109 protein-coding genes and 1 riboswitch (2 of these 110 only partly in view) are annotated in these 112,249 nt (G+C 70.3%); of the genes, 59 read left to right on the top strand and 50 right to left on the bottom strand.

What is annotated here, in order from left to right:
* From QRO03_RS00810 to QRO03_RS00785, 6 genes are all read left to right on the top strand, one after another.
* Positions 1-616 carry the 3' portion of a riboflavin synthase gene (locus tag QRO03_RS00810; protein ID WP_285135628.1) on the top strand. It extends 65 nt beyond the left edge of the window, so only the last 616 of its 681 coding nucleotides appear in the window; the start codon falls outside the window, past its left edge; the stop codon is at positions 614-616.
* Complete coding sequence (ribA, locus tag QRO03_RS00805; protein ID WP_285135627.1) at positions 613-1,881, top strand: GTP cyclohydrolase II; 1,269 nt, start codon at positions 613-615, stop codon at positions 1,879-1,881. Before QRO03_RS00810 ends, ribA begins: the two co-directional genes overlap by 4 nt.
* The gene (gene ribH / locus QRO03_RS00800) at positions 1,881-2,354 is read left to right on the top strand and encodes a 6,7-dimethyl-8-ribityllumazine synthase (protein ID WP_285135626.1); all 474 of its coding nucleotides are present in this window, start codon (positions 1,881-1,883) and stop codon (positions 2,352-2,354) included. The genes ribA and ribH overlap by 1 nt, the downstream gene beginning before the upstream one ends.
* A gap of 159 nt (positions 2,355-2,513) precedes the next feature.
* Positions 2,514-2,867: a Fe-S protein gene (locus tag QRO03_RS00795; protein ID WP_285135625.1), complete on the top strand. Its 354-nt coding sequence runs from the start codon at positions 2,514-2,516 to the stop codon at positions 2,865-2,867.
* Between the two features lie 207 nt (positions 2,868-3,074).
* Positions 3,075-4,526, top strand: a complete 1,452-nt coding sequence (locus QRO03_RS00790) for an MFS transporter (RefSeq protein WP_285135624.1) — start codon at positions 3,075-3,077, stop codon at positions 4,524-4,526.
* 241 nt (positions 4,527-4,767) lie between these two features.
* Entirely contained in the window at positions 4,768-6,633 is a 1,866-nt protein-coding gene (locus tag QRO03_RS00785) for an ABC transporter ATP-binding protein (RefSeq protein ID WP_285135623.1), read from the top strand.
* Between the two features lie 273 nt (positions 6,634-6,906).
* Here the strand turns inward: QRO03_RS00785 and QRO03_RS00780 are convergent, their stop codons facing one another.
* Positions 6,907-8,796, bottom strand: a complete 1,890-nt coding sequence (locus tag QRO03_RS00780; RefSeq protein ID WP_285135622.1) for a phosphoenolpyruvate carboxykinase (GTP) — start codon at positions 8,794-8,796, stop codon at positions 6,907-6,909.
* A 118-nt stretch (positions 8,797-8,914) separates the two neighbouring features.
* Here QRO03_RS00780 and QRO03_RS00775 point away from each other — a divergent pair, with 118 nt between their 5' ends.
* From QRO03_RS00775 to QRO03_RS00740, 8 genes are all read left to right on the top strand, one after another.
* Positions 8,915-10,354, top strand: a complete 1,440-nt coding sequence (locus QRO03_RS00775; protein WP_285135621.1) for an XRE family transcriptional regulator — start codon at positions 8,915-8,917, stop codon at positions 10,352-10,354.
* Positions 10,355-10,532: 178 nt separating this feature from the next.
* Entirely contained in the window at positions 10,533-11,672 is a 1,140-nt protein-coding gene (locus QRO03_RS00770) for an ABC transporter substrate-binding protein (RefSeq protein WP_285135620.1), read from the top strand.
* 34 nt (positions 11,673-11,706) lie between these two features.
* Positions 11,707-12,504, top strand: a complete 798-nt coding sequence (locus QRO03_RS00765) for an ABC transporter permease (RefSeq protein WP_285135619.1) — start codon at positions 11,707-11,709, stop codon at positions 12,502-12,504.
* Complete coding sequence (locus QRO03_RS00760) at positions 12,474-13,328, top strand: ABC transporter permease (protein ID WP_285135618.1); 855 nt, start codon at positions 12,474-12,476, stop codon at positions 13,326-13,328. Before QRO03_RS00765 ends, QRO03_RS00760 begins: the two co-directional genes overlap by 31 nt.
* Entirely contained in the window at positions 13,325-14,086 is a 762-nt protein-coding gene (locus QRO03_RS00755) for an ABC transporter ATP-binding protein (protein ID WP_285135617.1), read from the top strand. The genes QRO03_RS00760 and QRO03_RS00755 overlap by 4 nt, the downstream gene beginning before the upstream one ends.
* A 19-nt stretch (positions 14,087-14,105) precedes the next feature.
* Positions 14,106-14,708, top strand: a complete 603-nt coding sequence (gene folE / locus QRO03_RS00750; RefSeq protein ID WP_285135616.1) for a GTP cyclohydrolase I — start codon at positions 14,106-14,108, stop codon at positions 14,706-14,708.
* Position 14,709: 1 nt separating this feature from the next.
* Complete coding sequence (locus QRO03_RS00745; protein ID WP_285135615.1) at positions 14,710-15,504, top strand: creatininase family protein; 795 nt, start codon at positions 14,710-14,712, stop codon at positions 15,502-15,504.
* Positions 15,501-16,505 (top strand): LacI family DNA-binding transcriptional regulator, encoded by a 1,005-nt coding sequence (locus QRO03_RS00740; protein ID WP_285135614.1) that lies wholly within the window; start codon positions 15,501-15,503, stop codon positions 16,503-16,505. Before QRO03_RS00745 ends, QRO03_RS00740 begins: the two co-directional genes overlap by 4 nt.
* Positions 16,506-16,579: 74 nt before the next feature.
* Here QRO03_RS00740 and QRO03_RS00735 read toward each other — a convergent pair whose 3' ends face one another.
* Together QRO03_RS00735 and QRO03_RS00730 are read right to left on the bottom strand one after the other, a co-directional pair.
* Positions 16,580-18,052, bottom strand: coding sequence for an NAD-dependent succinate-semialdehyde dehydrogenase (locus tag QRO03_RS00735; protein ID WP_285135613.1), 1,473 nt, complete (start codon positions 18,050-18,052; stop codon positions 16,580-16,582).
* Between the two features lie 301 nt (positions 18,053-18,353).
* Positions 18,354-20,444 (bottom strand): FAD-dependent monooxygenase, encoded by a 2,091-nt coding sequence (locus QRO03_RS00730; RefSeq protein WP_285135612.1) that lies wholly within the window; start codon positions 20,442-20,444, stop codon positions 18,354-18,356.
* A 97-nt stretch (positions 20,445-20,541) separates the two neighbouring features.
* On the opposite strand from QRO03_RS00730, the gene QRO03_RS00725 reads away from it, so the two are divergent.
* The 8 genes from QRO03_RS00725 to QRO03_RS00690 all read left to right on the top strand — a co-directional run bounded on the left by QRO03_RS00725 (position 20,542) and on the right by QRO03_RS00690 (position 27,351).
* A complete protein-coding gene (locus QRO03_RS00725) occupies positions 20,542-21,246 on the top strand; it encodes an IclR family transcriptional regulator (RefSeq protein ID WP_285135611.1) in 705 nt (234 codons plus the stop codon).
* 108 nt (positions 21,247-21,354) lie between these two features.
* On the top strand, positions 21,355-21,861 hold the full coding sequence (locus QRO03_RS00720; RefSeq protein WP_285135610.1) for an Ig-like domain-containing protein: 507 nt from the start codon (positions 21,355-21,357) through the stop codon (positions 21,859-21,861).
* A 179-nt stretch (positions 21,862-22,040) separates the two neighbouring features.
* Positions 22,041-23,693: a thiamine pyrophosphate-binding protein gene (locus tag QRO03_RS00715; RefSeq protein ID WP_285135609.1), complete on the top strand. Its 1,653-nt coding sequence runs from the start codon at positions 22,041-22,043 to the stop codon at positions 23,691-23,693.
* On the top strand, positions 23,690-25,261 hold the full coding sequence (locus QRO03_RS00710; RefSeq protein WP_285135608.1) for an FAD-binding oxidoreductase: 1,572 nt from the start codon (positions 23,690-23,692) through the stop codon (positions 25,259-25,261). The genes QRO03_RS00715 and QRO03_RS00710 overlap by 4 nt, the downstream gene beginning before the upstream one ends.
* 77 nt (positions 25,262-25,338) lie before the next feature.
* On the top strand, positions 25,339-25,572 hold the full coding sequence (locus QRO03_RS00705; RefSeq protein ID WP_285135607.1) for a DUF202 domain-containing protein: 234 nt from the start codon (positions 25,339-25,341) through the stop codon (positions 25,570-25,572).
* A 96-nt stretch (positions 25,573-25,668) separates the two neighbouring features.
* A complete protein-coding gene (locus tag QRO03_RS00700; RefSeq protein WP_285135606.1) occupies positions 25,669-26,016 on the top strand; it encodes an ArsR/SmtB family transcription factor in 348 nt (115 codons plus the stop codon).
* Positions 26,013-26,702: a cation efflux transmembrane domain-containing protein gene (locus QRO03_RS00695; RefSeq protein ID WP_285135605.1), complete on the top strand. Its 690-nt coding sequence runs from the start codon at positions 26,013-26,015 to the stop codon at positions 26,700-26,702. Before QRO03_RS00700 ends, QRO03_RS00695 begins: the two co-directional genes overlap by 4 nt.
* A 4-nt stretch (positions 26,703-26,706) precedes the next feature.
* Positions 26,707-27,351, top strand: a complete 645-nt coding sequence (locus QRO03_RS00690) for a DsbA family protein (protein ID WP_285135604.1) — start codon at positions 26,707-26,709, stop codon at positions 27,349-27,351.
* A 109-nt stretch (positions 27,352-27,460) separates the two neighbouring features.
* On the opposite strand, the gene QRO03_RS00685 is transcribed toward QRO03_RS00690, so the two are convergent.
* Positions 27,461-28,843, bottom strand: a complete 1,383-nt coding sequence (locus QRO03_RS00685) for an MFS transporter (protein ID WP_285135603.1) — start codon at positions 28,841-28,843, stop codon at positions 27,461-27,463.
* Between the two features lie 119 nt (positions 28,844-28,962).
* Here QRO03_RS00685 and QRO03_RS00680 point away from each other — a divergent pair, with 119 nt between their 5' ends.
* The 6 genes from QRO03_RS00680 (at position 28,963) to QRO03_RS00655 (ending at position 35,873) form a co-directional block, all read left to right on the top strand.
* Positions 28,963-30,426, top strand: a complete 1,464-nt coding sequence (locus QRO03_RS00680) for a fumarylacetoacetate hydrolase family protein (RefSeq protein WP_285135602.1) — start codon at positions 28,963-28,965, stop codon at positions 30,424-30,426.
* The gene (locus QRO03_RS00675; RefSeq protein ID WP_285135601.1) at positions 30,426-31,118 is read left to right on the top strand and encodes a GntR family transcriptional regulator; all 693 of its coding nucleotides are present in this window, start codon (positions 30,426-30,428) and stop codon (positions 31,116-31,118) included. Before QRO03_RS00680 ends, QRO03_RS00675 begins: the two co-directional genes overlap by 1 nt.
* Before the next feature lie 90 nt (positions 31,119-31,208).
* A complete protein-coding gene (hpaE, locus tag QRO03_RS00670) occupies positions 31,209-32,729 on the top strand; it encodes a 5-carboxymethyl-2-hydroxymuconate semialdehyde dehydrogenase (RefSeq protein WP_285135600.1) in 1,521 nt (506 codons plus the stop codon).
* A 173-nt stretch (positions 32,730-32,902) separates the two neighbouring features.
* The gene (hpaD, locus tag QRO03_RS00665) at positions 32,903-34,078 is read left to right on the top strand and encodes a 3,4-dihydroxyphenylacetate 2,3-dioxygenase (protein ID WP_285135599.1); all 1,176 of its coding nucleotides are present in this window, start codon (positions 32,903-32,905) and stop codon (positions 34,076-34,078) included.
* 224 nt (positions 34,079-34,302) lie between these two features.
* Positions 34,303-35,088: a fumarylacetoacetate hydrolase family protein gene (locus tag QRO03_RS00660; RefSeq protein WP_074694057.1), complete on the top strand. Its 786-nt coding sequence runs from the start codon at positions 34,303-34,305 to the stop codon at positions 35,086-35,088.
* Positions 35,073-35,873 (top strand): HpcH/HpaI aldolase family protein, encoded by an 801-nt coding sequence (locus tag QRO03_RS00655; protein WP_285135598.1) that lies wholly within the window; start codon positions 35,073-35,075, stop codon positions 35,871-35,873. The genes QRO03_RS00660 and QRO03_RS00655 overlap by 16 nt, the downstream gene beginning before the upstream one ends.
* Here the strand turns inward: QRO03_RS00655 and QRO03_RS00650 are convergent.
* On the bottom strand, positions 35,867-36,706 hold the full coding sequence (locus QRO03_RS00650) for a helix-turn-helix transcriptional regulator (protein WP_285135597.1): 840 nt from the start codon (positions 36,704-36,706) through the stop codon (positions 35,867-35,869). The two genes, QRO03_RS00655 and QRO03_RS00650, sit on opposite strands and share 7 nt — an antisense overlap.
* A 102-nt stretch (positions 36,707-36,808) precedes the next feature.
* Between QRO03_RS00650 and hxlB the strand changes: the two genes are divergently transcribed.
* Together hxlB and hxlA are read left to right on the top strand one after the other, a co-directional pair.
* A complete protein-coding gene (gene hxlB, locus QRO03_RS00645; protein ID WP_285135596.1) occupies positions 36,809-37,384 on the top strand; it encodes a 6-phospho-3-hexuloisomerase in 576 nt (191 codons plus the stop codon).
* Positions 37,385-37,413: 29 nt separating this feature from the next.
* Complete coding sequence (gene hxlA, locus QRO03_RS00640; protein ID WP_285135595.1) at positions 37,414-38,037, top strand: 3-hexulose-6-phosphate synthase; 624 nt, start codon at positions 37,414-37,416, stop codon at positions 38,035-38,037.
* 67 nt (positions 38,038-38,104) lie between these two features.
* Here the strand turns inward: hxlA and QRO03_RS00635 are convergent, their stop codons facing one another.
* The 3 genes from QRO03_RS00635 to glyA form a co-directional block, all read right to left on the bottom strand.
* Positions 38,105-38,590 carry a cytochrome C5 gene (locus QRO03_RS00635; RefSeq protein WP_285135594.1) on the bottom strand — a complete coding sequence of 162 codons (486 nt, stop codon included), beginning with the start codon at positions 38,588-38,590 and terminating at the stop codon, positions 38,105-38,107.
* 126 nt (positions 38,591-38,716) lie between these two features.
* A complete protein-coding gene (locus QRO03_RS00630) occupies positions 38,717-39,598 on the bottom strand; it encodes a bifunctional methylenetetrahydrofolate dehydrogenase/methenyltetrahydrofolate cyclohydrolase (RefSeq protein WP_285135593.1) in 882 nt (293 codons plus the stop codon).
* 473 nt (positions 39,599-40,071) lie between these two features.
* A complete protein-coding gene (glyA, locus tag QRO03_RS00625; protein WP_285135592.1) occupies positions 40,072-41,346 on the bottom strand; it encodes a serine hydroxymethyltransferase in 1,275 nt (424 codons plus the stop codon).
* Between the two features lie 57 nt (positions 41,347-41,403).
* Positions 41,404-41,489: riboswitch (ZMP/ZTP riboswitch) on the bottom strand.
* Positions 41,490-41,682: 193 nt separating this feature from the next.
* Here glyA and QRO03_RS00620 point away from each other — a divergent pair.
* The 3 genes from QRO03_RS00620 (at position 41,683) to QRO03_RS00610 (ending at position 44,931) form a co-directional block, all read left to right on the top strand.
* Positions 41,683-42,069: a YrdB family protein gene (locus QRO03_RS00620; RefSeq protein ID WP_285135591.1), complete on the top strand. Its 387-nt coding sequence runs from the start codon at positions 41,683-41,685 to the stop codon at positions 42,067-42,069.
* On the top strand, positions 42,066-43,430 hold the full coding sequence (locus tag QRO03_RS00615) for an FAD-binding oxidoreductase (protein ID WP_285135590.1): 1,365 nt from the start codon (positions 42,066-42,068) through the stop codon (positions 43,428-43,430). Before QRO03_RS00620 ends, QRO03_RS00615 begins: the two co-directional genes overlap by 4 nt.
* A 109-nt stretch (positions 43,431-43,539) precedes the next feature.
* Positions 43,540-44,931, top strand: coding sequence for a L,D-transpeptidase family protein (locus tag QRO03_RS00610; protein WP_285135589.1), 1,392 nt, complete (start codon positions 43,540-43,542; stop codon positions 44,929-44,931).
* A gap of 76 nt (positions 44,932-45,007) precedes the next feature.
* Here the strand turns inward: QRO03_RS00610 and QRO03_RS00605 are convergent, their stop codons facing one another.
* Entirely contained in the window at positions 45,008-45,643 is a 636-nt protein-coding gene (locus QRO03_RS00605) for a GyrI-like domain-containing protein (protein ID WP_285135588.1), read from the bottom strand.
* A gap of 74 nt (positions 45,644-45,717) precedes the next feature.
* Complete coding sequence (locus QRO03_RS00600) at positions 45,718-47,937, bottom strand: NADP-dependent isocitrate dehydrogenase (protein ID WP_285135587.1); 2,220 nt, start codon at positions 47,935-47,937, stop codon at positions 45,718-45,720.
* A gap of 239 nt (positions 47,938-48,176) precedes the next feature.
* Here QRO03_RS00600 and QRO03_RS00595 point away from each other — a divergent pair, with 239 nt between their 5' ends.
* From QRO03_RS00595 to QRO03_RS00585, 3 genes are all read left to right on the top strand, one after another.
* Positions 48,177-48,629: a GNAT family N-acetyltransferase gene (locus tag QRO03_RS00595; protein ID WP_285135586.1), complete on the top strand. Its 453-nt coding sequence runs from the start codon at positions 48,177-48,179 to the stop codon at positions 48,627-48,629.
* A gap of 89 nt (positions 48,630-48,718) precedes the next feature.
* Positions 48,719-48,904 carry a hypothetical protein gene (locus QRO03_RS00590; protein WP_285135585.1) on the top strand — a complete coding sequence of 62 codons (186 nt, stop codon included), beginning with the start codon at positions 48,719-48,721 and terminating at the stop codon, positions 48,902-48,904.
* A gap of 290 nt (positions 48,905-49,194) precedes the next feature.
* Positions 49,195-50,058 carry an endonuclease domain-containing protein gene (locus tag QRO03_RS00585; RefSeq protein WP_285135584.1) on the top strand — a complete coding sequence of 288 codons (864 nt, stop codon included), beginning with the start codon at positions 49,195-49,197 and terminating at the stop codon, positions 50,056-50,058.
* A gap of 351 nt (positions 50,059-50,409) precedes the next feature.
* Here the strand turns inward: QRO03_RS00585 and QRO03_RS00580 are convergent, their stop codons facing one another.
* The 10 genes from QRO03_RS00580 to QRO03_RS00535 form a co-directional block, all read right to left on the bottom strand.
* Positions 50,410-52,227: an ABC transporter ATP-binding protein gene (locus QRO03_RS00580; protein ID WP_285135583.1), complete on the bottom strand. Its 1,818-nt coding sequence runs from the start codon at positions 52,225-52,227 to the stop codon at positions 50,410-50,412.
* Positions 52,224-54,080 (bottom strand): ABC transporter ATP-binding protein, encoded by a 1,857-nt coding sequence (locus QRO03_RS00575; RefSeq protein ID WP_285135582.1) that lies wholly within the window; start codon positions 54,078-54,080, stop codon positions 52,224-52,226. Before QRO03_RS00575 ends, QRO03_RS00580 begins: the two co-directional genes overlap by 4 nt.
* A gap of 437 nt (positions 54,081-54,517) precedes the next feature.
* A complete protein-coding gene (locus tag QRO03_RS00570) occupies positions 54,518-55,015 on the bottom strand; it encodes a methylated-DNA--[protein]-cysteine S-methyltransferase (RefSeq protein WP_285135581.1) in 498 nt (165 codons plus the stop codon).
* Positions 55,012-56,649 carry an AlkA N-terminal domain-containing protein gene (locus QRO03_RS00565; protein ID WP_285135580.1) on the bottom strand — a complete coding sequence of 546 codons (1,638 nt, stop codon included), beginning with the start codon at positions 56,647-56,649 and terminating at the stop codon, positions 55,012-55,014. Before QRO03_RS00565 ends, QRO03_RS00570 begins: the two co-directional genes overlap by 4 nt.
* 146 nt (positions 56,650-56,795) lie before the next feature.
* A complete protein-coding gene (locus tag QRO03_RS00560; protein WP_285135579.1) occupies positions 56,796-58,784 on the bottom strand; it encodes a hypothetical protein in 1,989 nt (662 codons plus the stop codon).
* A 186-nt stretch (positions 58,785-58,970) separates the two neighbouring features.
* Complete coding sequence (locus QRO03_RS00555) at positions 58,971-60,038, bottom strand: glycoside hydrolase family 130 protein (protein WP_285135578.1); 1,068 nt, start codon at positions 60,036-60,038, stop codon at positions 58,971-58,973.
* 2 nt (positions 60,039-60,040) lie between these two features.
* Entirely contained in the window at positions 60,041-60,868 is an 828-nt protein-coding gene (locus QRO03_RS00550) for a carbohydrate ABC transporter permease (RefSeq protein WP_285135577.1), read from the bottom strand.
* On the bottom strand, positions 60,865-61,839 hold the full coding sequence (locus tag QRO03_RS00545; RefSeq protein ID WP_285135576.1) for a carbohydrate ABC transporter permease: 975 nt from the start codon (positions 61,837-61,839) through the stop codon (positions 60,865-60,867). The genes QRO03_RS00550 and QRO03_RS00545 overlap by 4 nt, the downstream gene beginning before the upstream one ends.
* Before the next feature lies 1 nt (position 61,840).
* Positions 61,841-63,124 (bottom strand): extracellular solute-binding protein, encoded by a 1,284-nt coding sequence (locus tag QRO03_RS00540; protein ID WP_285135575.1) that lies wholly within the window; start codon positions 63,122-63,124, stop codon positions 61,841-61,843.
* Positions 63,125-63,162: 38 nt separating this feature from the next.
* A complete protein-coding gene (locus tag QRO03_RS00535; RefSeq protein WP_285135574.1) occupies positions 63,163-64,188 on the bottom strand; it encodes a LacI family DNA-binding transcriptional regulator in 1,026 nt (341 codons plus the stop codon).
* A gap of 469 nt (positions 64,189-64,657) precedes the next feature.
* On the opposite strand from QRO03_RS00535, the gene QRO03_RS00530 reads away from it, so the two are divergent.
* Both QRO03_RS00530 and QRO03_RS00525 read left to right on the top strand, forming a co-directional pair.
* A complete protein-coding gene (locus tag QRO03_RS00530) occupies positions 64,658-66,085 on the top strand; it encodes a dihydrolipoyl dehydrogenase family protein (RefSeq protein WP_285135573.1) in 1,428 nt (475 codons plus the stop codon).
* Positions 66,086-66,146: 61 nt separating this feature from the next.
* Positions 66,147-66,665: a DUF1697 domain-containing protein gene (locus tag QRO03_RS00525; RefSeq protein ID WP_285135572.1), complete on the top strand. Its 519-nt coding sequence runs from the start codon at positions 66,147-66,149 to the stop codon at positions 66,663-66,665.
* 628 nt (positions 66,666-67,293) lie between these two features.
* On the opposite strand, the gene purH is transcribed toward QRO03_RS00525, so the two are convergent.
* The 9 genes from purH to QRO03_RS00480 form a co-directional block, all read right to left on the bottom strand.
* Complete coding sequence (purH, locus tag QRO03_RS00520; RefSeq protein WP_285135571.1) at positions 67,294-68,904, bottom strand: bifunctional phosphoribosylaminoimidazolecarboxamide formyltransferase/IMP cyclohydrolase; 1,611 nt, start codon at positions 68,902-68,904, stop codon at positions 67,294-67,296.
* Between the two features lie 65 nt (positions 68,905-68,969).
* Entirely contained in the window at positions 68,970-69,569 is a 600-nt protein-coding gene (purN, locus tag QRO03_RS00515) for a phosphoribosylglycinamide formyltransferase (RefSeq protein WP_285135570.1), read from the bottom strand.
* Between the two features lie 75 nt (positions 69,570-69,644).
* Entirely contained in the window at positions 69,645-71,351 is a 1,707-nt protein-coding gene (locus QRO03_RS00510; RefSeq protein WP_285135569.1) for a cell division protein PerM, read from the bottom strand.
* 40 nt (positions 71,352-71,391) lie between these two features.
* The gene (locus QRO03_RS00505) at positions 71,392-72,444 is read right to left on the bottom strand and encodes a sirohydrochlorin chelatase (RefSeq protein WP_285135568.1); all 1,053 of its coding nucleotides are present in this window, start codon (positions 72,442-72,444) and stop codon (positions 71,392-71,394) included.
* Positions 72,441-73,580, bottom strand: coding sequence for a uroporphyrinogen-III synthase (locus QRO03_RS00500; protein WP_285135567.1), 1,140 nt, complete (start codon positions 73,578-73,580; stop codon positions 72,441-72,443). Before QRO03_RS00500 ends, QRO03_RS00505 begins: the two co-directional genes overlap by 4 nt.
* The gene (gene cobA / locus QRO03_RS00495; RefSeq protein WP_285135566.1) at positions 73,577-74,809 is read right to left on the bottom strand and encodes a uroporphyrinogen-III C-methyltransferase; all 1,233 of its coding nucleotides are present in this window, start codon (positions 74,807-74,809) and stop codon (positions 73,577-73,579) included. Before cobA ends, QRO03_RS00500 begins: the two co-directional genes overlap by 4 nt.
* Complete coding sequence (gene nirD / locus QRO03_RS00490; RefSeq protein WP_502882990.1) at positions 74,806-75,309, bottom strand: nitrite reductase small subunit NirD; 504 nt, start codon at positions 75,307-75,309, stop codon at positions 74,806-74,808. Before nirD ends, cobA begins: the two co-directional genes overlap by 4 nt.
* Positions 75,310-75,338: 29 nt before the next feature.
* Complete coding sequence (gene nirB / locus QRO03_RS00485) at positions 75,339-77,996, bottom strand: nitrite reductase large subunit NirB (RefSeq protein WP_285135565.1); 2,658 nt, start codon at positions 77,994-77,996, stop codon at positions 75,339-75,341.
* Positions 77,997-78,440: 444 nt separating this feature from the next.
* Positions 78,441-78,878, bottom strand: a complete 438-nt coding sequence (locus tag QRO03_RS00480) for a nitroreductase family deazaflavin-dependent oxidoreductase (protein WP_285135564.1) — start codon at positions 78,876-78,878, stop codon at positions 78,441-78,443.
* A gap of 65 nt (positions 78,879-78,943) precedes the next feature.
* Between QRO03_RS00480 and QRO03_RS00475 the strand changes: the two genes are divergently transcribed.
* Entirely contained in the window at positions 78,944-80,395 is a 1,452-nt protein-coding gene (locus QRO03_RS00475; protein ID WP_285135563.1) for an NCS2 family permease, read from the top strand.
* A gap of 187 nt (positions 80,396-80,582) precedes the next feature.
* Here QRO03_RS00475 and sucD read toward each other — a convergent pair whose 3' ends face one another.
* Both sucD and sucC read right to left on the bottom strand, forming a co-directional pair.
* Positions 80,583-81,485 (bottom strand): succinate--CoA ligase subunit alpha, encoded by a 903-nt coding sequence (gene sucD / locus QRO03_RS00470; RefSeq protein ID WP_285135562.1) that lies wholly within the window; start codon positions 81,483-81,485, stop codon positions 80,583-80,585.
* A gap of 19 nt (positions 81,486-81,504) precedes the next feature.
* Positions 81,505-82,668, bottom strand: coding sequence for an ADP-forming succinate--CoA ligase subunit beta (sucC, locus tag QRO03_RS00465; RefSeq protein ID WP_285135561.1), 1,164 nt, complete (start codon positions 82,666-82,668; stop codon positions 81,505-81,507).
* Positions 82,669-82,876: 208 nt separating this feature from the next.
* Here sucC and QRO03_RS00460 point away from each other — a divergent pair, with 208 nt between their 5' ends.
* A complete protein-coding gene (locus tag QRO03_RS00460) occupies positions 82,877-83,905 on the top strand; it encodes a zinc-binding dehydrogenase (protein WP_285135560.1) in 1,029 nt (342 codons plus the stop codon).
* Here QRO03_RS00460 and QRO03_RS00455 read toward each other — a convergent pair.
* Complete coding sequence (locus tag QRO03_RS00455; protein WP_285135559.1) at positions 83,871-84,080, bottom strand: hypothetical protein; 210 nt, start codon at positions 84,078-84,080, stop codon at positions 83,871-83,873. The two genes, QRO03_RS00460 and QRO03_RS00455, sit on opposite strands and share 35 nt — an antisense overlap.
* A gap of 108 nt (positions 84,081-84,188) precedes the next feature.
* On the opposite strand from QRO03_RS00455, the gene QRO03_RS00450 reads away from it, so the two are divergent.
* A complete protein-coding gene (locus QRO03_RS00450) occupies positions 84,189-84,599 on the top strand; it encodes a RidA family protein (protein ID WP_285135558.1) in 411 nt (136 codons plus the stop codon).
* Positions 84,600-84,622: 23 nt separating this feature from the next.
* Here QRO03_RS00450 and QRO03_RS00445 read toward each other — a convergent pair whose 3' ends face one another.
* The 6 genes from QRO03_RS00445 to QRO03_RS00420 all read right to left on the bottom strand — a co-directional run bounded on the left by QRO03_RS00445 (position 84,623) and on the right by QRO03_RS00420 (position 89,539).
* Entirely contained in the window at positions 84,623-85,501 is an 879-nt protein-coding gene (locus tag QRO03_RS00445; protein WP_285135557.1) for an ABC transporter permease, read from the bottom strand.
* Positions 85,498-86,397: an ABC transporter ATP-binding protein gene (locus QRO03_RS00440; protein WP_285135556.1), complete on the bottom strand. Its 900-nt coding sequence runs from the start codon at positions 86,395-86,397 to the stop codon at positions 85,498-85,500. The genes QRO03_RS00445 and QRO03_RS00440 overlap by 4 nt, the downstream gene beginning before the upstream one ends.
* Before the next feature lie 447 nt (positions 86,398-86,844).
* Positions 86,845-87,447, bottom strand: a complete 603-nt coding sequence (locus QRO03_RS00435; protein ID WP_285135555.1) for a response regulator transcription factor — start codon at positions 87,445-87,447, stop codon at positions 86,845-86,847.
* A complete protein-coding gene (locus QRO03_RS00430) occupies positions 87,444-88,610 on the bottom strand; it encodes a sensor histidine kinase (RefSeq protein ID WP_285135554.1) in 1,167 nt (388 codons plus the stop codon). Before QRO03_RS00430 ends, QRO03_RS00435 begins: the two co-directional genes overlap by 4 nt.
* Positions 88,611-88,653: 43 nt before the next feature.
* Positions 88,654-89,214 (bottom strand): GNAT family N-acetyltransferase, encoded by a 561-nt coding sequence (locus tag QRO03_RS00425; protein WP_285135553.1) that lies wholly within the window; start codon positions 89,212-89,214, stop codon positions 88,654-88,656.
* A gap of 25 nt (positions 89,215-89,239) precedes the next feature.
* On the bottom strand, positions 89,240-89,539 hold the full coding sequence (locus tag QRO03_RS00420) for a hypothetical protein (RefSeq protein ID WP_285135552.1): 300 nt from the start codon (positions 89,537-89,539) through the stop codon (positions 89,240-89,242).
* A 528-nt stretch (positions 89,540-90,067) separates the two neighbouring features.
* On the opposite strand from QRO03_RS00420, the gene QRO03_RS00415 reads away from it, so the two are divergent.
* From QRO03_RS00415 to QRO03_RS00370, 10 genes are all read left to right on the top strand, one after another.
* A complete protein-coding gene (locus tag QRO03_RS00415) occupies positions 90,068-90,568 on the top strand; it encodes a small multidrug efflux protein (RefSeq protein ID WP_285135551.1) in 501 nt (166 codons plus the stop codon).
* Positions 90,569-90,698: 130 nt separating this feature from the next.
* Positions 90,699-91,415, top strand: a complete 717-nt coding sequence (locus QRO03_RS00410) for a histidine phosphatase family protein (protein WP_285135550.1) — start codon at positions 90,699-90,701, stop codon at positions 91,413-91,415.
* Positions 91,408-92,232, top strand: coding sequence for an ADP-dependent NAD(P)H-hydrate dehydratase (locus QRO03_RS00405; RefSeq protein WP_285135549.1), 825 nt, complete (start codon positions 91,408-91,410; stop codon positions 92,230-92,232). The genes QRO03_RS00410 and QRO03_RS00405 overlap by 8 nt, the downstream gene beginning before the upstream one ends.
* A 100-nt stretch (positions 92,233-92,332) precedes the next feature.
* The gene (locus tag QRO03_RS00400) at positions 92,333-93,385 is read left to right on the top strand and encodes a phosphodiester glycosidase family protein (RefSeq protein ID WP_285135548.1); all 1,053 of its coding nucleotides are present in this window, start codon (positions 92,333-92,335) and stop codon (positions 93,383-93,385) included.
* 3 nt (positions 93,386-93,388) lie between these two features.
* Positions 93,389-94,789, top strand: coding sequence for a glycosyltransferase (locus tag QRO03_RS00395; RefSeq protein WP_285135547.1), 1,401 nt, complete (start codon positions 93,389-93,391; stop codon positions 94,787-94,789).
* A complete protein-coding gene (locus QRO03_RS00390) occupies positions 94,786-95,445 on the top strand; it encodes a DUF4956 domain-containing protein (RefSeq protein WP_285135546.1) in 660 nt (219 codons plus the stop codon). Before QRO03_RS00395 ends, QRO03_RS00390 begins: the two co-directional genes overlap by 4 nt.
* Complete coding sequence (locus QRO03_RS00385; protein WP_285135545.1) at positions 95,442-96,263, top strand: polyphosphate polymerase domain-containing protein; 822 nt, start codon at positions 95,442-95,444, stop codon at positions 96,261-96,263. Before QRO03_RS00390 ends, QRO03_RS00385 begins: the two co-directional genes overlap by 4 nt.
* Positions 96,251-97,840 carry a carbohydrate-binding domain-containing protein gene (locus QRO03_RS00380; protein WP_285135544.1) on the top strand — a complete coding sequence of 530 codons (1,590 nt, stop codon included), beginning with the start codon at positions 96,251-96,253 and terminating at the stop codon, positions 97,838-97,840. The genes QRO03_RS00385 and QRO03_RS00380 overlap by 13 nt, the downstream gene beginning before the upstream one ends.
* 101 nt (positions 97,841-97,941) lie before the next feature.
* Positions 97,942-98,523, top strand: a complete 582-nt coding sequence (locus tag QRO03_RS00375) for a helix-turn-helix domain-containing protein (protein WP_285135543.1) — start codon at positions 97,942-97,944, stop codon at positions 98,521-98,523.
* A 30-nt stretch (positions 98,524-98,553) separates the two neighbouring features.
* Positions 98,554-99,147: a hypothetical protein gene (locus tag QRO03_RS00370; RefSeq protein ID WP_285135542.1), complete on the top strand. Its 594-nt coding sequence runs from the start codon at positions 98,554-98,556 to the stop codon at positions 99,145-99,147.
* A gap of 43 nt (positions 99,148-99,190) precedes the next feature.
* On the opposite strand, the gene QRO03_RS00365 is transcribed toward QRO03_RS00370, so the two are convergent.
* Positions 99,191-99,781 (bottom strand): hypothetical protein, encoded by a 591-nt coding sequence (locus QRO03_RS00365; protein ID WP_285135541.1) that lies wholly within the window; start codon positions 99,779-99,781, stop codon positions 99,191-99,193.
* A complete protein-coding gene (locus tag QRO03_RS00360; RefSeq protein ID WP_285135540.1) occupies positions 99,778-100,320 on the bottom strand; it encodes an RNA polymerase sigma factor in 543 nt (180 codons plus the stop codon). The genes QRO03_RS00365 and QRO03_RS00360 overlap by 4 nt, the downstream gene beginning before the upstream one ends.
* A 126-nt stretch (positions 100,321-100,446) precedes the next feature.
* On the opposite strand from QRO03_RS00360, the gene QRO03_RS00355 reads away from it, so the two are divergent.
* The gene (locus tag QRO03_RS00355; protein ID WP_285135539.1) at positions 100,447-101,049 is read left to right on the top strand and encodes a hypothetical protein; all 603 of its coding nucleotides are present in this window, start codon (positions 100,447-100,449) and stop codon (positions 101,047-101,049) included.
* Between the two features lie 15 nt (positions 101,050-101,064).
* Here QRO03_RS00355 and QRO03_RS00350 read toward each other — a convergent pair whose 3' ends face one another.
* Together QRO03_RS00350 and QRO03_RS00345 are read right to left on the bottom strand one after the other, a co-directional pair.
* A complete protein-coding gene (locus QRO03_RS00350) occupies positions 101,065-101,538 on the bottom strand; it encodes a nucleoside deaminase (protein WP_285135538.1) in 474 nt (157 codons plus the stop codon).
* A 9-nt stretch (positions 101,539-101,547) separates the two neighbouring features.
* Positions 101,548-101,874, bottom strand: a complete 327-nt coding sequence (locus QRO03_RS00345) for a hypothetical protein (RefSeq protein ID WP_285135537.1) — start codon at positions 101,872-101,874, stop codon at positions 101,548-101,550.
* A gap of 137 nt (positions 101,875-102,011) precedes the next feature.
* Between QRO03_RS00345 and QRO03_RS00340 the strand changes: the two genes are divergently transcribed.
* Positions 102,012-102,353, top strand: a complete 342-nt coding sequence (locus QRO03_RS00340) for a hypothetical protein (protein WP_285135536.1) — start codon at positions 102,012-102,014, stop codon at positions 102,351-102,353.
* The gene (locus QRO03_RS00335; protein WP_285135535.1) at positions 102,350-102,568 is read left to right on the top strand and encodes a DUF1653 domain-containing protein; all 219 of its coding nucleotides are present in this window, start codon (positions 102,350-102,352) and stop codon (positions 102,566-102,568) included. Before QRO03_RS00340 ends, QRO03_RS00335 begins: the two co-directional genes overlap by 4 nt.
* A 72-nt stretch (positions 102,569-102,640) precedes the next feature.
* Here QRO03_RS00335 and QRO03_RS00330 read toward each other — a convergent pair whose 3' ends face one another.
* From QRO03_RS00330 to QRO03_RS00320, 3 genes are read right to left on the bottom strand one after another with little or no spacing between them, the layout of a single operon-like run.
* Positions 102,641-102,889, bottom strand: a complete 249-nt coding sequence (locus QRO03_RS00330) for a helix-turn-helix domain-containing protein (protein ID WP_285135534.1) — start codon at positions 102,887-102,889, stop codon at positions 102,641-102,643.
* The gene (locus QRO03_RS00325; protein WP_285135533.1) at positions 102,889-103,374 is read right to left on the bottom strand and encodes a DUF2975 domain-containing protein; all 486 of its coding nucleotides are present in this window, start codon (positions 103,372-103,374) and stop codon (positions 102,889-102,891) included. Before QRO03_RS00325 ends, QRO03_RS00330 begins: the two co-directional genes overlap by 1 nt.
* A gap of 39 nt (positions 103,375-103,413) precedes the next feature.
* On the bottom strand, positions 103,414-103,599 hold the full coding sequence (locus QRO03_RS00320) for a hypothetical protein (RefSeq protein WP_285135532.1): 186 nt from the start codon (positions 103,597-103,599) through the stop codon (positions 103,414-103,416).
* 175 nt (positions 103,600-103,774) lie between these two features.
* Here QRO03_RS00320 and QRO03_RS00315 point away from each other — a divergent pair, with 175 nt between their 5' ends.
* Entirely contained in the window at positions 103,775-104,167 is a 393-nt protein-coding gene (locus QRO03_RS00315; protein ID WP_285135531.1) for a four-helix bundle copper-binding protein, read from the top strand.
* Positions 104,168-104,215: 48 nt separating this feature from the next.
* Here the strand turns inward: QRO03_RS00315 and QRO03_RS00310 are convergent, their stop codons facing one another.
* The 5 genes from QRO03_RS00310 to QRO03_RS00290 all read right to left on the bottom strand — a co-directional run bounded on the left by QRO03_RS00310 (position 104,216) and on the right by QRO03_RS00290 (position 108,031).
* Positions 104,216-104,473, bottom strand: a complete 258-nt coding sequence (locus QRO03_RS00310) for a nuclease (RefSeq protein ID WP_285135530.1) — start codon at positions 104,471-104,473, stop codon at positions 104,216-104,218.
* 352 nt (positions 104,474-104,825) lie between these two features.
* On the bottom strand, positions 104,826-105,356 hold the full coding sequence (locus QRO03_RS00305) for a DUF1345 domain-containing protein (RefSeq protein ID WP_285135872.1): 531 nt from the start codon (positions 105,354-105,356) through the stop codon (positions 104,826-104,828).
* Between the two features lie 80 nt (positions 105,357-105,436).
* Entirely contained in the window at positions 105,437-106,516 is a 1,080-nt protein-coding gene (locus QRO03_RS00300; RefSeq protein ID WP_285135871.1) for a helix-turn-helix transcriptional regulator, read from the bottom strand.
* A gap of 76 nt (positions 106,517-106,592) precedes the next feature.
* Positions 106,593-106,982 (bottom strand): DUF7882 family protein, encoded by a 390-nt coding sequence (locus QRO03_RS00295; RefSeq protein ID WP_502882989.1) that lies wholly within the window; start codon positions 106,980-106,982, stop codon positions 106,593-106,595.
* A gap of 113 nt (positions 106,983-107,095) precedes the next feature.
* On the bottom strand, positions 107,096-108,031 hold the full coding sequence (locus tag QRO03_RS00290; RefSeq protein WP_285135529.1) for a helix-turn-helix transcriptional regulator: 936 nt from the start codon (positions 108,029-108,031) through the stop codon (positions 107,096-107,098).
* Positions 108,032-108,264: 233 nt separating this feature from the next.
* Between QRO03_RS00290 and QRO03_RS00285 the strand changes: the two genes are divergently transcribed.
* From QRO03_RS00285 to QRO03_RS00270, 4 genes are all read left to right on the top strand, one after another.
* Positions 108,265-109,416 carry a glutathione-independent formaldehyde dehydrogenase gene (locus QRO03_RS00285; RefSeq protein ID WP_285135528.1) on the top strand — a complete coding sequence of 384 codons (1,152 nt, stop codon included), beginning with the start codon at positions 108,265-108,267 and terminating at the stop codon, positions 109,414-109,416.
* A gap of 2 nt (positions 109,417-109,418) precedes the next feature.
* A complete protein-coding gene (locus tag QRO03_RS00280) occupies positions 109,419-109,883 on the top strand; it encodes a hypothetical protein (RefSeq protein ID WP_285135527.1) in 465 nt (154 codons plus the stop codon).
* A complete protein-coding gene (locus tag QRO03_RS00275; protein WP_285135526.1) occupies positions 109,880-111,049 on the top strand; it encodes a zinc-dependent alcohol dehydrogenase in 1,170 nt (389 codons plus the stop codon). The genes QRO03_RS00280 and QRO03_RS00275 overlap by 4 nt, the downstream gene beginning before the upstream one ends.
* 289 nt (positions 111,050-111,338) lie before the next feature.
* Positions 111,339-112,249 carry the 5' portion of an MFS transporter gene (locus QRO03_RS00270; RefSeq protein WP_285135525.1) on the top strand. It continues 517 nt past the right edge of the window, so 911 of the gene's 1,428 nt are visible here — the first part of the coding sequence; it begins with the start codon at positions 111,339-111,341; the stop codon falls past the right edge of the window.

The raw sequence follows: 112,249 nt of genomic DNA, 5'->3' as shown, positions 1-112,249 counted from the left end.
GCGACTCACGCTGCGAGCCCCCCTGTCGGTGTCGGATGCCGGGCACGGCGACTCGATCTCGGTCAGCGGCGTCTGCCTCACCGTCGTCGACCAGGGCGACGACTGGTTCACCGCCGACGTCATGAAGCAGACCCTCGACATGTCGACCCTCGTCGACGTGGCACCGGGGCGCGCCGTCAACCTCGAGAGGGCGACGGCCGCGCACGGACGTCTGGGCGGGCACATCGTGCAGGGACACATCGACGGCACGGGGATCGTTCGCGAGGTGCGCCCTGGCGCTCAGTGGAGCGTCGTCCGGGTCGGCATCCCGCCTCACCTGGCGCCCCTCGTCGTCGACAAGGGCTCGATAGCGATCGATGGGGTCTCGCTCACCGTCAGCGCCGTCAGCGAGGCCCCCGACCCGCAGCCGTGGCTCGAGGTGTCGTTGATCCCCGAGACCCTGGCGGCGACCACACTCGGAGCGGCGAAGGCCGGAACCCCCGTCAACCTCGAGACCGACATCCTGGCGCGGCACGTGCAACGCATGCTCGCCTTCCGTACGACCGCCGGCGCGTCCGGCGGAGACGAAGAGAACCCCGCGGCCACGGCCGCAACGACCGAGAGGGGCTCCGCATGAGCCTGTCCACCATCCCCGAGGCCCTGGAGGCCCTGCGTCAGGGGCGGCCCATCCTGGTCGCCGACGACGAGAACCGTGAGAACGAGGGCGACGTCATCATCTCGGCGCAGCTCGCCACCCCCGAGTGGCTGGCCTGGACGGTCCGCTGGTCGAGCGGCTACGTCTGCGCGCCGATGCCCGGCGAGTGGGCCGACCGCCTCGACCTCCCCCCGATGGTCGAGGTGAACCAGGACGCCCGCGGCACCGCCTACACGGTGAGCGTCGACGCGGCATCCGGGGTCACGACGGGCATCAGCGCCGCCGACCGCTCCCGCACCCTCAACGTGCTCGCCGACCCGGAGTCGGCGCCGACGAGCCTCATCCGTCCCGGGCACGTCCTCCCCCTCCGGGCCGTCGACGGAGGCGTGCGCGAGCGGGCGGGGCACACCGAGGCCGCCGTCGACCTCATGCGGCTTGCGGGCCTCGAACCGGTCGGCGCGATCGCCGAGGTGGTGGCCGACGACGGCAGCATGATGCGGCTGCCCGGGCTCTTCGAGCTCGGCGAGCGCGACGGCATCCCGGTCATCACGATCGAGCAGCTGATCGCCTACCTCAACGACACCGACCCGCTGCCGGCGGCCACCCCCGCGCGTCGCCGCGTGAGCCTGCGCGCCGAGTCGAACGTGCCCACCTCGCACGGGACCTTCCGCTTCCTCGCCTACAAGGACCGGATCACGGGCACCGATCACCTCGCCGTCGTCTCGGGCGACCTCACGGAGTCCGCACCCCTCGTGCGGGTGCACTCGGAATGCCTGACCGGCGAGGCGTTCGGGTCGCTGAAGTGCGAGTGCGGGCCCCAACTGGAGGCCGCGCTCGACACCATCGACCGCAACGGCGGCATCGTCATCTACATGCGCGGCCACGAGGGCCGTGGCATCGGGCTGATCAACAAGCTGCGCGCGTACAACCTGCAGGAGCGCGGCATGGATACCGTGGATGCCAATCTGGCCCTGGGCCTGCCCGCCGACGCCCGCGATTACGCCGCCGCCGCCGGCATCCTCGCCGACCTCGGGGTCGACAAGGTCCGCCTGCTGACGAACAACACCGACAAGGTCGCGCAGCTGCGCGGCTTCGGCCTCGACGTCGTCGAGCAGGTGCCCCTCCTCGTCGGCGTCGGCCCCAACAACCACCAGTACCTCGAGACGAAGCGTGACCGCATGGGCCACATCATCGGCGAGGACGACCTGCGCGACGCGCTCGCGCACGCGAAGGAAGAGAGCGCCTGATGGCCGGCAGTGGAGCACCCGAGACCGGAGGCGTCGACGCCTCCGACCTGAACATCGTCGTCGTCGCCGGCACCTGGCACGAGGTGATCACCGACGGGCTCATCGCGGGCGCGAAGCGGATCCTGGATGCCACGGGTGCCACCTACCGCGTCGTGCGGGTCCCGGGCTCGTTCGAGCTGCCCGTGGCCGCGCGGGCCGCGTTCGACGGCGGGGCGGATGCCGTCGTCGCCCTCGGCGTGATCATCCGGGGCGGGACGCCGCACTTCGAGTTCGTGTCGTCGGCGGCGACCGACGGCCTGACGCGCGTCGCCCTCGACGCGGGCAAGCCCGTCGGCTTCGGCGTGCTGACCCTCGACGACGAGCAGCAGGGCCTCGACCGCGCGGGGCTCGAGGGCTCGAAGGAGGACAAGGGCGAGGAGGCCGCGGACGCTGCGATCCGCACCGCCCTCGTGCTGCGGGAGCTGCGCGGCTGACAGCGGCGGGTCGAGGGCTCACGCCGACCGGGGCACGCAATGTGCAGCGGGGCGAGCAACGAACGCCCCGGTGCACATCGGCCGCCCCGAACGCGGCGCTGCGGGGCTGAGGCCCCCCTTGCTGGCGACGGGGGCCGTGGCGTCCCTACCCTGGCGGGTATGGAGATTCTGCGTGACGTCGTCGTCCTCGTGCACCTCGTCGGCTTCGCCGTGCTCTTCGGCGCGTGGACCGTCGAGGCGGTCGCCCGACGCGTGCGCGTGACGCGGCTGATGAACTCCGCGCTGGGCATCTCGCTGCTGACCGGCCTCATCCTGTCGGCGCCGTGGGGCCTCGACCACGACCTCAACTACGTCAAGATCGGCGTCAAACTCGTCATCCTGCTCGTGATCGGCGCGCTGATCGGAATCGGCTCGGCGCGGCAGAAGCGCACGGGCTCGCTGCCCCCGGCGCTGTTCTGGCCGGTCGGCATCCTGACGCTGGTGAACGCCGGCCTCGCGGTCATCTGGCGCTGACCACCACGTACACGTGACGCCGCCCTCTCGGGCGGAATCCGGCGTACGCTCAGCGCACGCATAGACTGGAGGGTCTAGACGCCCCTCACCCGGGGACGTCGCCGGTGCTCCCGCCGTGCGCTCCCTCACTCCCACCCCTGTGATCGCTGCGCCCCACCGCTGCGCCCCATCCCGGACGCGAACGAAGAACCTTCCCGTCAGGCAGTCATGACCACGTCATCCCCCTCCACCCGCTCCACCGCCGCCCCGGCCAATCCGCGCTCGCGTGTCATCACCGCGAGCCTGGTCGGGACGACGATCGAGTTCTACGACTTCTACGCGTACGCCACCGCCGCAGTCCTCGTCTTCCCGGTGCTCTTCTTCCCCACCGGCAACGAGACCACCTCGCTGCTGCTGTCGTTCAGCGTCTTCGGCGCCGCCATGGTCGCGCGCCCGCTCGGCGCCATCGTGTTCGGCCACTTCGGCGACCGGTTCGGCCGCAAGGCGACGCTCGTGGCATCCCTTCTCACGATGGGTGTCGCGACCTTCCTCATCGGGTGCCTCCCGACCTTCAACGAGATCGGCGTCTGGGCGGCCGTGCTGCTGCTCGTCATGCGCCTCGCGCAGGGGTTCGCCCTCGGCGGCGAATGGTCGGGCGCGGCGCTCGTCGCGACCGAGAACGCCCCGAAGGGCAAGCGCGCGCTGTTCGGCACGTTCCCGCAGCTCGGCGCCCCGATCGGCTTCATCATCGCCAACACGGTGTTCCTCGTCATCAACTTCGCGCTGCCGCACCCCGACGGCACGGCTCAGCGCTCCGAGGAGTTCCTCACCTGGGGCTGGCGCGTGCCGTTCCTGTTCTCGGCGATCATGGTCATCGTCGGCCTGTACGTGCGTCTCAAGCTCGTCGAGAGCACGTCGTTCTCGAAGGCCGAGAAGAGCGGCGCGATCCGCAAGTTCCCGCTCGGCGAGGTCGTCCGCCGCAACGGCAAGCAGCTCGTGCTCGGCACGTTCATCATGCTCGCGACCTACGTGCTGTTCTACCTCATGACCAGCTTCACGCTGTCGTACGGCACCAAGCCCACCCTCGAGGGCGCTGCCGCCGCCGCCGAGACGGCCGGCACCGCGTTCGACGCCGCCGCCTACGTGCCGGGCCTCGGTTTCGGCTACACCGACTTCGTCATCATGCAGATCATCGGCGTGGTGTTCTTCGGTGTCTTCACGATGCTGTCGGGCCCCGTCGCCGACGCCATCGGGCGCAAGCGTCTGCTCATCGGCGTGACGATCGCGATCATCGTGTTCGGCCTGACCTTCTCGGTGTTCCTGCTGCCGCACGCCGACCCGAAGTTCACCGGCGCGCTCGTGCAGGCCTTCCTCGTGTTCGGGTTCCTGCTCATGGGCACGACCTTCGGACCGATGGGCGCGGTGCTGCCCGAGCTCTTCCCCACGAACACGCGGTACACCGGCTCGGCCATCTCGTACAACGTCTCGTCGATCCTCGGAGCGGCCCTCGCCCCGATCGTCGCCGTCGCGCTGTGGGCCGCCGGAGACGGCAACCCGTGGCTGGTCGGGCTGTACCTGTCGGGCATGGGCGTGCTGACCCTGATCGCCGTCGTGCTCTCGCCCGAGACGAAGGACGTCGACTACGACGACAACATCGCCGCCGGAGCGACCGCGCCGTAACGCGTTCTCTTCGCGACGACGGATGCCACGGGGCCCGAGCCTCGTGGCATCCGTCGTTCCGTCCGAGGGGACGCGGTGGCGGAACGCGGGTGAGCGTGCACGGGAAGCCGAGCCGTGCCGGAGTGCGGCGCCCGCACCGCCGATTCCCCCGGAGTTCGGTACGCCGTCGAGCGGACCCGACCGGTGATGTCGGTGCCGGGAGGTACGGTCGAAGGATCCCATTTCCTTTCCCGAGGTGAGCATGTCCGTTCCCGCTCCCGCGCGCGGTCGGCGCGGCCGCCGTGTGCCCGAGGGCCCGCGCGCGTCGTTCCGGCAGCTGCTGCCCTTCCTGCTCGAGCACAAGCGCACGCTCGTCGTCGTCGCGGTCCTGAGCATCCTGGGCGCGGGCGCGACCCTCGTGCAGCCGCTCCTCGTCGGCCAGGTGATCACGCGCGTGCAGCAGTCGGTGCCGCTCGGCGCGCTGGTGTGGTTGCTCGTCGGCTTCGTCGTGCTGTCGTCGCTGATCTCGGGCTATCAGCACTACCTGCTCCAGCGCACCGGAACCGCCGTCGTCTACTCCAGCCGGCGGCGGCTCATCGCCCGGATCCTGCGCCTGCCCATCAGCGAGTTCGACGCGCGCCGCACCGGCGACCTCGTCTCACGCGTGGGCACCGACACCACCCTGCTGTACGCCGTGCTGACGCAGGGACTCGCGGATGCCGTGGGCAACGCGCTCATCCTCATCGGCGCGGTCATCGCGATGGCGTTCATCGACCCCCTCCTGCTCGGCCTGATCGTCATCGTCATCGGAGCGTCGCTGGCGACGGTCGTCGTGCTCAGCAGGAGGATCCGCGTCGCCTCCGCCGCCCAGCAGGAGAAGGTCGGCGAACTGTCGGCCGGTGTCGAGCGCGCCGTCGGTTCCATCCGCACCATCCGCGCCGCGGGAGCCACCGCGCGCGAGACCGCGACGGTCACCGAGACCGCGACCGCGGCGTACGACGCGGGAGTGCGCATCGCGAAGGTCTCGGCGCTCATCGTGCCGGTCGCCGGCATCGCGCTGCAGGTGTCACTGCTCGTGGTGCTGGGCGTCGGCGGGTTCCGCGTGGCATCCGGCGCCATCGACGTCGCCGCCCTCGTCACCTTCGTCATCTTCCTCTTCCTCCTGGTGCAGCCGCTCGCGTCCGCGATCGGCGCGATCACCTCCGTCAATCAGGCGTTGGGCGCGCTCGGACGTATCCAGGAGGTGCTCGACCTGCCCCTCGAAGACGAGGGTGACCGGCCCGGCACGTCGACGGCGGTTCCGGATGCCGCGGCGATCGCCTTCCGCGAGGTGCGCTTCCGATACCCGGAACACGTCGTCAAGGCACGCGAGGCCGCGGCCGCGGAGGCCCGCTCGGTGCTGGCCGACGTGCATCTCGAGGCCGCCGAGCCGCCCGCCGAAACCGATCTCGAGGTGTTGCGCGGAGTGTCGTTCGCCGTGCCGCGGGGCTCACGCGTCGCGCTCGTGGGACCGTCGGGCGCGGGCAAGAGCACGATCCTCTCGCTCGTCGAGCGCTTCTACGACCCCACCGACGGGGAGATCCTCATCGACGGTGTCGACGCGCGCGAGCTGTCCCGCGACGAGCTGCGCGCCCGGTTCGGCTACGTCGAGCAGGACGCCCCCACCCTCGCCGGCACGATCGCCGACAATCTGCGCCTCGCCTCGCCCGCGGCATCCGATGCCGACTGCGAGCGGGTACTCCGCGCGGTGAACCTCGGCGACGTGCTCAAGCGCAACCCGCTCGGCGTCGACGCGCCCGTCGGCGAAGACGGGGTCATGCTCTCGGGCGGAGAGCGTCAGCGTCTCGCGATCGCGCGCGCCCTGCTGGCTGCTCCCCCGGTGCTGCTGCTCGACGAGTCGACGTCATCGCTCGACGGTGTGAACGAGCAGCGCATGCGCGAGGCCATCGACGCCGTCGCGACCGACCGCACGCTCCTCGTCATCGCCCACCGGCTGTCCACCGTCGTCGACAGCGACCTCATCGTCGTGCTGCAGGACGGCCGCGTGGTCGGCCAGGGCACGCACAGCGAGCTCGTGGCATCCACTCCCCTGTACCGCGACCTGGCGAAGCACCAACTGCTGGTGTGACGCGGGGGCTCCCCCGAGCCAGTCACGGCGCCCACTCCGGCGGTGCGCTCGCGCGACCCCGCTGCCGACGTACGTTCGCCGCGGTCGCAGCCGAATCGGCCCGCATGCACCGCGGCGGCTCGGCGACCTCGGCGGCTCGGCGACCTCGGCGGCTCGGCGACCGCGGCGGCGCATGACGACGCCCCTCCCGCGCGCCAAGAACGGGAGGGGCGTCGAGTCCGACACTCGCCCCACCGCGCGAAACGGCGGGCGGGGCGAGAGCAGGGGGCCGGCTCAGGACCGCTGGAGGCGGTACCGCAGCGCGGCGAGCTCGGCGCGCAGGGGCGCCGGCAGGTGCGAGCCGAACGTGTCGTAGAACTCCTCGGTCATGTCGGCCTCGGCCAGCCACGAGCGGGCGTCGACCGAGAACAGCTCGGCGAGGTCGGCGGCCGGGAGGTCGAGCCCGGTGAGGTCGAGGTCCTCGATCTTCGGCAGGCGGCCGATGGGGCTGTCCACGGCATCCACCTGCCCGTCGACGCGGCGGATGATCCAGTCGATGACGCGGGCGTTGTCGCCGAATCCGGGCCAGAGGAAGCGGCCGTCATCACCCTTGCGGAACCAGTTGACCTGGAAGATGCGCGGCGCACGGTCGAAGCGGAGCTTCTGGCCGACCTTCAGCCAGTGGCCGAAGTAGTCGCCCATGTTGTAGCCGCAGAAGGGCAGCATCGCGAAGGGGTCGCGGCGGAGTTCGCCGACCGTCCCCTCCTGCGCGGCCGTCTTCTCGCTCGACACCGTCGAGCCGATGAAGACGCCGTGCGACCAGTCGGTGGCCTCGACGACGAGCGGCACGTTGGTCGCGCGGCGACCGCCGAACAGGATGACGTCGAGCGGCACGCCCTGGGGGGCCTCCCAGTCCTCGGCGATCTGCGGGCACTGGGCGGCGCCGACGGTGAATCGCGAGTTGGGGTGGGCGGCGGGACGACCCGACGCGGGCGTCCAGGCGTTGCCCTCCCAGTCGGTGAGGTGCGGGGGCGCCTCGTCGGTCAGGCCCTCCCACCACACGTCGCCGTCGGGGCGGAGCGCGACGTTCGTGAAGATCGTGTTGCCCCACAGGGTCTCGATCGCCGTGACGTTGGTCGACTCGCCCGTTCCGGGTGCGACGCCGAAGAAGCCGGCCTCGGGGTTGATCGCCCAGAGGCGTCCGTCCTCGCCGGGGCGGATCCAGGTGATGTCGTCGCCGAGGGTCTCGACGCGCCAGCCGGGGATGGTGGGGCGCAGCATCGCGAGGTTGGTCTTGCCGCAGGCCGAGGGGAACGCGGCGGCCACGTGGTACGCCTTGCCCTTCGGGTCGATCACGCGGATGAGCAGCATGTGCTCGGCGAGCCAGCCCTCATCGCGGCCGATGACCGAGGCGATGCGCAGCGCGAAGCACTTCTTGGCCAGGATGGCGTTGCCGCCGTAGCCCGAACCGAACGACCACACCTCGAGGGTGTCGGGGAAGTGCACGATGTACTTCTCGTCGTTGCACGGCCACGTGACATCGGCCTCGCCCGGCGCGAGCGGGGCCCCGACCGAGTGGACCGTCTTGACCCACGGGGCGCCCTTGGCGACCTGCTCGAGCACCGCCGTGCCGACGCGCGTCATGACACCGATGGATGCCACGGCGTAGGCGCTGTCGGTGATCTGCACGCCGATGTGGCTGAGGGGGCCGCCGACGGCGCCCATCGAGAACGGGACGACGTACAGCGTGCGTCCGCGCATCGAGCCCTCGAAGACGCGGTTCAGCGTCTCGCGGATCTCGGCCGGGGCGATCCAGTTGTTCGTGGGCCCGGCGTCCTCCTCGCTCTCGGAGGCGATGTAGGTGCGCGACTCGAGGCGGGCGACGTCACCGGGGTGCGAGCGGGCCAAGTACGAACCGGGCCGCCACTCGGGGTTGAGCTTGATGAGCTTGCCCTCGTCGACCATGTCGCGCAGCAGCGCGTCGTTCTCGGCGGGCGAGCCGTCGACCCAGTGGATGCGGTCGGGCTGCGTGAGGGCTGCGACCTGGTCGACCCACGCGGTCAGCGCGGCGAGACCTGGGCCCTCGACAGCCGGACGCACGCCGTGACCGGGGCGGGCGGCGCGAGCGGCGGCAGCGGTCGCGGCATTGCGGGAGCTGGAGCTGAAGATGTCGGCGAGAGCCATGTCGTTCTCCTCGGTTGAGAGCAAACTCGGTGTCGTTCCTCCATATTGAGGCCCTCGCAACCCGACTTTCAGCCCTTTGTGGCTATAAGAATCAGCTTTCTTTCGATATGGTCAAGGAATGGCGTCGTCCTTCGAACTCACCACCCTGGGCCACCGCATCCGTCATCACCGGCTGGCCCGCGGGCTCACGCTCGATGAGCTGGGTGCTCTCGTCGGCGTGGCGGGAAGCCAGCTGAGCCTCATCGAGAACGGCAAGCGCGAGCCCAAGCTCTCGCTCCTGCAGGAGATCGCGCGCGCGACCGAGACCGAGGTCACCGAACTGCTCTCGAGCGAGCCGCCGAACCGCCGCGCCGCGCTCGAGATCGAGCTCGATAGGGCGCAGGGCAGCCCGTTCTTCCGGCAACTCGGCATCCCGCCGGTCAAAGTGAGCAAAGGCACCAGCGACGACACGATCGAGGCCGTGCTGGGCCTGCACCGAGAACTGCAGCGACGCGAGCGCGCGACCATCGCGAGCCCCGAGGAAGCGCGTCGCGCCAACACCGAGCTGCGCCTGCGCATGCGCGAGACGGCGAACCACCTGCCCGAGATCGAAAGCCTGGCCGAGAAGCAGCTCAAAGCCGCGGGGCACGCGACCGGCGCCCTGACGCACCGCACGGTCAGCATCATGGCCGAGCAGCTCGGGTTCGAACTCATCTACGTCAACGACCTGCCGCACTCGGCGCGCTCGGTCACCGACCTCGAGCACGGTCGCATCTACCTGCCCCCGGCATCCATCCCCGGCGGTCACGGCCTGCGCTCGATGGCCCTGCAGGCGATGGCGCACCGCCTGCTCGGGCACCGCCCGCCCACCGACTACGCCGATTTCCTGCAGCAGCGCCTCGAGATCAACTACTACGCCGCGTGCTGCCTCATGCCCGAGACCAGCTCCGTCGCCTTCCTGACGCAGGCGAAGAAAGACCGCAACCTCGCCGTCGAGGACTTCCGCGACGCGTTCGGTGTGACCCACGAGGCCGCGGCGATGCGCATGACCAACCTCATGACGACCCACCTCGGCGTGCACCTGCATTTCCTCCGCGTCGACGGCGACGGCGCCATCTCGCGCGTGTACGAGAACGACGGACTCCCCCTGCCGACAGATGTCACCGGGTCGGTCGAGGGACAGGTCGTGTGCAAGAAGTTCTCGGCGCGCGCCGCGTTCGCCGAGCACAACCGCACGACCGAGCATTACCAGTACACCGACACCCCCGCCGGTACCTTCTGGTGCTCCTCGCAGACGGGAACCACCAGCGACGGCGACTTCTCGATCACCGTGGGCGTCCCCTTCGACGATGCGCGGTGGTTCCGCGGCCGCGAGACCACGAAGCGCGGGATCTCCCACTGCCCCGACGAGTCGTGCTGCCGTCGCCCCGACACCGAGGCCGCCGAACGCTGGCAGGGCAAGGCGTGGCCGAGCGCCCGCGTGCACCGGTACATGTTCTCGCCCCTGCCGCGCGGGATGTTCCCGGGCGTCGACGACGCCGAAGTCTTCGCGTTCCTGGATCGTCACGCCGACGGCTGAGGAGTCGGCGGGCGGGGCGGCGGCGTGAACGCACGGCGCCGACACCCGTGCAGGGGGCACGTCCCCAGGCGGGCGGCGACTCGCCGACCCGGTAATCGAATCGACACGATGGGCGCGCTTTAACGAAACGTAAAAGATTTACATTAGCGGGACTCTCACCGATACGGAGGCTCCCGACATGTCACACCTTCGCACCGCCCTCTCACCGTCCGCCGCGAGGATCGATCCGACGCCCGCCGCCCCCACCCTCACGCGCCGCCGCCGCCGTCGCGTCGCCGCCGCGACCAGCGGCGTCCTCCTCCTCGCCCTCGCCGTGACGGGATGCGCCGCCCCCGCTGCCTCGTCGAGTAGTGCGAGCCCCGACTCGCTCGGCACCGCCAGCGTCGCCCTCAGCTGGATCAAGAACTACGAATTCGCCGGTTACTACTTCGCCGACCAGAACGGCGACTACACCGATGCCGGCTTCGACAAGGTCGATCTCATCGCCGGCGGCGGCAACACAAACTCCTGGGACCTCGTGCTCTCGGGCCAGGCGAAGATGGGTCTCGCCTCCGACCTCACCGGAATCACCGGAGCCATCAACGACGGTGCCGAACTGAAGATCATCGGCGCGCAGTTCGTCAAGAACCCCGTCGGCTTCGTCTCTCTCGCCGCGAACCCCATCCGCACCGTCGCCGACCTGACGGGCAAGCGGATCGGCGTCGACGCGGGCGGCAAGCTCGCCGTGGAGGCGGTGCTCAAGGCGAATGACCTCCCCTCCGACACCGTCGAGTTCGTGTCAGTGCCCGCCGGCGTCGACCCGCTGATGAACGGCGAGGTGGACGCGCTGATCGGCTTCCTCACCAACTATCCGATCGCCGTCAAGAACGCCGGCGGAGACGTGGTGACCATGTCGTTCGCCGACGCCAACTACGCGCAGTTCGGCGACGCGGTGGTGGTGAGCGAGAAGGACCTGACCGAGAATCGTGAGGCGCTGAAGGCGATCATGAAGGCCAGCATCGAGGGATGGAACTCCGCCCTCGACGAGGGGACGGATGCCATCGCCGACATCGCGATGACTTACGGCGGCGCCGACAACGGTCTCGACCGGCAGTTGCAGGTCGACTCCGCCGGCGTTCTCCCCTCATTCATGCTCACCCCCGACACGGTGAAGAACGGCATCTTCACCCTGACCCCCGAGCTCATCGACCAGGCCGTGTCGTCGCTCGCCGCCGCGGGGATCACCGCCGATCCCGGGATGTTCGACACCACGCTGCTCGAAGAGGTCTACGCCGAGAACCCCGACCTGATCCCGGGCTTCACCGTCCCGGCATCCTGAGCCCGCACCGCCGACGAGAGAGAGGACGCCGCGTATGAACACCACCCCCATCCGCGGCGTCCTCTGGGCGCTCTCGGGGCTGGCCGCACTCCTGCTCGCCTGGCATGTCGTCGCCGTGACCCTCTATCTTCGCGACAACGGCAGCCCGGGGCCGATCCCCCCTCCGCTCTCGGTGCTCAACCGAGCCGTGACCGGTCTCGTCGAAGGCGCCTACATCGAAGGCCTCACCGCCACCGCCGGCGCGGCCGTCGCCGGGTACGTCATCGCGGTGGCCATCGCACTGACGCTCGGCGTCCTCGTCATGGTCCTTCCCGCCCTGGGCCCCCTCGCCGCCCAACTCGGGGTGGTCACCGCGTGCGCCCCGGCGGCGGCCATCGCCCCGATCGTCGTCTTGCTGACGCCGTCGGGCAGTCGCGGGGTCAGCATCGTCCTCGCGATGCTCGCGGTCGAGTTCCCCCTCGTCGTGGGGGTGCTGCTCGGACTGCGCTCCGCCGCTCCCAGCCAGATCGACCTCGTGCACGCTTACGGTGGCTCCGCGTGGACGGCGATCCGCAAGGTGCGCCTGATCTCGGCCCTGCCCGCCATGCTGGCCTCCCTCAAGATCGCGGCACCCGCGGCGTTCCTCGGCGCGATGACGGGTGAGTTCTTCACCGTCGGTGTCGATCGGGGGGCGGGGCGCCTGCTCATCTCACAGCAATACGTCGGGGACTACAGCGGAATGTGGGCCATCGCCCTGCTCGCCACGCTCGTATCCGCCGCCGGATACGGCGCGATCGCCCTCGCCGGGCGGCTCGTGGCCCCGTGGACGTCTCACGTGGGGAGCGTCCGGTGAACGGCCGCGTGCCCCCGTGGGTGTGGACCGCGCTGTGCACCGCCGCGACGGCCGTCCTGCTGCTGGCGGGCTGGCAGATCGCCCTGAGCATGTCGGGACTTTCGTCGTACCTCGCCAAGACACCCGTCGACGTCTGGCGCTACCTCTTCGTCGACGGCGCCGGCAACCCCGCCGACGCCGCCGCCCGCCGGGCGGTCCTCGCCCCCATGGTGGGCGTGACCCTGCTGCACAGCTCCGTCGGCCTGGCGCTGGGCGTCACCGCCGGGCTCGTCGGAGCCGTCGCCCTCACCGTCTCGCGCGCCCTGCGCGCCGTCTTCCTCCCCCTGGCGCTGCTCCTTCAGACGGTGCCGCTGATCGCCATGGCCCCGGTCATCTACGCCGTCTTCGGGTCGGGGGTGCTCACCGCGGCCGTGATCGCCGCGGTCGTCACCTTCTTCCCCCTGCTGATGAACATCGGCGCAGGTCTGTCGTCGTCGAGCTCCGAGACGATCGACCTCGTGCACGCTTACGGCGGTGGTCGCTGGAAACTGCTGTGGTTCGTCCAGCTTCCCTCGGCCGTACCCGCACTGTTCGCGGGACTCAAGCTCGCAGCGCCCGCGACGATCTCCGCGGCGACGCTGTACGAGTTCCTCTTCTCGTTCGAGGGTCTGGGCGCGAACCTGCTCACGAGCAAGTCGTACTCCGACTACGGATTGCTGTGGACGCTGGTCGTGGTCACGGTGCTGCTCGCCCTCGCCGCATACGCCCTGGTCGTCGTCGCCGAGACGGTGTTCGTGCGCGGCCGCTTCCCTCCTACGACCACCGCCCCGAAAGGCCTCGCATGATCGACACCGGCGTGCACATCCGCTCGCTCACACGGCACTTCCCCGGCCGTCGAGGGGCTCCTGTCATTGCTGTCGACGGGGTCGACCTCGATACCCCGCGCGGGTCTTTCCTCGCTCTTCTCGGCCCCTCCGGATGCGGCAAGTCCACCGTCCTGCGGATGCTCGCGGGTCTGGACTCGCCCACCGCCGGAACGGCGACGGTCAACGGGCTGAGCCCGGCGGAATTACGGCGCACCAATGCCTACGGCATCGCCTTCCAAGACCACGCGCTCCTCCCCTGGCGGACGGTCGAGCGCAACATCGCCTTCCCCTTCGAGATCGCCGGACGACCGGTCGACCGTGAGTGGGTGCAGGAGCTGTTGCATCTGGTGGGGCTCGAGCAGTTCGCCAAGGCGCGGCCGTGGCAATTGTCGGGCGGCATGCGTCAGCGCGTCGCCATCGCCCGGGCACTCGCGCTACGACCCAGCGTGCTCCTCCTCGACGAACCGTTCGGTGCGCTCGACGACGTCACGCGTCAACGATTGAACATCGAGCTGCAGCGTCTGTGGACTGAGCAGCAGGCCACCGCGGTGATGGTGACGCACGGTGTGCAGGAGGCGGTGTTCCTCAGCGACCGGGTCGCGGTCATGAGCGCACGACCCGGCCGCATCAAAGAGGTCATCGAGATCGATCTGCCCCGCCCGCGCACCATCGAGATGACCAGTTCCCCCGAATTCCACGCCTACGTCGACCGCGCCACCGCGCTGCTGTTCCACTGATCCCCCGAAAGGCTCCGTCATGACCGATCTCGCTGCCGTCGCCACCACGCACACCACCCCTGACCTCGAGGCCGCCGCCGACGGCATCCGTCGATACATGCGTGCCGTGGGACTGGACACCGAACACCCCACCCTCATCGACACCCCGCGCCGCGTCGCGGAGGCTGCGCTCGACCTGTTCTCGGGGATGGAGGGCAACCCGCACCGCGCCCTCGGCGGCGGGGAACCGATCGAAGGCGTGTATCCCGGACCCGTCGCCGTTCTCGACGTGCCGTACTCGTCGATGTGCGAGCATCACCTGCTGCCGTTCCAGGGCACCGTCTCGGTCGTGTACCTCCCCGGTCGCGCTCTGGCGGGGATCGGCGACTTCGATGCCATGCTGCGGGTGCTGGCCGCCCGCCCTCAGATGCAGGAACGCCTGGCCGATCAGATCGCTCAGGTGACGCTCGAGACGCTGGACGCGCAGGGGGTCCTCGTGCGCCTGACCGCCGAGCACGCCTGCATGTGGGCCCGCGGGGAGCGCACCGTCGGCGCCACGGCGTTCTCCCTCGCGGCACGGGGGGTGTACGACACGGATCCCGCCGCCCGCGCGGAGGCGCGCGTGCTGCTCGGGATGCACTGACGTGCAGACCGCCGTCGACATCGCCGCTGTCGCTTCGCGAGACGGCGTCGCGCTCGTGCCCGTGGGGGCGACGGAGCAGCACGGCCCGCACCTTCCGGTGTCCACCGACACCGAGATCGCCGTCGCACTCGCCACTGCTGCGGTGGAAAGAGTGACGCCGGAGGTGGCGACGTGGGTCCTGCCGGCCGTCGCATTCGGCTTCTCCCCCGAGCACGCCGGCCGCCCCGGAACCATCAGCCTGTCAGCCGAAACCCTGCTGGCGTTGGTGGATGACGTGGGCCGCGGCGTTGCCGCCAGTGGCATCCGCCGACTGGTTTTCGTCAACGGCCACGGGGGAAATCCCGAGCTTCTCCACGTCGCCTGCCGCCGCTTGCGCGGTCATCTGTCGCTGGCGGCGTTCGCCGTGCACGCGCCGGGCCTGCCGCTTCCGACCGGCATGCTCGACGACGTGACGCACGGCGACCGCGACGCCCACGCGGGTCACTACGAAACGAGCGTCATGCTCACGGTGCACCCCGCCGCGGTCGATCTGGACACCGCACGCGCCGACGGAGTGACGGCGGTGGAGGAGCGGGCGAATTCTCCGCTGCGTCCCTTCGGCGCGGTGAGCGTTCCCTGGCACGTCGACGATCTCTCTTCCTCCGGCACGATCGGCGACCCCACGACCGCCGACGCGGGATGGGGCGCGCGCGCCCTGGCGGCTCAGGCGAACGCGCTGGCCGAGATCATTCGGGCCGTGGCGGCCGACCCCCTTCCGCCCGAGTGGTTACACTCTGGGCGGGGGGAGCGCGGATGACGGTCGATGCGGGGCGCACCCCGACCCTTCAAGAGGTCGCGACCGAAGCGCGCGTGAGCCTCGCCACCGCCAGCAACGCCCTCACCGGCAACCGCGGAGTGAGTCCGAAGCTACGCGATCGCGTGCTCGAGGCCGCTCAGCGCGTGGGATATCCGCGCTCGTCGGCACGGGCGCGGCGCACGGACCGCACGACCGTCGGCATCGTGCTGCCCGACGTGAGGCATCCGGCCTATGCCGAGCTCGCCCACGCCTTCGAACGCGAGGGGGCCCAACGCGAGTGGGCGCTCGTGCTGGCCGGGTCGGACTACCAGCCCGACAACGAACTCGAGGCACTCGAGAACCTGGTGCGCAGCACCGACGGCGTCCTCCTGTCGCCTTCTCGGCCGCCGCGCTCGGGGGTGCATCGTCTGCAGGCGAGTCCCGTGCCGATCGTGGCGTGCGACGAACCGGCCGACTCCGCACTCATCGGCGGGTGGGTGCGCTCCGACAACTTCGGTGGAGGCAGGATCGCGGCCCACCACCTCGTGGACGCCGGAGGAACGCGCTTCGCGATGCTCGGCGGCGAGGGATACCTCCCCTCGACGAAGGAGCGGCGCGAGGGATTCCTCGCCGGTCTCGCCGACCGTGGCCACTCCCCCGACGGGGTGCTCATCATCGGCGAGAACTACGGCATGGACGGCGGGCAGAGCGCCATGGCCGAACTGCTCGAGACCGACGCCGAGGTCGACGCCGTCTTCGCGGTCAGCGACCTGCACGCGGTGGGGGCATTCTTCCGCGCGCTGCAGGAGGGCCGCCGGGTGCCCGACGACATTTTGCTGTGCGGTTTCGACGGTGTGGGCTGGACCCGCCAGATCTCCCCCACCATCACGACCATCCGTCAGGACTGGTCGAGGATCGCGGCGCGCGCCATGGACATCCTGGACGCGCTGATGGCGGGCGGTGAGGGCGATCGCGCCGTGATCCCGGTCGAGCTGGTGCCGGGCGAGTCGACGCGGCGCTGACCCGACCGCGCACGAACGACGGATGCCACGACCCGCGACGCTCCGGAGAGCGTGGGGTCGTGGCATCCGGCGTCTCAGGCGTAGGGGTTCGCCGTCAGGGTGTACTTCGTCTGCAGGTACTCGTGGATGCCCTCGTCGCCGCCCTCGCGGCCGAGGCCCGACTGCTTCCACCCGCCGAAGGGTGCCGCGGCGTTGGAGACCACGCCGACGTTGAGGCCCATCATGCCGGTCTCGAGCTTGTCGATCATGCGCTGTCCGCGCGCGAACGACTCGGTGAAGACGTACGAGACGAGGCCGTACTCGGTGTCGTTGGCGAGGCGCACGGCGTCGTCCTCGTCGTCGAAGGGGATGATGGCGAGCACGGGTCCGAAGATCTCCTCGCGGAGGATGTCGCTGCCGGGCTTCACGTCGGACACGACCGTCGGTTCGAAGAACGTCCCCGGCCCCTCGACCGGCGACCCGCCGGTGGTGACACTGGCGCCGCGCTCGACGGCATCCCCCACCAGGGTCTTGGCCTTGTCGACCGCGCGGTCGTCGATGAGAGGTCCGATCTGCACGCCCTCCTCGGTGCCGCGGCCGACCTTCATGGCCCGCACCCGCTCGGTGACGCGCCGCGTGAAGTCCTCGACGACGCTGCGCTGCACCAGGAAACGGTTGGCCGCGGTGCAGGCCTGGCCGATGTTGCGGAACTTCGCGAGCATCGCGCCCTCGACCGCCTTGTCGAGGTCGGCGTCGTCGAACACCACGAACGGGGCATTACCGCCGAGCTCCATCGAGGTGCGCAGCACGCCGGGCGCCGCCTGCTGCAGCAGCTTCACCCCGACCGGGGTCGAACCCGTGAACGAGAGCTTGCGCAGGCGCGGGTCGGAGATGATGCGCTCCGAGACGGGTCCGGTGTTCGTCGTGGTGACGACGTTGACGACTCCCGCCGGGACGCCCGCATCTTGCAGGATCTGCGCGAAGAACAGGGTCGTCAGGGGCGTGAGGGTCGCGGGCTTGATCACGACCGTGCAGCCGGCGGCGAGCGCGGGGGCGATCTTGCGGGTGGCCATGGCGAGGGGGAAGTTCCACGGCGTGATGAGGTAGCAGGGGCCCACCGGGTGATGCGAGACGATCATGCGGCCGGTGCCCTCGGGGTTCGCGCCGTAGCGACCCTGGGTGTGCGCGGTGACCTCGCTGAACCAGCGGAGGAACTCCCCGCCGTAACCGACCTCGCCGCGCGCCTCGGCGAGCGGCTTGCCCATTTCGAGGGTCATGAGCAGCGCGACGTCTTCCTTGCGCTCCTGCAGCAGGTCGAAGGCGCGGCGGAGGATCTCGGCACGCTCACGCGCCGGGGTCGCCGCCCACGACGGGAACGCCTCGGCGGCGGCATCCATCGCCGCGACGCCGTCGTCGACCGTGGCGTCGGCGATCTCGAGCAGCACGTCGCCGGTGGCGGGGTCGTTCACGGCGACGGTCTCGCCCCCGGTCGCCGCGCGCCACTCGCCGTTGATCAACAGCCCGGTGGGTACGGATGCCAGCAGCTCGCTCTCGCGCGAATCGGTCATGGGTCCTCCTGGATCGGGGCGGGGTTCCCGCCAATTCTCGTCAGCCAGCGCAGCCAGGCCGATATACGCGGTGTATAAAGCGGATGTCGATGTGGCCACGGTGGATGCCGAGGCGGCGGCGGGTCGGTGAGGCGCGGCGCGCGTTCGGCGCGGCGAGCGTGGGGCGTGTTCGGCGCGGCGCGCGTTCGGCGCGGCGCGCGCGGGGCGGTCGAGCGGCAGGGAGATCCGGCCGTCGCGGACGCATAACCACGATCGGTGCGCGGAAACACGCCGCCCCCGCGTTTATGCGCACGGATCGTGTTTATGCGTGGGCCGCCACCGGCGCACCCGGCCCCGCCGCACCCGGCGCAGCCCCGACCGGCGCAGCCGCAACCGGCGCAGCCGCACCCGGCGCAGCCCCGACCGGCGCAGCCGCACCCGGCGCAGCCCCACCCGGCGCAGCCGCACCCGGCGCAGCCCCGACCGGCGCAGCCGCACCCGGCCCCGCCGCACCCGGCGCAGCCCCGACCGGCGCAGCCGCAACCGGCGCAGCCGCAACCCCGACCGGCGCAGCCGCAACCGACGAAGCGCCGGTCGCCATCACCCCGGCCAGGAACCGCTCCAACTCGTCGGGGGCGGTGAGCGGCAGCACGTGCGCGACGTACTGGTCGGGGCGCACGACCACCACCGCACCCTCGGCGCCGATGCCGCGCTCCGCGAAGATGTCGGCGCTGGTCCAGGCCGAGGGGGCCGCGGCGAACACCTTCTCGAGGTCGGTCAGGCCGAGCGGACCCGAGCGCGGACGGAACAGCGTCGGCACCTCGACGACGTCCTCCCACCGGCCGGGGAACACCGCCTTCACGTCGAACACCGCGTCGAGGTCGGCATCCTCCGGCGTGAAGCGCTCCACGATCTCCCGCGCGGCCCCGGCCCAGTCGCGCAGCGCCGAGCCCTCGGCATCCGCGAACGCGTAGATCCGCCAGCGCCCGTCGGCCCTCGCGTGGTGGCCGAGGTGCACGGCGTTTCCGTCGCAGACGCGCACGACCTCCACGCTGTGGAAGCGCTTTCCGACGGGGAATCCGGATGCCAGCTCCTGCGCCGGCGCCTCGGCCACCAGGGCCGAGGGGGCGTAGTGCGTTCCGAAACCCGAGGGGAACTCGGCGGTGGCGAGGTAGTAGGTCGCCAGCTCGTCGGGGTCGGTGATCTCGCCGGGCTTGCGCGCCATGAGCGACGACCATTCGCGGTCGAAGTCGATGAGCTGCTGGGCGACGGGGCGGCGCTCCTGGTCGTACGTGCGCAGCAGCTCCGCCGGCGCGAGCCCGGTGAGCACGTGGCCCAGCTTCCAGCCGAGGTTGAAGCCGTCCTGCATCGAGACGTTCATGCCCTGGCCCGCTTTGGCGCTGTGCGTGTGGCAGGCGTCGCCGGTGAGGAAGACGCGCGGGTGGTCGAGGTCGTCGACGAACTGGTCGGTCACCCGGTGGCCCACCTCGTACACGCTCGACCACGCGACCTGTTTCACGTCGATCGAGTACGGGTGGAGGATCTCGTTCGCCCGTCGGATCACTTCTTCGATCGGGGTCTGCCGCACGCGGTGGTCATCGTCGGCGGCGACCTCGCCGAGGTCGATGTACATGCGGCTGAGGTATCCACCCTCGCGCGGGATGTGCAGGATGTTGCCCGCGGCGGCGTTGATCGCGCACTTGATGCGCCAGTCGGGGAAGTCGGTCTCGACGAGCACGTCCATGACGCCCCATGCATGGCGCGCCGCGGCCCCCACATGCGTACGCCCGATCGCTTGACGCACGCCGCTGCGCGCGCCATCGCACCCGGCGACGTAGCGGGCGCGGACGGTGCGTTCGCCCCCGGCATCCCGAACACGGACCTGGACGGCGTCGTCGCCCACCGTGAGTCCGAGGAACTCGACGCCGTAGTCGGGCACGATGCGCGCGGGGCCGTGGGCCGCGGCCTCGGCGAAGTAGTCGAGCACCCGCGCCTGGTTGACGATGAGGTGCGGGAACTCGCTGATCTTGTAGCCGTAGTCCTCGGTGCGGGTCGTGCGGACGATCCGCTCGGGGTTCTCGGGGTCGGGGGCCCAGAAGTTCATCCAGCCGATGTTGTACGCCTCCGCGGTGATGCGGTCCGCGAAACCGAACGCCTGGAAGGTCTCGACGCTGCGGGGCTGGATGCCGTCGGCCTGGCCGAGGGCGAGACGCCCCTCGCGCTTCTCGATGAGGCGCGTGGTGAGCCCGGGGAACTGCGACATCTGCGCGGCCAGCAGCATGCCGGCGGGACCCGAGCCGACGATCAGCACGTCGACCTCGTCGGGGAGTCGGTCGGGACGGTCGAGGCCGGTGCCCGCGGCGTTCTGCACGCGCGGGTCGCCCGAGACGTAGCCGTGGTGGTGGAACTGCATCGTTTCTCCTGACCTCGATGTCGGGTTGCAGCCGATCACTCGACGTTCTATATTCGAACGCAGTGTTCTGCTACCGAACGAGAGAGTAGCCCGATCCATGCCCGCACGGCAAGACGCCTCCCCCGCCTCGCAGACGCTCAGTCGCGGCATCCGCCTGCTCGAGGAACTCGCTGAGGCACGCACCCCGCTGACCATCGACGAGCTGGCCGCCCGGGTCGCGCTGCACCGCTCCGTCGCCTACCGCCTCCTCCGCACCCTCGAGGACCACGGACTCGTGACCCGGGATGCCGCGGGCGCGGTGCGTCTGGGAACGGGCCTCGCCGCCCTCGCCGCGGGAGTCGCCGCCGACCTGCAGGCCGAGGCGCTGCCCGAACTCACCGCCGCGGCGAACGACCTCGGCATGACCTGCTTCCTCGTCGTGCTCGACCACGACGAGTGCGTCACCCTCGCCAGCGTCGAGCCCCGCCACGCGGTCACCGCCGTCGCGCAGCGGCCGGGGGCACGGCATCCGGTCACCCGGGGGGCTCCGGGGCGCGTGATCCTCGCGCAGCTGCCCCTGCGGCGCTGGCCCGACGACGTCGACTCGCGTCTCGCCGCCGAGGTCGTCGCGGCCGGGGAACGCGGGTGGGCGACGAGCCACGACGAGGTCGTACCCTCTCTCCGCGCCGTCGCGGTGCCGCTCGCCGTGCAGGGCCGCGAGCTCGCCGCGGTCGCCGCCGTGCACGTCAGGGTCGATGCCGACGACGCCGCGATCGCGGCTCGGCTGGAGGCTGCAGCCGAGGCCATCCGCGTGGCGCTCTGACCCCCGCGAGTTCTTACGGAACCGTCAGAACCCCGCCTCGGTGAGGCGGGTCCTGCTGATCTTGGTGCGAGCCCGAAGACATCGGGTCACCGGAAGAAAGCAGTCGATATGTCCCTCCGTCGCCCCGCCGTCGTCGTCGCCGCCTGTACCGCCCTCGCCCTCAGCCTCGGCGGGGTCGCGAGCTCGGCCTCGGCCGTCGAGTTCCGCCCCGCGTCTTTCCCCCTCTCGTTCACGGCGGCTCCGGTTCCCCCGACCGCGGCGAACCCGTTCCCCGGCATTTCGTTCATCACGCCCGCTCCGAGCAAGGCGAAGCTCGCCTACAACACGCAGGTTCAGGTCACCTTCGCCGGCGACGTCGGCGCCGTGGGCACGTCGACGTTCTTCGTCACCGACGACCGCGGCGCGCGCATGAGCGGCACGGTCTTCCCGGCCCCCGTCTACGGCTCGGGTGGCCGCGAGAACACCTGGGTCTTCAGCGCCACGAGGAACTTCCCGAAGAACGCGCAGCTGACCGTGCACCTCCAGGGGATCACCAGCTCGACGGGATCGATCCTGCCGACGGCGACGTGGAAGTTCTCGACCGGGACGTCGTACCAGTACGGAGGTCTGTACTGACCGCGGCTCGCACCCGATCCGTCGCGCTCGATCCGTGCGCCTGACCGCGGGATCGTATATGATCACTCGCGTCAGGCGCACGGGGTCGTGCGTCGCTGCTCGAAAAAAGGGCACGTAGCGCGAGGACCGCGCGAGACACATACGGCTCATTCCCGTTCCTGTTTCGCGAAAGGCTTCGCATGCCCATCGTCTCCGCGCACGTCGCCCACACCCTCGGCCGCCACCTCGACCACGTGTTCGGGGTGATGGGCAACGGCAACGCCCATTTCCTCGACGTGCTGCACCGCGAGACCGACGTCACCTTCACCGCGATGCGTCACGAGGCCGGCGGGGTCGTCGCCGCCGACGCGCACTACCGTGCCTCGGGGCGTATCGCCGCGGCGACCGCGACGTACGGCGCCGGCTTCACCAACACCCTCACCGCCCTCGCCGAGGCGGCTCAGGCCCGCATCCCGCTGCTGCTGGTCGTGGGAGACGAGCCCACCTCGGGCCCCCGACCGTGGGGTGTCGACCAGGTCGCCCTCGCCTCGGCGGTCGGCGTGCGCACGTACACGGTCGGGGATCGGGATGCCACGGCCACCGTCCTCATCGCGCTCGAGCATGCGTTGACCTACCGCGTGCCGGTCGTGCTGGCCATCCCCTACGACGTCGTGACCCGCGAGGCGGGCCCGTTGACGGATGCCGGGACGGTGACGCTCCCGGCGCCCCTCGCCCCGCGGGGACCGGCGGCGGAGGCGACCCTCGACCGCATCGCCGACGCCCTCGCCGGTGCGGAGCGCCCGTTCCTGCTCGCCGGCCGCGGCGCGTGGCTCGCCGGGGCGGGCGCCGCGCTCGGGCGTCTCGCCGAAGTGACGGGTGCGATCACGGCATCCACCGCCCTCGGTCGCGGCATCTTCCCTGACACCGCCCACGACCTCGGCGTCACGGGAGGCTTCGGCGCCGAGGGCGCCATGGAACTCGTGCGCGAGGCCGATGTCGCGGTCGTCTTCGGCGCAGGGCTCAACCAGTTCACGATGCGTTTCGGTGAGCTCTTCGCCCCGGGCACGCAGGTCTTCCAGATCGACGTCGCCCCCACCGCCACGCACGCGCAGGTGGGCGGATTCGTGCGGGCGGATGCCGCATTGGCGGCCGAGGCGCTCGGGCGACGTCTGGTTTCGCACGGTGCCGTCTCGTCCGGCTGGCGCGACCGGGTGGAGGTGGCTCCCCTTCGCGAGCAGGAGCCCGGCGACGGTCTCGCACCCGACGGCCGCCTCGACCCCCGCTCGGCCGCGGCACGCATCGCGGAGTTGCTGCCCGAGGACCGCGTCGTCGTCTCCGACGGCGGACACTTCCTCGGCTGGTCGAACATGTACTGGCCGGTCGCCTCACCCGACCGCGTGATGATGGTCGGAACCGCCTACCAGTCGATCGGACTCGGATTCCCCTCGGTCGCGGGAGCCATCGCCGCGCGCCCCGAGGCGACCGTCGTCCTGACCACCGGCGACGGCGGCGGACTCATGGCGATCGCCGACCTCGAGAGCGCGGTGCGCTCGGCACGGGGCCGCGGCATCGCGGTCGTCTGGAACGACGCCGCCTACGGCGCCGAGATCAACCTCTACGGCCTGAAGGGCCTCGCCCGCGAGCCGATGCTGATCCCCGAGGTCGACTTCGCCGCCGTCGCCCGCGGCTTCGGTGCGGAGGGCGTCGTCGTGCGCGAGATGGCCGATCTCGACGCCCTGGCCGAGTGGACGCGGCGCGACCCGGAGGACCGCGCCTTCCTGCTGCTCGACCTGCGCATCAGCGGCGACGTCATCGCGCCGTACCAGCGCGAGATCATCAAGGTGAACTCGTGAGCACGGTCGGACTGGCCGCCCCGGGAGGTCCCGGCGACCCGGGCGACGGCCTCGACGGGCGGGGCGACGGCCGCGGCGGGCCGGGCGACGGCGCGGGCGAGCCGGGCGACGGCTTCGACGGGCCAGGCGACGGCGCGGGTTGCGGCCTCGGCGGGCCGGGCGACGGCGCGGTCGAGCGGGGCGACGACCCGGGCGCACAGCGCACCGGCGCGGGCGAACCGAGTGACGCCCTCGACGAGCTGCGCACCGCCCTCGGCGACCGCCTCCTCGACGACCCCGCGAGCCTCGCCGCCTACGCGGTCGACAGCTCCCGCGCGCAACCCGACGGCCTGCCGGTCGCGGTCGTGCGGGCCACCTCGACCGGCGACGTCTCCGCCGCGCTCGCGTGGGCGCACGCCCGTGGCATCCGGGTCTCCGTCCGGGGTGCCGGCACCGGACTCTCCGGCGGGGCCGTCGCTTACGCGGGCGGACTCGTGGTGTCGCTGGAGGCGATGAACCGCATCGTCGCGATCGATGCCGACAACCGTCTCGCCGACGTCGAGGCGGGCGTCGTCACGGCCGACCTGGATGCCGCAGCCCACGCGCACGGCCTGTTCTTCCCGCCCGACCCGGCGAGCGCGGCATGGTCGACGATCGGCGGCAACATCGCCACGAACGCCGGCGGTCTGCGCTGCGTCGCCCACGGCGTGACCACCGATGTCGTCGCCGCCCTCGAGGTGGTGCTCGCCGACGGGCGCGTCATGCGCACCGGTGGCCGTACCCGCAAGAACACCACCGGCTACGACCTCACGAGCCTGTTCTGCGGCTCCGAAGGCACCCTCGGAGTGATCACCTCGGCGACCGTGCGCCTCAAGCCCGTGCCGCCGGGGCAGCCCCGCACCTTCCGGGCGAGCTTCGACGACATCGAAGACGCCGGACGCGCCGTCACGGCGATCGTGTCGGGCCCCGCCGCCCCCGAAGTACTCGAACTCATCGATGCGCGCAGCGTCGAGATCATCGAGGCGTTCCACCCGAGCGGCCTGCCTTCCCCTGGCGCCGCGATGCTCGTCGGGCAGACCGTGGGGCTGACCGCGCCCGAGACCGCAGAACAGATCGCCGCGATCTGCCGCGCGCACGGTGCGAGCGAAACCGAGATCAGCGACTCCGACAGCCTGCTCGAGGCCCGCCGTCTCGCCAACCCCGCGTTGACCGCGCAGGGTCTGCGGGTGTCGTGCGACGTCGGCGTGCCCGTCGCGCAGCTCGCGACGGTATTCCACGGGATCGGCGAGATCGCCGAACGGCACGGTCGCCGTGTCGCGATCGTCGCTCACGCCGGAGACGGCAACCTGCATCCCACGGTCGAGGCGGGAGACAGCCCCGCAGAGTACGCCGCCGCCGAGCGGGTGATCGACGACATCACACGCCTCGCCCTCTCCCTCGGCGGCACGATCTCGGGCGAGCACGGCATCGGCTCGGTCAAACGTCACGAGCTTCCCTGGCAGCTGGATGCCACCGCCCTCGACGTGCAGCACGCGATCAAGGCCGCGCTGGATCCGCGCGGCATCCTGACACCGGGGCGGGCGATCTAGCGACCGGACGCACGGAGCCGACCGCTCGCGCCGGTCCGACCCGCCGGCGTCGCCTGCCGCCAGTACGGTGGTGACCCATGAGGACCAGAACGCGCCTGATCTTCTGGGGCACCGCGATCGCCCTGATCAGCGGCGCCGTGGTGGTGCTGTACTTCTTCCAGCCCTGGCGAAGCTGTGACTACGAGGACACCTCCGCGGGCTGCGCGATGCTCCCGCACGACGCCGCCGCTATGGGGGTCGCGGCGTTGGCCTTCGTCGTGGGCGTGGTCGTTCTCGCGGCCGGCCTGCTGACGCGGCGGTCGCCCGCATGACCGAACCCGGCGCGGTCGCGACGCGCGGGAGGTCGCTCGCGCTTCGACCGTAAGTACACGACATGCTTTATTCACGAGAACGTGTACCATCGCCCCATGTCCACCGCGACGCTCACGGCCTCACTGACGCACACCGCGGCACTCTCCCGCCTGGGGCACGCGCTCTCCGATACGACTCGCGCGGGGGTGCTGCTCGCTCTCCGACAGGCTCCGGCCTACCCCTCCGACCTGGCCGACGAGCTCGGCGTCTCGAGGCAGGTCATGTCGAACCAGCTCGCGTGTCTGCGGGGGTGCGGGCTGGTGGAGGCCGTACCCGAGGGTCGGCGCACCCGGTATCGCCTCGCCGACACGCATCTCGCGCCCGCGCTGGACGAACTGCTGCGGGTCGTCCTCTACGTCGAACCCGGCTGCTGCGCGGGGGAACGCTGCACCTGCGGCGCATGACCGCCCCCATCGCTCACCCCGTCGTCGGACGACGGTACGTCCTGCAGCGCCGCATCAGATGGATCGTCGCGGCGACGATCGCGTACAACCTCATCGAGGCGGTCGTCGCCATCTCCGCCGGTACCGTCGCCTCCTCGGCAGCGCTCATCGGATTCGGGCTGGACTCGACGATCGAGGTGCTCTCCGCCGCCGCCGTCGCGTGGCAGTTCACGCGCCGCGACCCGGAACGGTGGGAGAAGGGCACGTTGAGGGTCATCGCGGTGGCGTTCTTCGCCCTCGCCGCCTACGTCACCGCGACGTCGGTGTTCGCGCTCGCGGGGCAGGGCGAGGTACGGCACTCGACGATCGGCATCGTCCTCACAGCGCTGAGCGTGGTCGTGATGCCGTTCCTGTCGCTGGCGGAGCGCCGCGCGGGACGCGAGCTGGGATCGGCCACCGCTGTCGCGGACTCCCGGCAGACGCTGTTGTGCACATACCTGTCCGCTGCGGTGCTCATCGGACTCGTCCTCAACAGCCTGCTCGGGTGGTGGTGGGCCGACGGCCTCGCCGGACTCGTCATCGCCGTGTTCGCCGTTCGGGAGGGTGCCGAGGCGTGGCGCGGTGACGCGTGCGCGACGTCGGTGGGAATGCTTCTCGAAGACGAGCACGACGACGAGCATCATCACGCGCACGATCACGAGGACTGAAACCGTGAAGACGCAGAACAAGCCCCTTCTGATCACGCTGGCCGCCCTCGCCGTCGTCGTCGCCGTCGGCCTCGTCGCCTTCCTGGTCACCCGCGCACAGGCTCCCGACCCGGCGGCCGCCGCCGTGGTGCGAGCCGACTCCCATGTCCTCGACGACGCGGGCGCGGACGCCGTCACCGTCGTGGAGTTCCTCGACTTCGAGTGCGAGGCGTGCGGCGCCTACTACCCCGTCGTGGAAGACGTGCGGCAGAAGTACGCGGGACAGATCACCTACGTCGTCCGCTACTTCCCGCTCCCCGGCCACGCCAACTCCACGACGTCCGCCCTCGCCGCCGAAGCGGCGGCGCGGCAGGGCCGCTTCGAGGACATGTACCACCGCCTCTTCGACACCCAGTCCGAGTGGGGTGAGGCGCAGGAGTCCCGCGCCGATCTGTTCCGCGAGTACGCCGTCGACCTCGGTCTCGACATGACGGCGTACGACGCCGCTGTCGCCGACCCTGACACAGGACGACGCGTGCAGGCCGACTTCGCGGAGGGACGCGCTCTGGGTGTCCGCAGTACCCCCACGTTCTTCGTCGATGGTCGGCCACTCGTCATCGAGCGTTGGAACGACCTCGAAACAGCCATCGAAGCCGCCCTGGAGCGCTAGGTTCGGCACGGGCGCCCGGCCGTCGGGTACCGCGCCGCGCACAGAGCCGCCCCGCACACGCCGACGGCCCCGCCACGCCGAAGCGCGACGGGGCCACCGGACGCAGCCGTCAGACCCGCGACAGTCCGCGGATCGGGCTGACCTCCTGCTCGGCCTCGTGGTCGGGACCGAGGGGGATGCCGCTGCGGTCGCGAAGCAGCAGGGTCGCGACGAGCCCGAGCACCGCCATGATCGCGAGGTACACCGTCACCGACACGGTCGTGCCCGTGGCATCCACCAGCGCCGTCGCGATCGTCGGGGCGAACGCCCCACCGCAGATCGCACCGATGGCGTACGAGATCGAGACGCCGGAGAAGCGGATGGATGCCGGGAACAGCTCGGCGTACAGCGCCGCCTGCGGGCCGTAGGTCAGGCCGAGCCCGACCGTCAACAGCATCAGGCCGAGCGTGAGCAGCGCGAGGCTGCCGGAGTTGACCAGCGGGAACAGCGCCAAGATCGCCACGAGCATCGCGATCCAGCCGATGATGTACGTGTTGCGGCGCCCGATCTTGTCGCCGAGCCACCCGCCGATCCAAGTGAAGGCGAACCAGGACACCGCCGAGAGGGTCACCGCGCCGAGCACGTCGGCCGTGGCGAGACCCAGCGGGCCGTCGGGGTTGGTCGCGTAGCGCTGGATGTAGCCACCGGTGGTCATGTAGCCCACGGCGTTGTTGCCGGCGAACACGAATGCGGCGATGATCACGAGCAGCGCGTGCTTGCGGAACAGCTGCACGATCGGCATCCGGGTCTGCTCCTTGCGCTCGGCGATCTCGACGAACACCGGGCTCTCCTCGACCTTCCGGCGCACGTAGTAGCCGACGAGGATGAGCACGAACGACAGCAGGAACGGCACGCGCCAGCCCCACGCGAGGAAGGCGTCGCCGGGGGCGATGAGGGCCATGAGGGCGAGCATGCCGCTGGCGAGCAGCAGGCCGAGGGGCACGCCGAGCTGCGGCGACGCGCCGAACAGGCTGCGCTTGGCCTTGGGGGCGTGCTCGACGGCCATGAGCACCGCGCCGCCCCACTCGCCGCCGGCCGAGATGCCCTGCATGACGCGCAGCAGGATCAACAGCGCGGGGGCGGCGACGCCGATGACGTCGTACGTCGGCAGCACGCCGATGAGGGTGGTCGAGGCTCCCATGAGGATGAGCGTCAGCATCAGGACGACCCGGCGGCCGTACTTGTCGCCCAGGTGGCCGGCGAGGAAGGCACCGAGGGGGCGGAACAGGAAGCTCAGCCCCACCGTGAGGAACGACAGGATCTGCGCGATGCCGGGACCGGCGGGTGCGAAGAACAGCTGCCCGAACACCAGCCCCGCGGCCGAGGCGTAGAGGAAGAAGTCGTACCACTCGACGGTGGTGCCGACAACGGTGGCGAAGACCACGCGGCGGCGGTCCGTGGAAGTGGAGATGGTGCCGGTGGGCGTGAATCCCGGCGGTTGCGAGCGAGACATGGGGACTCCTTCGAGACGTCGTCGTCATGGGACCCCGGACGTCGTCGTCGGTGACGGGCGCATGTTGCCGGGGCGTTCGTCATCGTATACGATTTCGGATACGACGCAAGGGAGCTTCCATGATCGACCGCACCGACCCCCGGTTCACCGTCCTCGACGGGCGCCCGGGCAAGATCGTGGCCGTCCACCTCTCGTACGCCTCACGCGCCGACCAGCGGGGCCGCCGTCCCGCCGCCCCCTCCTACTTCTTCAAGCCGTCGAGCTCCCTCGCCCCCTCGGGTGCCGAGATCGTGCGCCCCGCCGGCACCGAACTCCTGGCGTTCGAGGGCGAGATCGCGCTGGTCATCGGCGAGCCCGCGCGGTGGGTGACTCCGGATGCCGCGTGGAGCCACGTGGCATCCGTCACCGCCGCGAACGACTTCGGCCTGTACGACCTGCGCGCGAACGACAAGGGTTCGAACGTCCGCTCGAAGGGCGGCGACGGCTACACCCCCCTCGGTCCGCAGCTCATCGACGCCCTCGCGGTCGACCCCACGGCGCTCCGTCTGCGCGCCTGGGTCGACGGCGACCTCGTGCAGGACGACACCACCGCGGGCCTCATCTTCCCGCTCGCCCAGATCATCGCCGACCTGTCGCAGCACTTCACCCTCGAAACCGGCGACGTCATCCTCACCGGCACCCCCGCGGGTTCGTCGGTCGTCGTACCCGGTCAGGTCGTCGAGGTGCAGGTGGATGCCGGTGAGCACTCGACCGGTCGGCTCCGCACCGCGGTGGTGCAGGGCTCGCAGTCCTTCGACGCCGCGCTCGGCTCGCTCCCCGCGGTCGACGACACCCAGCGCACCGAGGCGTGGGGCTCCCCCGAGGCCGCGGGGATCGTGCCGCCGGCCCCCCGCCTCGCCGCCGACCTCCGCGCGAAGCTCGAACGCGTCCCGGTCGCCGCCCTCAGCGGACAGCTCCGCAAGCGCGGCCTCGACGACGTCACGATCGACGGCGTGCACGCGCTCACCCCCGGCAGCCGCTTCGTCGGCACGGCGCGGACGCTGCGCTTCCTCCCCCACCGCGAAGACCTCTTCGCCGCGCGCGGCGGCGGGCAGAACGCCCAGAAACGCGCGTTCGACGCGGTCGGTGCGGGCGAGGTCATCGTCATCGAGGCGCGCGGCGAGACCGGATCGGGCACGCTCGGCGACATCCTCGCCATCCGCGCCCACGCGCAGGGAGCGGCCGCGATCGTCACCGACGGCGGCGTCCGCGATGCCGAGGCCGTGGCCGCGGTCGGCATCCCCGTCTTCACCGCCGGCCCGCACCCGGCCGTGCTCGGTCGCCGACACGTCCCCTGGGAGACCGACGTGGCCGTCGGCTGCGGCGGCACGACCGTCGAACCCGGCGACATCCTCGTCGGCGACGGCGACGGCGTCATCGTCATCCCTCCCGCGATCGTCGAACAGGTGGTCGACGCCGCCCTCGCGCAGGAGGAAGAGGACGCCTGGATCGCCGGGCAGGTGGCATCCGGTCATCCCCTCGACGGACTCTTCCCGATGAACGCCGACTGGCGCGCCCGGTACGACGGCGAAAGGAACGCCTGATGGATGCCACGACCCCTACGACCTCCCGCAGCAAGTCGCAGCAGGCCTACCACTGGGTCAAGGAACGCATCGCCTCGCAGGAGTTCACCCCCGGCTACCGCCTCGTGCTCGGCACCATCGCGGGCGAGCTCGACATGAGCGTCGTACCCGTGCGCGAGGCCATCCGGCAGCTCGAGGCCGAGGGCCTGGTGATGTTCGAGCGCAACGTCGGCGCGCGGGTCTCGATGGTCGACGACACCGCCTACCGCTTCAGCATGCAGGCGCTCAGCCTGCTCGAGGGAGCCGCGACCGCGCTGTCCGCTCGTGCCCTCACGGCGAACGACGTGCGCCGCGCGCGCGAAATCAACGAGCTGATGGTCGAGACCCTCGAGCACTTCGACCCGCGCGCCTTCACCGCGCTGAACCAGGAGTTCCACGCCATCCTGTTCGCCAAGTGCGCCAACCCGCGCATGCTCGAACTCGTGCAGGCCGAGTGGGCGCGCCTCGGGCACCTGCGCGACTCCACCTTCAGCTTCGTGCCGGGGCGAGCTGCGGAGTCGGTGCGCGAACACGAGAACATCCTCGTGCTCATCGAGAACGGCGCGCCCCTCGCCGAGATCGAGAAGGTCTCGCGGCGCCACCGCTCGGCCACCCTCGACGCCTACATGATCCATGAGCACCCCGACGAAGTGCTCGGCCTCCCCGCTTTCTGATCTCCGGATGCCGTTTCCCCGACGCCCCGACCGCACCGTCGCCACGGGCCCGTCGCGACCGGCATCCACCCCTCCACCGAAGGAGCTCGCATGACCACCCCGCTCACCACCTCCCGACGCATCCCGGCCGACCTCCCGGAGCGCATCCAGCACTACATCGGCGGCCGTTTCGTCGACTCGGTCGACGGCGGCACGTTCGACGTGCTCGACCCGGTGACCAACCAGACCTACCTGACCGCCGCCGCGGGCAAGAAGGCCGACATCGACCTCGCCGTCGCCGCCGCCCGCACGGCGTTCACCGAGGGTCCCTGGCCGCGGATGCTCCCCCGCGAGCGCTCGCGCGTGCTGCACCGCATCGCCGACATCGTCGAGTCGCGCGACGAGCGCCTCGCCGAGCTGGAGTCGTTCGACTCGGGGCTCCCGATCACGCAGGCCCTCGGTCAGGCCCGCCGCGCCGCCGAGAACTTCCGCTTCTTCGCCGACCTGATCGTCGCCCAGACCGACGACGCGTTCAAGGTGCCCGGCCGTCAGCTCAACTACGTCAACCGCAAGCCGATCGGTGTCGCCGGCCTCATCACGCCGTGGAACACGCCCTTCATGCTCGAGTCGTGGAAGCTGGGACCGGCCCTTGCGACCGGCAACACCGTGGTGCTCAAGCCCGCGGAGTTCACGCCGCTGTCGGCATCGCTGTGGGCCGGGATCTTCGAGGAGGCGGGCCTGCCGGAGGGCGTGTTCAACCTCGTCAACGGCCTCGGCGAAGACGCCGGAGACGCGCTCGTGAAGCACCCCGACGTGCCGCTCATCTCGTTCACCGGCGAAAGCAGCACCGGCAAGCTCATCTTCGGCAACGCGGCACCCTTCCTGAAGGGCCTGTCGATGGAGCTCGGCGGCAAGAGCCCCGCGATCGTGTTTGCGGATGCCGACCTGGATGCCGCGATCGACGCCACCATCTTCGGGGTGTTCTCGCTCAACGGCGAACGCTGCACCGCGGGCAGCCGCATCCTCGTTGAGCGCTCGGTGTACGACGCCTTCGTCGAGCGCTATGCCGCCCAGGCCGACTGCGTGAAGGTCGGCTATCCCGACGACCCCGAGACCGAGGTCGGGGCCCTCGTGCACCCCGAGCATTACGAGAAGGTCATGTCGTACGTCGAACTCGGCAAGACCGAGGGACGCCTCGTCGCCGGCGGCGGCCGCCCCGAGGGGTTCGACGAGGGCAACTTCGTGCGGCCCACGGTGTTCGCCGACGTGGCTCCCAACGCGCGCATCTTCCAGGAGGAGATCTTCGGACCCGTCGTCGCCATCACCCCTTTCGACACCGACGACGAGGCCCTGGCCCTCGCGAACGACACGAAGTACGGTCTCGCCGCCTACGTCTGGACCAATGACCTCAAGCGGGCACATAACTTCGCCCAGAACGTCGAGGCCGGCATGGTCTGGTTGAACTCCAACAACGTCCGGGACCTCCGCACCCCCTTCGGCGGCGTGAAGGCCTCGGGCCTCGGCCATGAGGGCGGCTACCGCTCGATCGACTTCTACACCGACCAGCAGGCCGTGCACATCACGCTCGGCCCCGCTCACAACCCGACGTTCGGCAAGGCGTCGGGGCACTGAGCCCGGGCTCCCGGACCGGCGCGGCGGCCCCATCGCCACGCCGCTGGCCCAGATCACGCGATCTGGGCGAAAACACCGCAACTGGCATGTCGTCTCGTCGAGGTCACGTGATCTCGACGCCACTCTCCACACACCGCCCCGCAGACGCCGATACACACGCAAGGACGCGACCCATGGCAAAGCACACCGAAGAACAGAAGACCTCCTCCGGGTTCTGGGTAACCGAAGAGGCACCGATCCACTCGGACGACCCGATCCCGACGCCGAAGGCCCCGGCGCCCGACATCCTGCGCTGCGCGTACATGGAGCTCGTCGTCACCGACCTCGCGGCATCCCGGGTCTTCTACGTCGACATCCTCGGGCTGCACATCACCGAGGAGGACGACGAGGCGATCTACCTCCGCTCGACCGAGGAGTTCATCCACCACAATCTCGTGCTCCGACAGGGTCCGATCGCCGCCGTCGCGGCGTTCTCGTACCGCGTGCGCTCGGCCGACGACCTCGACAAGGCGGTCGCGTTCTACGAAGAACTCGGCTGCGAGGTGCGCCGCGAGCCGAACGGGTTCACGAAGGGCATCGGCGACTCCGTGCGCGTGGTCGATCCCCTCGGCTTCCCGTACGAGTTCTTCTTCGACACCGAGCATCAGGAGCGCCTGTCGTGGCGCTACGACCTGTACTCCCCCGGCGAGCTCGTGCGCCTCGACCACTTCAACCAGATCACCCCCGACGTGCCCCGCGCGGTGAACTTCATGCAGTCGCTCGGGTTCCGCGTCACCGAGGACATCCAGGACGAAGACGGCGTCGTCTACGCCGCGTGGATGCGCCGCAAGCCCACCGTGCACGACACCGCCATGACCGGCGGCGACGGCCCCCGCATGCACCACGTGTGCTTCGCGACCCACGAGAAGCACAACATCCTCGCCATCTGCGACAAGCTCGGCGCCCTCCGTCGATCGGATGCCATCGAGCGCGGCCCCGGACGCCACGGCGTCTCGAACGCGTTCTACCTGTACCTCCGCGACCCCGACGGCCACCGCGTCGAGGTCTACACGCAGGACTACTACACCGGCGACCCCGACAACCCGGTCGTCACGTGGGACGTGCACGACAACCAGCGCCGGGACTGGTGGGGCAATCCCGTCGTTCCGTCGTGGTACACCGAGGGCTCCCTCGTGCTCGACCTCGACGGCCACCCCCAGCCCGTGCGCGCCCGCACCGACGCGAGCGAGATGGCCGTGACGATCGGCGCCGACGGCTTCAGCTACACGCGCGCTCCCGAAGAGGTCGGCGCCGGGGCCGCGGCATCCGGTGCCCCCTCCGGCGAGTTCAAGCTCGGCAACCAGCTCTGAGCGCGTCCGCTGCCGCTGACCATGTCCCACTTTTGGCTGTCTGAGCACCCCTCAACCAGCCAAAGGTGGGACACGCTCCACCACAACCGGGACACGCCCACTCGTCCCTCCCACCCCCACCCATGTCCCACTCATGGCTGCCTGAGCACCCCTCAACCAGCCAAAGGTGGGACACGCTCCACCACAAGTGGGACGAGGTTCGCCAGACCTACCAAGGAGACCCCATGCTCACCGACGCACAGATCGACGCCATCGCCGCCGAGCTCGCCGAGGCCGACCGCGCGCACGCGGTGATCCCGCGGATCACCGCACGGTATCCGGATGCCGTGGTCGAAGACTCCTACGCCATCCAGGGTCGCTGGCGCGACACGCAGATCGCCGCCGGCCGCACCCTCGTGGGGCGCAAGATCGGGCTGACCTCCAAAGCGATGCAGCAGGCGACGGGCATCACCGAGCCCGACTACGGCGTGATGTTCGACGACACCGTCTATCGCTCGGGGGACGAGATCCCAGTCGCCCTGTTCTCGAACGTGCGCATCGAGGTCGAGCTCGCCTTCGTGCTGAAAACCCCGCTGGAGGGGCCGGACTGCACCCTCGACGACGCCCTCGCCGCGATCGACTACGCCGTGCCCGCACTCGAGGTGCTGAACTCGCACATCGAGCTCGAGGGTCGCACCATCGTCGACACGATCAGCGACAACGCCGCCTACGGGGCGATGGTGCTCGGCGACGTCCGAAAGCGCCCTGACGAGATCGACCTGCGGTGGGTCCCGGGCGTCCTCAGCCGCAACGGCGAGATCGAGGAGACCGGCGTGGCCGCGGGTGTCCTCGGCCACCCCGCGACGGGCGTCGCGTGGCTGGCGAACAAGTTCCACCAGCACGGCGCGCGCCTGGAGGCGGGCGAGATCATCCTGGCAGGATCGTTCACACGCCCGATGTGGGTGTCGCAGGGCGATGACGTGCTGTGCGACTACGGACCGATGGGAACGATCTCGTGCCGCTTCGTCTGAGCCCCACCTTCCGCGCCGCCCTCGCGGCATCCGATCGCCCGCTCGCCGGCATGTGGGTGTGCTCGGGCAGTGCGCTGGTCGCCGAGATCGCCGCGGGGTCGGGTCTGGACTGGCTGCTCGTCGACATGGAGCACTCCGCCACCTCGCTCGACAGTGTGCTCGCACAGCTGCAGGTCGCCGCGGCCTATCCCGTCACCCCCGTCGTGCGCGTCGCGTGGAACGACCCGGTGACCATCAAGCGGGTGCTCGATGTGGGGGCTCAGAACCTCATCGTCCCGATGATCTCCACCGAGGACGAGGCGCGCGCGGCCGTCGCGGCGACGCGCTACCCGCCGCAGGGCATCCGCGGGGTCGGGAGCGCCCTCGCCCGCAGCGCCCGCTGGAACCGCGTCGACGACTACCTCGCCGAGGCGGCCGAGCACGTCTCGCTGACGGTGCAGATCGAGACGACCGCGGGCGTCGCGAACGCCGCCGGGATCGCTGCCGTCGAAGGGGTGGATGCCGTCTTCGTCGGCCCCTCCGACCTCTCGGCATCCATGGGGCTCCTGGGGCAGCAGTCGCACCCCGACGTCGTCGCGGCGGTGCACGCCGTGTTCACCGCATGCCGGGATGCCGGGACCCCCGTCGGCGTGAACGCGTTCGATCCCGCGGTGGCCGATGCCTATCTCGACGCGGGCGCCGACTTCGTCGCGGTCGGCGCCGACGTCGCCCTGCTCGCCCGCGCCTCGGAGGCGCTGACGGCGCGGTTCGTCACCGGGCGCGCAGCGCAGCGCGACAGCTACTGAGCGCGCGCCGTTCCGAGGGCCGCAAGCTCGGCCCGCGTGGAGACACCGGCTTTTCGCAGCAGGTTCGACACGTGGAACTTCGCGGTGTTCTCGCTGATGCCGAGGTGTTGGGCGATCGCGCGGTTGCGTGAGCCCGCCACGATCAGGCTGAGCACCTCGCTCTCGCGGGGGCTGAGATCGACCGCCTCGTCGAGGAAGTCGGGTCGCGGGGGCGGATCGAGCGGCAGCACGACCGACAGTTCCGACCCCCACCCCGGTGTCGAGGCGACGTCGAAAGCGCCGTTGAGCGCGCTGACCCGCTCGACGATGGGCCCGAGAGAGTCGTCGTGAGCGGTGAGGGTGCCCGCTCCGTCGTCGCGGATGCCGATGAGCAGGTTCAGCCCGTCGCAGTCCCACTGGATGCGTACGCGGTGGGGAGTGCCCCGGTCGAGCAGGGCGAGCACGGCGCTTCGGACGATCGCCCGGGCCTCGTGCGCGACTTCGCCCGGCAGGGCGCGCCCGGTCGCCGGCGGCTCGACGAACTGCACGTCGAGGTCGCCGTGTCGAACGAGCGGACGAAGGTCGCTGCGCAGCCGGGCGAAGGCCCCCGTGACGGGTTCGAGCAGGGCGCTGCGCTGTTGATCGGTGGACGTCCGCAGCACGACGAGAGCGGCGGCCGCGGTCTCCACGGCGAGGGCGCGCGCGGCCCGGTCGTCCAGGCGCGTGGACCGCAGGATCGCCAGCACCGATTCGAGCGTCACCGCGTGGCGGTCGGCCTGCTCAGCGACGATCCGTTCGTGCTCGATGACGAGGGCACGGGACGCGGGTGACGACAGTTCGGTGGACGGCTTCACCCGCCCAAACCTAGCCGATGGATAGGCACCTACCCGATCGGGTAGGTCTACCTGTGCCGTCGACCGGCCACGCACCCTGCTCCCCCGGCGAAGCATGGAGCCATGACCTCCCCCGACGCCAGCATCGCGGCATCCCTCACCCGCATCTCGGGCGAGCTGACCTCGGTCGTGGACCGCCTCACCAGCGAGACCCCGGGCACCGACACGGTCCTCGAGGTTCTCGGCGGCGCCGACCGCGTGTTCGTCCTCGGCGCCGGCCGTTCGGGCCTCGCCCTGCAGATGACGGCGATGCGCCTCATGCACCTCGGCCTCGCCGTGCACGTCGTCGGCGAGAGCACCGCCCCCGCGATCCGCGCCGGCGACGTGCTCCTCACCGCCAGCGGCTCGGGGACGACGACCGGCATCGTCCGCGCCGTCGAGACGGCCGCCGAGGTCGGCGCGCGCATCGTGGCGATCACCACCGCTCCCGACTCGCCCCTCGGGCGGACGGCGGACGCCCTCGTCGTGGTGCCCGCCGCGACGAAGCTCGATCGCTCGGGCACGGCTTCCACCCAATACGCCGGCGGTCTGTTCGAGCAGGCCGTTGTTCTCGTCGGCGACGCGATCTTCGACGCGCTTTGGCAGCGCTCGGGTATCTCGGCCGACGAGCTGTGGCCCCGCCACGCGAATCTCGAATGAACCTCCACCCCGACAGTCAGGACCCTCGAATGAAGCTGCAGTTCGCCATGGACACCCTCACCACCGAGGCCGCCCTCGCCCTCGCCGCCGCCGCGGCACCGCACGTCGACATCCTCGAGCTCGGCACCCCTCTCATCAAGAGCGAGGGTCTCTCGGCCATCACCGCGATCAAGACGGCGCACCCCGACAAGATCGTCTTCGCCGATCTGAAGACGATGGATGCCGGCGAGCTCGAGGCCGACATCGCCTTCGGCGCCGGAGCCGACCTCGTGACGGTGCTCGGCAGCGCCGGAGACAGCACGATCGTCGGTGCCGTCACCGCCGCCAAGAAGCACGGTAAGGGCGTCGTCGTCGACCTCATCGGGGTCGCCGACAAGCCGGCCCGCGCGAAGGAGGTCATCGCCCTCGGCGCCGAGTTCGTCGAGATGCACGCCGGCCTCGACGAGCAGGCCGAGGAGGGCTTCACCTTCGCGACTCTGCTGCGCGACGGAGAAGCCTCGGGCGTGCCGTTCTCGGTCGCCGGTGGCGTCAACGCCTCGAGCATCGCCGACGTGCAGAAGTCGGGCGCCCAGGTCGCCGTCGCCGGCAGCGCCATCTACAGCGCTCCCGATGTGGGCGCCGCCGCCGCCGAGCTCCGCGCCGCGATCGTCTGAGCGCCGACCGCATCCCGACGACGAAGGGCCGGACGATCACTCGTCCGGCCCTTCGTGGTTTCGAGGGTCAGTCCTCGTCTTCGTCGTCGTCCTCATCGTCGTCGCCGATGATCTCGATGTCTTCGACCTCGAGGTCGGGCGTCAGCTGCACGTGCACGAGCGCGTCGGGGAACGACGTCTCGCCGGCGAAGACCACAATGATCGCGTCGGCGAACACGCCCACGCCGATCGCCTCGAGGTCGGTGCGCAGGTCGACGTCGGCGTCGAGTTCGCCGTCGTCGAGCGCATCTTCGATGTCGCTCGCGACCTCTTCGACGATCGCGCGCCAGCGGTCCTCGCTCACCGTGAGGATGTCTTTCAGGCCCGCCATGATGGCGTCGAGATCGGGGGTGTCCTCGTCGTCGAGCTCGGGGTCGAGGTCGACCTCGACCTCGACACCCGCAGCCTCCAGGTGCGCCGCACCGATGACGCTGTCTTCGTCGATCTGGGCGTCGTCGAGAAGACCGCTCTCGGTGACGCGGCGGAGGAGGTCGTTCAGCACAGACTCAGTCATGAGAAAACCTTGCCATGTCGGAGGGGTGTGCGCCTCCCCCATTGCGCGCCGGAATCCGTCTGTTCAGTCGGCGGCACGGCGCGGTTCACCCGGGGGCGACGACGAGGGTGTCGCGCACTCCCGACGTCAGGCGGACGCGCGCTCGGCGGCCTCGACGACGTTCGTCATGAGCAGTGCCACCGTCATGGGTCCCACGCCCCCGGGGTTGGGCGAGACGAAGCCCGCCACCTCGGCGACGTCGGGGTGCACGTCGCCGTGGATGCGCGACTTCCCGGTCTCGGGGTCGGTCTCGCGCGTGACGCCGACGTCGAGCACGGCGGCCCCGGGCTTGACGTCTTCGGCGCGCACGATGTGCTTCACACCCGCGGCGGCCACGATCACGTCGGCCTCTCGCAGGTGCTTCGACAGGTCGGCGGTGCCGGTGTGCGTCAGTGTCACGGTGGCGTTGATCTCGCGGCGAGTCAGCAGCAGGCCGATCGAGCGGCCGATGGTCACGCCGCGCCCGACGACCACAACCTCCTTGCCCTTCAGGTTGTAGTCGTTGCGCAGCAGCAGCTCGATCACCCCCCGCGGCGTGCAGGGCAGCGGAGTGAGGATGGGCGCATTGACGTTCAACACCAGGCGGCCGAGGTTGGTGGGGTGCAGGCCGTCGGCATCCTTCGCCGGATCGATGCGCTCGAGCACCCGATCCGTGTCGATGTGCTTCGGCAGCGGCAGCTGCACGATGTAGCCGTGGCACGCGGGGTCGGCGTTGAGCCGGTCGATGACGGCTTCTACCTCTTCCTGCGTGGCTTCCGCGGGCAGCTCGACCTGGATCGAGTTCATGCCGATCGCCTCGGACTGCTTGTGCTTCATCCCGACGTACAGCTGCGACGCGGGGTCGGCGCCCACGAGCACGGTGGCAATGCCGGGCACGATGCCGCGCTCGCGCAGAGCGGCGACCCGCTCCGCCAGCTCGGCCTTGATCGCCGCAGACGCGGCCTTACCGTCGAGAATCGTCGCCGTCATGGCATCCCTCTTCCTGAGTGTCGATCGGGGTCGTGCGGGGTGCCCCCCTGCATAAACGCTTTCCATGCGCATAAACAGGCCGTCGCCGTGTTTCTGCGCACGGATCGCGTTTATGCGCGTGTGCCGCCGCCGCGGACGGTGATCGCATCCCTGTGCGGGGGCGAGGCGGGTGTGAAGCGGTGAGGGCTCCGGCGGTGAGCCCGGCCCCTCCATAAACGCTATTTCTGCGCATAAACAGGCCGTCGCCGTGTTTCTGCGCACGGATCGCGTTTATGCGGGGGGCGGAGCGTCACTCGGCGGAGGCGGATGCCGGGTGCGCCGCCCCCACGCGGAGGGAGCTGGATGCCGCGCCGGGTCCGCCGCCCCCCACGCGGAGGGAACCGGATGCCGCGCCGAATTCGCCGCCCTCACGCGGAGGGCCCGGATGCCGGGACGAGGCCGCGGGAGAACCGCGCCCCCGCCCCGGCCGGGGCTCACTGCTGCAGGTCGGGGTACAGCGGGAAGGCGTCGGCGAGCTTCGCGACACGCCCCCGCAGGGCCTCGACGTCGGCGCCGGGGATCAGCGCGAGCGCGATGATGTCGGCCACCTCGGTGAACTCCACGTCTCCGAAGCCGCGGGTCGCCAGCGCCGGGGTGCCGATGCGCAGACCCGAGGTCACCATCGGCGGGCGCGGGTCGTTGGGCACGGCGTTGCGGTTGACCGTGATGCGGATGTCGTGCAGCAGGTCTTCGGCCTGCTTGCCGTCGATCTCGGCCTCGCGCAGGTCGACGAGCACGAGGTGCACGTCGGTGCCACCCGAGCGCACGGCGATGCCGGCGTTCTTGACGTCGTCCTGGGTGAGGCGGTCGGCGAGGATCGAGGCTCCGCGCAGAGTCCGCTCCTGGCGTTCCTTGAACTCGGGCGTCATCGCGAGCTTGAACGCCGTCGCCTTCGCGGCGATGACGTGCATGAGCGGGCCGCCCTGCTGACCGGGGAAGACCGCCGTGTTGATCTTCTTGGCGAGGGCCTCGTCGTTGGTGAGGATGAGACCCGAGCGGGGGCCGCCGATGGTCTTGTGCACGGTGGTCGACACGACGTGCGCGTGCGGGATCGGCGAGGGGTGCACGCCCGCGGCGACGAGGCCGGCGAAGTGCGCCATGTCGACCCACAGTAGAGCGCCCACCTCGTCGGCGATCGCGCGGAAGGCCTCGAAGTCGAGCTGGCGGGGGTAGGCCGACCAGCCGGCGATGATGACCTTCGGCTTGTGCTCGAGGGCGAGGCGACGCACCTCGTCCATGTCGATGATGCTGGTCTCGGGGTCGACGCCGTAGGCCACGATGTCGTACAGGCGTCCCGAGAAGTTGATCTTCATGCCGTGAGTCAGGTGACCGCCCTGGTCGAGGGCGAGGCCGAGCAGCGTGTCGCCGGGGCGGGCGATGGCGTGCAGCACCGCCGCGTTCGCCGACGCGCCCGAGTGCGGCTGGACGTTGGCGTACCCGGCGCCGAACAGCGTCTTGGCCCGTTCGATCGCGAGCGACTCGGCCACGTCGACCTCTTCGCAGCCGCCGTAGTAGCGACGACCCGGGTAGCCCTCGGCGTACTTGTTGGTCAGCACCGAGCCCTGCGACTGCAGCACCGAGACGGGCACGAAGTTCTCGGACGCGATCATCTCGAGGAAGCCGCGCTGGCGGTCGAGTTCGCGCTGCAGAACCTCGGCGATCTCGGGGTCGACCTCGGAGAGGGGGGCGTTGAAGTACGGATCGGTCATGCGATCTCCTTGACGATGGTTCGGGATGCCACGGACTCGGCGAATCCGCGGAGATACCGCATCGACCCAGGCGTACGGTCGAATACCGTCAAGCGGTCGCTCCCCGGTGGTGTCCCACCTCAACGCCAGTCGCGACGCTGCCACTTTAGCGCGTATACGCGCGCGTCCCCGCGTGTCGTGGCATCCACCGCTCCTGCACAGGGTCGGCCCGAAGCGGAGGTGGCTGAGCGTGTCGAAGGTCCGTTCGGCGGGCAAGGGGACCTCGGTTGCGTCATGATCGGCTCGACGGTGAGCGATCCCGGATACCGCGCCCCGCCGCCCGCGTAAAATGGCGGCGTGACCGACTCCCGCAACGTCCGCGCGCAGGCGCCTCTCGCCCCCGGCATGCGCTCGCGGCCGACCGCGATCGAGATCGTCAGCGTCGCCTGCGGTCTCGTCGCCTTCGTCACCCTGGCCATCTGGGGCTTCACGGCGTGGCCGCTGCCCTGGAACATCGTCGCGGGCCTCGGCGCCCCCGCCCTGGCCATCGTGGTGTGGGCGCTGTTCGTCTCCCCCCGCGCGGTGCTCGCCGTGCACCCCTTCATCCGCGCCATCGTCGAGCTCTTCGTCTACGCCGCCGCCACGATCGCCTGGTGGAGCATGGGCCAGGCGTGGATCGGACTCGGCTTCGCCATCGTCGCGGTGACTGTGGGCGCGGTGAACGGCCGCCGGCGCTTGGCGTGAGCACCGACGTCGTCGCCCTGCTGCGCGCGGAACTGGGCGACCGGGTCGACGTCCGTCCCGCGGCGCTCGACGCCGCTCGCGCCGACAAGTCGGGTCACGCGGCCCCGGGCCTCCCCCTCGCCGTCGTGCATGCGGCGTCCGTCGCCGACGTGCAGGCGACGCTGCGCATCGCCTCGGCCACCCGCACCCCCGTCGTCCCGCGCGGCGCAGGTACCGGACTCGCGGGCGGCGCCAACACCGGCGGCGGCGAGATCAGCCTCTCGGTGCGCGGCATGGACCGCGTGCTCGAGGTGCGACCCGACGACCTCCTCGCCGTGGTCGAACCCGGCATCCTCAACGCGGATCTGAACGCTCAGCTCGAACCGCACGGTGTCTGGTGGGCGCCGGATCCGGCCAGCCGCGCGATCTCGACGGTCGGCGGCAACATCGCCACCGGTGCCGGGGGGTTGCTCTGCGCGAAGTACGGCGTGGTGCGCGACGCGGTGCTCGGCGTCGACCTCGTGCTCGCCGACGGCCGTCTGCTGCACCTCGGCCATCGCAGCGTAAAAGGCGTCACCGGCCTCGACCTCACCTCGCTCGTCATCGGGTCCGAGGGCACGCTCGGCGTCGTGGTGGGCGCCACCCTGAAGCTCCGCCGCCTCGTCGAGGGCGAGCGCGTCACGCTCACCGCGCTCTTCGACGACGTCCGGACCGCCGCCGTCGCCTCGGCCGAGGTCACGGCATCCGGTGCGCAGCCCGCGATCATGGAGCTGATGGATGCCACGAGCCTCGCGGCCGTGCACCGGTTGCTGTCGCTGCCGGCTCCTCCCCCGGGCGCGGCGCAGCTGACGGTGCAGACGGACGGACCCGTCGCCGCCGCCGAGGCCCGCGCGATCGCCGACGTGCTTCGTGCGGTCGGCGGCATCGTGACCGTCGCCGCCGACGCCGCCGAGGGCGAGGCGCTGCTGGCGGTCCGGCGGGCCATGCATCCGGCGATGGAGACGCTCGGCACCACGCTCATCGAAGACGTCTCGGTCCCCCGGAGCGCGCTGCCCGACATGTTCGACGCGATCGCGCGCATCGAGCGGCGGTTCGGACTCGTGATCCCGGCCGTCGCGCACGCGGGCGACGGCAACCTGCACCCGAACTTCGTCTTCGACGGCCCCAAGATCCCGCCCGTGGTGTGGGAGGCCGCCGAAGAACTCTTCCGCGCGGCGCTCACGCTCGGCGGCACGCTCACCGGCGAGCACGGGATCGGGGTGCTCAAACGTCGTTGGCTGGCCGACGAGCTGGGTGACGACCAGTGGCGGCTCCAACGCGACATCGCGCGGGTGTTCGACCCGCTCGGCATCCTGAACCCCGGCAAGGTCTTCGCACCCTGAGGACCGGGGCGGCGCCGACACCGGCGTGATGAGAACGTGACGTGGCTCCCGGCCAATGCGCAGCGCTACCCCATAGCATGGGAAGACTGACTTGTGGGGGGTTTGACCAATGACCGACGGTACCGACGGCGCCACGTACGCCTGGGCTCCCGCCGAGCCGAAGGCGCGCAAGAACCGCTCCGGCCTGTGGATCGGCATCCCCGCCGGCGCCACGGCCGTGGCCCTCATCGCCGCCTCTCTGGTGCTGATCGCCCCTGGCGCGTCCGTCGCCGGTGTGCAGATCGGCGGACTGACGGCGGGGGCCGCGGCCCAGGCCATCGAGACCCGCCTGGCCGAGACGACGATCACCGTCGAGAGCCCCGCCGGCGAGGTGACCGTCACCGGAGCCGATCTCGGCGCGACGGTCGACGCCGCCGCCCTCGCCGACAAGGCGTTCTCCGACAACCCGATGTGGAAGCCCGCATCCTGGTTCCCGCAGGGCACCGGCGTCACGGTCTCCGTCGACGCCGCCGACGCGGCCGCCGCGCTGCGTGATCGCGCCCCCGGCGCGTTCCGCGCGCCGGTCGACGCCTCACTCGCGTACGACGCCGGTTCCGAGACCTACGTGACCACCCCCGCCGAGGCCGGCGAGGGGATCGACGTCACCGCCGTCGCCTCTGCGCTCCAGTCCGCGTTCGACGCCGGCACCCCCTCGACCACGGTCGAGGCCGGCGTGGTAGCCGTCGAGGCACCCGTCTCCACCGAAGAGGCAGACGCCGCCGTGGCGAAGCTGAACGGCATCCTCGACTCGGCGGGCTTCTACATCGGCGACGAGCGCACGGTGCCCGTCGACCGTGCCACCGCGGCATCCTGGATCACCGTCACCCCCGACGGCAAGGGCGAGTTCGCCATCTCGGCCGATGAAGCCGCCATCCAGAACGCCGTCGCGGGTCTCGCCGGCAGCGTCGACCGCGCCGCCGTCAACGCCGACGTCATCGTCGACAGCGGCGGAGAGGTCATCAAGGCCCTCACCGAGGGCCAGACCGGTCGGTCGCTCGGTGACACGAACGGCATCGCCGCGGCGTTCGCGTCGCAGCTCGCCGAGGGCAACGCGCGCTTCGGCCTCACCGTCGCCGAGACGCCCTTCGACACCAAGAAGACCGAGCGTCGCATCGAGGTCAACCTCAGCGCGCAGTCGGTCACCCTGTACGAGAACGGGCAGGTCTACCGCAACTGGTCGATGTCGTCGGGCAAGAGCGGCTGGGAGACCCACACGGGTGACTACCGCATCGGCTGGAAGACGTCGATGCAGGACATGGGTTGCGTCCCGGGCTACGACTGGTGCACCAAAGATGTCCCGTGGGTCGCGTACTTCAACGGCGACGAGGCGTTCCACGGCACGTACTGGCACAACAACTTCGGCACTCCGATGAGCCACGGCTGCGTCAACCTCACGGTGAGCAACGCCAAAGAACTGTACGACTGGGCCTACCAGGGCACCGAGGTCTCGGTCCACTACTGAGCGCCGGTCTTGGAGGGGGTGGATGCCATGGCATCCACCCCCTCTTCCGTTCCCGCGGGACGCTGCGCCGGTGACCTCAGCGGGCCTCCGCCGCCGCGACCGGTTGACGAAGGACGGTGCGAAGGCGCTCCGGGGCGACCTTGCGGAAGTCGCTGAGGTAGATCTCGTGGTGCATGCCGACCGCCCGCAACCCGTTCTGTGGGAGGAACTCGTCGTGCAGGCGCTCCAGCACGGTGCCCTCGTCATCGAAGGGGCCGTGGTGAAGGGTCTGGACGCACCGCCCCTCCGAGAGCGTCTGGAAGCGGACGTCAGCCAGGCGAGCCGGGGCATTCTTCGCCCCCGCCTGGGCGACGGCGCTCCGGACGGCCTCGTCGTCGAGCCAGTCGGGGACGAGGAGCATCATCGTCCACTTCCAGCGGGACTTGTCGCGTGAGCGGGTGAAGCTGTCCAGGTCGTCGGCCCACCACAGCCCCTCGAGCGGAGGGACGACGTAGTCCCGTTCGCGTTCGCGCTTGCTGAGGAACTTGAGCGTGTAGGCGACCGGATACAGCGCCGCCAGGGCCTCCGGATACGCGGGGGCGGTGTTCGGATCGCCGTATCCGTCGATCATCAGGTACTGCAGGTCGGGAACGTCCACGAGGCGGAACGCGCCGCGCGGGGCTCGATAGCTGTCGAGGGACCTCTTCAGGTCCACCTTGTCGGGCCTCCGCATCCCTCCCGCCTCTCGAGTCTTCGGACGAGAAAGGGGCGGATGCCAGTTGGCATCCGCCCCTCTCTGGTTCATCCTCAGCGCAAGCCGTCGACCACGGCGTTCAGCGTGGCCGAGGGGCGCATGACCTTCTCCACGAGTGCGGTGTCGGGGCGGTAGTAGCCGCCGATCTCGGCGGCGTGGCCCTGGACCGCGTTGAGCTCGGAGACGATCGTCTGCTCCTCCGCTGCGAGCTTCTCGGCCACGGGGGCGAAGACGGCGGCCAGGTCGGCATCCGTCGTCTGCTGCGCCAGCTCCTGAGCCCAGTACAAGGCCAGGTAGAGGTGGCTTCCGCGGTTGTCGATCGTGCCGAGGGCGCGGCCGGGCGACTTGTCGTTCTCGAGGAACGTGCCGGTCGCGGCATCCAGCGTCTGCGCGAGCACGCGAGCCCGCTCGTTGCCGGTGGTGTCGGCGAGGTGCTCGAGCGAGGCGGCGAGGGCGAAGAACTCACCCAGCGAATCCCAGCGCAGGTAATCCTCTTCGACGAGCTGCTGCACGTGCTTCGGGGCGGAGCCGCCGGCGCCGGTCTCGAACAGGCCGCCACCCGCGAGGAGCGGGACGATGGAGAGCATCTTGGCGCTCGTGCCCACCTCGAGGATCGGGAACAGGTCGGTGAGGTAGTCGCGCAGCACGTTGCCGGTGACCGAGATGGTGTCTTCGCCGCGACGGATGCGCTCCAGCGAGTACTTGGTCGCGTCCGCCGGGGCGAGGATCTCGATCGTCAGGCCCTCGGTGTCGTGGTCGGCGAGGTACTCGGTGACCTTGGCGATGAGGTTGCGGTCGTGCGCACGGCTCTCGTCGAGCCAGAACACCGCGGGCACGCCGGCCGCGCGGGCGCGCGTGACGGCGAGCTTCACCCAGTCGCGCACGGCGACGTCCTTCGTCTGGGTGGCGCGCCAGATGTCGCCGACATTCACCTCGTGCTCGAGCAGCACGTCGCCGTTCGAGGCGACGACCTGCACGCGGCCGGCGGCGGGGATCTCGAAGGTCTTGTCGTGGCTGCCGTACTCCTCGGCGGCCTGGGCCATCAGACCGACGTTCGGCACCGAGCCGATGGTGGCGGGATCCAGCGGACCGTTCGCGATCACGTCGTCGATGGTCGCCTGGTACACACCGGCGTAGGACGAGTCGGGGATGACGGCGAGGGTGTCGTCTTCTCCCCCGTCGACGCCCCACAGCTTGCCGCCGTTGCGGATGAGCGCGGGCATGGAGGCATCCACGATCACGTCGGAGGGGACGTGCAGGTTGGTGGTGCCCTTGTCGCTGTTGACGTACGACAGGCGGGGACCGGATGCCAGGGCGTCGCGGATCTCGGACGCGATGGCGTCGCCCCCCTCGACGTTCGACAGACCCGCCAGGATCGAGCCGAGGCCGTCGTTGGGCGTGAGGCCGGCGGCGGCGAGGGCGTCGCCGTGGCGGTCGAACACGTCGGCGAAGAACGCCTTGACGACGTGGCCGAAGATGATCGGGTCGCTGACCTTCATCATCGTCGCCTTGAGGTGCACCGAATACAGCACGTCGTCGGCCTTCGCCTCGGCCAACGTGTCGGCGAGGAACGCGTCGAGGGCCGCAGCCGAGAGGAACGTGGCATCCACGATCTCGTCCTGGAGCACCTTCAGGCCCTGCTTCAGCGGGGTGACGGTGCCGTCGGCGGCGACGTGCTGGATCGAAAGCACGTCGTCGGCGGCGATCACGACCGACTTCTCGTTGGAGCGGAAGTCGTCGTGGCCGAGCGTGGCCACCCGCGTCTTCGAGCCCTCGCCGAATGCCTTGTTGCGGTGCGGGTGCTTCTTGGCGTAGTTCTTCACCGCGAGGGGCGCGCGGCGGTCGCTGTTGCCCTCGCGCAGCACCGGGTTGACGGCCGAACCCTTGATGCGGTCGTAGCGAGCGCGTGCGTCTTTGTCGTCGTCGCTCGACGCCTCGTCGGGGTAGTCGGGGATGTCGTAGCCCTGCGACTGCAGTTCCGCGATCGCGGCCTTCAGCTGCGGGATGGATGCCGAGATGTTCGGCAGCTTGATGATGTTCGCCTCGGGGAGCGTCGCGAGGCCCCCGAGCTCCGCGAGCGCGTCGCCGACCTGCTGGTCGGCGCTGAGGCGCTCGGGGAAGGCCGCCAGGATGCGACCGGCGAGCGAGATGTCGCGGGTTTCGACGTCGACTCCCGCCTGCTTCGTGACGGCCTGCACGATCGGCAGGAACGACGCGGTGGCAAGAGCCGGCGCCTCGTCGGTGTACGTGTAGATGATGGTGGAATCGGGCACGTCAGATCTCTCCGTAGAGGCGGCCAGGGTTGCGTTTCAGCCTATCGCACGTCGGCAAAGTCTCTTGATGTCGAGATAGTTTTCGCGCCGGATCGATTCCCGCTCCGCGTCCCGAGCCGGGGGTGCGCCACCGTCTCGGGTGAACGGGGGAAGGCGGATCCCGCACGCACGGGTGACGGTCGTCTCCGACGATGACGGACGATCTTGGGACTCGGTGGCCGTGCCGCTAACCTGGGCGCATGGCTGACCTGCGTCTCGTCGAACTGTCCGCCGCCACCATCGTGGCGGTGAACACTCTGTCGCTCAAGCCCGGACAGGAGCAGTTCCTCGCTCCGATCAGCTACGGCATCGCCGCGACCGTGAGCAATCCGCAGACGTCGTGGCAGCGGGTCGTGCTCGACGCCGACGAGGTCGTGGGCTTCGTCAGCGCGAACTTCGACCCCGAGGCGCACGAGGAGCACTTCCGCTCCGTCCTGTGGCGCATCAACGTCGACGCCGACGAGCAGGGCCGCGGCGTCGGCAGCTACGCCCTCGCCGCCGTGCTCGAAGAGGCACGCGGCCGCGGCATGGACCACGTCGACGTCATCTACGAACCCGGTGTCGGCGGCCCCGAGGCGTTCTTCGAGCGCGTCGGTTTCGAGGCGGTCGGCGAGACGGAGTACGGCGAGATCATCGCGCGCGTGCGCGTCTGAGGTTCCGGCTGCGCGCGGGGCGCGGCGGTTCGCGTGAGGTTTCGCGCGACAGCGTCTGAGGCGGCTTCGCCCCCTCCTACCGTTCGGCTATGACAGGACCGTGGTTCTCCATTCCCTTCGGCGTCGCGCTTGCTGCATACGGCATCGCCCAACTGGGCTCGACCCCGCAGTGGTGGAACATCGCCATGACGGCCATCTTCGTCGTCGCTGCCGCGGCGTTCGTCCTGCGCGGGATCATCGACCTGCGGGCTCGCCGCCGCAGTCCACGTGACTGACGACGCATGCCGCGCACCCGACTCCTGCGGTTCGTGGCGCCAGGAGGCTCCCGACCGCTGAGCCCCGACGCGTGGCGCGGGCAGCGCGACGACGCGCGATTCTCGCAACAAGGCGCTGATCTCGCAGATTTCCGCCCAGGAACTGCGAGGAAGGTGCGGGAGTGCGAGCTTCGTCGCGTGTTCGATGCCGCTCGCGCGTCGCTCCTCCCCAGCGAACCCACGGCCCGGACCATTCACCTCTCAGATGCCGCCACCCCCAGGCCCGTATCGAAAGCCGTCACACTCCTGGCATGGACGTGCACGAGTGGGTGGTGGAACGCGGCGGGATCGTGCACCGCGCGGCGGCAGCGGACGCCGGGTACGACGACCGCCAGGTGCGCGCGGCGGCCCGGGCAGGCTTGATCGAGATCCTTCGACATCGATGGATCGCCGTCGCCTCCATCGCTGATGACCTCCGTACCGCCGCCTTGGCGGGTGGACGCGTCGCCTGCGTCTCAGCCGCCCGGAGAAGGGGCTGGTGGGTTCCGCCGAACGCAGATGACTCGCTGCATCTGCATGTGAAGCCCGGCTCGGCTGCCGACGGCATCCCCCGACCCTTCGCCGGGCGCATTCATTGGACGCGCCCGTTGGCCCCTCCGTCGAGGCACTCCCTCATCGAATCCGTGGAGGATTCGCTCGCTCACGTCGCCGCCTGCCTGGGGCGCGAGGATGCCCTTGTCGTGTGGGAGTCAGCGAGCAGGACCGAACACGTGGATCCGGCGGCGCTTCGCCTGGTGCGGTGGAGGTCCGTCCGGGCGCGAAACATCGCCGAGGCCGTCGGCGGGCTCTCGGACTCCGGCTTGGAAACCATCCTCGTCACGCGCCTCCGAGCTGTCGGACTCGTCGTTCGACAGCAGGTGGTCATTGCCGGTCGACCGGTCGATGGGCTGGTCGGCGAACGTCTCGTCGTCCAGTCGGACGGGTGGGAGTTCCACTCCTCCGCCGCGCAGCGGCGCCGGGACATCGCGCACGATGCGGAGTTGCGTCTGCGCGGCTTCACCGTGCTGCGGTTCTCGTACGACCAGATCGTGCATGACTGGGCGACGGTTGAGCGGACCGTGCTCCGAGCGGTCGCCGCGGGGCTACATCTCCCACCTCGAGCCCCGAAAGGGTGACACCGCACACCGCAGGAGGTCTGGCAGACCGTAGGCGAATCCGCCGAGCACACGCTCCGAGCGTTTCCTCGCAGATAGCCGCCATCCTCGCACCACGGGTCCCGGAATCTGCGAGGAAGATGCGTAGATGCGGGCAAGCGCGGTCGCCCGGAGCATCTGGGCGGCGGCCCGCTCGGGCGCCGGTGACGGCTCTCGCTCGCAGCAAAGCGGGTTCCTCGCAGATTTCCCGGAAGAAGGTGCGAGGAAACCGGCTTCGTGCGAGTCCCGACGCGACCCGAGACAACCACACGGGCGAGACGACGGATGCCACGCACCCCGCGCGGCGCGGGGGCGTGGCATCCGGGGTTGCGGTCAGACGAGCGATTCGCGCCAGGCGGCGTGGAGCTGCGCGAACTTGCCGGTGCCGGCGATGAGGGCGGCGGGAGTGTCGTCCTCGATGATGCGCCCGTGCTCCATCACCAGCACGCGATCGGCGATGGCCACCGTCGACAGGCGGTGGGCGATGATGATCGCGGTGCGGTCGGCCAGCAGCGTCTGCAGCGCGTCTTGGATGAGGCGCTCGCTGGGGATGTCGAGCGACGCCGTGGCCTCGTCGAGGATCAGCACGGAGGGGTCGGCGAGGAACGCTCGAGCGAACGAGATCAGCTGGCGCTGGCCCGCCGAGACGCGTCCGCCGCGCTTGTTCACGTCGGTGTCGTACCCGTCGGGCAGCTTCGAGATGAAGCCGTCGGCGCCCACCGCGCGAGCGGCGGCGCGGATCTCGTCCATCGTGGCGTCGGGCTTGCCGAGCGCGATGTTGTCGGCGACGGTTCCGCTGAACAGGTAGGCCTCCTGCGTCACCATCACGATGGCGCGGCGCAGGTCTTTCGGGTGCAGCCGACGCAGATCGACGTCGTCGAGGGTCACCGCACCCCGGGTCGGGTCGTAGAACCGCGACACGAGTTTGGCGAGAGTCGACTTGCCGGCACCCGTCGTTCCCACGAGCGCGATCGTCTGCCCGGCGGGGATGTCGAGCGAGAAGTGCGGAAGGATGATGCGATCGTCGGAATAGCCGAAGGTGACCTCGTCGAAGCGCACGTGCCCCTTCGCCGTCCACAGGTCGATGGGGTCGGTCGGGTCGGGAACGGTCGGCTCCTCTTCGAGGACGCCCGACACCTTCTCGAGGGCGGCCGTGGCCGATTGGTACGAGTTCAGGAAGAACGCCACCTCCTGAAGCGGCGAGAAGAAGTTGCGCACGTACAGCACGGCCGCGGTGAGCACACCGATCTCGAGCGGACCGGCGATCACTCGCCCGCCACCCCACAGCAGCACGACGGCGACCGAGACGGCGGCGACCGCCATGATGCCTGGCTCGAACGTTCCGAAGAGCTTGATCGAGCGCATGTTGACGTCGCGGTAGTCGGCGGCCAGCGTGCCGAAGTCGTCGTCGTTCCTCGGCTCCTTGCGGAACGCCTTCACCGCGCGGATACCCGTCATCGTCTCGACGAACTTCACGATGACCTGCGCGCTGATCACGCGGGACTCGCGGTAGATCACCTGCGACCGCATGTAGAACCACCGCATGAGCAGGTACATCGGGATGCCCATGACGGTGAGGATCAGCCCCGACTGCCAGTCGATGAGGTACAGCGCGATGAGGGTGAACACGCCGTAGAGCACGCCCGAGACGAGCTCGTTCAGACCGCCGTCGAGGAGCTCTCGGATCGTGTCGAGGTCGCTCGTCTGCCGCGAGATGATGCGGCCCGAGGTGTAGGACTCGTGGAACTCGAGGCTGAGCTTCTGCGTGTGCAGGAAGATGCGCTTGCGCAGGTCGAGCATCACCGCCTGCGTCAGACGTGCGGCGACGACGACGTACCACCCGATGAGCACGGCACCACCGATGCCGGCCAGCAGGTAGATGCCGACGACGCCGATGGTCGGCATCCAATCGCTGCGCTCGATCACCGCGGGCAGCGCGTTGTCGATGCCATACGCGATCAGGGCGGGGCCGGCCACGCGCAACGCGGTCGACACCACGAGCACGGCCGCGGCGAGCACGAGTTGTCCGCGCAACGGCGACACGAGGGTGCCGAGCAGGCGCAGCGAACGCTGACGGATCGCCCGGCTCTCGACGCGGGTGTAGTCGGAGCGGTCTTCGCCGCTGGTTCCGGAGACGGTCGCGGTGGTCATCGGGTCGCCTCCTTCTCGGTGCGGGCGTCATCGGCGATCACGGGGATGGCCCCCGTGCGCGCCTCGCGCTCGGCCTCTTCGAGGCTCGAGATGACGTAACGGTAGTGATCGCTCTCGCGCAACAGGTCGGAGTGCGTGCCGACGGCGGTGATGCGTCCGTCTTCGAGCAGGGCGACGCGGTCGGCCAGGGTGACCGTCGAGGGGCGGTGCGCGACGATGAGGGCGGTGGTCTCGCTGAGCACCTCACGCAGAGCGTCTTCGACGAGGGCCTCGGTGTCGACGTCGAGCGCCGACAGCGGGTCGTCGAGCACGAGCACGGCCGGTCTCGCGGCGACGGCGCGGGCGAGGGCGAGGCGCTGGCGCTGGCCGCCCGACAGGCTCAAACCCTCTTCGCCGATGACCGTGTCCAGCCCGTCGGGCAGGTCGTAGACGAAGCGAGCCTGGGCCACCTGCAGCGCTTCGCGCAGGATCTCCTCCGACTCGGGGGAACCGGGCTCGAGGTCTTCGCGGCCAAGGAGGACGTTGTCACGGACCGTCTGCGAGAAGAGGGTCGCGTCTTCGAACGCCATCCCGACGTGGCGGCGGAGCTCGGCGAGCGTGAGGTCGCGCACGTCGACGCCGTCGATGAGCACGCGTCCGCCCGTGACGTCGTACAGGCGTCCGGGCAGGGTCGTCAGCGTCGTCTTGCCCGAGCCGGTGAGGCCCACGAGCGCCATCGTCTCGCCCGGGCGCAGCACCAGGTCGATGCCGTCGAGCAGATCCGGCTCGGTGTCCACGGCATCCTGATACCGGAAATGCGCTCCCTCGAACGCGAGTTCGCCGCGGGGTGCGGCGATGGTGCGCGGGTTCTCGGGGTCGACGATGGTGTTCTGCTCGTCGAAGACCTCGAAGATGCGGTCGGTCGCAGTACGCGCGTCGAGCAGGAACGAGAAGAGGAAGCCGATCGACTCCATCGGCCACCGCAGCACCGTGGCCATGGCGAAGAACGCCACGAGCTCGGCGACCTGTAGCTGACCCAGCTGCGCCAGCACGATGCCCGCTCCGAGGCACACCGCGAAGGCGATGTCGGGCAGCAGCACGAGCCAGAACCAGATCCAGCCGATCGCGCGGGCCTTGTCGATCTCGGTCTCGCGCAGCGACTCCGCCTGGCGGGTGAACTTCTGCAGCGCGTGCTTGCCGCGACCGAAGGCCTTGAGCACACGGATGCCGTGGACGCTCTCTTCCACCGAGGTGGCGAGGTCGCCCGCCTGGTCCTGGCTTTGACGGGTCAGTGCGCCGTAGCGCTTCTCGAACCGGAAGCCGACGTAGATGACCGGGGCCGAGGTGACGAGGAAGAGCGCGCCCAGCAGCCAGTGCCACCGGAACAGCAGCACCGCCCCGATCGTGATCGTGAGCACGTTGACCACGAGGAGGATGACGCCGAAGGCGAGCCAGCGGCGGAGCATGCTGATGTCCTGCATCATGCGCGACAGCAGCTGTCCCGACTGCCACCGGTCGTGGAAGGCGACCGGAAGCCGCTGCAGACGCGAGTAGAACGACTGACGGAGGTCGTACTCGACCTTGGTCGCAGGCGCGAGCACGAACCAGCGTCGCAGCCACACCATCGCGGCTTCGGCGAGACCGAGGCCGAGCACGGCGAGCGAGCCCCAGACGAGGGCGCGGGCGTCGAGCGAGGCGATGGGACCGGCGACGATCTGCTCGAGCACGAGCGGGATGGCGAGCGCGAGCAGGCTCGCGACGAGCGCCGTGACGGCCCCGGCGATGAGGCGGGGCAGCACGGGACGCGCGATGGGGAGCAATCGCGCGAAAGCGCGCGGTGTCGACAGGCGGGGTGGCGGCGATGAGGTGGTCATGATCCTCGTGGGTCGAAGCGGGCGCCGGGGTGGAGGCGCGGAGAGGGATGCCGGGGGGCGCGACGAAGATCGTCGGTCGGGGCGATGCCGGGGCGCCGGAGCGCGACGCGGAAGCCCTAGTGGCGTCGGCCGGGGCGCGCAGCGACGGAGGGCACGGCGACCGGGACGACGGGGGCGTCGATTCGGTACACGGCATCCTCCTTCATCACGTGGAGCTGCCGCCGGGGGGACGTCAGCCCTCCAGAGTATCCCTGAGAGCTCGCAGGGGGCAAGAGCGTCTTCGTCGCCCGCGCTCGGGCGCGCGCAGCCCAGAGCGATGAGCCGGGGGTGGCGTCCGGCTCACGGGACCGCGCGCACGAACCCATGCGATCAAGCCTGCGCGATCACGCCGCGCGCGCGATCACGCGCGAACGCCCCGCCCGCACGACCCCGCGTCATCACGCCACTCGTTCCCGCGCGAGCAGGCTCTCTTTCACGCTCGTGCCCCAGGCGAAGCCGCCCATGCTCCCGTCGCCGCGCAGCACGCGGTGACAGGGCACGAACAGCGCGACGGCGTTGCGCGCGCACACCGATGCCGCGGCGCGCACCGCCGTCGGCGAGCCCAGCGCCGAGGCGAATCCGGTGTAGGTCAGCGGGGCCCCCGGAGCGATCTCGCGCAGCGCCTTCCAGCCCGCGAGTTGCATCGTGGTGCCCCGCTGGGCCACGACGACGTCGTCGATCGCCGCGAGGTCACCCGCGTAATAGGCGCGCACGGCGTCGGCGGCGGCGGTCTCGCCCGCGACGATGCCGGTCGGCCTGTGCGCGGGGCGCAGCCGGGCGAGCACGGCGTCGACCTCGGCGGTCCACCCCGACACGATCACGTGATCGGCGTCGTCGGCCAGGATGGCGAACGGACCGTCGGGGGTGTCGACGAACTGAAGGGTCGCGGTGGTCATGCGAGGGTCTCGCTCTCTGTTTCGGGACGGGCTGCCGGGGAACCGGCGGGGATCTCGACCGCGAGGCCGGTGACGACGACGTCGGCGCGGGGGCGGCGGGACGCTCGGGGTGGTCGCACCACCTCGGCCACGGCCGCCGTCTCGGCCGGCGCTCGCCATGCCTGCGTGACGGGAGCCGCGTACCAGTAGTGCGCCATGGCGTAACTGCGCCACGGGGCGAGGCGCTCGGACCACGCGGTGAACCCCTGCGGGTCGGAGGGCAGGCCGAGGGCGGCGGCACCGGCGCGCGCCGCGACGTCACCCGGGAGCAGGACGTCGGGATCGCCCAGCACCCGCATGCGCACATAGTCGGCGGTCCACGGGCCGATGCCCCGCATCGCGAGAAGACGCTCGCGCTGCGCGACCCCGTCGTCACCCTGGCTGAGGGTGAGGCTGCCGTCGGCGAGGGCTCCCGCCGCCTCGACGATCGCCCGCATCCGCGCCGCCGGCCCGCGGAGCACCTCGAGTCCGCGCTCGGCGATGACGGCGGGTGCGGGGAACAGGGTCATCGGCTCGGGTCCCACCGCGACGGACTCGCCGAGTTCGGCCGTCAGGCGCCCCTGCATCGTACGGGCGGACGCCACGCTGATCTGCTGCCCGATCATGGCGCGCAACAGCATCTCGTCGGCGTCGATCGCGCCCGGAACCCGCACCCCCGGGATGGCCGCGACCGCCGGAGCCAGCTCGGGATGCTGCGAGAGCGCCTCGTCGACCGCCAGCGGGTCGGCGTCGAGATCGAACAGGCGCCGCACGCGCGTGATGAGGGTGCCGAGGTCGGCGAGAGCAGACAACCGTGCCCGCAGGCGCAGGCGCCCGTCGTCGGCGAGACGCACCTCGAACCAGGCCGGACCGCCGGGCAGACGCACGACGCGCGCGAAGGAACGGTCGCCGCCCACTTCGACGCCGGGGATGGCGTGCGCACGCATCCACCCGAACAGCCCGACCGTGTCGATGGGACCGCGCACCGGCAGGGCGAGGTCGATCTCGCCCGCCGACGCCTCGATCCCCGACGCGTGCGAGCGTCGCGCGCGCAGGTCGCGCGGCGGCATCCCGAACACCTCCCCGATGGTGTCGGTGAACTGCCGGACGCTCGAGAAGCCCGCGGAGAAGGCCACGTCGGCCGACGACAGGTCGGTGCCCACCAGCAGTGCGCGCGCGGTGTGCGCACGGTGGGCGCGGGCCAGCGCGAGGGGCCCGGCGCCGAGCTCGGCCTGCAGCAGCCGGGTGAGGTGTCGAGACGAATAGCCCAGCCGACCGGCGAGCCCGGGCACCCCCTCGCGGTCGACGACGCCGTCGGCGATGAGCCGCATGGCGCGCGCCACGACGTCTCCGCGGACGTCCCACAGAGGCGAGCCCGGTGCGGCCTCGGGCAGGCACCGTTTGCAGGCCCGGTACCCGGCTTCGTGCGCGGCGGCCGAGGTGGCGTAGAAGGTGACGTTCTGTTCCTTCGGCGTGCGTGCGGGGCAGCTCGGGCGGCAGTAGATGCCCGTCGAGCGCACCGCGGTGACGAACTGCCCGTCGAAGCGGCGATCGCGCGACTGGATGACGCGGTAGCGCTCGGTGAAGCCGGGAGCGTCGACGGTCGTGGGAGTCATGGCATCCACCCTGCCATCGACCTCCGACATCGGCTGGCGGAAATCGGACACGGGTGTCGAGGACCACGGCATCCCGAAACGTGACGGCGCCGGCCGGGTCGCGATCGACCTGACCGGCGCCGTGCCGGCGACTCACCCCGGAGGGATCACCCTTCCGCGATGGCGAACCCGCCGGCGCGCACCACCACCGCGACCACGCCGTCCGTCGACGTCGTGCGCAGGAGCGAACCCGAGGCGTTGTACACCTTCACCGTCGACGGCACGCCGTCGGCGCCGATCGTCGTGCGCTGCGGAGCGATGGCGCTGGAGTGCACGAGCTCCCCGCGGGCGTCGCCGCCCAGGACGAGACGCGAGATCCACGGGCGCACGATGAGGCCGTCGAGCGTCAGGTCTCCGCGCAGGGCCGTGACGCGCACGTCCGTGCCCGACACGGGAGCGATCAGCCGGTAGGGCAGCAGTGCCCCGGGCGTGGGCGAGATCCCCTGCGCGGGCCCGGTGACGTTCAGCAGGCCGCCGTTGCGCCAGGTCGAGGTCGTCGTGACGCCCGGCTCGGTCTTCACGACGGGTTCGACCCACCGGCGCACATCGGAGGCGCCGAGGTCCCATGTGGCGCTCTGGCGCGGCTGCAGCGTCAGGCCGTCGCCCGACCAGCTCGACTCCCCCGTCCACGACGACTCGGGGGTGAAGACCGTGCCGTCGGTGCGGGTGGCGTCCTCGGCCTCGACGTACTCCAGCCCGACGCGGCTGTCGACGGCGGTCAGGGCCGTGGCGCGGGCGGCGACCGCCGGGTGCGCATCGAGCGCGAGGGCGGTGAGCAGGCCGTGGATGGTCGACTCCGCGCCGCTGTTGCGGTTGACGGTGCCGTCGGGCTGCAGGCCGTCATAGGTGACACCGGTGGCCGGGTCGTACATCTGCGCCCCGGCGTGGTTGGCGCCGAAGAACCAGGCGGCCTGAAGGCCCGCGAGCTGCGCGAAGGCGTCGGAGCCGGTGGTGTCGGCGAGGGCGAGCAGCGACTGCACGCGCGAGTCGGCGCCATAGGCGATCTGCACACGGTCCGTGGGGCTGGGGTTCCAGCCGTTGTCGGGTCCGCCGGCGGTGAGGAGGGTCGTGGTGAAGCTCGTGGCATCCGTGATCGCCGGCTCGACGAGCGCGTCGTCGTCGAACAGGTCGCCGGCCACGGCGAGCGCGGCGGGCATCTGCGAGCCCCACGCGTGCCAGATCGCGGGCGACTGCGCCCAGGGCAGGACGGCGCCGTAGGGCCACTGGCGGGGGGATCCGGATGCCATGGCGGCGACGCCCTCGGCGAGCTGACGCGCCGCGGTGGCCGAGGTGTCGTCGCCCGCCCTCACGGCGGCGACGAGCCCGAGAACGGCCTCGGCGGAGGCGTCGGCGCCGTCGGTGATGAGCCACGCGGGCACCCTCATGCCATCGGACTCGACGTATTGGCCGTATTTCGACAGGACGTCGCGCTCGATCGCGCCGCGCGAGAGGGCGAGACGCTCCTTGAGGAAGGCGGCGAACGCGGGGTCGTCGTCGGCGAAGGCGGCGTAGCCCTCGCCGAGGGCCCAGACGGTGCGCGCGGTCCAGTAGCTGGGCCCGGAGTCGGAGGGATCGGGGAGCTCGATCGGCTCGGCCGAGGGGTTGAGCTCGCCGTCCGGCTGCATCCAGAGCACGACGTTTCCGGCGGAGGGGCCCTCGGTCGTCTGGTGGTAGGCGACGGTGCGCAGCAGTTCGTACGCCTTCTGGCGGCTGTCCGTGTCACCGGTCAGCTCCCAGTGCCGCGTGTAGACGACGGCGGCGCGGGTGTTGTCGTCGGCGTTGTAGGCGCCCTGACCCCAGTCGCCTGTGGCGGAATCGAGAGGACCGCCGCCCACGCGCTCGAAGGTACCCCCGTCGCGGGCGTCGGCGTAGGTCCACGGGGCGAGGAGCGTGGGCTCCTCGGCCTGGCGGTACGTCGAGTGTCCTGCGACGTCGGCGGGGGGCGTCGCCTCGTCCAGGAGGAAATCGAGGTGGTCGAGGTTCGTCAGCGCGCCGGTCGAGGCGGTGGCGGCCGCGGCCGGGACGGCCGTCAGCGACACGGCGAGGGCGGCAGTGCCCAGCACCGCCGTGATGCGCGCACTTCGTCGTGCGTTCATGGGGGGATCCTTTCGATGGAGGTTCATAGTGCAGGAGATCGGTGCCATCCGTAAGGGGCGACCGCGGCATCGTGGCGAACGGATGCCGACATCTCCGGCGTTGCGCCCGGACCGGCGGAGCGGTCCGGGCGGACGACTGACCCGCGCCGCGCCCGAGCCGTCACGGCACCGGGCGCGGCACGGCGCTCAGTCGGTGCGTTCGAGCAGGGCGACGCCGATCTTCGAGTCCGCCATGCCGTAGAACACGAAGTGGCGGCCGCCGATCTCCTCGATCGCCGTCGGGAACACGACGTTGGGCACGATTCCGCTGCGCTCATCGTCGGTCTCGGGGGCAAGGAGCGGCTCGGGCGTGCGCGCGATGACGCGGCTGGGGTCTTCGGCATCCAGGATCAATGCCCCGGCCGCGTAGTTGACCTTCTGCTGCTGCGAGAACGCGCCGTCGATCACGCCGGTCACCCCGTGGTGCAGCACGAGCCACCCCTCGGGGATGCGCAGCGGCGGCGGTCCCCCGCCGATCTTCAGCTCTTCGAACGGGTACTGCGGCCCCGCGACGAAGCGATGCTGCTCCCACAGGGCGAGTACCGAGAGGTCGTCGCGCACGGCCGCCAGCGGGATGTAGCTGATCCAGATCGACTGGCGCTCGTCGTCGACGCCGGCGGGGACGCGCACGCCCTGGCCGGGCTTGGTCTCACCGAGGTCCCACATCGGTCGGTGCAGCACCGCCAGCGCCTCCGTCCCGTCGGGGGCGGTGACCGGCTCGGGGAAGAACACCGTGTCTTTGTTGTGGAACAGGTTGAGGTCCATGTCCAAGTCGTCCTGGTACCGGAACATCGCCGGCCCCAGGCGTCGCCACTCGCGGAGGTCCTCCGACACGGCGACGGCCGTGCGAGGGCCGAGCGGGCCGTACGCGACGTACGTCATGACGTGAAGGCCCAGCGCCTCGATCCACGTCGTGCGCGGGTCTTCGGTGCCGGCATTGCCGACGCCGCGCTCCCACCCGCGGTCGGGCTGCAGCACGACGCCCTCGCGTTCGACCGAGACGGGCACGCCGTCCTCGACGATCACGCGGGCGATCCCGACGCGCGAGACGTTCCCGGCGGACACCAGACGCGGCAGCAGATACAGCTGGCCGTCGGGACCGCGACCGGATGCCGGGTTCAGCACGCCCTCGGCCTCGTCGGCGTTGCCGGGCTCGGGGGTCATCACCACCCCGACGCGCGTGAGGCGGTAGGGGACGGGGGATTCGGGGGTCATTGTCATCCTTTCACTCCGGATCCGAGGTCGTTCGAGGTGAAGTAGCGCTGGAAGATCAGGAACAGCGCCACAGCGGGGGCGGCGAGCACGACGGCGCCGGCCATCATCGCGCCGAAGGGGTTGGCGGTGGATGCCGCGATGTTGGAGATGAAGTTCGCCAGCGACACCGCCAGCGGCTGCATCGCCGCTTCCTTCGTGATGAGGAACGGCCAGAGGAACTCGTTCCACGGGCCGATGAAGGTCAGCAGCACCGCGGTGAGCAGGGCGGGGCGCACCAGCGGCAGCGCGACGCTCCAGAGCAGCCGGAACTCGTTCGCGCCGTCGATGCGGGCGGCGTCGAAGAGCTCCTTGGGCAGCTGCAGGAAGTACTGGCGGAAGATCACAACGGCCGTGGAGTTGATGAAGAACGGCAGGATCATCCCCAGGTAGCTGTCGCTCAGGCCGTAGTCGCGCGCGATCATGACGTAGAGCGGGATCATCAGCAGCTGGAACGGGATCACCTGCACGAGCAGCACGAGGGCGAAGGTGGCCGAGCGTCCGCGCCACTTCAGCACCGCGAGCGCGTACCCGGCGAGGACGCCGAACACGAGAGTGCCGAGGATCACCCCGCCGGTGAAGATGCCCGAGTTCACCAGGCCCTGCAGCAGGTTGATGCGCCCGTCGATCGCGGTGTAGTTCTCCACCGTCAGGTTCGACGGATGCGGGAAGGCCCCCGCGATCGAGGTGTCGGGGCTCGTCTGCAGCGAACCCGCGATCATGTAATAGAAGGGGAACAGGAAGGCGAGCGCGCCGACGGTCAGCACACCGTAGGTGGCGATCTTGCTTCTCATGATTCCTCCCGTCCGACGAACCGGCGCTGCAGCAGCGCGATGATGAGCACGAAGATGATGAGCACCACGCCGATGGCCGCGGCCACGTCGGGGTTCTGCTGCTCGATGCCCTTCTGGTAGACGAGGAGCACGGGCGACGTGGACGCACCGTTGGGTCCGCCGCCGCTCGTGAGCAGGTAGGGCTCGGTGAAGAGGTTCGCGCCCGTGATGGTCGACAGCAGCACGACGAGGAACGTCGCCGGCCGCACCCCGGGCACCGTGACCGTGAAGAACTGACGGATGCGTCCGCCGCCGTCGACCCCGACGGACTCGTACAGCTCGCGTGGCACGTTCTGCAGCGCGGCGAGGTACAGCAGGATGTAGAAACCCAGCCCCTTCCACGTGACGAACAGGGCGATCGTGGGCATCGCCAGCGCCGAGTTGACCAGCCACGACGGGCTCGGCGCGAGGGGCCCGAGCACGTTGTTGACCAGGCCCGTGTTCGAGAAGAGGAACAGCCACACGGCGACGACGGCGACGGATGCCGTGACATAGGGCACGTAGAACGCGACGCGGAAGAAGGTGCGGGCGCGCACCACGCGGTCCAGCGCCGTGGCCAGCAGGATCGACAGCACCACCGTGAGCGGCACGTTGATGAGCAGGAAGATGCCGACGTTGCCGAACGCCCGCCACACGGCGGGGTCGGTGAGGGCGGTGACGTAGTTGTCGAACCCGACGAACGGGCGCTCGACGTTGGCGCCGGGGGCGGTGAAGAAGTAGTCGTGGAACGACATCCACACCGCGAAGATGATCGGGTACGCGAAGACGACCCCGATGAAGATCAGGTACGGGGCGGAGAACAGGATGCCGAGCGGCTGAGCCCCGAACGGGCGACGTCGCGTCTTGGCCGAGGTCTCCGTGCCCGCCGCACGGCCCGGCCGACCGGGGTCGCCCCCGGTGCGGCCGGCCGTGCCGGCGACGGACGTCGTCATGTCAGTTCCCCGCCGCCAGCTGGTCGATCTGGGTCTTGGCATCCGAGAGGAACGACGACACGTCTCCCTCGCCGAAGATGACCGCCTTCGAGTAGCCGTCTCGGAACGTCTGCCAGATCTCGACGGAGTTCTGCACGTTGGGCACCTCGACGGTGCGCGCGGCCTGGTCGCCGAACTGCTGGTAGGCCGGGTTGGCCGAGAAGTAGTCGGCGTACGTGTCGGTCAGGTTCTGGCGGAGCGGCATCTGGCCGGTCTCCTCCAGCCAGGTGCCGTCCTGCTCCTCGCTCGTGGCGAACTTCAGGACGTCCCATGCGGTGGCCTTGTTCTCGCACGCGGTGAACAGTCCGACGTTCTTCGCGTCGCTGAAGGTCCACGTCTCGTCGGCCGCCGTGCCCTCTTCGGTCGGCACGGGCACGGAACCCCAGTTGACCTTGTCCTGGTAGACCGAGATGGCCCAGGGCCCGACGATCGCCATGGCGGCCTGAGCGTCGGCGAACGCGTCGCCCTGGTACTGCTCGTTGCCGGCGAGCTGCTCGCTGTAGACGGTGCGCCAGAAATCGGCCACCGCTTCGCCGTTCGCATCGTCGAAAGTCGCCTGACCGTCCTGCACGAGCTGGGAGCCGCCGGTCTGCGCCGCGTACAGCGGGTAGAAGTCGAACCACGACTGGAAGAACTCGCTCGTGGGCGCCGGGTTGATGGCGTAGGGCGAAACCCCCGCGGACTTCAGCGTCCGCGCCGTCTGCAGGAACTCGTCGTAGGTCGACAGCTGCGGGTTCTCGGGGTCGAGCCCGGCCTGGGCGAAGAGATCCTTGTTGTAGAAGATCATGACGGGGTTGCTCTTCCACGGCAGCTGGTAGAAGCCGCCGTCGTCGGAGCGGTACTGGTCGGCCAGGTCGCCGCTGCGGTCGGTGATGTACTGCTCACCGTCGGGGAACTCCGACAGGTTGACGAGCCCGCCCTGACGCTGGAACCCGGGCACGGCGGCGGGCGAGGTGTTGAAGATCAGGCACGGCGCGTTGCCGGCGGTGATCGCCGCGCCGATGACCTCTTCGCTCGAGGAGCCGGCGGGGATCTCCTGCGCGGTGACCTGCTGGTCGGGGTTGGCGCTGTTCCAGGCCTCGACCATCTGCTCGCCCCACGCGATCTCGGCGTCGTTGTTGGAGTACCAGATGGTGATGGGGCCGCGGGCGTCCATGCCGCCCGCTCCCCCTCCCCCGCCGCTGCAGGCGGAGAGGGCCAGGATGCCGGTGGCGGCTGCTGCTGTGGCGAGAATGCGTCGTCGCATGTCTTCCTCCTTGTGAGTGCGGGTCGTTCCGCGGTGAGTCAAGCGGTCGGCGGCGCCCCGGTGGAGGCGCGGACGATCAATCGGGGGTCAGGGAGCATGAGGGCCTCGGACGCCGCGCCCGTGGTGGCGGCGAGCAGGGCACGGGCGGCCGCGGCCCCCCATCCCCGGGCGTCGGTGGCGACGCTGGTGAGCGCCGGGAAGAGATGGCGGCCGATCTCGGCGTCGTCGAACCCGGTGATCGAGAGGTCGCGGGGCACGACGAGACCGCGACGCTGCGCGCGGCCGAGACCGGCGATGGCCATGTTGTCGTTCGAGTAGACGATCGCGGTCGGGAGGTTCCCGGCATCCAGCAGCGCATCGGTCGCCCGCGCGCCGTCGGCGGCGCTGAAGTCGGTCGCCACGACACGGGACCGGATGCCGCGGGCCGCCGCCGCCGCTTCGAACGCCGCCGTGCGTGTGCGCCCGTGCAGCATCGTGGCGGGGCCGGCGACGTGCGCGACGTCGGTGTGGCCGAGGTCGGCGAGGTGGTCGACGGCCAGGCGGATACCCGCGCCGTCGTCGATGGAGACCGAGGTGAAGGGGCTGTCGACGTCGGGCACGCCGAGCGTCACCGCGGCGATGCCGAGGCTCGCCACCAGCGGGACGCGCGCGTCGTCGGCGCGGAGGTCGGAGAGGATGACGCCGTCGACACGGCGGTCGGCGACGAGACCGCGGTAGGTCTCCTCCTCTTGGCGGCCGGGGGTGGCGGCGGCGAGCACGAGCACCTGGCCCGAGACCGAGAACTCGTCTTCGACACCGGCGATGAACGAGGGGAAGAAGGGGTCGGCCGCGATCACGTCGGGGCTGCGGCCGATGACCAGGCCGCACGCGAACGCACGCCCCACGCTCAGCGAGCGGGCGCGCAGACTGGGGCTGAAACCCATGTCGGCGGCGACAGAGAGGATGCGGTCGCGGGTGTCGGGGGCGACGCCGGCGCGGCCGTTGAGGGCGAATGACACCAAGCCTTTGCTGACGCCGGCGCGGCGCGCGACGTCGGCGATGGTGGGTCGCGTGTCGTTCGTCATCCGTCACCTCGTCGTGTCATCGCTGCGGTCTAAACCGGTTCAGTAAGTCCGACTCTAAACCGGTTCAGAAAAGACGGTCAAGGCCTTGCAGCGTTCGCTCAGGATGCGGTTCACTCGGGTTCCCGTGTGCGGGCGCCGGCTGCCCTCGCCCGTGTGCGACCGCGGTCCTGCCCCGCCCGTGTGCGGGCGCGGGCCTGCCCTCCGCGATCGGGCGCGGTGCGCGGGGCGTTCGTTCGGGTGGGCGTCCGGTCGGGTGGGCGTTCGTTCGGGGCGTTCCTTCGGGTGAGGGGCCGCGTGACCTCGCACTCTGCGTGGGGGGAGGAGTTCCGGGGAGCGGAGGACGGGGAAGCGCGGATCCACCCTCCGCTCCGCGGATCTCCTCCCTTCCCGGGGCGGCGATCCCGTCGGGCGCCGACCGCGACAGCGCAACCCCCGCGCGATGTCGGACGCCGTGGGTAGCGTGTGCAGCATGACCGAACGCGAATACGACCTCATCGTCATCGGTGCCGGACCCGTCGGCGAGAACGTCGCCGACCACGCCGTGCAGGCGGGCCTCACCGCCGCCATCGTCGAGTCCGAGCTCGTGGGCGGAGAGTGCTCGTACTGGGCGTGTATGCCGTCGAAGGCCCTGCTGCGCAGCGCCGCCGCTCTGCGTGCCGCGCGCGACGTCGACGGAGCGAAGCAGGCCGTCACCGGCGACCTCGACGTCGAGGCCGTCCTGCGCCGCCGCGACACCATGACCAGCAATTACGACGACTCCGGCCAGGTCGAGTGGCTCCAGGGCGCGGGCATCGACCTCGTGCGCGGCCACGGCACCCTCACGGGCGAGAAGACCGTGCGCGTCACGGCGGCCGATGGCACCACCACCGACCTCGTCGCGCGCCACGCGGTGGCCGTCTGCACGGGTTCGGCCGCGCTGCTGCCCGACATCCCGGGCCTCGCCGACGTCTCCCCCTGGACGAGCCGCGAGGCCACCGCGGTCGAGCAGATCCCCGGCTCGCTCGCCATCATCGGCGGGGGCGTCGTCGGAGCCGAGATGGCGACGGCGTTCCAGAGCCTCGGGTCCGACGTCACGATCATCGCGCGCTCGGGCCTCCTCGGAGGCAACGAGCCGTTCGCGGGCGAGCTCGTGGCGACCTCGCTGCGCGGACGCGGCGTCACGGTCAAGACAGGCGCCGACACCACCGCCGCCCGCCGCGACGACGACGGCCGCGTCGTGCTCGAACTGTCCGACGGCACGACCGTCACGGCCGATGAGGTTCTCGTCGCGGTCGGTCGCACGCCCCGCACGCAAGACCTCGGACTGGATGCCGTGGGCCTCGAGGCCGGCTCCTGGCTCGACGTCGACGACACGCAGCTCGTGCGCGGCTTCGATTGGCTCTACGCGGTGGGCGACGTCAATCACCGCGCGCTGCTCACGCACCAGGGCAAGTACCAGGCCCGTGCCGCCGGCGACGTGATCGCCGCCCGCGCGCAGGGCACCGACGTCGACGACGCTCCGTGGGGCGCGCACGTCGCCACCGCCGATCACGACGCGGTCCCCCAGGTCACGTTCACCGATCCCGAGGTGGCATCCGTCGGTCTCACTGCTGCGAAGGCCGAGAAGAAGGGGCTGAACGCGAAGGTCGTCGATTACGACCTGGCCAGCATCGCCGGGTCGAGCGAGCAGTCCGACGCGTACGTCGGCAAGGCCCGCATGGTCGTCGACCTCGACCGCGGCGTGCTCGTGGGAGCCACGTTCGTCGGCCCCGACATCGCCGAACTGCTGCACTCCGCCACGATCGCTATCGTCGGCGAAGTGCCCGTGAAACGCCTCTGGCACGCCGTACCGTCCTACCCGACGGTCAGCGAGGTCTGGCTGCGCCTGCTCGAGACGCTCGGACGCGACTCCGCCTGACCGCGGGAGCCGGCGCGCCGCGCTCTCGCGGCGGGTCGCCCGCTCGGCATAGGGTCGCAGCATGCCTCGCACCGTCGCCCTCATCCGCGGAGTCGGAGGCCCCACGGCCCTGAAGATGCCGGCGCTGCGGGACGTGCTGGCATCCGCGGGTCTCGGTGAGGTCGAGACGCTGCAAGTGGCGGGAAACGTCGTTCTCGATGCCGGCGGGCGTGGCCCCGACGACATCGCGAGGGCGGTCCGCGAAGCCGTCCGCGGCGCATTCGGCTTCGATCTGCCCGTCGTCGTGCGCACGCACGCGGAGCTCGTCGACACCGTGTCGCGAAACCCCTACGCGGATGCACCGGAGGGACGATGGGTGCAGACCGTGTTCCTCGATCGCCGGCCGTCCTCGCCGACCCTCACCCTGCCCGACGGCATCCCCGAAGAAGCCGTGCTCGACGGCTGCGAGGTGTTCGTGCGGTATCCCGAGGGCATCGGCGGGTCGAAGCTGCAGGCCGGCTGGTTCGAGAAGCGACTCGGGGTCGTCGGCACCGCCCGCAATGCGAGGACGATCGCGAAGCTCGTCGCGATGAGCGCCTGAGGCCCCACGGCCCTCGACGCTCCCGCGGACAAGCGCGATCGCGGCGCCAGCGATGAGCGCCGAGGCCACTGGCCCGCTGCCGCGCCACGCATAAACGCGATCCGTGCGCATAAACACGCCGCGAACGTGTTTCTGCGCAGAAATCATGTTTATGCGTCGCGGGGCGCCGGGCGCCTGCTTCTGCGGACGCCCCGCGCAGCGCCACCGCGGTGAGGAACGCCCTCCTCATCAGAAATGCCCACCGACACGTTGCTCTTCCCGCGCCAGTGCGTTTTCACGCAGCTCGCGAGGCACCCCGCGCCGGACGGCACCTCGACGCTCCCGCGCACAAACGCGATCGCGGCGCTAGCAATGAGCGCCTCGAGGCCGTTGGCCCGCTACCGCGCCACGCATAAACGCGATCCGTGCGCATAAACACGCCGCGAACGTGTTTCTGCGCAGAAATCGTGTTTATGCGTCGCGGGGCGCCGGGCGCCTGCCAGCGCACACTCCGCCGCGCCCCACTCCGCAGCACCCCGCTCCGCAGCACCCCGCCCCCCGCCCCGCAGCACTCCGCGCCACCCCCACCCCCGCACACGCGACACCGCCCCCGTGACCGAAGTCACGAGGGCGGTGCAGAAGCGACGCGTCAGTGGAAGAAGTGACGCTCGCCCGTGAAGAACATGGTCACGCCGGCCGCGCGCGCGGCGTCGATGACCTCGGCATCCCGCACCGAACCGCCGGGCTGGATGATCGCCGAGATCCCGGCGTCGATGAGCACCTGCGGGCCGTCGGCGAAGGGGAAGAACGCATCGGATGCCGCGATCGAACCGGCGGCGCGATCACCGGCGCGCTCGACCGCGAGGCGGCACGAGTCGACGCGGTTGACCTGTCCCATGCCGATGCCGACCGTGGCCGAGCCCTGGGCGAGCACGATGGCGTTCGACTTCACCGCGCGGCACGACTTCCACGCGAAGATGAGGCTCTCCATGTCGGCCTCGGCGGGACGCTCGCCCGAGACGAGCTCCCAGTCCTTCGCGACGGATTCGATGTCGTCGGGGAACCGGTCGGCGTCCTGCAGCAGCAGGCCGCCCGACACCAGGCGCACGTCCATGCGCTCCTGCTGCCAGTCGACGGGCAGGCGCAGCACGCGCAGGTTCTTCTTCAGCTTGAACACCTCGAGCGCCTCGGGCTCGAAGTCGGGCGCGATGATGACCTCGGTGAAGATGTCGCGCAGGTTCTCCGCCATCTTCAGCGTCACGGTGCGGTTGGCCGCGATGACGCCACCGAACGCCGACACGGGGTCGCACTCGTGTGCGCGCAGGTGCGCCGAGGCGATCGGGTCGAGCGCGTTGGGAGCCGCGACGGCGATGCCGCAGGGGTTCGCGTGCTTGATGATCGCCACCGCGGGCTTGACCATGTCGAAGGCGGCGCGGAGGGCGGCGTCGGCGTCGACGTAGTTGTTGTACGACATCTCCTTACCCTGCAGTTGGGCGGCCTGGGCGATGCCGTGGCCACCGACCCGCGAGTAGATGGCGGCGCGCTGGTGCGAGTTCTCGCCGTAGCGCAGCGTCGACAGGCGCTCGGCCTGGATGGTGAGGTGAGCGGGCAGATCGATGTCGTCACCCAGCGTGCCCTCGGCGAACCACGTCGACACGGCGGTGTCGTACGCGGCGGTGTGCGAGAAGGCGCGGGCCGCGAGCTCGCGGCGCTGCACGAGGGTGGTGCCGCCCTGCGTCTGCAGGGCGTCGATGATCGCCGGGTACGACTCGGGCGAGACGACGATGGCGACGTTGGCGTGGTTCTTCGCCGAGGCGCGCACCATGGCGGGGCCGCCGATGTCGATCTGCTCCACGACGTCGTCGCCCTCGGCACCGGATGCCACGGTCTCGACGAACGGATACAGGTTCACCACGACGAGCTCGAAGGGACGGATGCCGAGCTCGTCGAGCTGCGCCTCGTGCGAGGCCAGCCGCAGGTCGGCGAGAAGGCCCGCGTGCACGTTCGGGTGCAGCGTCTTCACGCGTCCGTCGAGCGACTCGGGGAAGCCGGTGACGCCCGAGACGTCGGTGACGTCGTAGCCGGCCTCACGCAGCAGCGTCGCGGAGCCGCCGGTCGAGACGATCTCGACGCCGGCGGCGGCGAGCGCTTCACCGAGCTGGAGGAGACCGGTCTTGTCGCTCACCGACACCAGCGCGCGGCGGATCGGGACGACGTCGCGGGGACGGTAGTCGGCGGGGTCGTGGCGGGGTCCGGCCATGGCTTTCGGCTCCTGAGTCTCGAGTCGGGTTCGTGGTGCACGACGGGCCGACGCCCGCCGGCGGGTCAGGCGGTTCGGGATGCCGTGGCGGCGAGGTCGAGCTCGCCCTCGGCGATGCGTCGGACGACGTCGATCAGCAGGCGTCGCTCGACGGGTTTGATGCGCTCGTGCAGGGCGTCCTCATCGTCGCCGGGCAGGACGGGGATGCGCTCCTGGGCGAGGATCGGGCCGGTGTCGACGCCGGAGTCGACGACGATGACGCTCGCGCCGGTCTGCTCGACCCCCGCGGCGAGGGCGTCGCGCACCCCGTGGGCGCCGGGGAACTCGGGCAGGTACGCGGGATGCGTGTTGATCATGCGCGGTTGCCACGCGGCGACGAGGTCGGCGGGCAGCAGGCGCATGAGGCCGCTCAGGACGACGAGGTCGGGCTGCCAGACGGCGAGCTGCGCGCCGAGCTCGGCGCCCCACTCCTCCCGAGTCGCGAACGCCCCGTAGGGCACGAGGAAGGTCGGGATGCCGAAGTGCTCGGCGTGGGCGAAGCCGTCGGCCTCGCGATCCGCACCGACCGCGACCACGCGCGCTGGGAAGTCGGGGGCGGATGCCGCCTCGAGCAGGGCGCGGAGGTTGGAGCCGGTGCCGGAGATGAGAACGGCGACCGTGAGCACGGGCCCAGTCTACGCAGGTGCGTCGTCGCTCACAGGGTCGCGCGGGGTCGCGATCGGAGTGCGCTCCGTCGCCCCTCAGTGCCGGTGGTCGGGGTCGTCCGCGCTGTCGCCGTCGGCCGCCGCCCAGGCGGCGCGAATGCGCGCGCGCACATCGTCGTCGTCATCCGAAGCGGCATCCGGACCGGCATCCGGTGCCGAGGACGGCGCCGACCGCTCGCCCGACGGCAGGTCCGCGGGCTTCGCCGGAGTCTTCCGCTTCTTCGTCGACGCTCCCGTGCCGGCCGGTTCCGTCTCGTCCGACGGATCCCCGCGCAGCTCGGCGCCCGTCGGAGGGCTGAGAGTCGACGGCTCTGCGGTCGGGGTCGTACGCGCCGGCGGCGCGTCGGCGAGCTGGTCCGTCTCGCCTGCGGCCCACCCCGGCAGATGGCCCCACCCCGACGATGCCGTCGCCGGCGATGTCTCAGAATGCCGATCGGTCGAGGACCACGACGGCAGGTTCGGACGAGCGCCCGCCGCCACGAATGCGGAGTCGTCGACAGAGCGAGAGGCGACGTCGTACCGGTCGTCGTAGACGTCGTCGTCCCCGCCCCCGCGAGGGCTCAGCAGCAGGATCGCGAGCCCGACGAGCACCTCGAGGCCGAGCGCGAGGGCGAGCGGACCGGGCTCGGGTCCCGTGTCGGCCAGACGCCCGGGTCCGATCGAGCCCGAGGCGGCGAGCGCGGCGAGCGCACCGACACCGCCCGTGAGCACGGCGACGGCGAGTGTCACCACAAGACGCGGGCCGAACGGTTCGGGGCCGGCGGTGCGCGGCATCCGGGATCGCAGCAACCATCCGGTCAGCACTCCCACGGCCACCGGCAGCAGCGCGAGGAGCAGCAGCCACGAGGAGGTCGAATCCGGCACGGCACCGAGCACCGGGATGCCGGGGAGCGCGCCGACCTGCGTCGCGGCCGGGGTGACGGCGGTGTCGGTGCCCAGCGCGAAGCCGGGACCGGCGGTGAACGCCACCGCCCACACGACCAGGGTCGGCAGGTACATGAGCTGACCGAGGGCGATGACGGTCGCGCCGATCGCATCCGCGTTGCTCGCCTGGTACAGGCCGATGACCTGAGCGGAGCGCGCGATCAGGCCCGCGACGACGACGACGCCGCCAACGGCCGCGATTCCCAGGGTGGTGAAGGCGAGCCCCCTCGCGACGAGCGCGGGAACGTCGGCCCACGCGTGCGGGAACCGCCCGACGCGTGCCCGCAGGGCGTCGACCGGGCCGTCGTCGCCGACGCGCCAAGCGCCGATGAGCGCGCCCAGGAACGACGGCACGAAGAACAGCAGCGACGGCAGCAGAATCGCCAGCCACACCTCGGATGCCACCAGCTCGGCGTCGGCGTTCAGCCCCACGAGCGCTGCGATCCCCGCGAAGACCACCGAGCCCGAGAGCCACCCGGTGAGCGCCGCCCCGGCCGCGGCCGCGCGGGCTCCGGAGCGGGCGGCGAACAGGGCCGTGAAGGCCGCCAGGGCGAGCGGCGCGAGCGACACCGTGAACGACGCGAACGTCGGGTCGATGCCGGTGGCCGCGAGGTACGCGTCGGGCAGGGTGACCGTCACGGGCACCAGGTGGCCGAGATGCCAGATCGACGCCGCGGCCGGCCAGAGCGCTCCCCAGTCGGGGTCGCCGATGCCGAAGACCCACAGCAGTGCGAGGGGCGCGAGGATCACCGCGATGCCGCCCGCGGCGGCCAGCACGGCGTCGAGGGCGGCGAGGAGGGCGACGAGAAGGCGATGCATGGGCGAGAGGAACCCTACCCGCGCAGCCGGAGACCGCCTCTCAGGCGCGGCGGCGTCGCCGCACTCCCCCGTCGTCGGACAGGCCTGCGGCCGCGAGCAGGACGATCCCGGCCGACGCGACGAGGAGCGTCACCAGCACGGCGCGGCCCGTCACGCGGGCGATCCGCCGCGCAACCCGTCTCCGCGGAGTGGTCCCCGAGCCCGAAGAGGTCCCCGAGCCCGAAGAGGTCCCCAAGCCCGAAGAGGGTCCTGGGCCCGAAGAGGTCCCTGAGCCTGTCGAAGGGACCGGCCCCACCGCTCCCCCGGAGGCTTCGACAGGCTCAGCCACCTCGGCCGACGCACCCCCGGAGGCTTCGACAGGCTCAGCCACCTCGGCCGCCGCGCGCCCGGTGTCGGCGGGCTCGGCCGCCAACGCGGAGCCGGCCCGTGCCTCGCGCCAGCGCTCCCACACGATGTCCGCCAGCCGCGGATCGGCGCCGATGGGCTCCGAGGTCAGGTCGGCCGCGGCCTTCTCGATGACGCGCGAGAAGTGTCCGGGGGCGAGCACGTAGCTCGCCGCGACCGTCCGCTCCCCCGCGGAGCGCGCGGCCTCCACGGCATCCGGAATCCGAGGCTCGGATGCCGCGGCGTACGCGGTCACGATGGGTCCGGCCACGCCGGCATCCGTCATCAGCGTGGCCATCCGCTCGACGTCGACGACCGCGCCGGGGCGGGTGGACCCGGCCGCGGCGAGCACGACCGTGTCGCCGTCGCCGGCGCCGGTGGCGCGCACGCGGTCGACGAGGATCTCGGCGAGCACCGGGTGGGGTCCGAGCGCGCGGGCGATGGGCAGTCCGTCGGCGGCATCCACCAGATCGACCTCGGTGTGGTAGCCGGTCGACAGCAGCAGCGGCACGATGACGATGTCGTCCGTGCGCTCGCGCGCGGCGGCCACCACGTCGGTGACGTAGGGTCCGTGCACGTCGACGTACGCCTCGTGCACCTCGACGCCCGCGGGCGCGCTCTTGCGCAGCACGTCGAGCAGGGTGCGGATGACGACGCGCCCCTCCTCGAACCGGGTGCCGTGGGCGCAGGCGATGAGTACGGCGGTCATGAGTCCTCCTCGTCGACCAGGTCGAGCCGGTAGCCGCGTTTGTAGACCGTGCGGATCAGGTCGATGCCGCCGAGCGCCTCGCGCGTGCGGGCGACGGCCACCTCGACCGCGTGCCCGCTCGCCTCGGCGCTCGACAACGCGGCCACCAGGTCGGTGCGCGACACCACCGCACCGGGGTGACGTGCCAGGGCCCGCAGGATCTCCACCCCCGTCCGCGGCAGGGCCGTGAAGACGCCGTCGAGGACGATCCCGGCGGAGCGGATGCCGAGGCGACCGACCGTCGTGGGGATCGCGGGCGCGTCGGGTCCGCCGTAGTGCGTCACGACGGCGCGCACGAGGGCGCCGAGGCGCCCCCGGTCGGGCACGAGCGGATCGATCCCGGCGTCGAGCAGGGGTCCGGCGGTGATCGGGCCGACCGCGGCCACGAGCACCCGGCCGTCTCGGGCTCGGGATGCCACCCCCTCGAGCGCGTCCGCGCGATCGGCTGCGAGGATCCACTCCCGGGCCGCGGGGGCGGAGGTGAACAGCACGGCGTCGACCTCGCCCCGCGCGACCTGGCGGGTGGAGGCCGCGACGACCTCCGGGTCGGGTGGCGGACCCCAGCGGTAGATGGTGAGGCTCGTGACGCGGGCACCCGCCGCCTCGAACGCCTCGTCGAGGCCGTCGGCGCCGGAGCCGTGGTGCTGCACGGCGACGTGGAGCCCCTCGATCCCCTCGGCGACGAGGAAGTCGCGCAGTTCGGCCGCGGTCTCGCTCTCGGCGACCCAGTCGGCCTCGAACCCCGCCTGCTGAATCGCCCCGCGCGCCTTGGGGCCGCGCGCGACGATGCGGGCGCGCTGCATCACGTCGCTGAGGGCGTCGTGCAGCCCCGCCTCGTCGGCGGTCTCCATCCACGCGCGAAACCCGACGCCGGTCGTGGCGACGACGACGTCGGGTGGGTCGGCGACGAGGCGACTCGTCTGGGCGATGAGTTCCTCATCGTCGACGTGGGGAATGATCGTCAGCGCCGGCGCGACCCGCACGCGGGCGCCGTGACGCTCGAGGGCGGCCGACAGCTCCCCCGACCGTCGGTCGACGGGAAGCAGCACGGTGCACCCCTGGAGCACCGTGCTGATCGTCCGGGCGGGAACGGTCACCCGACCCCCTCGCCCGCCATCGCGGGCACCGGCAGCAGCAGATCGGCGCGGGCCACCTCGCCGAACACCAGCACCGCAGGGTTCGCCAGGCGGTGGGTCTCGGCATCCTGGATCGCCGTACCCAGGGTCGTGCGGATCGTGCGCTGCGCGGGCGTGTGGCCGTTCTCGACGAAGGCCACGGGACGCGCCTCGGGTGCCCCCGCGGCGCGGGCGGCCGCGACGAACCGGGGCAGGGCGCTCACCCCCATCAAGGCGACCACCGTGGCGGTGTCGTCGCGAAGGGCGGCGAGGGTGGCCTCGCTCGGCGTCTCCTGACCGTTCACAACGTGCAGAGTACCGGCCACGCCCCGATGCGTGACGGGGACGCCCGCCGCCGACGGCACCGCGATGGCGCTCGAGATGCCGGGGACGACCTCGACGGGGATGCCGGCGGCGCGGCACGCGATGACTTCCTCGCCCCCGCGTCCGTAGACGAAGGGATCGCCGCCCTTGAGGCGCACGACCCGGAGGCCCCGCGCGGCGCGGTCGACGATGAGGGCGTTGATCTCGTCCTGCGGCACGGGGTGGTGCTGGGGGCGCTTGCCGACGTCGATGAGCTCGACGTCGTCGCCCAGCTCGGCGAGCACGCCGGTGGGGCCGAGGCGGTCGTGCACGACGACGTCGGCTTCGGCGAGCAGTGCGCGAGCGCGGACGGTCAGCAGATCGACCGGGCCGGGGCCGCCGCCGACGAGCGCGACACCCCCCACGGGTGTGCGCCGTCGGCGGCGGAGCGGAAGGGCGCCCTCGGCGAGGCGAGAGGCGATGGCGTCGCGCACGGCGACGCTGCGGCGCGGGTCGGCACCCGCGGTCGAGACGACGCCGACCATGACGTCGCCGCTGGTGGTCTCGGCGGCCAGGCGTGCGGTGCCCTTGCCGCCGTGCCCGGCGTTGACGCACCAGACGCGCCGCGCCTCGGCCGCATCGACCACGAGGGCGTCGACGGATGCCGAGCCCGTGGCCGTGTGGCAGAACCACGCGTCATCGAGGTCGTCCGGCTCGAACGGGCGCGCGAACCACTCGATGTCGCCCGCGGCGGCGAGCGCCACGAGAGCCTCGCTCGCCTCCGGGGCGACGATGCGCACGCGCGCACCCGCCGCACGGAAGCGCTCGATGCGGCGCTCGGCGACGCGGCCCGCGCCCACGCAGACGACGAGGCGGTCGGTGAGGTCCAGGCCGGTGAGAGCGATCATCGGGGGTCTCCTTCTGCGGCGATCTTGACCATCACGACACCGTCGGCGACGGCCACCGGGTGAATGGCGAGCGTCTGCGGATCCTTGCCCTGCGTGTCGAGGCACACGCCGGTGCGCAGGTCGAACACCTGCTTGTACATGGGGGATGCCACGGTGGGAACGCCCGCGCGATCGCCGACGATGCCGCGCGACATAATCGTCGCGCCGCTGAACGGGTCGATCTGGTCGGTGGCGTAGAGCCGTCCGTCGAAGGTGCGGAACAGCGCGATCTGCCGGTCGCCGATGAGGGCGGCGGCCCCGCGCTCGACGAGGAGGTCGTCGACGCGGCACACGCGTACCCAGCCCGCGGCGGGGGTCGGCGCGGGAGCCGCGTCCGCCGGGGCCGCGGTCGCGGCCGCCGGCGTCGCGGGTCCCGGGTCGGCCGTCTCGACCGCAGCAGCGCCGGACGCGGCGGAGGCGAGGACCGTCGCGGCGGGAAGGGTGGAGGAATGAGGGGTCATGGCATCCGTCCTCGTGGCATCCACGATCGTCATGAGCGCACCGCCAACGTCGTGCCGCCGATGAACACGGCTCCCGAGGCGCGCTCCTCGGCCGTGGCGGGGCGGGCCTGGCCGCGCTCGGCGACGTACGCGAGCGAGGGGTCGGCGACCTCGGGGGCGTTGACAAAGCTCTGGAAGCGCTTGAGCTTCTCGGGATCGGCGAGGGTCGCCGCCCATTCGTCCTCGTAGTTGTCGATGTGCGAAGCCATCGCCCGGTCGAGGTCGTCGGCGATGCCGAGGCTGTCGTCGAACACGACCGCCTTCAGCGCGTCGAGGCCGCCCTCGTAGTCCTGCATCCAGGGAGCCGTGCGCTGCAGCCGGTCGGCGGTGCGGATGTAGAACATCAGGAAGCGGTCGATCGCCCGCAGCAATCCGTCGTCGTCGAGGCCCTCGGCGAAGAGCACCGCGTGGCGCGGGGTGAAGCCACCGTTGCCTCCGACGTACATGTTCCAGCCGGCCTCGGTCGCGATGATCCCGACGTCCTTACCGCGGGCCTCGGCGCACTCGCGCGCACAGCCGGAGACGCCGAACTTGATCTTGTGGGGCGAACGCAGACCCCGGTAGCGAAGCTCGAGCTGCACGGCCATGCCGACGGAGTCCTGCACGCCGTAGCGGCACCACGTCGACCCGACGCACGACTTCACCGTGCGCAGCGATTTGCCGTACGCGTGTCCCGACTCGAAGCCGGCGTCGACCAGACGCTTCCAGATGTCGGGCAGCTGGTCGAGGCGGGCGCCGAACAGGTCGATCCGCTGGCCGCCCGTGATCTTCGTGTACAGCCCGAAGTCGCGCGCCACCTCACCGATCACGACGAGCCCCTCGGGGGTGACCTCGCCGCCCGGGATGCGCGGCACCACGCTGTAGCTGCCGTCGCGCTGGATGTTCGCCATCACGTGGTCGTTGGTGTCCTGCATGGTCGCGAGCTCGCCGTCGAGCACGTGCCCCGAGTACAGGCTCGCCAGGATGCTCGCGAGCGCCGGCTTGCAGATGTCGCACCCGCGGCCCGTGCCGAAGCGCTCGACGATCGAGGTGAAGGTCGTCAGCCCCGAGACGCGCACGGCGTCGAAGAGCTGCGCGCGGGTGAATGCGAAGTGCTCGCACAGGCCGTTCGAGACTTCTTTTCCGGATGCCGCGAGCTCGGTCGCCACGAGCTTCTTCACGAGCGTGAAGCACGAGCCGCACGCCGCTCCCGCCTTCGTGCACGCCTTGACCTCGGCGGCATCCGCGCAGTCGTGCTCGGTCACGGCATCGCGCACCGTTCCGGCCGTCACGCCGTTGCACGAGCAGATGACGGCGTCGGCCGGGAGCTCGCCCTGCGGGGCGGGCGCGAGGTCGGAGGGCATGAGGTACGCCGCCGGGTCGCCGCCGAGGGCACGACCGACGAGCGGGCGGAGCGAGGTGTACGCCGAGGCGTCGCCGACGAGGATGCCACCGAGCAGGGTCTGCGCGTCGTCGCTCAGCACGAGCTTCTTGTAGACGCCCGACACCGGGTCGGCGTAGGTGACGTCGAGAGCGTTCGGCGTCTCGGCGAACGCGTCGCCGAAGCTGGCCACCTCGACACCCGAGAGCTTGAGCTTGGCCGACGTGTCGAAGCCGGGGAACGACGCCGCACCTCCCAGCAGGCGGGTCGCGGCGACCTCGGCCATCGCGTAGCCCGGGGCGACGAGACCGATGCATTGCCCGTCGAAGCTGGCGACCTCGCCGATCGCGAGGATCGAGGGGTCGGAGGTGTCGCAGCCCTCGTCGATGACGACGCCGCCACGGGCGTCGACGGTGAGCTCCGCGGTGCGGGCGAGTTCGTCGCGGGGGCGCACACCGACGGTGAAGACAACGATGTCGACGGCCTCCCACGTGCCGTCGCGCAGCTCCAGGCCGCACACGGAGCCGGAGGTGTCGGCATCCACCCGGGTCGTCACCGAGCTCGTGCGCACCTCGATGCCGCGGGACTCGATGAGCCGCTGCAACGCCTTCGCCCCGCCCAGGTCGAGCTGGGCCGACATCAGACGCTCGTTCGACTGCAGCACGAACGGTGAGACGCCCTCGGCCTGCAGCGCGCCGGCGGCCTCGAGGCCGAGGAGGCCCCCACCCACGACCGCACCGCGCAGGGGACGACCCAGCTGCGCCGTGCGCGTGGCGACCCACTCGCGCATGCGGGCGACGTCGTCGAGGGTGCGGTAGACGAAGCATCCCCGGTGGTCGAACCCGTCGAGGGCGAGGCGCGCGGCGTAGGAGCCGGTCGCGAGCACCAGGCGGTCGTAGGAGTGGGTGGAGCCCCCGGCGGTGGTGACGGTGCGGGCCGCGCGGTCGATGCGGGTGACGCGGGCGTCGGTCTCGACGCGCACGCGCTCGTGGGCGAGCACGGCGGGGTCGAGGGCGAGGTCGTCGGGCGACTTGCCGCTGAAGTAGCCGGTCAGTCCGACGCGGTCGTAGGGGCCGCGGGCCTCATCGCCCAGCACCGTGACCGACCAGCGTCCGTCGGTGTCGCGGCTGGTGAGGCTCTCGACGAATCGGTGCGCCACCATGCCCGCGCCGACGACGACGACGGATCCGGATGACGCGGGGTGGAGCACGTCGTCACCGTACGCGGCGGACTTTGCGCGGCGGTCAGCGGCGTGTTTCGTACCGGTTGCGGGGTTCGTGCGGGCCATGCCCCGACGCTAAGCAACGGAGGTTTCCCCCGCCCTCGCTCCGGCGTTACCCCCGGCGAACGTTTCTCTCACGGGGCGGCGGTGTCCGTGTGAGGTTTCCGGCATCCTTCGCCGGCGTTCCGTTATGCGCGCCCGCGAGCGGGCTTCGCTCGTCACCACGTCGAGTGTCCAGGACACCCGGACGTCGTTTCGGAACGTCCGCGTTCCTTGGACGCTCAATGAGCAGGCGCACCGGCGATCCCGCCCACCGTCGCCCGCGCGACGCGCGACGAAGCGGTGGCGTCGCCCGCGCGACGCGCGACGAAGCGGTGGCGTCGCCCGCGCGACGTGCGACGAAGCGGTGGCGCCGCCCGCTACCCCGTCGAGTGTCCACAACACCCGGACGAAATTTCGGAACGTCCGGGTTTCTTGGACACTCAACGGGGCGTAGCGGACCGATGGGGCTTACTCGACCGGCTCGAGCACGAACAACTCGATGCGGCGGTCGGTCTTCTTCTGGTACTCGTCGTAGTCGGGCCAGACCTCGGTCGCGTAGCCCCACCACTCCTCGCGCTCGGCCCCCTCGGCCTGGTGCGAGTCGTACTCCTTCTTCACGTCGCCGTCCTGCAGGGCGACGCGGGGGTTCTTCACGAGGTTGTAGTACCACGCGGGGTGCTCCGGTGCGCCTCCCTTGGATGCCACGACCGCGTACTTTCCGTCGTGCTCGACGCGCATGAGGGCGGTCTTCCGGAGCCCCCCGGTTTTGGCGCCGACGGTGGTGAGGACGATGATGGGTACGCCCCGCATGTCGGCGGACTCCTGGCCCCCCGTGGCTTCGAACGTCTCCGCCTGCTGGCGGGCCCATTCGCTGGTGCTGGGTAGATACTCTCCTGAGAGTGACATAGCTCACACGATACGTCGGCGTCTTCCCCTCCGGTCTAGCCCCTCCCCCTTTTTCTGGAGCCTTCATGAGCGCTTCCGCTCCCGAGACCACCGCCGCCTCCGCCCCGAAGAACCGTCTCGACCGGTTCTTCGAGATCACCGCCCGCGGGTCGACCGTCGGCGCCGAGGTGCGCGGTGGCGTCGTCACCTTCGTGACGATGGCCTACATCGTCATCCTGAATCCGATCATCCTGTCGGGCACCCCCGACGTCGCGGGTAACGCCCTCGGCTTCCCCCAGGTCGCGGCCGTCACCGCGCTGACCGCCGGCGTCATGACGATGCTGTTCGGTCTCGTCACGCGACTGCCCTTCGCGTTCGCCGCGGGGCTCGGTATCAACTCGTTCCTGGCCGTCGGCATCGTCGGCGGGGTCACCTGGCCCGAGGCGATGGGTCTCGTCGTCATCAACGGCCTGATCATCGTGCTGCTCGCCGTCACCGGCCTTCGCCGCATGATCTTCGAGGCCGTGCCGCTCGCGTTGAAGACCGCTATCACGGTCGGCATCGGCCTGTTCATCGCGTTCATCGGCTTCGTCGACAGCGGCTTGGTCACCTCGACCGGGCTCAACTCCCCTCCGGTCGGTCTCGGTGTGGGCGGCTCGATCACCACGATCCCCACCGCGCTGTTCGTGCTGACCCTCGTCATCACCGCCGTGCTGCTCGTGCGCAAGGTGAAGGCGGCGCTGCTCATCGGCCTGCTGTCGGGCACGGTCATCGCCGTGATCATCGAGGCGGTCGCGCACCTGGGTGCCCGTGCCGACGGGAACCCCGGCGGCTGGGGCCTCAGCGTCCCCACCCTTCCGGCACAGCTCGTGAGCCTGCCGGATCTGTCGCTCGTCGGCCAGGTCGACCTGGCCGGTTCGTTCGGCCGCATCGGCGTCCTCGCCGCCCTCATGCTCGTCTTCACGCTCGTGTTCACGAACTTCTTCGACGCCATGGGCACCATGACCGGCCTTTCCCGCGAGGCCGGACTCGCCGCCCCCGACGGCACGTTCCCGCGCCTGCGCTCGGCGCTGGTGATCGAGGGCATCGGCGCCGTCGCGGGCGGCGCCACCTCGTCGTCGTCCAACACGGTGTTCATCGAATCGGGATCGGGTATCGGCGAGGGCGCCCGCACGGGTCTCGCGAACGTCGTGACCGGAGCCCTGTTCCTGCTGGCGATGTTCTTCACGCCGCTGACGAGCATCGTGCCCACCGAGATCGCCGCCGCCGCCCTGGTCATCGTGGGTGCGCTGATGATGGGCCAGATCCGCCACGTCGACCTCAGCGACCTGTCGGTGCTCATCCCGGTCTTCCTCACCGTGACCGTGATGCCCCTGACCTACTCGATCGCCAACGGCATCGGCGCGGGCTTCGTCAGCTGGGTGCTGATCCAGGCCCTGTCGGGTCGCGCGCGCCGGGTGAGCCCGCTGCTGTGGATCGTCGCCGCCGGCTTCGTCGTCTTCTTCGCCCGCGGCCCGGTCGAGGCGCTGCTCGGCTGAGCCCGGCGCTCACGGTCGCGAGATCACACGTTCCGCGCGAGGTCACAGGCTCCGGCCGCCCCACGCCGTGTGGCCTCGGCCCGATCGTGTGATCTCGGCGGCACTCGCGATGCGCCCGGCTGAGAGATCGCCAGACACGAGAAAGGGCCCGGATGCCATGGCATCCGGGCCCTGCGGAGAGCGCTGCTTACAGGCTCTCGATGATCTCGCGCATCAGCGAAGCCGCCTCGGACGGCGTCTTGCCGACCTTGACACCGGCGGCCTCGAGGGCCTCCTTCTTCGCCTGAGCCGTACCGGCCGAGCCGGAGACGATGGCGCCGGCGTGGCCCATGGTCTTGCCTTCGGGAGCGGTGAAGCCGGCGACGTAGCCGACGACCGGCTTGGTGACGTTGGCCTTGATGAAGTCGGCGGCGCGCTCTTCGGCGTCTCCGCCGATCTCGCCGATCATGACGATGGCCTTGGTCTCGGGGTCGGCCTCGAACGCGGCGAGGGCGTCGATGTGCGTGGTGCCGATGACCGGGTCGCCGCCGATGCCGATGGCGGTCGAGAAGCCGAGGTCGCGGAGTTCGAACATCATCTGGTAGGTCAGGGTGCCCGACTTCGAGACGAGACCGATGGGGCCCTTGCCGGTGATGTTCGCGGGCGTGATGCCCACGAGCGCCTCGCCGGGGGTGATGATGCCGGGGCAGTTCGGGCCGATGATGCGGGTCTTCTCGCCCTTGGACTTCGCGTAGGCCCAGGCCTCGGCGGTGTCGCCGACGGGAACGCCCTCGGTGATCACGACGAGCAGCGGGATCTCGGCATCGATGGCCTCGACCATCGCGTCCTTCGTGAAGGCCGGGGGCACGAACGCGATCGAGACGTCGGCGCCGGTCTCGCGGATGGCCTCTTCGACCGACGCGTAGACGGGCAGCTCGACGTCGTTGCCGGAGGCGTCCTTGTGCGTGACCGTGGTGCCGGCCTTGCGGGCGTTCACGCCGCCGACGACCTGCGTGCCGGCCTTGAGCATGAGGGCGGTGTGCTTGGTGCCTTCGCCGCCGGTGATGCCCTGGACGATGACCTTGGAGTCCTTGTTGAGGTAGATCGACATTTCTCTGTGTCCCTGTCCCTTACGCGTTGGCCAGTTCGGCGGCCTTGTCGGCGCCCTCGTCCATACCTGCGGCGAGGGTGACGAGCGGGTGGTTGGCGGCGGCGAGGATCTCGCGGCCCTCCTCGACCTGGTTGCCGTCGAGGCGCACGACGAGGGGCTTCGTCGCGGTGTCACCGAGGATCTCGAGGGCCTTCACGATGCCCTCGGCCACGGCGACGCACGAGGTGATGCCGCCGAAGACGTTGACGAAGACGCTCTTGACCTGCTCGTCGCCGAGGATGACGTCGAGACCGGCGGCCATGACGGTCGCCGAGGCTCCGCCACCGATGTCGAGGAAGTTCGCGGGCTTGACGCCGTTGTGCTTCTCACCGGCGTAGGCGACGACGTCGAGGGTCGACATGACCAGGCCCGCGCCGTTGCCGATGATGCCGACCTGGCCGTCGAGCTTGACGTAGTTCAGGTCGTGCTGCTTGGCCTTGGCCTCGAGCGGGTCGGCCGCGTCCTTGTCTTCCAGCGCCTCGTGATCGGGGTGGCGGAAGCCGGCGTTCTCGTCGATCGAGACCTTGCCGTCGAGGGCGATGATGTCGCCGTCTTCGCTCTGGATGAGGGGGTTCACCTCGACGAGGGTGGCGTCCTCGCCCTTGTAGACGTTGAAGAGCTTGACGAACACGTCGGCGACCTTGGGTGCCAACTCGTCGTCGAACTTCGCGGCCTTGGCGATCTCGAGGGCCTTCTCGGGCGTGATGCCGTCGAGCGGGTCGACCTCGACCCGCGCCAGCGCCTCGGGGCGCTCGACGGCGAGCTCTTCGATCTCCATTCCGCCCTCGACGCTCGAGAGCGAGAGGTAGGAGCGGTTGGCGCGATCGAGCAGCACCGAGAAGTAGAACTCCTTGGCGATGCGAGCACCGGCGGCGACCATGACGCGCTTGACGACGTGGCCCTTGATGTCGAGACCGAGGATGGCCTGGGCCGCCTCGAACGCCTCGTCGGGGGTCTTGGCGACCTTCACGCCGCCGGCCTTGCCGCGGCCTCCGGTCTTGACCTGAGCCTTGACGACGACGACTCCACCGAGCTTCTCAGCGGCCGCCTTCGCCTCCTCAGGGGTGTCGGCGATGATGCCGGCGAGTACCGGCACCTCGTACTTCTCGAACAGATCACGTGCCTGGTACTCGTAGAGATCCACGGACAATCCTTCGCTGGGCGATCGGTGGTGGGAGGAGGCGAAGTCTCTTGATATCAAGAGATCTTCGCCAATCCACAACCCTACCCGACCAGGCCGAAACCCCCCGACCCGCACCCCTACGAACGGAGGGATGCCACGTCTCGGCGCCCCCGCGTGCGCCGCGTCGCGGCAGGGGCTAGCCTCTCCCCATCCGACGACGGGAGCCATCGTGCACGCTGCTTCTTTCTCGCGCACGGGCGACCCGTCGGTGATCGAGTGGGGTGAGCTCCCCGATCCCGCGCCGGGGCCCGGACAAGTGCGGGTGCGTCCTCAGGCGGTGGCCGTGGATGCCGTGGACACGCTGGTCCGCTCCGGCCGCTGGAACACCCCGCTGGCGTTCCCCGTCGCGGTGGGCCGCGATCTCGTCGGCGTCGTCGATGCCCTGGGGGCCGGCGTCGACGACCTCTCCCCCGGCGATCGGGTCTGGACGAGCTCCGCGGGCTACGCCGGACGCCCCGGTGCGACCGCCGAGCTCGTCGTCGTCGATCGCGACCGCCTGTACGACGTGCCGGATGCCGCCGACCCCGTCGCCTTCGTCGCCTCGCTGCACCCGGCGACCACCGCCGTCGCCGCGCTGCACCTGCGCGCGGCCGTGCAGGCCGGCGAGACGCTCGTCGTGTTCGGGGCGAACGGCGCGGTCGGCGCCGCGCTCGTGCAGGAGGGCGTGGCATCCGGCGCCGATGTCGTCGCGGTCGTCCGCGACCCGCGCGCGGCGGACGTCCTCGGGGAGTGGGGTGCCGAGGTCGTCGTCGCCGACGCCGGCTCCGCGGCCGAGGCGGTGGCGGAGCGGCGCCCGCACGGCATCCATGTCTTCATCGACACCACCGGTCGGGCCGACACGGCGTCCGCGGTCCGACACCTCGCCTCGCGGGGGCGGGTGATCGTCCTGGCGGGGCGAACCTCGGCCGACATCGACCTGTGGTCGCTGCAGGTGCGGGAACTGCGCGTCGAGGGCTTCATCCTCAGCGCCCTCGACGCCTCGGAACTGCGAGAGGTCGCGACCCGGGTGAACGCGCGATGGGCCACCGGGCGGCCCCTGACCGCCCACGTCGGCGAGGTGCTCGGATTCGCGGATGCCGCTGACGCGCACCGGCGCATGGAGTCGGGCGATCTGCCGCGCACCGAGGACGGCTTCGTCGGACGCCTGGTGCTCGTCCCGAGCGCTACTTCGTCGGCCGCACGACGAACCACGCGATGACCGCACCGATGATGCCGACGAAGAGTCCGATCGAGATCCCGAACCCGACCCCGATCGCCGGCACGAGCATGCCGAGCACGGGACCCGCGATCATGCCGACGACGACCCCGATGATGATGTACCGCGTCAGTCCCGCGTCTGCCGCCGCCTTGCCGCCCGCTGCTTTCTCACCCATGCGGCGACCGTAGCGACGGGGGCCGGTCGGGTGCCAGACCTTGACGGGGTGGGCGCGTGCCCGCATGGGTACGCTCGATCGCACCGTCGTCACGCGAAAGGCGCGCACATGCCCTCCGCCGTCAGGCTCATCCGCTCCTCCGCCCTCGCCGATGTCGCGGAGTACGCCTACGCCGCCACCGCCCCGGCCGACGCGCGCCTCATCTTCCTTGCCGGTTCGTGCCCGCTGGATGCCACCGGGGCCACGGTCGGAGTCGGTGACCACGCGGCGCAGGCTGCGCAGTGCATCGCGAACCTGCGCACGGCGCTGGCCGACGCGGGCGCCGAGATCACCGATGTCATCAGCACGCGCGTGCTCGTCGCCTCGACCAAGCGGGCCGACCTCGTCGCCGCGTGGAGCGTCGTGCGCGACGCCTTCGGCACTCACGACGTGCCGAGCACCCTGCTCGGCGTCACCGTGCTCGGCTACGACGACCAGCTCGTCGAGATCGAGGCGGTCGCCGCCGTCGTGGACCCGTGACCCGGGCGAGGGTGGAGTGAGCCTCAGCGGATCCGACGAGCGAGTTGGATGGCGCCGAGGGCAACGAATACGACGGACACCGCCGCCAGAACTCCTATGGCGAAGGCGGAAGTGACCGCGAAGTCACCGACCTTCGCAGTGATTCCATAAAAGGTGCGAACGGCATCAGCGGCTTGCCCCTGGCTACCGGCGAGGGCATCCAACGCCTGAGCGGTCATCGGCTGGCGAATCAACATCGCCGATTGCGCGAAGGGCAGCGCGTTCATCACATTCACGATTCCCTCCGGGAGCGTCCCGACCGGAATGTAGGTACCGGCCAGGAAGCCGATGACGCTCCCGACCACGGTGGAGAGGGCTGCGAACGCCCCCGAACTGCGGAGGAAGGTGGCGATGAAGCTCGATATCGCCGCGAACGCCACGCTGGACAAGACGACGTACCCGAGCGTCTCCCCGGTTTCGGTGAGCGTCATCACCGCATCGCCTTGCGTGAGCAGGTACACCTGACCCACCGCGACGATGATCAGCGTCATGGCGAGGGAGATGAGGAAGCTCGACAGCAGGTAGCCGAGGATGAGTTCCAGCCGACGGAGGGGCGACACGATGAAGTCGCCGAAGCGTCCACTCGCGCGGTCGTCCACGAACACCGTCATCGCCCCGAGCGCCGTCGTCAGCGTCGTGATCATCGTGATGCCCGCGAACACCCAGGCGTTCACGAACGCGTGGATGTCGCCCGAGTCGGCATCCGGGAATGCCTCCGTGAGGTTGTCGACCTGGAGATCGCCGAGGAACAGCGCGTAGAGGGCGATGAGGATGAGAGCCGACAGCAGCGAGAAGAAGACCCCCGCGCGATCCCGGAAGAACAGGCGCAGATTCCGCCCGATGAGGAGAGAGACGGGCCTCACGCTGATCGACCCCCCGTCACGTTGAGGAAGACGTCGTCCATGGTTCCGTGGCGGAATTCGAAGTCGGTGATCTGAGGCGAGAGGAGCACGGATTTGGCCTGCTCGGCCCGCTCGACGGCGACCCGTACGACGTCTCCGACCTGCTCTGCAGACAGTCCCCGAGTGCGGCACTCGCCGAGGAAACCGTCCACGTCGGAAACCCGGACAGTGAGGACGCTGCTGCTGTGGAGCGATCGGAGGTGAGCGGGGGTGCCCTCGGCCACGATCTCGCCCCGGTCGATGATGCACACCTGATCTGCGCGTTCGGTCTCTTCCATGTAATGCGTCGTCAGGAAGACGGTCATCGCGTGATCGGCTCGCAGTTGCGCGATAGCCGACCAGATCTGCTCACGCGACTGCGGATCGAGACCCGCCGTCGGTTCATCGAGGAAGACCACTCGCGGGCGATGGATGATCGCGCGAGCGATGTCGGCGCGGCGCTTCTGGCCGCCGGAGAGCAGCCCATAGCGACGGTCCAGAACGCCTCCGAGTCCGACCAGCTCGGAAAGCTCCGCGATCCGGTGGGCGGCGTCGCGTCGACGGAACCCGTAGAAACCCGCGCGGATCGCGAGGTTCTCGCGAACAGAGAGCAGGGGGTCGAGCAGGGATTGCTGGAAGACGGCCCCGATGATCTGACGCACCGCATCCGACTCGTCCACCGCGTCGAACCCCTGTACGCGAATCGTTCCCGACGTGGGACGCAGGGTCGTGGTGATGCAGCCGATGGTCGTGCTCTTGCCCGCGCCGTTCGCTCCGAGGAAAGCGAAGAGGGATCCGGTGTCCACCTCCAGCGACAGATCTCGTACGGCCTGGAAACTGCCGTAGGTCTTGTGCAGATGTCTCACTTCGATCGTCACGACGCGCCCTTCGGAATGTCCACATGTGGACGCTAACGGTCCGAGCCGCGGCGCCCGCTCGGGCTATCCCCGGAAGCACGGGCTTCTCGCGGTTCTCCCGTTCGGGCTTCACCCGCGAGGTACTCGCTGCGCTGGCGGGGGTCGCCCCCGTCGCGCGTACCGAGCCAGGCACGAGTTCGCAGATTGGTACGGCGTATCTACCTCGATTGAGCTGTCCCGAGACACAACACCGCCGCGGTCGTCTGCGGGCGGGCTTCACCCGCGCGGCAGCCGCCCGCGGAGGAGGTTTCGCCACCGCGTGTGCCTCTGCTCATCGGGCGACGCGAACTCCGTACTGACGAAACAGAGAACTGGTCGTCGTCTTCGCCCCTGATCGGATCGCCGCGACGAGTTGATCGCGCAACGGTCCGGGGAAGGCCAACTCGACCACCGGCAGATAGTCCCGCATCAGATCCACCCCCGCTCCCGCGCGTGGATCGTGGCCTGCTGCCGACTCGCCAACCCGAGCTTGCCGAGCACCGACGACACGTGATTGCGCACCGTTCCGGCCGACAGGTGCAGCGCCGAGGCGATCTCGGCGACCGTCTCTCCTCGCGCCCCGGCGCGCAGCACGTCGAGTTCGCGGTCGGTGAGGGGGCTCCGCTCGTCGCTGAGGGCGTCGGCGGCGATCTCGGGGTCGACGTAGCGACGCCCGGCGGCGACCTCGCGGATCACCGCGGCCACGTCATCCGCGGGCCGCGACTTCGGCAGGAACCCGTCGACGCCCGCGCCCAGCGCGCGCCGGAGCACGCCGGGCCGTGCGTGGCGCGTGACGATCACGCAGCGCGAGGGCACGCCGCGCAGGATTCGCGCGGCGGTGTCGACGCCGTCGAGACCGGGCATCTCGAGGTCGAGCAGGCACACGTCGGGGCGCAGGCGCTCGGCCTCGGCGAGCGCACTCTCACCGTCGCGGCATTCGGCGACGACCTCGAGGTCGTCTTCGAGCCGCAGCAACGCGGCGAGCGCCGTGCGGATCATGTCTTCGTCGTCGGCGATGAGCACGCGGATCATGCCGTCACCCCCTCGGGCACGTGGACGGTGAGGCGGAATCGGTCGCCGAGCCGGGTGGCATCCATTGTTCCTCCGACGGTGCCGACGCGGTCGGCGATGCCCGAGAGTCCGGCCCCGTCGCCCACCGGCGACGCGGCTCCGCGGGCGTCGTTCTCGACCGTGAGCACCCAGGCTCCCTCGTGGCGGGCGAGGGAGAGGGATGCCGAGCCCCCGCCGCCGTGTTTCAGCACGTTCGTGGTCGACTCGCGCACGACCGGGCCGAGCACGTCGGCCGGCGCCCCGCCTGCCTCGCTGTCGACGAGCAGGTCGACGGTGAGTCCCGCGGCCCGCAGCAGGTCGGCGGCGTTGGCGAGTTCGTCGGGCAGGGGGACGCCGCGGAACCGCGCCGCGAGGTCACGGGTGCCGCGACGCGCCTCGTCGACGCTCGTCCGCGCCGCCCGCACCTGTTCGACGGCGGCCTCGGGGTCGCGGCCCATCATCTTCTCGGCGAGTTCGAGCTGCAGGGCGATCACCTGCAGGTGGTGTCCCTGCAGGTCGTGGAGGTCGCCCGCGAGACGCAGGCGCTCCTGCGCTGCGGCGAGGCGCCCCTCGGCGCGACGCGCACGGTCGAGTTCGCGCACGATGTCCCACCACCACAGCGACGTCGCCGACAGCGGCGGAAGCATCGCGATGAACAGCGCGAGTCCGAAGAACGCGGCGACGTAGCCGTCGGGGTTGAAGCGGGTGGCATCCACGATCCAGGTCGCCACGATCACGACGATGAGCAGCGTCGCGAGACGCAACCGGATGCCGTTTCGCCACCGCACGAGGCAGAGCGCCTGCGCGGAGAGGGCGACGGCGAGCATCAGAGACCCGACGGCTGCGCCGGTGACGGCGCCGAAGACGACCCCCGCCACCACGAGCGGCCAGACGGGATGCGTCGCGCCGGCGTCGCCGTCGTCGAGCGGCTCACGGCGGTAGCGCATCAGCAGCAGGACGGCGGATGCCGTGGCCCCGACCGCGCCGACCAGGTACAGCGCGATGGTGAGCGGCGAGGCGTCGAGCACGACGACGACGGCCCAGATGACGAGGGCGAAGACCTGCAACGACAGGATCGACGCGACGGTGTACCACCAGGTGACGCGGACGTCACGGGCGTAGGCGGCGGCGGAGGAGGTGCTCACCCCGGCCACTGTACGGCCGTGACATTCGTCACGGGTGGCGGAATCAGTCGGTGTGCAGAACCCGGCCGTAGAGGAGCATGTCGCGTCGTCGGTCACCGATGCGGTGATAGCTGTGGAGGAGCCCTTCGCGTTCGTATCCGGCTCGTTCGGCGGTGCGGATAGACGGCGCGTTCCACGGCTCGATGTAAAGGCCGATGCGGAACAGGCCCGGCACGGTCGCGCCGAAGACGGTCAGGGCGGTGAGCGCATCGGCCGCGTAGCCCTGGCCGCGAGAGGAGGGGGCGACGACGTATCCGGCGGTGGCGCGACCGGCTCCGAGCTCGGCCGTCCACAGGCCGCAGTGCCCGATGGCCTTTCCGGTGGCGGCATCCGCCATGGTGAAGGAGAACCCCGCCCCTTCCCCGTGTCGGCCCTGTTGCTGCGCGATCCACGCACGCGCGTGCTGCTCGGTGGCATCGGCGGGAAGGGTGCCCGTCTGCGCGATGTACGGGTCGGTCGCCAGCTCGCGCACCATGGCGAGGTCGCTGTCGATCACCTCGCGCAGCAGGATGCGGCCGTGCACGGGCGGCGTGTCGGGCCAGGGTGGCAGAGGCATCGGCGGCATGGGTCCATCCTGCCCGTGCCGCGGGTCAGTCGCTCCGATCGACGTCGCGGTGACCGTCCGTCAGGTCTATCAGCGCGCGGTCCCAATCCTCGCTCGTCTCGGTCGGGCGGTCGAGTGGTGCGGCATCCATCGACCGCGGCGGCGTCCATCCGTCGGCCGCGGACTGCGCCGCACCCGCGCTCATGACGGGCCCGAGGGCGGAACGCACGCCCTCCCTGCGCCGACCGGCACGGCGATGGAACAGCGCGATCGACAGGCGGGCCAGGATGCCGATCGCGAGCACGGCGAAGAAGAAGTACTGCAGCGCGGCGAAGATCGGGGGCATCTCGTGTCCTCCTTCCGCCGCAACCGTTGAGGGTGTCAGACGCTACCCGGTCCGCGGGCTGCGCGATAGCGCGAGGCCTCCGGCGCCCGGCGGCGGGAGGAGATTCGGCCTGCGGAGGAGAAACCCACGGTCCGCGGTCCTCCCTCCGCCGAATCTCCTCCGCTCCCGGCACCCCCGGCGGCGGGAGGCAATCCGCGCCACGGGAGGAGATCCAGGGTGCGGAGGAGAAACCCACAGTCCGCGGCCCTCCCTTCGCCGGATCCCCTCCGCTCCCGGCAGCCCCCGCGGCGGGAGGAGATCCGCGGTGCGGAGGAGAAACCCACGGTCCGCGGTCCTCCCTCCGCCGAATCTCCTCCGCTCGCGGCACCCCGCCGGAGCAGGAACCCCTCCCCCGCCGTGACATTCGTCACGGGTGCGTCGTCGCATCCTCCCGCGCGGTCGTGACACCACGACACTGCCGCCGCGGGGCCGGAATCGATGGGATGGAATCACCGCGGAACACACCGCACATCACCCCCAGGAGCAGCCATGTCGAACCCCATCAGTGATCTCGTCCTCGGCTTCCAGGGCCTCGTCGCCGACGTGCCCGACCTCGTGCAGCCGGTCATCGTCGCCCTCGCGGGGGCCGTGCCGTTCATCGAGGGCGAGGGCGCCGCCGCGATCGGCATCATCGGCGGCATCAACCCCGTCGTCGCCGCCATCGCCGGCGCGATCGGCAACCTGATCTGCGTCGCCGTCGTCGTGCTGGTCGCCTCGCGCGTGCGCACCGCCGTCACCACCCGCCGCGGTGCCGTCGACAAGCCCGTCACCGCGCGCCGTCAGAAGTTCGAGCGCGCCTACCACCGCTACGGGACCCCCGGCGTGAGCCTGCTCGGCCCGCTGCTGCTCCCCACCCAGTTCACGGCCGCAGCCCTGACCTCGACGGGTGTGTCGCCGGCGCGCGTGATCGCGTGGCAGGCCGCGGCGATCGCGCTCTGGACCACCGTGATCACCCTCATCATCGTCGGCGTCATCCGGTTCGCCGTCTGAGCGCGAGGCATCGCCCGACCAGCCCACGCGGTGGTCGGGCGATGCGTCGCCGCGTGGACCCCCTTCGCGCGGCCCAGCGGTGCTGTCAACGCCCGCGCGCCACCTTCATTCCGCGGCATAGCGTGCCGGCATGGCAGTGACGCGACTCTGGCTCATCCGACACGGTGAAAGCGAAGGCAACGTGGCCGCGTCGGAGGCCGAGCGGGCCGGTTCGCCGGTGATCGCTCTCGACATCCGCGATGCCGACGTCGAGCTTTCGACAACCGGGCGCGAGCAAGCCGATGCCCTCGGCACGTGGCTCCGTTCCGTCGCCTCCGGCGTCGACGAGTACTGGGTGTCGCCGTACCGCCGCGCGCGGCAGACGCTCGCCATCGCGCTCGACGAGGTGCCCGGGGCCGCTCCAACACGGGCGGACGAGAGGCTCCGCGACCGGGAACTCGGCATCCTGGACTTGCTCACCTGGCAGGGTGTGCAGGAGATTCATCCCGAAGAGGCTGCGCGCCGACGCCATCTCGGCAAGTTCTTCCATCGCCCGCCCGGTGGCGAGTCGTGGGCCGATGTCGCGCTGCGGCTGCGATCGTTCCTCGGCGAAGCGCTCGAGCGTCCCGGCCCGACCGCGCTCGTCGTGGCGCACGATGCGGTGATCATGCTGATGCTTTATGTGCTCCTCCCCCTCGACGAGGCGGAGTTGCTCGCGTTCGCCGCCGAACACACGGTGCGCAACGCGTCGGTGACCGAGCTCGTGCGCGACGAAGACGGATGGAAGCTCGTGACGTTCTCATCGGTCGACCATCTCGAGCGTGAAGGTGCCGACGTCACGGTGCACTCCGGAGAAGACGATGTCTGAGCCCGTCACTCTGCAGATGCTGCGCGAGTGGGGCGTTCCCGATGCCGGTGGCTCCAAGAAGTCGCGCGGTCAGGTCGTCGTCGTGGGCGGATCGCCACGGTCCCCCGGGGCGGTCCTGCTGTCTGCCGAAGCGGCGATGCGGGTCGGTGCTGGTCGGGTGGGGATCGCCGTGCCCTTCTCGGTCTCGCCCGGACTCGGCGCTGCGATGCCGGAGGCGGGCGTCTACGAGCTGCCCAGCGGCTCCGATGCGGTCGACGACGCACTGCGCTCCGCCCTCGAGTCGGCGGATGCCGTGCTTCTGGGCCCCGGTTTCGATGATCCGGATGCCACCCGCGCGGCCCTGCGAGCGGTCGCCGACGCCGACATCGATCGGCTCGTGCTGGATGCGTTCGCCCTCGGCATCCTGCCGACCTTCGACCGGGAATCGCTTCCCGACGACCTGCTCATCAACGCGAATGAGGAAGAGGCTGCGCTTCTGCTCGAGCGCGACCTCGGCGACGACCGCGAGGCCGATATCGCGGAGATCTCCCGCCGCTACGGCGCTGTGGTGCACTGCTTCGGCACCGTCGCCACGCCCGACGGCCGGTGCTGGCAGGCCGAGCCGGGTGGATCGGGACTCGGGACCGCCGGCAGCGGCGACGTGCTGTCGGGCACCATCACGGGGTTCGTCGCTCTGGGGATGGATGCCGGGCGTGCGGCGGTGTGGGGAGGATGGACCCATGCGCGCGCCGGGGATCGGCTCCAGCAGCGGGTCGGGATCGGCTTCCTGGCTCGTGATCTCATGACCGAGCTGACAGCGGTCGTGCACGAGGCCTGAACGTGCAGCGCCGGGTAGGCATAGGTTTTTCGTAGCTCCTCTTGGCTCCCGATAGGGCTGCCTTAGGCCGCGGGGAGGGCTCGGCGCTTTTCCTGGTGCCATGGACCCCGCAGACCTCACCCCCGACACCGCCCCCGACGGTGCACCGACCCCGGCCTCCCGCCGCGGCCGGGTGGCGCCGTCCACCGAGCCCCGCCGGAAGCCGACCCGCGTCGCCCGCCGCGCCCTCCTCGCCGGGGGCCTCGTCGTGCTGCTCACCGCGGGAGGCTCGGCGGCGTGGGCGGCCAACCGCTTCCTCATCCCGCACGTCGAGGTCACCGACGTCGCCGCCTACGAGGCCGAGCACTCCACGGCCACCGCCACCGCCACCGCGACACCCGAGACCACCGCGTCCGCGGCGACCACGGCCGCGACGACCCTCACCGATTCGAGCTTCAGCGACGGTTCCACCTCCGTCACCGTCTCGACGGTGACGACCGACTCCCTCACCTACTTCGTCGCCGACGTCGTGCTCGGCGACGCCACCGACCTGCGTTCCGCCTTCGCCAACAACCAGTTCGGCGAGAACATCACGCAGACCACCAGCGAGATCGCCGCCGCCAACGACGCGGTCTTCGCCATCAACGGCGACTACTACGGGTTCCGCTCGACGGGCATCGAGATCCGCAACGGCGTCGTCTACCGCGACGAGGGCGCTCGTCAGGGACTCGCCTTCTACACCGACGGTCACGTCGAGGTGTACGACGAGACCGCGACCACGGCGGCCGAGCTGCTGGCATCCGGAGTCTGGAACACCCTCAGCTTCGGCCCCGCCATCGTCGAGGACGCTCAGGTCGTCGACGGTATCGACGGCGTCGAGGTCGACACCAACGTCGGCAACCATTCGATCCAGGGCGACCAGCCGCGCACCGCCGTCGGCGTGATCGACGACAACCACCTGGTCTTCGTGGTGGTCGACGGCCGCCAGGAGGGCTACAGCGAGGGCGTCACGCTGCCGGGACTCGCCGACATCATGCTCTCGCTCGGGGCAACCACCGCCTACAACCTCGACGGCGGCGGCTCGTCCACCATGTACTTCAACGGACAGGTGATCAACTCGCCCTCGAACGGCGGCGAGCGCGGCACCAGCGACATCCTCTACGTGGCGGGCTGAGCGGTGTTCGTCCTCATCCCCGCCTTCGAGCCCGGCCCGCGGCTGCCCGCCCTCGTGTTCGAGCTGCTGCGCGCCGATCCCGACCTCGACGTGCTGGTCGTCGACGACGGCAGCGGTCCCGCCTTTGCGTCGGTGTTCGCCGCCGCCCGCGAGGCGGGCGCCCACGTCGTCGCGCACCCGAGCAACCGCGGCAAGGGAGCGGCGCTGAAGACGGGCTTCGCCCACATCGCCGTCCACGATCCGGATGCCGACGTCGTCACCGCCGACGCCGACGGCCAGCACACGCCCGCCGACGTCTGCCGCGTGGCCGATGCCCTCCGCCGCGACGCGGCCGCCGGCCGGAGCACGCTCGTGCTGGGGGTCCGCGGGTTCCGCGGTGAGGTTCCGCTTCGGAGTCGGGTCGGCAACGCGACCGCGCGCGGGCTCTTCCGTCTCGCGACCGGTCGCCGGGTCTCCGATACGCAGACCGGGCTCCGCGGCATCCCCTCCGACCGCCTGGCCTGGGCGATCGGCATCCCGGGCGAGGGCTTCGAGTACGAGCAGCGGATGCTGCTGCGCCTCGGCCCCGACCAGCTCGCCGCGCACGAGGTGCCCATCGACACCGTCTACCTCGATCACAACGCCGCGAGCCACTTCCGCCCTGTGCGCGACTCCCTGCGCGTGCTGCTGCCGGTGCTGCTGTTCGCGTCGTCGTCGCTCGCCGCGTTCCTCGTCGACACGGTCGCACTCCTCGTGCTGCAGGCGCTCACCGGGTGGCTCGTGCCCTCGATCATCGCCGCCCGCGTGCTGTCGGCCACGGCCAACTTCGTCGTCAACCGCCGCGTCGTCTTCCGCGCGCGCGGCGGGTCGATGCTGCCCCAGGCCGTGAGATACGGCGTACTCGCCCTCGCGCTGCTCGCCTCGAACATCGCGTGGATGTCGTTCCTGACCGACAACGGCCTGGCCCTGCTGCCGGCGAAGGTCGTGACCGAGGGGGTGCTGTTCGTCCTCAGCTACGGCGTGCAGCGCGCGCTCGTCTTCCCGCGAACGGATGCCGGGCCCCCGACGCGCACGCCGATCTCACGGCCGGAGCCGCCCGCGACCCAGGGCCTTCCGTCCCTGACTCCCGGGTCCGCCACCGAGGTCGCCGGGTCCGCCACCCCGGTCCCTGAGCCCCCCGCCCAGGTCCCCGAGTCCCCCGACCAGGTCCCCGAGTCCCCCACCCGGGTCCCTGAGCCTGTCGAAGGGACCGGCACCCATCCCCCGCCCCGAGGCCTCGACACCCTCAGCCTCCGCCGCCGCCAGCCCACAACCCAGGTCCCTGAGCCTGTCGAAGGGACCGGCACCCATCCCCCACCCCGAGCCCTTGACACGCTCAGCCTCATCCATCCCGCCACCCGGACCCCCGCTAGGAGCACCCCATGACCACCACCGCCCTGATCCTCGCCGCGACCGACCTCGTCGCCGCCATCCTGCTCAGCGCCATCTACTTCCAGCGTCACCGCCGGCGGGACCTCGTCGTCGCCTTCCTCGGCGTCAACGTCGGCGTGCTGGCTGTGGCGACCGTGCTCGGCACCGCCGAGGTAGCCCTGGGTCTCGGCCTCGGACTCTTCGGCGTGCTGTCGATCATCCGGCTCCGCTCGAGCGAGATCACCCAGCGCGAGGTGGCGTACTACTTCGCCGCTCTCGCGATCGGCCTGATCTGCGGACTGCCGCCCACCGACCTCGCCACCCCTCTTCTTCTGGTCGCCCTCATCGTGGCCGTCCTCGCCGTCGCCGATCACCCGCGCGTGCTGTCGCGGGCCCGCCACCAGACCGTGCACCTCGACCGCGCGATCGCCGACGAGACCGAGCTGCGCGCCGAACTCGAACGTCTGCTCGGCGGCGAGGTGACGGGTCTGACCGTGCAGCAGCTCGACCTCGTCGACGACACGACCCTGGTCGACGTGCGGTACCGGGTGGGCGGCGCACGGCCGGTCGCCGCCGCCCCGCGAGGCGTCGGCGAGCTCTCCGACGCGGCCCCCGGCCCGCGTCGCAGCGCCGACGCGGCATTCGCCGATCTGCTCGGGGGCACCCGATGACCGCCCGCGCCCGCGCCGCCACCGCCATCGCGGCCCTCCCCGCGATCGGCCTCGACGCCCTCACCACCGACGCCGCCCTGCTCACCCGCGTCGACCGCAAGTACGTCGTGCCGATGGATGCCACGGCATCCCTTCTCGAAGACCTCCAGCGCTCCGCCGACGCGCCGGCCGCCCTCGAGATCGCCGGCGAGCGCGAACTCGCCTACCGGTCGGTGTATTTCGACACCCCCGACCTGCTGAGCTACCGCCTCGCCGCCCACGGGCGCCGGCGTCGGTTCAAGCTCCGCACCCGCACCTACGTCGATACGGGGGCGGCGTACCTCGAGTTGAAGACGCGCGGTGCGCGCGGTCTCACCCGCAAGGACCGCGACGCCTACGACCTCGACGCCGCCGACCGGCTCACCGCCGAGGCCCGTGATGACGTGGCCGAGGCGCTCGACGCGATCGGGGTCGAGCCCACCCGCGCCGACGACCTCGATGCACGGCTGCAGACGCTGTACCGCCGCACCACGCTGCTGCTGCCGGGTGCGATCCCGTCGCGCGCGACGATCGACCTCGACCTGCGCTGGGTCGATGCCGGCGGCGGCGGGTTCACCCTCCCCCGTTTCGCGATCGTCGAGACGAAGTCCCCCGGTCAGGCAGGCGCCTTCGACCGGGCACTCTGGCGGGCCGGACACCGCCCGCAGCGCATCAGCAAGTACGCCACCGGCATGGCGGCCCTGCGCTCCGACCTCCCCTCCAACCGCTGGACCCGCGTGCTCGCGGGCCCGTTCGCCTCCTCCCACCCCACCCGAAAGGACGCATCATGCGCCGCCTGATCCCCCTCGCCCTGCCCCTGGCCCTCGCCGGCCTCGTCCTCGCCGGCTGCGCCGTCACCGCACAGCCCGCCACGACCCTCTCCTCCGCTTCGCCGTCGGCCGCCGCGGAATCCAGCGTCGAATCCCGTGTGCAGACCACCTCCGACATCGACTCCACCATCCCCGAAGCCGCCGCCGAGCTGCTCGCGGCCAACGCCGACGGCACGGTCGTGAACGACGACGAGTGGAGCATCGCGGATGCCGAGACCATCACGCTCGCGGGCGCCACCGCCTCGAGCGACTCGGCGGGCGTCACCGTCGACGGGTCGACCATCACGATCACCGCCGCGGGCGTCTACCAGCTCAGCGGCACGCTCGACGGGAACGTCGTGGTCGCCGCCCCCGACGACGCGCAGGTGATCCTCGTGCTCGACGACGCGACGATCGCGAGCACCTCGGGTTCGGCGATCCAGGTCGTGACGGCCGACGACGTGGCGGTGAATCTGGCCGCCGGGTCCACCAACACGGTCACCGCGACGAGTTCCGCCGACGCCGACGCGAGCGCCGCCATCTACGCCGACAGCGACCTCACCGTCTCAGGCTCCGGCGCCCTCACGGTCACCGACTCAGGCAACGACGGCATCTCCGCCACCGACGACCTCGCGATCATCGGCGGCACGATCACGGTGGATGCCGCCGACGACGCCCTCCGCGGCAAGGACTCCCTCGTCGTGAAGGACGGCACGCTCACCCTCACCGCCGGCGGCGATGCGCTCAAGAGCGATCAGACGGATGACGCCACCCAGGGATACGTCTGGATCGTCGGCGGCACCATCGACGGCACCGCGACCGACGACGGCATCGACGCGCAGACGGATGCCGTGATCACCGGCGGCACGCTCTCGCTCGCGGCCGAGGGCGATGGCATCCATGCCGAGACGGCACTCGCGATCGCGGGCGGTGACGTCACGATCAGCCAGTCGTACGAGGGCCTCGAGGCGGCCGACATCCGCATCGCCGGCGGCACCACCCGCGTGACCTCGTCGGACGACGGCGTGAACGCGTCGGGGAACGCCGCGTCGAGCTCGAGCGGCGGCATGGGCGGCGGCATGCAGGACACCGGCGAAACCCTCACGATCTCGGACGGCACCCTCGTGGTCGACGCCGGCGGCGACGGCCTCGATTCGAACGGCAGCATCACCATGACCGGCGGAGACGTCACCGTCTACGGCCCCACCGCGCAGAACAACGGCGCGCTCGATTCGAACGGCGGCATCGACGTGTCGGGGGGAACGCTCGTCGCGATCGGCAGCTCCGGCATGGCGGAGTCTCCCGACGAGTCGTCGGCGCAGGGCTGGTTGGCGGCTGCCGCGTCGGGTTCCGCGGGTTCGACGGTTCAAATCACGGATGCCGGCGGCACCGTCATCTCCTCGTACACGGCCACGAAGTCCTTCGCTTCGGTGGTGTTCTCGGCATCCACGATCACCGACGGGCAGTCGTACACCGTGAGCGTCGACGGCACCGCGACCTCGGTCACGGCCGGTGTCGCGGCAGCCGGCGGGATGGGAGGAGGAGGAATGGGCGGCGGGCGGCCGTAACCGCTGCGCGAAGGGCCCGGGCGGTGTGTCCGGGCCCTTGTCAGCGCGCGCGCCCCGCTGAAGACGAGGGTGTTATCGTTTTAGATAACAGGAGGTGACTCGTGACGATCGTGAGTTCGTTCCGGCGGGCGCGCCGGCGATCCGGTGAGAGTCTTAGGACCGTGGCTTCTCGATCGGGCGTCGGCGCCAGCAATCTCAGCGCCATCGAGAATGGCCGCCGCGACCCGACCTCGTCCACCTTGGATCGACTCGCCTCGACGATCGGACTCGAATGGGTTCCCTTCGATGCAGAAGGTCGCACACCCGCTGCCAGCGCCGTCGACGAGATCACGCAGGCTGAGGCTGACGAACGGCACGCGCAGGCGTATCGCCGTTTTCTCCAACTCGCAGACGATCTCGCCTCCGCCGACCCCGTGAAGCGAGTGCTTCTCTCCGCAGAGCCGCCGGATGAGTCACCCTCCCGTTGGCTGGACGCCGTCGCCGCACTCGTGGAGTTGCGCCTGCGAGAAGTGTCCGCGCCCGTTCCCACCTGGGCGGCGCAGCGTCCGGGTCATCCGGATGCCATCTGGGAGCCTCAGCGCAGCTCGCGCCCTCTTCCGTGGGCCGCGGATCGCTCACAGATCGCGGCGGAGTTCCTCCGGCGAGGTGTCGCGATCGAGAAAGGCGAGCTGCTCAGTGTGTAGACGGAGCTCGCCTCGCACAGAAGGGACCTCGTGTCCGGCACGCTGACTCGGGCCGACATCATCGACGGCATCCGCGAGATCATCGTTCGCCTGAGAGCTGCAGGCAATTCGGCGACCATCCAGATCGTCGGCGGGGCGGCCATAGCTCTGACGATCGACGCCGACCGTCCCGCGACCGTGGACATCGACGGACCCATCACCCCGCCCGAAGACGTCGCGGCGGCTGCCGCCGAGATCGCACGAGAACGAGGCTGGCCCATCACTTGGGTCAATGATGAAGCGGCGATGTTCCTCCCCGATGGAATGGGGCGAAGCGCGGAATGGGTGACACTTTACGATCAGGACGGGATTGTCGTCCAAGCGGCGTCTCCCGCAATGCTCCTCGCAATGAAGCTCCGTGCCCTCGAGAGACGGGGGCCGCGTGACGCTGACGACGTGGCCGTACTTCTCTTGGTGCTTGAGATCCGGACCGCCGAGGAGGCCGAGGACCTGCTGAACGATTTCTTCCCTGCGGAGGATCTGACTCCCCGGACATTTGAGCGAGTAAGGCGAATACTGGACGCGGGGCCACGTGACCTGCCGCATCGCCCCGCCGCCCCCGATTTCTCGGAGAAGCCTGGCTGACACTGGCCATTGTCCGTCAGCATGAATCGTTCGCGCCCGCTGTCTATCCGAACGCCGCGTCGTACACGGCGGTCAGCCCCTCGTCGGCGACCCCGCTCACGCCGCACGTGATGATGACGCCGTCGGAGGACGCGCTGAGCAAATAGCTCTCACCGTCGACGAAGACAATCGGTTCTCCGTCGATACCGGCCCCCTGCCCCTGCGTGACCGTCACCGTGTCGCTGACCTCGCCGGCGAAGCGCTCCGTGACGGCGAGCGTCACCGTGCCGTCCGCGATGCTGCGGACGGCGGCGCGGAACGACGTTCCCGCTGCCTCGACCGCCTCGGGAGTCACCTGGGCGCACATCGCCGCCGGTCCACCGGCATCCGGCTGCGTCAGCGCGGTCGCGGTGACCGACGTCCCGATGATCGCGGGAACGGCGAAGGCCACCGCGGCGATCGCCGCCGCCCCGGCACACAGGGCGCCGACGAGCACTCCTCGCCGGTTGACGCGAGGACGGGGCCGGGCGTTCTGGGGGTTCACGGTGTCCTCCGAGAGTCGAACGATCTGGTCGCTGCGCAGCGGCGGCAGCGACGAAGCAGGGTCGCCCGTTCGGAGCAGTCGGCGCAGTGCGTCCTGAGATGCGTCGTTCACGGTTCGTTCCCTTCTTCTGCTTCGGTATGTCCGGAGTCCGGATGGGTCTTACGCCAGGCGTCTTCGAACCGTCGTCGCGCGCGATGGAGACGGACCGTCGCCGCGTTGACCGTGGTGCCGAGGACGATCGCGATCTCGCGAGGTGCGAGCTCGTCCCACGCCCAGAGCCGCAGCACCTCGGCATCCGCCGGCCGAAGGCTCGCGATGGTGGCGCGCACCTCGTCGTCGACGGGTCCCCCGCTCTCGCCGACCGATGTGACCGGAGGGTCGAGAACGCTGATCTTGGCGACCAACCGATCTCGACGCCGCTGGGCGCGGTGCGCGTTCGCGAGTTGCAGCCGAGCCACACCGATGGCCCACGCGACGGACTCCGCACCCGTCGGTATGTGATCGTGGCGCCGCCAGAGCACGACCAGGGTCTCGGCCAGCACATCCTCCGCGGTCGCGGGGTCAGCGCGCCGCCAGAGATAGCGGCGTACGGGGTCGGCGACGAGCCGCACCGTCTCCTCGAAGCGCGCGCGGGCCGACCGGGATGACACATCTTCCACGCTGACCCATGTTCGCCATCGACGCGACTCTTACACGCCACCCGAAATGCGTGAACTTTGCGTCGGGGGCCTTTCGTATCCCCCGGTTGCGCGCATTGTGCGTGGGAGAGTGACGACGTGAAACTGTATTCCGACTTCGCCGCGCAACGTGCGCGTCAGGTGACCGCCGACATCATCGCCCTCGCGCTCATCGCGGTGAGTGCCGCGGTGGGGGTGTTCGTGTTCGCCACGGTCAACCAACTCGCGCAGTTCGGTCGTCAGATGCAGACCGCGGGGGCCGACTTCCGCACGTCGATGACCGATGTCGGCGCCCGCCTGGGCGGAGTCCCCTTGATCGGCGACGGGATCAGCGCTCCGTTCGAGACGGCGAGCTCGGCGGGCGACACCCTCGCCTCCGCCGGGCAGACGCAGCAGGACCTGGTGCTGCAGGCGGCGATCGCGCTCGGCGTCGGCGTCGCCGCTCTGCCGATCCTGATCGTGCTGCTCGTCTGGCTCGTCCCGCGGCTCCGCTTCATCCGTCGCGCGACGCACGCCCGCACGCAGATGCGCGCTGGCCTCAGCACCGACCTGCTCGCGCTCCGCGCACTGACCAATCAGAAGGTGGACGCGATCACGAAGGTCGACCCGGATGCCCTGGGCGCCTGGCGACGCGGCGACCCCGACGTCGTCCGGCGCCTCGCCGGTCTCGAGCTGAGGTCGGTCGGCATCCGCGCGCGGTGAACCGACAAGCCCCGCTCAGCCCCAGAACCCCCGGTGCACCTTCGCCGCCTCCTCCTCGAGGTGCGGCCCCGACACGCTCGTCGACCGGCCTCCGCGCGCGAACACCTCGCGTGACGGCAGATCGAGATCGTCCCCCGGTCCCGCGAGGTCGATGAGCGCCCTGCCCGACAGCGCATAGACCACGCGGCCGATCCCCGCCCAGAAGATCGCCCCGCAGCACATGGCGCAGGGCTCGCACGAGGTGAACAGGGTGGATGCCGGTAGCTCGGCGGCATCCATCCACCTCCACGCGAGACGCACGAGGTTGGTCTCGGCGTGGCAGGTGACGTCGTGATCGGTGATGACCGTGTTCTCGGCCTCGATCACGCGACCGTCTCCGGTGACGAGCAGGGCGCCGAACGGATGGTTGCCATGCTCGCGGGCGAGCTGAGACAGCTCGATGGCGCGGCGGAGGTGGGCGAGGTCGGTCTGCGAGAGATCGTCAGCCATGCGGGGACCTCACTCCTCGGCGTAAAGCGCGGTTGTGCACGTCGTACCTCCTGACGTGAAGTCACCCGCGAGACGGATGAGCGTGCGACGGTCGCTCGAACCGTGTGCGCTGGTCCCGACGCGCTCCGCGGTTTCCACGAAGAGCTCGAACCGGCGCTCCTCCTTCACCTCGTATACCCACTCGAGCACCTGGACGACCGAGTCGGCACCGGTGATCCGCTGTGGGTCGTGACGCGCGGCTTCCTCGATGTCGTCTCCGGTCCAGAAACACACCCAGTAGATCGATGGGTCTTCCCGAGGCGCGTCGAAGTACGACTCGTCCCATTCGCTGTGCATTCGCCGTCCTCTCCGACCTCACGCTAGCGCCGTCGCGGGTTCGCAGCAGTTCCCGTGGGAACCCTCGCAGTGTCGAGCTGGATCAGGGCACCTGCCGGGTAGCCGCGGGAACGCCCCGGAAGGCTAGTCTCGACCCCATGACCTGCGCCACCCGCCCCACCTTCAACGAGATCACGGAGTGGGTGGCCGAATACGAGAAGACCGACCACGTCGCGCATGCGACGGTGCACGTCCTTCCGCAGGAAGACCCCGAGCATGCGGGATCGGGGCTGGTCGCCATCCACCTCAACCACGGACCGGCATCGATCTACATGAACGTCGACTGCGAGCGCACGTGGACGGCCGCTCTCACGGAGCGGTCCGGCGAGTTCCCCCTGTCGGGCTCGCACCTCATCGCTCTAGGCGAGGAGCTGTACACAACCGGAAAGCTGTGCGAGTACCTGCAGTCGCGCACGGACCGAGCAGCCGCATCGTCGTGAAGTCCGTCGACGTCGAACCCGGCATCTACGAGCACTTCAAGGGACAGCGCTACGAGGTGTTCGGGACGGCGCGGCACTCCGAGACCGAAGAGGTCTTCGTCTCCTATCGCAAGCTCTACGACGACTACTCGTACTGGGTGCGACCGGTGGAGATGTTCACGGACATCATCGAGCGCGACGGCTATTCGGGGCCGAGATTCCGTCGCGTCGCGTAGCCCGTTACAGTTCCGCGTTCGTGAGCGCGACCAGCAACGGCAAGCGGCCCGCGAAGGTGACGGACGCCGGCGTCAGGCACGCTGATCGGTGAGCGTCGAGGGCTCGACGCCTACCTCCTCCGGCTCCCACCGCAGCAGGTCACCGGGCTGGCAGTCGAGCGCCTCGCATAACGCGCTGAGCGTTGAGAAGCGCACGGCCTTGGCACGCCCGTTCTTCAGGACGGCGAGGTTGGCTGGTGTGATGCCGATCCGGTCGGCGAGCTCACCGACGCCCATTTTGCGACGCGCGATCATGATGTCGATGTCGATCACGATCGCCATCAGATCACTTCGCCCAGTTCCGTGCGCAGCCCCACGACTTCCTTCTCTCGAGCGATGGCCTGCCGCAGCAGACCTTTCATCACGCGCACGAGCAGCGCGAAACCCGCGAAGACCAAAGCGGCACCACCGATGAGTCCGACCACACCGGGCGCCGCATCTCCTGGCGCCAGCAGCGCCGCGATGGCCGCGAGCACGGCGACCACGACGACCAGTGACCCCGTGATGACGTCGACGTCGCGAAACGCGCCTTCGGCGAACACCGTCCCCTGACGAACCTTCGACAGCAGACGCCACACGCACACTGCGAACACTTGAAGACTCAGGATGCCGAGCCCGACGAGCGCCACGAATGCCGTCCGCGGCAGCGGCGGCGCATCCGCCAGGTCGCGGTAGATCGCGGGGAGGATCATCGCCTGCACGACGAGAGATCCGGCCAGAGCGAGGGCGAGTACGGACTGCGCCGTACGCGTCAGAGCAAGACTCACGAGGCATCCAATCGTCGAATAACGATACGATTCTCTCGACTATCGATAGATTTGACAACCTTGGACCGCGATTGCCCCTCGATTTCGTGAGGCGTCGGCTGAAGGCGCAGTGAGCAAATGCGTCGCTCCCTCGATCTCTGGATCGACGAGCGCCGCCAGCGCCCCCGACACCAGGAGCGCGACCACGGCGAGCAGCAGCGTCACCAGAATGGCCAGCAGCGTCACGACCGAACGCGGCCGCCCCTCCTCCCCCACGGCGTCCTCCCCAGGTTTCTGATCAAGCGCCTCGGAACCCTGTCGAGCCCCGACACCGCGGGCGTAGCATGCCGGTACGCCGGAGTCACTCCGCGGCATCCGGTCACTCTGTCACGACGAGAACACGGGAGATCCAATGGACACGATGGCGATGATGAAGTCGATGGACATGGGCGAGATGTCGATGGACATGAATGCCATGCAGGAATGCATGCAATCGCTCAACGCTTGCGCGACGGCCGCGGCGATGTGCGCCGGCAGCGACATGATGCACGGCCCCGAAATGGCCACGTGCTGCGCGATGTGCTCGAACATGGTCGAGATGGCGCAGGCGACGATGCACATGATGATGCGTCCGGCGGGGATGAACATGGACGTGATGCGCGCCATGATGTCCGCCTGCATGACCATGGGCAAGGCCTGCGCCGCCGAGTGCCGCGCCCACGCCGACATGGACGAGATGTGCCGCTACTGCGCGATGGCCTGCGACGACATGGTCATGAAGTGCGAGGCCATGATGGCCTCGATGAGCGCCTGAGCTCTGTTCTTCGCTGCGGCCGCTGACGCTTCGTCGGCGGCCGCTCGGCTATGCGGCGCGCGCGGTCGTGATGATCGCGGACGCGCTGAGCAGTTCGGCGACCGGGTGGTACGCCACCGGCTCCCCCACCGCGATGTCGACGGGCGGGCCGACGATCCGCAGCCATACCGTCGTGCCGTTCAACAGCGCGACGGTCGCCGTCGAGCCATCGGCCTCGATGACGAGGCCGTCCCACCAAGCGGAGGGGTTCGAGGCTGCCATGCAGCGCTGGATCGGGTGGACTGTCGACGAGATCGTGCGGGACATGGCTTCACCTGCCTTCGGAGTGGTTGGTGTGATGAAGCTACGGGATGCCGCGGGGGCGGGCGATCTGCAGCGTAGCGGGGCGTAACGAGGCAGGCCGATGCCATGCACGGGGTTGGTCAGCAACAGTTGCCCAAGTTGGGCGAACACCCGCCAGGCAAGCGGCGGGTCAGGAGCGAATGAACCGATAGTGAACGGTTATGTCAGATGCATCACGTCACACGCTCCACTCCTCCTCCGTCAGATCGCCGAAAGCCAACTTCTCCTTCGCGATCATGACTCCCCCTCGAGATCGGCGAGTGAGTACTTCACGACGTGCGAGCCTTCACCCCCGGTAACCTGGGGACGCGGTTTTTCACCCTCCCTGGGTCAGGCCAGTAATGAGGTTGATGGCGACCGCAACCACGAAAGTGCCGAAGAAATACGACAGCAGAGCGTGACCCATCGCGATGCGCCGCGAGGGGGTCGATGACTGGGTGACATTGCTCGCGTTGTACGCCATTCCGATTGAGAACGCCGTGTACGCGAAATCGCTATAGGCGGGGTCTTCGTCTTGGTCGAAGTCGAAGCGGTGCCCATCGTCGAGGTAGTACATCCGGGCGTACTTGAAGGCATAGACGGTGTTAATGAGGGCCCAGGCCGCTATGACCCCCACGACGGCGAGGATGGCGGCCGCCGCGCCGACGACGTCTTTCTGCTGACTGCGGAGGAGGGCGAACACGACTAGCACGGCACTTAGAAGGGTCGCCGCGATGATTAATGCGTCGACCAGCTTTCGGGAGCGGTCTTCGTGGCGCGCTAGGGAGCGCGTACGTTCGCTGTCGGCGGGCCACGCCCTCGACCAGGCCCAGGTCAAGAACACGCCCGAGGCGACCACCCATCCCACCAAGGGCGAAAGCTCGGGTACCCCGAGGACCAGGACAATCGCGGCCGCCCCCAAGCCAACTATCGCAGCGATGCCGGCCTTTAGGGCGAGATGCGACACGCTAAGTCCTTCGTTGAGTGGGTTCGCCGGAGAGGCGTTCCTGGCGCGACGGGCACCGCGCGGGTCCCCACGGCCGGGACGTACAAGCCGGCCCGCTCGGCGCGCACGGCGGCGCACGCGCGCGAGCTGGCATCCAACTTCGCGAGGATGTGTTCGAGGTGAGCGGCGATGGTCCGGGGCGACACCACGAGCGCGCGCGCGATTTCGAGGTTGGAACATCCCTCGATGACGTGGCCCAAGACCTCGAACTCTCGGGTCGTCAGCCCGCGCAAATCTCTCGGGGACGACAGGATGAGCGCGCCGCAGGCCACCGCCTCGAGGTCGGATTCGCCGGCCAGCACCGTCACTCGAACCAAATCGTCGAGTGCTCGTCTCGTGCCGCATCGCCACAGGAAAGTGGCGTAGGTGCGCCCCTCCGAGATGACATCGCGCGCGGTGCTGACAAGGAGAGAGCCGGGCGCGAGCAGGCTGTGGTCGGGCAGGCCCGGAAGAGGCGCGACGGCGTCCCCGGGGAGGATGACGACGCCCGCTTCGGCATCGCGGACGATCACCGTCGAGGCGGCAAGTGAGCGCACGGGGTCGATCCCGGTGGCGAGTTGCGGGACGAGTCGAGTCAGCTCGCGACGGAGGGACGATGATGGGGGGTCGGCGTGCCGGAAGAGCACCGTCATGAACCCCACATGGCGTCCACCGTCTTCGAATAGCGCAACGGACAGCGCTTCATGGAAGCCTGCAGGAAGCAGACACTCGGCCCAGGTCTGCAGGTCCTGGGCCGCATAAGGTAGATCGGACAGGCTGATCGGCGGCCGGTCGCGGTTGGCCCCGGTGCGGTCGATGTCGTGCGCCATCCTCGGTCCGCTGAGGTAGCGCAGACTCGACCCGTCGAGGTCGGTGCTCGCCAGGGGGGTGTATCCCGAGCCGTCCGGCTCGGCTAGCGCCATCCAGGCGCCGTCGAAGGGGAGGCGTAGCTGCAGCTCGTCGAGCAAGGCCTGAGCTCGCTCGTGCGCCGTGCCCGGGCGCGCGGCGATCTCGGCAAGCTCGAGCGCCGCGTCGCGGAACATTAGCGTCACCTGTCCATCGTTCTTCGGCGGCCTCAGACGGCCCGAGGCTGGGCTTCGCGACCCACGCGCGGAGACCTCATGACCGGACTCTTGGAATGGCCGCGATCGGCGTCGTCGAGCCGTCGGGCTCCCGAACGATGTAAAGACCCCGTGAGGAGTTGGCGGTGAAGATCAGGGCGTGAATCCACTCCGGGTTAATCTGCGGCTGTCGACTGCCGTGGTACTTGAACTGCAAAGAGGCATGCGGGTGGATGTATACGCTCGTCCGGCCGCCACCGGTCGATATGTCATCGTTCCACGTGAAAGTGAACGATTCTCCCCGTCGCACCTTGCCCACCATTACGATCTGCAGGTGCGCCAGCAATCGATCCTCGACGTCCACTTTTACTGTGGAGTCGTAGATGAACTTGCCCATCACGACCGTCCAGTCCGGCGCCCGACGTTCCCTCGGCGAGAGTCGTGACATCGGCGCGCATCGTTGCCCACAGCTTGTGACGATGTCCGGCCATTCCGCACCCCCATTGCGGGCACCCCGCGCCGATGGGATAGTACGCCCGCGCAAAGCGGACGATTTGCCCGTCAGTGTTTCAGGTCTTCCCGAGGGGTGCGACCAAACTCGCGCGTGTAGTGCATCGTGAATCGACTAGGGGAGGCGTAGCCCCACGCCCGTGCCGTCTGGGCGATCGTCGCAGTGCCCGGTTGCGCGGCGCGGAGGGTCTCGCGGGCGTTGTTCAGTCGAACGGTGCGCAGATAAACGGAGGGCGCGCCCAGATCGTCTCGCGCGAACGCCTCTTGCAGGGTACGAAGGGAGCACCCCAGGTGCCGGGCAACTCCGGGCATGGTGAGAGGCTCATGCGCGTGCGAATCCATGTATGACTTCGCACGCGCGACGAGGGGAGCCATCCGGCTCTCCCCTCGACCCGGCGCGGTGCCGAGATTGGTCGGGAAGGCCAGGAGTGTCGCCACGAGCAGCGACCGTCGAATCTCGGCCTCGATGAGAGGAGCGTCCTGCCCGTCCAGTTCCGCGAGGAGGGCATGTGCACCGCGGAAGGTGGCCCGCCAGTAGTCACGGAGCGCGGGCGTCCGCGGACGGCAATCGCTCATCCCGACGACGACGGCGTCATCCGCGGCGACCGATCGCAGATACTCCGTTGCGACCGCCATGTCGATCGTGCTGCCACGCACCGACACCGAGCGCCAGCCCATGTCGATGGGTTCGAACGGACACAGAAACGGACCGTCCAGGGGAAGACCGTCTCGACCGACGGTTCCGTGGAGGCCGGCGCCGGCGAAGTCCGCCACGGTCAGCTCGTTGTGCAACTGGGCGTTCACGGCCGTCGCTCCCGTGAGGCTGTATGCGATGGTCCCGCCGCCCTCGAAGGTCTGCACGCTCGAGCGGAAGCGGTACTGGGACGGGTCGATCCGTCCGTTGACCGCTCCGGGGCACATCACCTCCCAGGCGGCGAGGGCATCCTCGACGGATTCACTCACCGTGGTCACCGAGCGCACAGTCATGACGCCCCCGTTCGAGCCTGCGAACGCTGCGCCTCCCGCAGCACGGCTCCATCCTCGCTTTCCACGATCGCTCGCGCCAGCCCACCGCGCACGCGGCACCGCGCCCGCTCATCCTCCGCCGGATAGGTCGATCTGCCAATGGTGCTGACCCCGCCCACGGAGTGACATAGAGCTCTACCGCGATCGAACGGCCGCGGCCCGTCCCGGACGGATGACCACGTGAGGAGTCGATCATGAGAGCAGTCGTTTACGAGGGACCGCGGACGGTCTCCGTTAAGGACGTCCCGGACGCCCGCATCGAGCGCCCCACCGACGTTCTGGTCCGCATTACCACGACCAATATCTGCGGGTCCGATCTGCATATGTATGAGGGTCGGACCAGCTTCGAGACGGGGCGATGGTTCGGCCACGAGAACATGGGCGAAGTAATCGAGGTCGGCGACGGCGTCGACAAGGTGAAGGTCGGTGATCACGTCGTGCTGCCGTTCAACGTGGCGTGCGGACACTGCAAGAACTGCGAGCGGGGTCTGACCAACTACTGCCTCACCGCCCAGCCTGTCCCGGAATTTGCGGGTGCAGCGTACGGTTTCGCCGACATGGGCCCGTGGGCCGGTGGGCAAGCAGAGTTGCTGCGCGTCCCGTGGGGCGACTTCAACTGCCTGCGACTCGGCGAGGATGCGGAGGAAAGGTCCAGCGACTACGTCATGCTGGCCGACATCTTCCCGACCGGGTACCACGCCACCGAGATGGCGGGCGTGAAGCCGGGGGACCAGACGGTCATCTATGGCGCCGGTCCCGTCGGCTTGATGGCGGCACTGTCGGCCACGATCAAGGGCGCGAGCAAGGTGATGGTCGTCGACCGGCATCCGGATCGCCTGCGGCTGGCGGAGTCGATCGGGGCGATCGCCATCGACGACTCGAAAGTCGATCCCGTGCAGGCCGTGCTCGAACAGACGATGGGGCTCGGCGCCGACAACGGGTGCGAGTGCGTCGGGTATCAGGCACACGACCCCGGCGGCGACGAGCAGCCGAACCTCACGCTCAACCGACTCGTACAGTCAGTGCGCTTCACCGGGCGCATCGGCACCGTCGGGGTGTTCGTGCCGCAAGACCCGGGTGCGTCCGACGAACTGGCGAAACAGGGGCAGATCGCGTTCGACATCGGCCTGCACTGGTTCAAGGGTCAGACGATGGGCACGGGGCAGGCGCCGGTGAAGAAGTACAACCGGCAGCTGCGCGACCTCATCGCCGCGGGAAAGGCGACGCCGTCGTTCATCGTCAGCCACGAGTTGTCGCTCGATGAGGCGCCGGACGCCTACGAGCACTTCGACAACCGCGACGACGGCTGGACCAAGATCGTGCTGAAGCCCGGAAAGGCGGCGTGATCATGGCGGGTAGGGCGGCCGCGGCCGTCGGCATCGGGGTCGCGTCCGTCGCGGCGGGGCTTGTCGCGCGCTCCTTGGTGAAGAAGGGGCGCGAATCGGACGGCGACGGAGAGCACCCCGAGGGGTGGAAGGCCGTCACCATCCTGGGGGACGCCGACGACTTCACCAGCGGCGGGTATCCCGAACCGCTCCGCCGCGTGGCCGACTCGCTCGAGATCCGCGTGCAACCGGCGCCCGGCGACAAGGGCTTCGAGGTGCACGCCCGGGTGCGGGAGGGGACTGATCTCCCCGGAGAGAAGGATGCCCCGCGAAAGTTGCGGCAGGCGCTGCGCGACGCGAAGCAGGTGTTCGAGACGGGCGAGATCCTCCGGGTGAAGCCGCGACCGCACGGGGAGCGTCCACCCACCCTGCTCGGGGGTGCGGTCGACAAGGCAGAGGCCGACGCGAAGGGCGAGGGTGTGCTGTGAAAGCTCTGTGTTGGACCGGGGTGAACGAGCTCGCGGTCGAGAACGTCGAGGATCCCGGCATCCTGAATTCTCACGATGTCATCGTTAAGGTGATCCTCAGCACGACCTGCGGGTCGGATCTGCATCTGCTCGGCGGCTACGTCCCGACGATGCGGGCCGGTGACGTGCTGGGGCACGAGTTCCTCGGCGAGGTCGTCGAGGTCGGATCGGGCGTCACGAAGCACAGGGTGGGCGACCGCGTCGTGGTCTGCTCCTTCATCAGTTGCGGGAAGTGCTGGTACTGCCGCAACGAGCTGTATTCGCTGTGCGACAACGGCAACCCCAACGCGGGCATCCCCGAGATGCTCTGGGGGCAGGCCCCCGGTGGCTGCTACGGCTACTCCCACGCGCTCGGCGGGTGGGCGGGCAGCCACGCGGAGTACATCCGGGTGCCCTACGCCGACCAGGGTGCCTTCCCCGTCCCGGAGGGGGTGAGCGACGAACGCGCGTTGTTTGCGTCGGATGCCGCTCCCACGGGGTGGATGGGAGCGGATCTCGGCGGGGTGAAGCCCGGCGACACCGTCGCGGTCTGGGGAGCCGGAGGGGTGGGCCAGATGGCGGCGCGCGCTTCCTTGCTGCTCGGAGCCGAGCGGGTCATCGTGATCGACCGCTTCCAGGAGCGCCTCACGCAGGTGGAGCAGGTCATCGGTGCGGAGACCATGAACTATGAGACCAGCGAGGTGACGGCGGAGCTGCGCGAGCTGACGGGCGGGCGTGGTCCCGACGTCTGCATCGAAGCAGTGGGGATGGAGGCCCATCGCGACAGTCCCGACTTCGCGTTCGATCAGCTCAAGCAACAGCTGAGGCTACAGACCGACCGGCCGACGGCCGTACGCGAGGCAATCTTCGCCGCGCGCAAGGGCGGGAGCCTTTTCGTGCTCGGAGTATTCGGGGGATTTGTGGACAAGTTCCCGCTGGGAGCCGTGATGAATAAGGGACTTACCCTGCGCTCAGCCCAGCAGCACGGGCACCGCTACATCCCGATGCTGCTTGAGCGGATGGCGCGGGGCGAGCTCGTCACCGAGCACCTCGCGACGCACGTCATGTCGCTCGACGAGGGACCCCAGGGATATGCGATGTTCAAGAAGAAGGCCGATGGGTGCGTGAGAGCGGTCTTTCGCCCCTGAAAGCTCGAGGCGGACAGATTGAACGGACACATCGCGCAGAATCAGCTACGCCGATAATGGATCATATGTCAGCCGCTAGCATCAACTTCACGGCGTCCCATCGGTCCCATCCCCTCGTGTAACGCGCACGTAAACTCCCCCTCTCCCCCCACCTCGCCGCGGGTGAAACAACCGTTACCTCCCCGCCCCCAACGACGCGGTCCCGGGAAACCCCTCCTCCCTACGCTGACGGCACGCCCCACCCATGCGGGGCGCTGCACCTCCCCCGCATCGCCCACCGGAGGACTCCGTGACCGTCACCGACCCGCGCCCCGAAACTGCAACGCCGCCCGCGGCCGCATTGCCCGCCGCAACGACCGCGCCGAGCACTGCCCCGACCACCGCGAGCGCAGAGCTCGTCCACCGCCCCGGCCGCTGGATCGACAACTGGAACCCCGAGAACGCCACCCAGTGGGCCAAAGAGGGCAAGGCCATCGCCTCCCGCAACCTGCGGTGGTCGATCTTCGCCGAGTTCCTCGGGTTCGTCGTCTGGCAGCTCTGGTCGGTCGTCGTCGTGTCGCTGCCCGCCGCGGGCTTCCAGCTGTCGACGGGTGAGATCTTCTGGCTCATCTCCATGCCCAGCCTGGTGGGCGCGACGCTGCGCATCCCCTACACGTTCATGGTTCCCCGCTTCGGCGGCCGCAACTGGACGATCGTCTCGGCGGGACTCCTGCTCATCCCGACCATCGGCCTCGGCATCGCGGTGAGCAACCCGCAGACGCCCTTCGGCGTGCTGCTGCTCTTCGCCGCCCTCGCCGGCTTCGGCGGCGGCAACTTCGCCAGCTCGATGGCGAATATCACCTTCTTCTACCCCGCCGCGCAGAAGGGCTGGGCCCTCGGACTCAACGCCGCCGGCGGCAACCTCGGCGCCTCGGTCGCGCAGTTCGTCGTCCCCATCGTCATCACGATCGGCGCCGCCGCGACCCTCAACCTGCCCCTCGCCGGCTTCATCTGGGTGCCGCTCATCATCGTCGCGATGGTCGGCGCATACCTGCGCATGGACAACCTCTCCAGCGCCAAGGCCGACATCACGGCATCCCTCGCCGCCGTCAAAGAGCCGCACCTGTGGATCATGGCCGTGCTGTACATCGGCACCTTCGGCTCGTTCATCGGCTTCGCGGGGGTGTTCCCGAAGCTGCTCGCCGACACGTTCCCCGACTT

The organism is Microbacterium sp. lyk4-40-TSB-66 (genome assembly GCF_030209475.1).
GTDB lineage: Bacteria > Actinomycetota > Actinomycetes > Actinomycetales > Microbacteriaceae > Microbacterium.
This window is presented reverse-complemented; position numbering and strand designations above follow the sequence as displayed.

What these genes read in the sequence shown, in the direction of transcription:
- ribA (WP_285135627.1), top strand. Translation starts at nt 613, where the DNA reads ATGAGCCTGTCCACCATCCCCGAGGCCCTGGAGGCCCTGCGTCAGGGG.
- ribH (WP_285135626.1), top strand. Translation starts at nt 1,881, where the DNA reads ATGGCCGGCAGTGGAGCACCCGAGACCGGAGGCGTCGACGCCTCCGAC.
- QRO03_RS00795 (WP_285135625.1), top strand. Translation starts at nt 2,514, where the DNA reads ATGGAGATTCTGCGTGACGTCGTCGTCCTCGTGCACCTCGTCGGCTTC.
- QRO03_RS00790 (WP_285135624.1), top strand. Translation starts at nt 3,075, where the DNA reads ATGACCACGTCATCCCCCTCCACCCGCTCCACCGCCGCCCCGGCCAAT.
- QRO03_RS00785 (WP_285135623.1), top strand. Translation starts at nt 4,768, where the DNA reads ATGTCCGTTCCCGCTCCCGCGCGCGGTCGGCGCGGCCGCCGTGTGCCC.
- QRO03_RS00780 (WP_285135622.1), bottom strand. Translation starts at nt 8,796, where the DNA reads ATGGCTCTCGCCGACATCTTCAGCTCCAGCTCCCGCAATGCCGCGACC.
- QRO03_RS00775 (WP_285135621.1), top strand. Translation starts at nt 8,915, where the DNA reads ATGGCGTCGTCCTTCGAACTCACCACCCTGGGCCACCGCATCCGTCAT.
- QRO03_RS00770 (WP_285135620.1), top strand. Translation starts at nt 10,533, where the DNA reads ATGTCACACCTTCGCACCGCCCTCTCACCGTCCGCCGCGAGGATCGAT.
- QRO03_RS00765 (WP_285135619.1), top strand. Translation starts at nt 11,707, where the DNA reads ATGAACACCACCCCCATCCGCGGCGTCCTCTGGGCGCTCTCGGGGCTG.
- QRO03_RS00755 (WP_285135617.1), top strand. Translation starts at nt 13,325, where the DNA reads ATGATCGACACCGGCGTGCACATCCGCTCGCTCACACGGCACTTCCCC.
- folE (WP_285135616.1), top strand. Translation starts at nt 14,106, where the DNA reads ATGACCGATCTCGCTGCCGTCGCCACCACGCACACCACCCCTGACCTC.
- QRO03_RS00740 (WP_285135614.1), top strand. Translation starts at nt 15,501, where the DNA reads ATGACGGTCGATGCGGGGCGCACCCCGACCCTTCAAGAGGTCGCGACC.
- QRO03_RS00735 (WP_285135613.1), bottom strand. Translation starts at nt 18,052, where the DNA reads ATGACCGATTCGCGCGAGAGCGAGCTGCTGGCATCCGTACCCACCGGG.
- QRO03_RS00730 (WP_285135612.1), bottom strand. Translation starts at nt 20,444, where the DNA reads ATGCAGTTCCACCACCACGGCTACGTCTCGGGCGACCCGCGCGTGCAG.
- QRO03_RS00725 (WP_285135611.1), top strand. Translation starts at nt 20,542, where the DNA reads ATGCCCGCACGGCAAGACGCCTCCCCCGCCTCGCAGACGCTCAGTCGC.
- QRO03_RS00720 (WP_285135610.1), top strand. Translation starts at nt 21,355, where the DNA reads ATGTCCCTCCGTCGCCCCGCCGTCGTCGTCGCCGCCTGTACCGCCCTC.
- QRO03_RS00715 (WP_285135609.1), top strand. Translation starts at nt 22,041, where the DNA reads ATGCCCATCGTCTCCGCGCACGTCGCCCACACCCTCGGCCGCCACCTC.
- QRO03_RS00705 (WP_285135607.1), top strand. Translation starts at nt 25,339, where the DNA reads ATGAGGACCAGAACGCGCCTGATCTTCTGGGGCACCGCGATCGCCCTG.
- QRO03_RS00700 (WP_285135606.1), top strand. Translation starts at nt 25,669, where the DNA reads ATGTCCACCGCGACGCTCACGGCCTCACTGACGCACACCGCGGCACTC.
- QRO03_RS00695 (WP_285135605.1), top strand. Translation starts at nt 26,013, where the DNA reads ATGACCGCCCCCATCGCTCACCCCGTCGTCGGACGACGGTACGTCCTG.
- QRO03_RS00685 (WP_285135603.1), bottom strand. Translation starts at nt 28,843, where the DNA reads ATGTCTCGCTCGCAACCGCCGGGATTCACGCCCACCGGCACCATCTCC.
- QRO03_RS00680 (WP_285135602.1), top strand. Translation starts at nt 28,963, where the DNA reads ATGATCGACCGCACCGACCCCCGGTTCACCGTCCTCGACGGGCGCCCG.
- QRO03_RS00675 (WP_285135601.1), top strand. Translation starts at nt 30,426, where the DNA reads ATGGATGCCACGACCCCTACGACCTCCCGCAGCAAGTCGCAGCAGGCC.
- hpaE (WP_285135600.1), top strand. Translation starts at nt 31,209, where the DNA reads ATGACCACCCCGCTCACCACCTCCCGACGCATCCCGGCCGACCTCCCG.
- hpaD (WP_285135599.1), top strand. Translation starts at nt 32,903, where the DNA reads ATGGCAAAGCACACCGAAGAACAGAAGACCTCCTCCGGGTTCTGGGTA.
- QRO03_RS00660 (WP_074694057.1), top strand. Translation starts at nt 34,303, where the DNA reads ATGCTCACCGACGCACAGATCGACGCCATCGCCGCCGAGCTCGCCGAG.
- hxlB (WP_285135596.1), top strand. Translation starts at nt 36,809, where the DNA reads ATGACCTCCCCCGACGCCAGCATCGCGGCATCCCTCACCCGCATCTCG.
- hxlA (WP_285135595.1), top strand. Translation starts at nt 37,414, where the DNA reads ATGAAGCTGCAGTTCGCCATGGACACCCTCACCACCGAGGCCGCCCTC.
- QRO03_RS00635 (WP_285135594.1), bottom strand. Translation starts at nt 38,590, where the DNA reads ATGACTGAGTCTGTGCTGAACGACCTCCTCCGCCGCGTCACCGAGAGC.
- QRO03_RS00630 (WP_285135593.1), bottom strand. Translation starts at nt 39,598, where the DNA reads ATGACGGCGACGATTCTCGACGGTAAGGCCGCGTCTGCGGCGATCAAG.
- glyA (WP_285135592.1), bottom strand. Translation starts at nt 41,346, where the DNA reads ATGACCGATCCGTACTTCAACGCCCCCCTCTCCGAGGTCGACCCCGAG.
- QRO03_RS00610 (WP_285135589.1), top strand. Translation starts at nt 43,540, where the DNA reads ATGACCGACGGTACCGACGGCGCCACGTACGCCTGGGCTCCCGCCGAG.
- QRO03_RS00605 (WP_285135588.1), bottom strand. Translation starts at nt 45,643, where the DNA reads ATGCGGAGGCCCGACAAGGTGGACCTGAAGAGGTCCCTCGACAGCTAT.
- QRO03_RS00595 (WP_285135586.1), top strand. Translation starts at nt 48,177, where the DNA reads ATGGCTGACCTGCGTCTCGTCGAACTGTCCGCCGCCACCATCGTGGCG.
- QRO03_RS00590 (WP_285135585.1), top strand. Translation starts at nt 48,719, where the DNA reads ATGACAGGACCGTGGTTCTCCATTCCCTTCGGCGTCGCGCTTGCTGCA.
- QRO03_RS00585 (WP_285135584.1), top strand. Translation starts at nt 49,195, where the DNA reads ATGGACGTGCACGAGTGGGTGGTGGAACGCGGCGGGATCGTGCACCGC.
- QRO03_RS00580 (WP_285135583.1), bottom strand. Translation starts at nt 52,227, where the DNA reads ATGACCACCGCGACCGTCTCCGGAACCAGCGGCGAAGACCGCTCCGAC.
- QRO03_RS00575 (WP_285135582.1), bottom strand. Translation starts at nt 54,080, where the DNA reads ATGACCACCTCATCGCCGCCACCCCGCCTGTCGACACCGCGCGCTTTC.
- QRO03_RS00570 (WP_285135581.1), bottom strand. Translation starts at nt 55,015, where the DNA reads ATGACCACCGCGACCCTTCAGTTCGTCGACACCCCCGACGGTCCGTTC.
- QRO03_RS00565 (WP_285135580.1), bottom strand. Translation starts at nt 56,649, where the DNA reads ATGACTCCCACGACCGTCGACGCTCCCGGCTTCACCGAGCGCTACCGC.
- QRO03_RS00560 (WP_285135579.1), bottom strand. Translation starts at nt 58,784, where the DNA reads ATGAACGCACGACGAAGTGCGCGCATCACGGCGGTGCTGGGCACTGCC.
- QRO03_RS00555 (WP_285135578.1), bottom strand. Translation starts at nt 60,038, where the DNA reads ATGACCCCCGAATCCCCCGTCCCCTACCGCCTCACGCGCGTCGGGGTG.
- QRO03_RS00550 (WP_285135577.1), bottom strand. Translation starts at nt 60,868, where the DNA reads ATGAGAAGCAAGATCGCCACCTACGGTGTGCTGACCGTCGGCGCGCTC.
- QRO03_RS00545 (WP_285135576.1), bottom strand. Translation starts at nt 61,839, where the DNA reads ATGACGACGTCCGTCGCCGGCACGGCCGGCCGCACCGGGGGCGACCCC.
- QRO03_RS00540 (WP_285135575.1), bottom strand. Translation starts at nt 63,124, where the DNA reads ATGCGACGACGCATTCTCGCCACAGCAGCAGCCGCCACCGGCATCCTG.
- QRO03_RS00535 (WP_285135574.1), bottom strand. Translation starts at nt 64,188, where the DNA reads ATGACGAACGACACGCGACCCACCATCGCCGACGTCGCGCGCCGCGCC.
- QRO03_RS00530 (WP_285135573.1), top strand. Translation starts at nt 64,658, where the DNA reads ATGACCGAACGCGAATACGACCTCATCGTCATCGGTGCCGGACCCGTC.
- QRO03_RS00525 (WP_285135572.1), top strand. Translation starts at nt 66,147, where the DNA reads ATGCCTCGCACCGTCGCCCTCATCCGCGGAGTCGGAGGCCCCACGGCC.
- purH (WP_285135571.1), bottom strand. Translation starts at nt 68,904, where the DNA reads ATGGCCGGACCCCGCCACGACCCCGCCGACTACCGTCCCCGCGACGTC.
- QRO03_RS00510 (WP_285135569.1), bottom strand. Translation starts at nt 71,351, where the DNA reads ATGCATCGCCTTCTCGTCGCCCTCCTCGCCGCCCTCGACGCCGTGCTG.
- QRO03_RS00505 (WP_285135568.1), bottom strand. Translation starts at nt 72,444, where the DNA reads ATGACCGCCGTACTCATCGCCTGCGCCCACGGCACCCGGTTCGAGGAG.
- cobA (WP_285135566.1), bottom strand. Translation starts at nt 74,809, where the DNA reads ATGATCGCTCTCACCGGCCTGGACCTCACCGACCGCCTCGTCGTCTGC.
- nirD (WP_502882990.1), bottom strand. Translation starts at nt 75,309, where the DNA reads ATGACCCCTCATTCCTCCACCCTTCCCGCCGCGACGGTCCTCGCCTCC.
- nirB (WP_285135565.1), bottom strand. Translation starts at nt 77,996, where the DNA reads ATGGCCCGCACGAACCCCGCAACCGGTACGAAACACGCCGCTGACCGC.
- QRO03_RS00480 (WP_285135564.1), bottom strand. Translation starts at nt 78,878, where the DNA reads ATGTCACTCTCAGGAGAGTATCTACCCAGCACCAGCGAATGGGCCCGC.
- QRO03_RS00475 (WP_285135563.1), top strand. Translation starts at nt 78,944, where the DNA reads ATGAGCGCTTCCGCTCCCGAGACCACCGCCGCCTCCGCCCCGAAGAAC.
- sucD (WP_285135562.1), bottom strand. Translation starts at nt 81,485, where the DNA reads ATGTCGATCTACCTCAACAAGGACTCCAAGGTCATCGTCCAGGGCATC.
- QRO03_RS00455 (WP_285135559.1), bottom strand. Translation starts at nt 84,080, where the DNA reads ATGGGTGAGAAAGCAGCGGGCGGCAAGGCGGCGGCAGACGCGGGACTG.
- QRO03_RS00450 (WP_285135558.1), top strand. Translation starts at nt 84,189, where the DNA reads ATGCCCTCCGCCGTCAGGCTCATCCGCTCCTCCGCCCTCGCCGATGTC.
- QRO03_RS00435 (WP_285135555.1), bottom strand. Translation starts at nt 87,447, where the DNA reads ATGATCCGCGTGCTCATCGCCGACGACGAAGACATGATCCGCACGGCG.
- QRO03_RS00425 (WP_285135553.1), bottom strand. Translation starts at nt 89,214, where the DNA reads ATGCCGCCGATGCCTCTGCCACCCTGGCCCGACACGCCGCCCGTGCAC.
- QRO03_RS00420 (WP_285135552.1), bottom strand. Translation starts at nt 89,539, where the DNA reads ATGCCCCCGATCTTCGCCGCGCTGCAGTACTTCTTCTTCGCCGTGCTC.
- QRO03_RS00415 (WP_285135551.1), top strand. Translation starts at nt 90,068, where the DNA reads ATGTCGAACCCCATCAGTGATCTCGTCCTCGGCTTCCAGGGCCTCGTC.
- QRO03_RS00410 (WP_285135550.1), top strand. Translation starts at nt 90,699, where the DNA reads ATGGCAGTGACGCGACTCTGGCTCATCCGACACGGTGAAAGCGAAGGC.
- QRO03_RS00405 (WP_285135549.1), top strand. Translation starts at nt 91,408, where the DNA reads ATGTCTGAGCCCGTCACTCTGCAGATGCTGCGCGAGTGGGGCGTTCCC.
- QRO03_RS00400 (WP_285135548.1), top strand. Translation starts at nt 92,333, where the DNA reads ATGGACCCCGCAGACCTCACCCCCGACACCGCCCCCGACGGTGCACCG.
- QRO03_RS00390 (WP_285135546.1), top strand. Translation starts at nt 94,786, where the DNA reads ATGACCACCACCGCCCTGATCCTCGCCGCGACCGACCTCGTCGCCGCC.
- QRO03_RS00385 (WP_285135545.1), top strand. Translation starts at nt 95,442, where the DNA reads ATGACCGCCCGCGCCCGCGCCGCCACCGCCATCGCGGCCCTCCCCGCG.
- QRO03_RS00380 (WP_285135544.1), top strand. Translation starts at nt 96,251, where the DNA reads ATGCGCCGCCTGATCCCCCTCGCCCTGCCCCTGGCCCTCGCCGGCCTC.
- QRO03_RS00350 (WP_285135538.1), bottom strand. Translation starts at nt 101,538, where the DNA reads ATGGCTGACGATCTCTCGCAGACCGACCTCGCCCACCTCCGCCGCGCC.
- QRO03_RS00345 (WP_285135537.1), bottom strand. Translation starts at nt 101,874, where the DNA reads ATGCACAGCGAATGGGACGAGTCGTACTTCGACGCGCCTCGGGAAGAC.
- QRO03_RS00340 (WP_285135536.1), top strand. Translation starts at nt 102,012, where the DNA reads ATGACCTGCGCCACCCGCCCCACCTTCAACGAGATCACGGAGTGGGTG.
- QRO03_RS00330 (WP_285135534.1), bottom strand. Translation starts at nt 102,889, where the DNA reads ATGGCGATCGTGATCGACATCGACATCATGATCGCGCGTCGCAAAATG.
- QRO03_RS00315 (WP_285135531.1), top strand. Translation starts at nt 103,775, where the DNA reads ATGGCGATGATGAAGTCGATGGACATGGGCGAGATGTCGATGGACATG.
- QRO03_RS00310 (WP_285135530.1), bottom strand. Translation starts at nt 104,473, where the DNA reads ATGTCCCGCACGATCTCGTCGACAGTCCACCCGATCCAGCGCTGCATG.
- QRO03_RS00300 (WP_285135871.1), bottom strand. Translation starts at nt 106,516, where the DNA reads ATGTTCCGCGACGCGGCGCTCGAGCTTGCCGAGATCGCCGCGCGCCCG.
- QRO03_RS00295 (WP_502882989.1), bottom strand. Translation starts at nt 106,982, where the DNA reads ATGTCACGACTCTCGCCGAGGGAACGTCGGGCGCCGGACTGGACGGTC.
- QRO03_RS00290 (WP_285135529.1), bottom strand. Translation starts at nt 108,031, where the DNA reads ATGACTGTGCGCTCGGTGACCACGGTGAGTGAATCCGTCGAGGATGCC.
- QRO03_RS00285 (WP_285135528.1), top strand. Translation starts at nt 108,265, where the DNA reads ATGAGAGCAGTCGTTTACGAGGGACCGCGGACGGTCTCCGTTAAGGAC.
- QRO03_RS00280 (WP_285135527.1), top strand. Translation starts at nt 109,419, where the DNA reads ATGGCGGGTAGGGCGGCCGCGGCCGTCGGCATCGGGGTCGCGTCCGTC.